The 86,664-nt window shown below is 53.7% G+C and carries 67 protein-coding genes and 2 pseudogenes; 39 read left to right on the top strand and 30 right to left on the bottom strand.

What is annotated here, in order from left to right:
• The 6 genes and pseudogenes from CIK87_RS07670 to CIK87_RS07640 all read left to right on the top strand — a co-directional run.
• A partial coding sequence (locus CIK87_RS07670; protein WP_144008070.1) for a transposase occupies positions 1-737 on the top strand: 737 nt, incomplete at its 5' end.
• A gap of 260 nt (positions 738-997) precedes the next feature.
• Positions 998-2,251, top strand: coding sequence for an ATP-binding protein (locus CIK87_RS07665; protein ID WP_094386700.1), 1,254 nt, complete (start codon positions 998-1,000; stop codon positions 2,249-2,251).
• Between the two features lie 90 nt (positions 2,252-2,341).
• Positions 2,342-3,274, top strand: coding sequence for an ADP-ribosylglycohydrolase family protein (locus CIK87_RS07660; protein WP_094386699.1), 933 nt, complete (start codon positions 2,342-2,344; stop codon positions 3,272-3,274).
• A 5-nt stretch (positions 3,275-3,279) separates the two neighbouring features.
• Positions 3,280-3,503: pseudogene (locus CIK87_RS07655) on the top strand (helix-turn-helix domain-containing protein); the annotation flags it as partial.
• Positions 3,504-4,133: 630 nt separating this feature from the next.
• Positions 4,134-5,771: an ABC-F family ATP-binding cassette domain-containing protein gene (locus CIK87_RS07650; RefSeq protein WP_094386698.1), complete on the top strand. Its 1,638-nt coding sequence runs from the start codon at positions 4,134-4,136 to the stop codon at positions 5,769-5,771.
• A gap of 926 nt (positions 5,772-6,697) precedes the next feature.
• Complete coding sequence (locus CIK87_RS07640; protein WP_094386696.1) at positions 6,698-11,074, top strand: choice-of-anchor J domain-containing protein; 4,377 nt, start codon at positions 6,698-6,700, stop codon at positions 11,072-11,074.
• 453 nt (positions 11,075-11,527) lie between these two features.
• Here CIK87_RS07640 and CIK87_RS07635 read toward each other — a convergent pair whose 3' ends face one another.
• The 3 genes from CIK87_RS07635 to CIK87_RS07625 all read right to left on the bottom strand — a co-directional run bounded on the left by CIK87_RS07635 (position 11,528) and on the right by CIK87_RS07625 (position 14,332).
• Positions 11,528-12,331: a ThiF family adenylyltransferase gene (locus CIK87_RS07635; RefSeq protein WP_094386695.1), complete on the bottom strand. Its 804-nt coding sequence runs from the start codon at positions 12,329-12,331 to the stop codon at positions 11,528-11,530.
• Positions 12,332-12,367: 36 nt separating this feature from the next.
• On the bottom strand, positions 12,368-13,258 hold the full coding sequence (locus tag CIK87_RS07630; RefSeq protein WP_094386694.1) for a DMT family transporter: 891 nt from the start codon (positions 13,256-13,258) through the stop codon (positions 12,368-12,370).
• Positions 13,259-13,435: 177 nt separating this feature from the next.
• The gene (locus CIK87_RS07625) at positions 13,436-14,332 is read right to left on the bottom strand and encodes a hypothetical protein (RefSeq protein ID WP_144008147.1); all 897 of its coding nucleotides are present in this window, start codon (positions 14,330-14,332) and stop codon (positions 13,436-13,438) included.
• Between the two features lie 200 nt (positions 14,333-14,532).
• On the opposite strand from CIK87_RS07625, the gene CIK87_RS07620 reads away from it, so the two are divergent.
• Together CIK87_RS07620 and CIK87_RS07610 are read left to right on the top strand one after the other, a co-directional pair.
• Positions 14,533-15,411: an OmpA family protein gene (locus tag CIK87_RS07620; protein WP_094386692.1), complete on the top strand. Its 879-nt coding sequence runs from the start codon at positions 14,533-14,535 to the stop codon at positions 15,409-15,411.
• Between the two features lie 912 nt (positions 15,412-16,323).
• Positions 16,324-16,602 (top strand): hypothetical protein, encoded by a 279-nt coding sequence (locus CIK87_RS07610; protein WP_094386690.1) that lies wholly within the window; start codon positions 16,324-16,326, stop codon positions 16,600-16,602.
• A 9-nt stretch (positions 16,603-16,611) separates the two neighbouring features.
• Here CIK87_RS07610 and CIK87_RS07605 read toward each other — a convergent pair whose 3' ends face one another.
• Complete coding sequence (locus CIK87_RS07605) at positions 16,612-17,901, bottom strand: ATP-binding protein (protein ID WP_094386689.1); 1,290 nt, start codon at positions 17,899-17,901, stop codon at positions 16,612-16,614.
• A 333-nt stretch (positions 17,902-18,234) separates the two neighbouring features.
• Positions 18,235-19,524, bottom strand: coding sequence for an ATP-binding protein (locus tag CIK87_RS07595; protein WP_094386687.1), 1,290 nt, complete (start codon positions 19,522-19,524; stop codon positions 18,235-18,237).
• Positions 19,525-20,150: 626 nt separating this feature from the next.
• Here CIK87_RS07595 and CIK87_RS13995 point away from each other — a divergent pair.
• Positions 20,151-20,555: a hypothetical protein gene (locus CIK87_RS13995; RefSeq protein ID WP_144008146.1), complete on the top strand. Its 405-nt coding sequence runs from the start codon at positions 20,151-20,153 to the stop codon at positions 20,553-20,555.
• Between the two features lie 174 nt (positions 20,556-20,729).
• On the opposite strand, the gene CIK87_RS07585 is transcribed toward CIK87_RS13995, so the two are convergent.
• Entirely contained in the window at positions 20,730-23,687 is a 2,958-nt protein-coding gene (locus CIK87_RS07585; RefSeq protein WP_022309717.1) for a PEP/pyruvate-binding domain-containing protein, read from the bottom strand.
• 280 nt (positions 23,688-23,967) lie between these two features.
• Here CIK87_RS07585 and gdhA point away from each other — a divergent pair, with 280 nt between their 5' ends.
• The 8 genes from gdhA to CIK87_RS07545 all read left to right on the top strand — a co-directional run bounded on the left by gdhA (position 23,968) and on the right by CIK87_RS07545 (position 34,675).
• Positions 23,968-25,305, top strand: coding sequence for an NADP-specific glutamate dehydrogenase (gdhA, locus tag CIK87_RS07580; RefSeq protein ID WP_022309715.1), 1,338 nt, complete (start codon positions 23,968-23,970; stop codon positions 25,303-25,305).
• Positions 25,306-25,426: 121 nt separating this feature from the next.
• A complete protein-coding gene (locus tag CIK87_RS07575) occupies positions 25,427-26,026 on the top strand; it encodes a septal ring lytic transglycosylase RlpA family protein (RefSeq protein ID WP_254046529.1) in 600 nt (199 codons plus the stop codon).
• Between the two features lie 268 nt (positions 26,027-26,294).
• Positions 26,295-27,635: an ATP-binding protein gene (locus tag CIK87_RS07570; RefSeq protein ID WP_094386684.1), complete on the top strand. Its 1,341-nt coding sequence runs from the start codon at positions 26,295-26,297 to the stop codon at positions 27,633-27,635.
• Between the two features lie 110 nt (positions 27,636-27,745).
• The gene (locus CIK87_RS07565) at positions 27,746-28,363 is read left to right on the top strand and encodes a fumarylacetoacetate hydrolase family protein (protein WP_094386683.1); all 618 of its coding nucleotides are present in this window, start codon (positions 27,746-27,748) and stop codon (positions 28,361-28,363) included.
• A gap of 79 nt (positions 28,364-28,442) precedes the next feature.
• Positions 28,443-31,919, top strand: coding sequence for a type IX secretion system sortase PorU (gene porU, locus CIK87_RS07560; protein ID WP_254046528.1), 3,477 nt, complete (start codon positions 28,443-28,445; stop codon positions 31,917-31,919).
• 45 nt (positions 31,920-31,964) lie between these two features.
• On the top strand, positions 31,965-33,140 hold the full coding sequence (gene porV, locus CIK87_RS07555) for a type IX secretion system outer membrane channel protein PorV (RefSeq protein WP_094386681.1): 1,176 nt from the start codon (positions 31,965-31,967) through the stop codon (positions 33,138-33,140).
• A gap of 19 nt (positions 33,141-33,159) precedes the next feature.
• On the top strand, positions 33,160-33,642 hold the full coding sequence (ispF, locus tag CIK87_RS07550) for a 2-C-methyl-D-erythritol 2,4-cyclodiphosphate synthase (RefSeq protein ID WP_094386680.1): 483 nt from the start codon (positions 33,160-33,162) through the stop codon (positions 33,640-33,642).
• A 106-nt stretch (positions 33,643-33,748) separates the two neighbouring features.
• On the top strand, positions 33,749-34,675 hold the full coding sequence (locus tag CIK87_RS07545) for a glutaminase (RefSeq protein WP_254046527.1): 927 nt from the start codon (positions 33,749-33,751) through the stop codon (positions 34,673-34,675).
• Between the two features lie 85 nt (positions 34,676-34,760).
• Here CIK87_RS07545 and CIK87_RS14360 read toward each other — a convergent pair whose 3' ends face one another.
• From CIK87_RS14360 to CIK87_RS07515, 5 genes are all read right to left on the bottom strand, one after another.
• Positions 34,761-34,925, bottom strand: coding sequence for a hypothetical protein (locus CIK87_RS14360; protein ID WP_158216220.1), 165 nt, complete (start codon positions 34,923-34,925; stop codon positions 34,761-34,763).
• A gap of 1,316 nt (positions 34,926-36,241) precedes the next feature.
• Positions 36,242-37,144 carry a M23 family metallopeptidase gene (locus CIK87_RS07530; protein ID WP_094386677.1) on the bottom strand — a complete coding sequence of 301 codons (903 nt, stop codon included), beginning with the start codon at positions 37,142-37,144 and terminating at the stop codon, positions 36,242-36,244.
• 258 nt (positions 37,145-37,402) lie between these two features.
• On the bottom strand, positions 37,403-39,499 hold the full coding sequence (gene recG, locus CIK87_RS07525) for an ATP-dependent DNA helicase RecG (RefSeq protein WP_173823490.1): 2,097 nt from the start codon (positions 39,497-39,499) through the stop codon (positions 37,403-37,405).
• A complete protein-coding gene (locus CIK87_RS07520; protein WP_094386676.1) occupies positions 39,496-40,161 on the bottom strand; it encodes a 2-C-methyl-D-erythritol 4-phosphate cytidylyltransferase in 666 nt (221 codons plus the stop codon). The genes recG and CIK87_RS07520 overlap by 4 nt, the downstream gene beginning before the upstream one ends.
• 15 nt (positions 40,162-40,176) lie before the next feature.
• A complete protein-coding gene (locus CIK87_RS07515) occupies positions 40,177-40,731 on the bottom strand; it encodes a DJ-1 family glyoxalase III (RefSeq protein WP_022309704.1) in 555 nt (184 codons plus the stop codon).
• 122 nt (positions 40,732-40,853) lie between these two features.
• Here CIK87_RS07515 and CIK87_RS07510 point away from each other — a divergent pair, with 122 nt between their 5' ends.
• From CIK87_RS07510 to CIK87_RS07500, 3 genes are all read left to right on the top strand, one after another.
• A complete protein-coding gene (locus CIK87_RS07510; protein ID WP_094386675.1) occupies positions 40,854-41,738 on the top strand; it encodes an NAD kinase in 885 nt (294 codons plus the stop codon).
• 22 nt (positions 41,739-41,760) lie between these two features.
• Complete coding sequence (locus CIK87_RS07505; RefSeq protein WP_094386674.1) at positions 41,761-43,431, top strand: ABC transporter ATP-binding protein; 1,671 nt, start codon at positions 41,761-41,763, stop codon at positions 43,429-43,431.
• Between the two features lie 61 nt (positions 43,432-43,492).
• The gene (locus tag CIK87_RS07500) at positions 43,493-44,512 is read left to right on the top strand and encodes an alpha/beta hydrolase (RefSeq protein WP_094386673.1); all 1,020 of its coding nucleotides are present in this window, start codon (positions 43,493-43,495) and stop codon (positions 44,510-44,512) included.
• 95 nt (positions 44,513-44,607) lie between these two features.
• On the opposite strand, the gene CIK87_RS07495 is transcribed toward CIK87_RS07500, so the two are convergent.
• From CIK87_RS07495 to CIK87_RS07480, 4 genes are read right to left on the bottom strand one after another with little or no spacing between them, the layout of a single operon-like run.
• Positions 44,608-45,366: an SDR family oxidoreductase gene (locus CIK87_RS07495; RefSeq protein WP_094386672.1), complete on the bottom strand. Its 759-nt coding sequence runs from the start codon at positions 45,364-45,366 to the stop codon at positions 44,608-44,610.
• A gap of 37 nt (positions 45,367-45,403) precedes the next feature.
• Positions 45,404-45,904 carry a dihydrofolate reductase gene (locus tag CIK87_RS07490; RefSeq protein ID WP_022309699.1) on the bottom strand — a complete coding sequence of 167 codons (501 nt, stop codon included), beginning with the start codon at positions 45,902-45,904 and terminating at the stop codon, positions 45,404-45,406.
• A gap of 15 nt (positions 45,905-45,919) precedes the next feature.
• Positions 45,920-46,714 carry a thymidylate synthase gene (locus tag CIK87_RS07485; RefSeq protein WP_094386671.1) on the bottom strand — a complete coding sequence of 265 codons (795 nt, stop codon included), beginning with the start codon at positions 46,712-46,714 and terminating at the stop codon, positions 45,920-45,922.
• The gene (locus tag CIK87_RS07480) at positions 46,711-48,099 is read right to left on the bottom strand and encodes a hypothetical protein (RefSeq protein ID WP_371327114.1); all 1,389 of its coding nucleotides are present in this window, start codon (positions 48,097-48,099) and stop codon (positions 46,711-46,713) included. The genes CIK87_RS07485 and CIK87_RS07480 overlap by 4 nt, the downstream gene beginning before the upstream one ends.
• Before the next feature lie 104 nt (positions 48,100-48,203).
• Between CIK87_RS07480 and CIK87_RS07475 the strand changes: the two genes are divergently transcribed.
• Genes CIK87_RS07475 through CIK87_RS07465 form a run of 3 tightly spaced genes read left to right on the top strand, consistent with a single transcriptional unit; the run spans position 48,204 to position 49,765 of the window.
• Entirely contained in the window at positions 48,204-48,860 is a 657-nt protein-coding gene (locus tag CIK87_RS07475) for a DUF6249 domain-containing protein (RefSeq protein WP_144008145.1), read from the top strand.
• A gap of 28 nt (positions 48,861-48,888) precedes the next feature.
• Positions 48,889-49,431, top strand: coding sequence for an RNA polymerase sigma factor (locus CIK87_RS07470; protein WP_094386669.1), 543 nt, complete (start codon positions 48,889-48,891; stop codon positions 49,429-49,431).
• The gene (locus CIK87_RS07465) at positions 49,418-49,765 is read left to right on the top strand and encodes a DUF5056 domain-containing protein (RefSeq protein WP_158216219.1); all 348 of its coding nucleotides are present in this window, start codon (positions 49,418-49,420) and stop codon (positions 49,763-49,765) included. Before CIK87_RS07470 ends, CIK87_RS07465 begins: the two co-directional genes overlap by 14 nt.
• A gap of 70 nt (positions 49,766-49,835) precedes the next feature.
• Here CIK87_RS07465 and CIK87_RS13990 read toward each other — a convergent pair whose 3' ends face one another.
• The 7 genes from CIK87_RS13990 to CIK87_RS07440 form a co-directional block, all read right to left on the bottom strand.
• Positions 49,836-50,024: a hypothetical protein gene (locus CIK87_RS13990; protein ID WP_144008144.1), complete on the bottom strand. Its 189-nt coding sequence runs from the start codon at positions 50,022-50,024 to the stop codon at positions 49,836-49,838.
• 18 nt (positions 50,025-50,042) lie between these two features.
• Positions 50,043-50,198, bottom strand: a complete 156-nt coding sequence (locus tag CIK87_RS14355; protein WP_158216218.1) for a hypothetical protein — start codon at positions 50,196-50,198, stop codon at positions 50,043-50,045.
• 126 nt (positions 50,199-50,324) lie between these two features.
• Complete coding sequence (locus CIK87_RS07460) at positions 50,325-52,388, bottom strand: OmpA family protein (protein ID WP_094386667.1); 2,064 nt, start codon at positions 52,386-52,388, stop codon at positions 50,325-50,327.
• 53 nt (positions 52,389-52,441) lie between these two features.
• A complete protein-coding gene (locus tag CIK87_RS07455; RefSeq protein WP_094386666.1) occupies positions 52,442-53,506 on the bottom strand; it encodes an acyltransferase in 1,065 nt (354 codons plus the stop codon).
• On the bottom strand, positions 53,506-55,578 hold the full coding sequence (locus CIK87_RS07450) for a DNA topoisomerase 3 (RefSeq protein ID WP_022309500.1): 2,073 nt from the start codon (positions 55,576-55,578) through the stop codon (positions 53,506-53,508). Before CIK87_RS07450 ends, CIK87_RS07455 begins: the two co-directional genes overlap by 1 nt.
• A 223-nt stretch (positions 55,579-55,801) precedes the next feature.
• Positions 55,802-57,697, bottom strand: a complete 1,896-nt coding sequence (locus CIK87_RS07445) for a cation-translocating P-type ATPase (RefSeq protein WP_094386665.1) — start codon at positions 57,695-57,697, stop codon at positions 55,802-55,804.
• A 147-nt stretch (positions 57,698-57,844) separates the two neighbouring features.
• Positions 57,845-58,198, bottom strand: a complete 354-nt coding sequence (locus CIK87_RS07440; RefSeq protein ID WP_022309498.1) for a hypothetical protein — start codon at positions 58,196-58,198, stop codon at positions 57,845-57,847.
• On the opposite strand from CIK87_RS07440, the gene CIK87_RS07435 reads away from it, so the two are divergent.
• The 7 genes from CIK87_RS07435 to CIK87_RS07405 all read left to right on the top strand — a co-directional run bounded on the left by CIK87_RS07435 (position 58,197) and on the right by CIK87_RS07405 (position 65,828).
• Complete coding sequence (locus CIK87_RS07435) at positions 58,197-58,490, top strand: hypothetical protein (RefSeq protein ID WP_094386664.1); 294 nt, start codon at positions 58,197-58,199, stop codon at positions 58,488-58,490. The two genes, CIK87_RS07440 and CIK87_RS07435, sit on opposite strands and share 2 nt — an antisense overlap.
• A 47-nt stretch (positions 58,491-58,537) precedes the next feature.
• Positions 58,538-59,188, top strand: coding sequence for a DUF2975 domain-containing protein (locus CIK87_RS07430; protein WP_022309497.1), 651 nt, complete (start codon positions 58,538-58,540; stop codon positions 59,186-59,188).
• A 12-nt stretch (positions 59,189-59,200) separates the two neighbouring features.
• Positions 59,201-59,428: a helix-turn-helix transcriptional regulator gene (locus CIK87_RS07425; RefSeq protein ID WP_022309496.1), complete on the top strand. Its 228-nt coding sequence runs from the start codon at positions 59,201-59,203 to the stop codon at positions 59,426-59,428.
• A 228-nt stretch (positions 59,429-59,656) separates the two neighbouring features.
• Positions 59,657-60,928: an ATP-binding protein gene (locus CIK87_RS07420; protein ID WP_022309495.1), complete on the top strand. Its 1,272-nt coding sequence runs from the start codon at positions 59,657-59,659 to the stop codon at positions 60,926-60,928.
• 107 nt (positions 60,929-61,035) lie between these two features.
• Positions 61,036-63,060: a M13 family metallopeptidase gene (locus CIK87_RS07415; RefSeq protein WP_094386663.1), complete on the top strand. Its 2,025-nt coding sequence runs from the start codon at positions 61,036-61,038 to the stop codon at positions 63,058-63,060.
• Positions 63,061-63,279: 219 nt separating this feature from the next.
• A complete protein-coding gene (locus tag CIK87_RS07410; protein ID WP_094386662.1) occupies positions 63,280-64,152 on the top strand; it encodes a hypothetical protein in 873 nt (290 codons plus the stop codon).
• A 140-nt stretch (positions 64,153-64,292) separates the two neighbouring features.
• Entirely contained in the window at positions 64,293-65,828 is a 1,536-nt protein-coding gene (locus CIK87_RS07405; protein WP_094386661.1) for a Gfo/Idh/MocA family protein, read from the top strand.
• Positions 65,829-66,130: 302 nt separating this feature from the next.
• On the opposite strand, the gene CIK87_RS07400 is transcribed toward CIK87_RS07405, so the two are convergent.
• The gene (locus CIK87_RS07400) at positions 66,131-67,387 is read right to left on the bottom strand and encodes an ATP-binding protein (protein WP_094386660.1); all 1,257 of its coding nucleotides are present in this window, start codon (positions 67,385-67,387) and stop codon (positions 66,131-66,133) included.
• A gap of 326 nt (positions 67,388-67,713) precedes the next feature.
• Here CIK87_RS07400 and CIK87_RS07395 point away from each other — a divergent pair, with 326 nt between their 5' ends.
• Positions 67,714-68,340: a hypothetical protein gene (locus tag CIK87_RS07395; RefSeq protein ID WP_094386703.1), complete on the top strand. Its 627-nt coding sequence runs from the start codon at positions 67,714-67,716 to the stop codon at positions 68,338-68,340.
• A complete protein-coding gene (locus CIK87_RS07390) occupies positions 68,337-69,176 on the top strand; it encodes a nucleotidyl transferase AbiEii/AbiGii toxin family protein (RefSeq protein ID WP_094386659.1) in 840 nt (279 codons plus the stop codon). Before CIK87_RS07395 ends, CIK87_RS07390 begins: the two co-directional genes overlap by 4 nt.
• A gap of 223 nt (positions 69,177-69,399) precedes the next feature.
• Here the strand turns inward: CIK87_RS07390 and CIK87_RS07385 are convergent, their stop codons facing one another.
• The 5 genes from CIK87_RS07385 to hpt all read right to left on the bottom strand — a co-directional run bounded on the left by CIK87_RS07385 (position 69,400) and on the right by hpt (position 73,782).
• On the bottom strand, positions 69,400-70,527 hold the full coding sequence (locus CIK87_RS07385) for a M23 family metallopeptidase (protein WP_022309488.1): 1,128 nt from the start codon (positions 70,525-70,527) through the stop codon (positions 69,400-69,402).
• A gap of 53 nt (positions 70,528-70,580) precedes the next feature.
• Entirely contained in the window at positions 70,581-71,372 is a 792-nt protein-coding gene (locus CIK87_RS07380; protein ID WP_254046526.1) for a polyphenol oxidase family protein, read from the bottom strand.
• Positions 71,353-72,537, bottom strand: a complete 1,185-nt coding sequence (gene obgE, locus CIK87_RS07375; RefSeq protein ID WP_022309486.1) for a GTPase ObgE — start codon at positions 72,535-72,537, stop codon at positions 71,353-71,355. Before obgE ends, CIK87_RS07380 begins: the two co-directional genes overlap by 20 nt.
• Before the next feature lie 136 nt (positions 72,538-72,673).
• Complete coding sequence (locus CIK87_RS07370) at positions 72,674-73,246, bottom strand: adenylate kinase (protein ID WP_022309485.1); 573 nt, start codon at positions 73,244-73,246, stop codon at positions 72,674-72,676.
• Positions 73,243-73,782: a hypoxanthine phosphoribosyltransferase gene (gene hpt, locus CIK87_RS07365; RefSeq protein ID WP_022309484.1), complete on the bottom strand. Its 540-nt coding sequence runs from the start codon at positions 73,780-73,782 to the stop codon at positions 73,243-73,245. Before hpt ends, CIK87_RS07370 begins: the two co-directional genes overlap by 4 nt.
• A 91-nt stretch (positions 73,783-73,873) precedes the next feature.
• Between hpt and CIK87_RS07360 the strand changes: the two genes are divergently transcribed.
• From CIK87_RS07360 to CIK87_RS07325, 7 genes are all read left to right on the top strand, one after another.
• Complete coding sequence (locus CIK87_RS07360) at positions 73,874-75,388, top strand: NAD(P)H-hydrate dehydratase (protein ID WP_094386658.1); 1,515 nt, start codon at positions 73,874-73,876, stop codon at positions 75,386-75,388.
• 41 nt (positions 75,389-75,429) lie between these two features.
• Positions 75,430-76,470, top strand: a complete 1,041-nt coding sequence (locus tag CIK87_RS07355) for a DUF4831 family protein (protein WP_022309482.1) — start codon at positions 75,430-75,432, stop codon at positions 76,468-76,470.
• A 633-nt stretch (positions 76,471-77,103) separates the two neighbouring features.
• On the top strand, positions 77,104-77,424 hold the full coding sequence (locus CIK87_RS07350) for a nucleoside triphosphate pyrophosphohydrolase family protein (protein WP_094386657.1): 321 nt from the start codon (positions 77,104-77,106) through the stop codon (positions 77,422-77,424).
• A 798-nt stretch (positions 77,425-78,222) separates the two neighbouring features.
• Positions 78,223-80,943 (top strand): type I restriction endonuclease subunit R, encoded by a 2,721-nt coding sequence (locus CIK87_RS07340; protein WP_094386656.1) that lies wholly within the window; start codon positions 78,223-78,225, stop codon positions 80,941-80,943.
• A gap of 10 nt (positions 80,944-80,953) precedes the next feature.
• Positions 80,954-82,387, top strand: a complete 1,434-nt coding sequence (locus CIK87_RS07335) for a type I restriction-modification system subunit M (protein WP_094386655.1) — start codon at positions 80,954-80,956, stop codon at positions 82,385-82,387.
• Between the two features lie 4 nt (positions 82,388-82,391).
• Positions 82,392-83,561 (top strand): YhcG family protein, encoded by a 1,170-nt coding sequence (locus CIK87_RS07330; protein ID WP_173823488.1) that lies wholly within the window; start codon positions 82,392-82,394, stop codon positions 83,559-83,561.
• Between the two features lie 3 nt (positions 83,562-83,564).
• Positions 83,565-84,986: a restriction endonuclease subunit S gene (locus tag CIK87_RS07325; RefSeq protein ID WP_094386654.1), complete on the top strand. Its 1,422-nt coding sequence runs from the start codon at positions 83,565-83,567 to the stop codon at positions 84,984-84,986.
• On the opposite strand, the gene CIK87_RS07320 is transcribed toward CIK87_RS07325, so the two are convergent.
• Complete coding sequence (locus CIK87_RS07320) at positions 84,981-86,213, bottom strand: restriction endonuclease subunit S (protein ID WP_094386653.1); 1,233 nt, start codon at positions 86,211-86,213, stop codon at positions 84,981-84,983. The two genes, CIK87_RS07325 and CIK87_RS07320, sit on opposite strands and share 6 nt — an antisense overlap.
• Before the next feature lie 360 nt (positions 86,214-86,573).
• A pseudogene (locus CIK87_RS14540) lies at positions 86,574-86,664 on the bottom strand (transposase); the annotation flags it as partial.

The raw sequence follows: 86,664 nt of genomic DNA, 5'->3' as shown, positions 1-86,664 counted from the left end.
CAAAACTTGAGGGCAAACGTGTCGGGCTGGTCCGCATGGATAGCGGTTTCTTTGCGAAGGAAATACTTGACTATCTGGAAATGAAAGGGTTACACTATATCATTGCCTGCCGTTTCAACAATCGTATAAAGTACAGTCTCACCCATGAACGCAAATGGATAGAGCTAACAGACGGATTGGAAATATCCGAAACCATCTATCAGGCAAACGGTTGGGAGAAGCCTAGACGCATTGTGATGGTCAGGCAAGAAATAGACAAGCGCCCCAAAGCTGCAGGAAAGCAAATCAAGCAACTGGAGCTTTTTGAGGATGAGCAGGATTTCGGAAAATACCGATACAGCTGCTTTGTAACAGACCTTGACCTGCCGGCCAAGATTGTATATGACTCATATCGCGGAAGAGCGGATTCTGAGAATAGGATAAAAGAATTGAAGAATGATTTCTCCATCGATGACTTTGTCACAAATAACTTCTGGGCAACAGAGGCATGTGGGAATTTCATTGTTATGGCATATAACTTTATGTCGTTGTTCAGACATGCGCTGATCAATTCCAACAAGAAGAAATTTCTGAAGACTATCCGATACGAGTTGATATCGACGCCAGCCTATCTGGGAAAAACAAAAGACAAGCACATCCTATATTTGGCTAGATCACTAAAAACACGACAATCATTCTTATCTATATGGGAAAAATTAAAGGATTTCTCTTTGCCGTACGACACAGAGAAATCCTAATGACCGATTTGGGTTGAATGTAATGCTGAGACGTAGCCCGCCTTATCAAAAGGTACAAGACGAATGAAGCTGCTGGACTCTAACGAGATCCGGTAGCTCCGAGATGTCTTTATCTTTGAGGTAAACGACATGGAGGTGTATATGCAGAGTAGCGAATTTGGCTAAAATTGTCAAATTCCTAAAGAAACAGTCTTCCTTTTAATAGAATAGTATTATCTTTGTTCCGAAAAGGTGGTACATGTTCCACTTTTTCGGAATGTATGATAGTTAACAGAAGCACTTATATCGACCAATTGATTCGTTCTAAAGGCAACGGATTGATTAAAATTATAACAGGATTAAGACGTTCGGGAAAGTCTTTCTTGCTAAAGAAGCTTTTCCGACAGCACCTGTTGGATGATGGTGTTAAGGAAGACCATATCATAATTATTGATATGGAGAGTCGAAAGAACAAGCCATTAAAAGACCCTGACTATTTACTTGATTGGGTAGAAAAGGAAATGAAAGATGATGATACATACTACATCATTATTGACGAGGTACAGGAAGTGAATGACTTTGTTGAGGTTCTTTCTACTCTCTCGGTAACTGAAGGTACTGATGTTTATGTTACAGGCTCTAATTCACGCTTCCTTTCATCTGATGTGGTGACAGAGTTCCGCGGGCGTGGTGATGAAATCCATGTTTGGCCTTTGTCATTCAAGGAATTTATGTCTGTTTTTCCTGGTTCAAAGGAAGATGCATGGTCTGAATACATTATGTTTGGTGGACTTCCACAACTCTTAACTCAAATTGGCGATGATAAGAAATCCGATTTCTTGCGTAGGCTATACCGTACCGTATATCTACGTGACATATATGAGCGTAATGACATTACCTTAAAACCTGAATTTGAAGAGCTTTCAAAGACTGTGGCTTCAAGCATAGGCGCACCTGTCAATGCTCTTAATATTGCCAACACTTTCAAGTCTGTAAGCAACGTTCAGAATATCACGGACAAGACGGTTTCCGTATATCTTGAATATATGCAAGATGCTTTCCTTATTGAGAAGTCTGAGCGATATGACATTAAAGGACGCAAGTACATCGGCTCGCTATCAAAATACTATTATCAAGATATCGGTTTGCGCAACTCTATCATTTCTTTCCGACAAACAGAGCCAACCCACATCATGGAGAATGTCATCTATAATGAAATGCGTATGCGTGGTTGGCTCGTTGATGTTGGCAACGTTGCTCAAAGGGTAAGAAACGATAAGGGACAAAATATCCGTGTTACACTTGAAGTTGATTTCGTCTGCAATAAAGGTAGCCAGCGCATTTACATACAATCGGCTTGGAGAATGCCTGATGCCGACAAAATGGAGCAGGAGAAACGTTCCTTGCGCTTAGTGGGTGATTCTTTCCGTAAACTCCTTATCGTTGGTGAGCATACAAAATCGTGGAGCGATGATGATGGAATTCAGATTATCAGCATCTATGATTTCTTGCTTGATTTGTCTTCGACAGATTAATATTGACTTTCTTTCTTGTAAAATTATAAGTCTGCTAATTTAAGGTGTATCAAAACAACAACCAATGTCAAAATTTAGATTTATACGGCTATGGAGCATAAAACTATTGACAGATTTAGAGGTTGCCTTTATGGTCAAGCCATAGGCGATGCACTCGGATTAGGGACGGAATTCATGACAGATGAGGATATCGCTTGGAAATATCCTCATGGATTACAACACTACAAGCAGATATACCAAGACAGGCATCGGAAACGTTGGGAGATTGGCGACTGGACGGATGATACCGACATGATGCTCTGCATTGCTGATGAGGTCATTGAAGACAAGGGTGTTAATTTTTACAACATCGCCCGACACTTCAAAGACTGGGCCAATGGCACTCCTATGGGTATTGGAGAAAATACCTATAAGGTGCTGATGATTGGCGACTATGTGGAGCATCCGTTTGATGTATCCCACAAGGTATGGGAACTGAGCAAGTATCAGTCTGCAGCAAATGGTGGGCTGATGCGCACCTCAGTAGTCGGCCTTTTTCCAAAAGAAGTAAGGACTTGTGCAGAAAATATTTGTCGGCTCACCCATTACGACCCAAGATGTGTCGGCTCATGCGTAATAGTGTCCGAACTTATACACGCATTGGTTTATGGTATGCAACCACCGACATTATCTCAAATAAAAAGTTTGGCACAGTTGTATGATGCAGAAATCTGCGAATACGTGGACAAAGCGTGGTGTGAATCAGATGTTAAGAATTTGGTAGACTATGACCACATGGGCTATACTTTAGTTACATTATCAGTGGCTCTTTGGGCTTACTGGCATACGACTTCATTTGTTGATGGGCTTCTTGTTGTGGTGAATGCAGGAGGCGATGCAGATACAAATGCGGCAGTGGCGTGTGCAGTACTTGGAGCGAAATATGGCTACTCCTCCATTCCCAACGAATATATTGAAGGCCTTTTATATAAAGAGTCTTTGGACAAAACGATAGATAGCCTTTTGAACATTTGTATAAAATAAACAATATGGCACTGGCAATAAACATAAACGACCTGCTTAACAAGCAGAAAATGAATCCAATCGCATTGAGTTCAAGAAAGGTTGGAATCGAGGCAGCATATATCAGTATATGTGCTTTCGCCAATGACATTGATGATCTTGGTGGTGGGTATATTATCTCGTTGGATTAGATACCGATGATAAGACTGGCATGGCAATACGACTTGTAGAAGGCGTGCCAATGGAAAAACACGCTTTTTATTCCGTCTAACCCTGTAGCTTTCGTATCGTATCTATATGACTTACGCCAGTACTCTTACAGAGATTACTCTAGTACTTATGGGAGTTAACTCCAGTACTTACGTAAGAGTACTGTATCAAGATTGTAGCCTTTGGATAATATTCTGACGCCCGGAAGTGAGAAAGATTCTCCGCTTCGCTCGATTAATCGTATTTTTATGCTATATTTGCATAATACTTAGCTGCACTCGACAAAATAAGAATAAACTCTATTTGCGCTCGTTTGCAAAGTATTTGCACAATATAATGGAGAAAACGAAATTCAGAGTGACGACGTACATTATGGAAAGTTTTTTCGAACATACTTATTTGTTGACTTTGAGAAATTCGGTAACTTTCGCATAGAAAGTCCGTAACTTTCCATATTGGAAAGAGCAGGTTACGGATATATCAAAAGTGCTGCAAAACATAACGGTAGAGATGAGGTTGATGCGTGAAACCATCAATCAGCAACATGTTGCCCCATTCTGCCAATTTATGTCTGCGTCACGGCAAATTCCTGCGATATGCAATAGGGATTGAGTATTTTTTAGGTAACTTTGCATCGTTTTTCACATTACGCACCAGATAATAATAGAATATGATTTCAGTAGATGGACTGACCGTTGAGTTCGGCGGCACCACCTTGTTCAAGGACATTACCTTCCAGATTAACGAGAAGGACCGTATCGCCCTGATGGGCAAGAACGGCGCAGGCAAAAGTACCCTGCTCAAGATATTGGCGGGAGTGCGCAAGCCCACACGCGGGTCTGTGTCGGCGCCCAAAGACTGCGTCGTCGCCTATCTCCCCCAGCACCTGATGACCGAAGACGGCCGCACCGTGTTTGAGGAGACCTGCCAGGCATTTGCCCATCTCCACGTGATACAGGCAGAGATAGACCGTATCAATGACCTCCTTTCCACCCGCACCGACTACGAGAGCGATGAGTATATGCAGCTCATCGAGACGGTGTCTACGCTTTCCGAGAAGTTTTATGCCATTGACATGACTCACTTCGAGGAGGATGTCGAGAAGACCCTGGTGGGTCTCGGCTTCGAGCGCAGTGACTTCGACCGGCCCACCAGCGAGTTTTTGGGAGGATGGCGTATGCGTATCGAACTCGCCAAACTGCTCCTCAAGTCGCCCGACGTGCTGTTGCTCGACGAGCCCACCAACCACCTCGACATCGAGTCTATCGGCTGGCTCGAGCAGTTTATCATCAACAGCTCCAAGGCAGTGGTGGTCATCAGCCACGACCGCAAGTTTGTCGACAACATCACCACGCGCACCATCGAGGTCACCATGGGTCGCATCTACGACTACCGCGCCACCTACAGCCACTATCTCGAGTTGCGCAAAGAGCGCCGTGAGCAGCAGATGAAGCAGTATGAGGAGCAGCAGAAGATGATAGCCGAGACCAAGGACTTCATCGAGCGCTTCAAGGGCACCTACTCCAAGACCCTGCAGGTGCAGAGCCGCGTCAAGATGCTTGAGAAACTCGAGCTTATTGAGGTCGACGAGGAAGACACCAGCCGTCTGCGCCTGAAGTTCCCGCCCAGTCCGCACAGCGGCGCTTATCCCGTGCAGATGAGCGATGTGTCTATGTCGTTTGGCAACAAGACCGTCTTCAGCGGCGTCAATCTCACCGTGGAGCGGGGAGACAAGATAGCCTTTGTGGGCCGCAACGGCGAGGGTAAGTCGACCCTCGTGAAGTGCATCATGGGCGAGCTGCAGAACCAGGGAGACCTCAATCTGGGCTACAATGTCCAGATAGGCTATTTCGCCCAGAACCAGGCGTCGCTGCTCGACGACAACCTCACCGTCTTCCAGACCATCGACGATGTGGCCAAGGGCGACATACGCAGCAAGATACGCGACCTGCTCGGCGCCTTCATGTTTGGCGGCGAGGAGTCTACCAAGAAGGTCAAGGTGTTGTCGGGTGGAGAGCGTACGCGCCTCGCCATCCTCAAGCTGCTGCTCGAGCCGGTCAACCTGCTTATCCTCGACGAGCCCACCAATCATCTGGACCTCAAGACCAAGGACATCCTCAAGCAGGCGCTTCAAGATTTCGATGGCACCCTTATCGTGGTGAGCCACGACCGTGACTTCCTCGACGGGCTGGTCAGCAAGGTCTACGAGTTTGGCCATGGCCGCGTGCGTGAGCACCTCTGCGGCATCTACGAGTTCCTCGAGTCCAAGGCTATGGAGAACCTGCAGGAACTCGAGAAGAAGCACTGATGCCCGCTCGGTATCTATAGCAGAAATGCAGTGATGGTGCATATTATGATATATGTCAAGAAAGAGGCCCCGAGCAGCAGAAAGTGGCCCCAGACTATTGTCAGAACCGCAGAAGTGTAGTACCTTTGCATCATCAAAAGGTTAATAGATTGTTTAGATTAGTAGTAATAGATTTAGGTTTTTAGTTATTAGGTTTTTAAGGTAGATTGACAGATTGTTTAACCAGGATGACAATGGAAACCGTGAGGTTTTCATTCGTTTAGAAAATAAGTAGTTAAACATATCGGATACGCTGAAGCTCGTTGATGAGTCTCAGCGTATTTTTTTTGCCCATGGCGAGGGTAGGGGCTACCGTCACGATGAGGCTCATGATGCGCAGCAGCGCGGTGATGATGCAAACCGATGATACTCACTGCATCCATTGCTTTCCTGATTGCGTTTGGCGGCTCGTGCCTTCCGTTACGCGCTTCCGTGCCTTCCGATGCGTGCTTCCGTGCCTTCCGATACGCACCCTCGTGCCTTCCGATACGCGCCAGCCGGTGTCATTTCCACGCCGCCATCTGTTATTTCCTCATTCGCGACTGTCATCTCCACGTTTCCAAGTGGCATCTCCACGTTTCTAACTCTAATCTCCACGTTTCCAATTGTCATCTCCACGTTATTGGCGGTCATCTCCGTGTTATGCAACCCTATGATAACCAATGTGGGCGGTTTTTGCTTGGTTTGGATGGAAACGGCGAAAGGCGCTGATGTGTCGGCGGTTATGCCGTTTTTGGCCTCGGGTGGGCTGGTGATAAATTAGAAAATCCCAAAAAGAAATTAAAATTTTCTGATAAAAATTGCAAATTTTTCCGAAAAACTGATTACTTTTGTGGACATATAGGAACCACATTATTATTAATTACAATTTTCAAGTGTTACAGTCTATGAAAAGAATCATTACTTGTCTCAGCATGCTATGTATGCTGGTAGGACTTGCCATGGCAAGTCCGGGACCGAAAGCCCTTGCGGCTTCCGCAGAGACTACGCTCTACGGAGGAATCTCAACGGGCATGAAGCCGGTCGGTATCTATTCGACCACCACGGCGACCCCGCCGACCCTAACCCCTCTTGCAAGCATTTCCAGCGTGACGCCCTCGGCTGGTGTGTACATCGATGGTTACTACTACGTGTTGTCTGCTTATATTAGGGGATCCAAAGTACTCCTTACCACGTTGGAAAAGTATGATACCAACACATGGCAAATCGTCGAGAATCTCAGCTCCGGCACAGACGTTCCTACCTCTCTGGTTTACAACCCCAAGGATGGTAAGACCTACGGATGCTATCCCGCCAATTCCAGTCTCTTTAGGTTGTGTACGCTTGATTTGACCAGCGGTGTCAAGACCAATGGAGGTGTGCTTGACCAGCGCTATGTAGCCCTCTTTACTGACAATAGTGGCAAGGTGTATGGTATCGGTCTGGATGGTAATCTGTGCCAGCTCAATCTGGAGACCGCCGAAGCCACCGTTATCGGCGCTACCGGCGTGACTCCCTCTATAGATGTGCAGGACGCCTGTTTTGACGAGTCGACCAATACTGTATACTGGTTTGCCCACACTGCCGACGAGAGTTCGCTGTACACTGTAGATGTAACTACTGGTAAGGCTACCAAGGTGACCGACTTTGCAAGCCCCGCCATCAGATGGGCTGGTGTGTTTGCCAAGCCCGCCAAGAAAGTGGAAAGGCCCGCTTTCATCGCCAAGATGAGAACCGAGTTTGACAAGAGCAGCCTCACTGGTAAGTTTATCTTCACCATGCCCGACAAGACCGAGAGCGGTGAAGCCCTGACCTCAAACCTCTCTTACACGTTCTTCCTCAACGACGCTGAGTACAAGACCGGCGAAGGCGCCCCCGGTGCCGAGGTCGAAGTGCCCGTTACCGTGCCTGCCGACGGCAAGTACAAGTTTGCCGTTTGTGCCAAACTCGACGGCGCCAGCGGTCTGACCACCTATATCGAAAAGTATATCGGTCAGGACTCTCCCAAGACTCCTGCCAACCTCAAGGCAGTCAAGGCCGAGGGTTCCAATGAGATTACCATCAGCTGGGATGCCGTCACAGAAGGCGTCAACGGCGGATATATCAACACTGCAGCCATCAAGTACTCGCTGGTACGCCAGCCCGACAACGTGACTGTAGCTTCAGACCTCACCACTACCTCGTTTACCGACAAGACCATCACCGCGATGAACAACTACAACTACGTGCTCATGGCCACCGACGGCGTGAAGAGCAGTGGTGCGGTGACCTCTAACGACGTGCTCGCCGGCGAAGACCTCGGTGTGGCTCTGCCTTACGAAAACAGCTTCCTCGGTGAAAATGGCATGGGCTTCTTTACCACCATCGACGCCAATGAGGACGGCAACACATGGAGAAGCAACGGCAAGAACGTGTTCTACAAAGCCAGCAAGGACAAAGACGCCAATGACTGGCTGGTTTCTCCTATCGTGAAACTGGAGAAGGGCAAGGCCTACCACCTCACCATGGCCCTCATGGTAAGCGACCTGAACAAGCAGGAACGCTTTGAGATAATGTATGGCAAGGAGAAGACAGCTGCCTCGATGACCAAGAAGGTCTGCAACGAGAAGGTAACCTCTACCGGCTGCTATGTAGACGAATGGCTTACCGCCGACGAGACCGGCCTCTTCTATATCGGCCTCCATGTCACCTCTGAGAAGAATCAGGGTGCCCTGGCTGTCTCTGACTTCAAACTCTCTGACGGCATCAACACCAAGAGTCCTGGTGCCGCTACCGACATCACCGTGATTCCCGGCGAAAAGGGCGCACTCACCAGCGAGGTAGAGTTCACCTGTCCTACCAAAAGCTTCAGCAATGGCCCATTGTTTGGTCTTTCCAAGGCTGTTGTAACCAATCTTACCACTGGCAGAGAGATTGCCACTATAGACGGTGCAGAACTGGCTGTAGGTCTGAAGGTGAAGGTAAGCGACCCCAATCCTACCACTGGCGAGAACGAGTACAGCGTAGTATGCCATAACACCTATGGCGCCGGTGTCCTGGCTACCGCCAAGGGCTGGGTAGGTCCTGATGCTCCCGGTGCTCCTACCAAGGTTCAGTGGGTACAGAAGGGCTCGCAGACCATCATCACCTGGGAGGCTCCTACCACAGGTAAGCACGGTGGCTACGTAGACCCCACCCAGATCTACTACTCTGTATACAATGCAGAGACACAGACCAAGATCAAGTCAGACCTGACCACCTGCACCCATGTAGACGCTCCTAATCTCTCTGACCTGCAGACCTCTCTCGCCTATGTGCTCTATGCCTACAACGACTATGGCACCAGCGCCCCCGCTTACAGTAACACCTCTGCCTTCGGTTATGGCTATAAGTGTCCTCTCAAGGAATCGTTTGCCAACAGAAGGCTGTCTACCAAGCCCTGGCTTATCAGCACCACATCGGGCAACAACGTATGGCAGCTGACAGCTGACCTCGCTCCCAACGTATCGTCTCAGGATGGCGACAACGGTATGGTAGGTTATAGCGCCGGCAACCCCGGTGGCGCCCGTCTCACAACGCCCATCATCGATCTGAGCACCGAGAACAGACCCACCATCAAGCTGTGGTACTATCTCTTTGATACATCTTCAGACCTGAAGATTACCGTGTCTAACGACTGCGGTCTGACATGGACCGACGTGGCCACTCTGCCCAAGGAAGTAGTTAAGAAGTGGACTGCCGCTACCGTAGACCTCTCTGCCTACAAGGCCTATGACCACCTGCAGATAGGTATCGAGGCTACCAACAAGACTATGGCCTCTCCTCTCTTCATAGATAACGTCACCGTGGGCAATACCTTCGACTATGACCTCGCGGTCCAGAGCCTCGTGCTGCCCAAGTCTGCCAAGGCTGGTTCGGACATCAAGGCTTCTGTCTCTGTATTCAACAACGGTCTCAAGGCTGCAGGCGCATACAAGCTGCAGTGCTATGTCAATGGTGAACTGGTCAACACACTTAACGGCAGCGCTCTGGCTGCTGATGCCCTGGAGACCTTCAATATTGATATCACCGTTCCACTGCTCGACGCCGAAGAGCTCGAGGTGAAGTGCAAGGTTGTCTATGCCGACGACGAGAACAAGGCTAACAACGAGAAGACCGCGATAGCTGCGGTTACTCCTTCCAAGTATCCCCAGCCCACTGCCCTCAAGGCCACTGCCAAGGCCGATGGCAATGTGACTCTCAACTGGGCTGCTCCTACTACCGAGTACTATGCCGAGCGCACCGACGATATGGAGAGCTACGAGTCATGGAGTGTAGGTGGTATCGTGGTTGAGGAAAACAGAGCCACTCACGAGATGATTGTCACCACAGACCGTGGCTCGCTCGGCGACTATACCCTCATCGACTGCGACCATCTGGCCACAAACTATACCTGGGGCGCTGTTGATGGTGGTCAGAGCATTCCTCACCTCGGCCAGGGTATGGTATGTCAGGTTATCGACTGCGACAAATACAACAGCAAGACTAGCATCATGGCTGCCCATAGTGGCAAGAAGACGCTCTGCTTCTGGTCATCTGTTCAGAATGATGACTACCTCATTCTTCCCGAACTTGCTCCTAACAACAAGTACATCTCTTTCTGGGCCAAGTCACTCTCCAATAGGTACGGCCTCGAGTCGTTCGACATCGTGGTATCCAAGAGCGGCAAGGAGCCTTCTGACTTCACCCTCTTCAAGTCTGTCGAGAACGTGCCTGTAGGCTACAAGACCGACCCCGAAGCCGGCTACGCTTTCTATGAGTTCCAACTTCCCGAGGACACCAAGTATGTGGCTATCCACTACAATGCCAAGGATGTGCTGGCGCTGCTCATCGACGATATCACCTGTACTCCTGCCTCTAACAAGGCCAACCTCACTCTGGAGGGTTACAATGTATATCGCAACGGTGTCAAGCTCAACGAGAGCCCCGTCACTGCCGCTACTTACAGCGACAAGATTTCGGGCGAAGATGTTTACCGCTACAACGTGACCTCTGTATTCAGCGTAGGTGAGTCGAGCTTCTCCAACACTGCTCAGGTATCTCTCAACACCGGTATCGGCGACAACGCCATCGGTGAGGGCCGCATCTACGGTGCCGAGGGTGCCATCGTAATCGAGGGTATGGCTGGCGCAGATGTTACTATCTACACTGTCGACGGTCGTCTGGTTCAGCAGGTTAAGGCCGAGCCTTCTACCCGCGTTGCCGTAAGCAAGGGTGTGTATGTAGTCAAGATCCGTGAGCTGTCTCGCGCGATTGCCGTAAGATAAGAAGACCGTCATCTCCATCGGGAGAGACGCCAAGTCTTTCCTGGAGAATGACCCGACACAATAAGAAAAGGACGTATCCTCAATCAGGGTACGTCCTTTTTTCGTGCGGAATTGTGGCAATGGGGAAGGGGAGGACCACGGGCCCCATCCCAGCCTTCCCCAAGGGGAAGGAGCGTCACGCAATCGCCTAAAGCTCAGGAGAATGGGACTCCCGCCCCTTGGGAGGGCACTGAAAAAGTCCCCTTTTTTTATGACCAAAACGGAAAATGCTTACGATTTGTAACTTCTCTTTCTGCAAATCGCCTAAATAAGGCTAAAATAGATAGATAATAAAGGGTAAAACAGCTATTTCTCCGTCATCAACTTTCAATTTGATAGTGGGTTTTAGTTTTTCAGTGCCCTCCCTTGGGGAAGGCTGGGATGGGGCTTTGGATGGGGCTTTGGATGGGGCTTCTATGCCAATGCCTTGGTGTAGATGTCGTTGAGCACCAAACCACCGATGGTGAAGCCGAAGATGGCGGTGATGAGGACCATTGAGCCGTTGATTTGGGCCTTGCTGGCGTTCCAGTCGTGGTGGGCGAGCGTGGGGTCGCCGGGGGCGGGTTCTTGGGTGTCGGGCATGGTGCTGGCGGCGACCTGATGGGCGCCCCGATTGTCGAGCACCTGCTCGCCGTAGACGCACATGAACTTGCGGGCGGGGCGGCAGTGCATGTGCTTGAACTTCTTGCGGAGGGCGGCACCGAGCGGACAGCCGCGTACCTTCCAGAACTCAGCCACGCGTATGAGCGTGGGGTCCATCTTGAGGGCTGCGCCCATGGACGAGAACAGGGTGGCACGGGTCTCGCAGGCGCGGAGCATGAGCAGCGCCTTGTCCTTGAGGCTGTCTATGGCGTCGATGATGTAGTCGTAGGTGTCGAGGGCGAAGTCGTCGGCGGTGTCTGCGGAATAAATCTTCTGCAGCGCCAGGATGTCGGCATCGGGACTGATTTCGAGCAGATGGCGGCGCAGCGCGTCGACCTTGACCTCGCCCACGGTGAGGGAGGTCGCCATGAGCTGGCGGTTGACATTGGAGGCGCAGATGCGGTCGGAGTCGACGATGGTGAGGTGGCGTATGCCCGAGCGTATGAGGCACTCGGCTACCCAGCTGCCCACGCCTCCGACGCCGAAGATGATGACGCGGCGGCTGGCGAGGGTCTGCATCACGTCGTCGCCCATGAGCAGTCGCGCACGGTCGAAGATAGGATTGTCTGTATACATGATGAATGGGTTGACAATGGTGGTGGGGCGGACGGCCTATCGTTCAGTCCGGGTGACCAGCCAGGCGCTGAGCAGCACGAGGATGAGCGCGACGGGCTTGTCCCATGTGAGGATGTCCTGGTGGATGAGTATGGCTACGACCGAAGCCACGATGGGCTGGAGGTTGGTGTAGATGCTCACGCTGGTGGCTCGGATGTAGCGCATGGCGAAGGGTATGGCCACGTAGCCGGCTACGGTGGCGAAGACCACGATGAACGCCATCTCTGCCACTCCGTCCCACTGCCAGGCGGCGGAGTAGAGCTTCTGGGTGTCGAGTTCGCCCCAGGCTATGGGCAGCACGGCTATCGACGAGGCAAGGAAAATCCACTTCATCTGGGTGACGGCAGAGTAGCGCGCGCTGACCTGACGGGTGATGAGCAGGTAGATGGCCCAGGTAATCAGGCTGAGCATACCGAAGCTGATGCCCAGGAGATCGTGGCGTCCGGTGCCTCCGTGCCAGTGGGTGAAAATCATGAGCAGGGCGCCCGCGGTGGCGAGGATGACGGCGATGCTGCGGGTGAAATTGATGCGCTCGCCGATGAAGAGTGCCGCCATGAGCATGGTGGCTACGGGGGTGAGGCTGGCGATGATAGAGAAATAGACGGGCGAGGTGAAGACCAGTGCCCAGGCTGCCAGCGTCTGTGAAATGACAAATCCTAACAGTCCGCCGCAGCAGATTACGACGAGGTCGCGGCGCTCGACATGCTCGGAGGGCAGGAAGAGCGAGATGAGCCAGAATATGGCGGCGGCGCCCACGCAGCGCGTAAGCATATAGACCATGGGAGAAACCCACTCCTTGAGCAACAGAGCGGTGACGGGTACGCCAAATCCGAAGATGATATTGGCGGTCATGACGGCCATGTGGCCTTGTAACTTCTTGCTTTTCATATCGCAAAGGTACTGCAATTAGCCAGCACTGCAAAACAAAAGGGTGTGAAAAATACTGGTGTTAGCATTTTTTGTCATCATCGGCTGCCGGACAGCAGCAAAAAGGAGAGGCCGTGCAGCCGGTGGCGATGGTGCCAGGGTGCATGGCCTCTCCTTGGAGCGGACTGGGGCAGAGGATCAGCGACGGCGGAAGAGCTGTCCCATATTGATGCCGATGCCGATGGACGAGGTGTATGCCTTCTTGCCCGTGGTGGTCTGGAAGAGGGGGAGGAGTCCTACGCGTCCGGTGATGGCGAGGGGTCCGAAGCAGACGACTGTCTCGAGGTTGAGGCCGAAGGGCTTGAGTCTGACATTGCGCTCGATGGGGTCGCCCATGTCTGCCGGTGTGAAGCGGTACTTGCCTCGGGTGCGCATGTCGGCAGAGATGCCTATGGCAATCTGCGACGCCATGTTGTCCGGGGCTATCTGCCACGACAGCATGAGCGGTATGCGCACGCCGCCATAGGAGAGCCTGTTGGTGGAAGCCGCCGAGGCTGCGGGGGTGAAGCTGACGTGGCTGCCCTCGCCCTGGAGCAGCGAGCCGGGCTGGAAGTGCATCCATGTGTAGTAGGTCTGGGCGCCCATGGAGAAGCCCAGCTGGCCCCATCGGCCACGGTCGGTGAGCGGCGTGATGCCCTCGAAGATGGTGACGCCCACCTCGGAAGAGCCGGAGCCACGGGTGTGGAGTCCGGATGAACTGTTGGCGTCGGAACCTATCTTGCTGTCGGTCGATGTGTAGGCATACCACACTGTGGGGAGTATGGGCGCCAGGGCGGCGGCCCTGGTATAGGTCGAGGGGAGGAAGGGCGAGGTGACATAGACGCGCTCTACCTCCTGCTGGTTGGCGAAGACGGTCTCGCGGGTCTTCAGGAGCTGGTTGTCGGTGGAGTCGTAGACAGCCACGTGGGTCTCGCCCTTATGGGTGGTGACCACGATGCGCTGCTGGTTGACAATGATGGTGGTGTCTCTGCCGGTCTGGGCGGCTGCCATGAGCCATGCCAACGATGTGCATAGCAAAACGGATAATCTTTTCATATACCTTATTATATATAGTGGTTGTTTCAATGTTGTCGGTTATGGTAATAACGTATGAAAGTGGTGATTGTGACATGGGAAATGCAGATTTTTGGGCTGTTTATGGTTAAATATCATTAAAGGGTTATACAAAAGGTGCTTTTCTTGCGTCATATATGTAAGATTTAATAACTTTGTGGAATAATATCGTGATAATTAAGATGAACAGAAGTAAAACAACCGTGCTGACGCTCGCCCTTGGAGCCCTGTTGATGACAGGTTGTGTCAGCAAAAAGAATTTAGAGAGTTGTCAGGCAGAACTGAAGAACTGCCAGACAGAGAACAGAGAGTTGACCGGCAGCTACCAGAACACCAAGGAGCAGTTGGCCGCCGCCCAGGCTCGCGTGGCAAGTCTCAGCGACCAGCTGGCAGAGCAGCAGAAGGCCTACAAGGCTCTGCAGCAGAGTCTGGACAAGAGTCTGGCCAATACCAGTGCCAACAGCGTGAACATCTCTAAGTTGGTGGACCAGATCAATGAGAGCAACCAGTATATCCGTCACCTGGTAGAGGTGAAGAGCAAGAGCGACTCGCTCAATATGGTGCTCACCAACAATCTGACCCGCTCGCTGAGCAAGGAAGAGCTCAAGGAGGTGGATGTGCAGGTGCTCAAGGGAGTGGTATATATCTCGCTCGCCGACAATATGCTCTACAAGAGCGGTTCGTATGAAATCAGCGAGCGCGCCGAGGAGACTCTGAGCAAGATAGCCAAAATCATCATGGACTACAAGGACTATGACGTGCTGATCGAGGGTAACACCGACAACGTGCCTGTGAACACCAAGGCTGCTTCGATGAAGAATATCCGCAACAACTGGGATCTCTCTGCCCTTCGCGCATCATCAGTGGTACAGTATCTGCAGAACAGATTTGGTGTGGCGCCCAAGCGTCTTACCGCCGGTGGTCGTGGAGAGTATACCCCCGTGGCCAGCAATGACACCGAGGTGGGCAAGCAGCGCAACCGCCGCACCCAGATTATCATCACTCCGAAGCTCGACCAGTTTATGGATCTCATCGACAAGGCGCCTGAGAGCGAGAAGTAAGTCGGGAGAACATAGAAACATACAGGAAACTCACCCTAACCATCCCTGCGCGGATAGGTTAGGGTGAGTTTTTTAGTGGATGTTATTTTTTTATACGTATAATCAAATTGGAAAATCCGTAGATTTACCATACCTTTGCACATGTATTCAAGAGGATACCCGCAGGACATGTTCCTGCCGACGGACGATGTAAAGACGAAAGAAAAGAAGAAAAGAGAATGACGGAAACTTTTATCAAAACAACTTAAATTAAACGTATTACTATGGGAAGAAAGTATTATCGTCGTCTGAATGACGACACTTGGTTTGAGTATGATATGTGGGAGAGCGGAATCGTAAATCCTGGCACGTACTATCCAATGCCTTTATGGTTGAAGATTTTCTTTTTTGTACCTCTGGGTGCTTGCGCAGCGGTCATCATATGGACTATCATAAAGGTGATGATTTACGGACCGTCTGTACCTTATTAATGGATGGGGTAAACCTAATCGGCTGCCTGTCTTACGGGGTAGGCAGCCATGGCCTTGTTGACCGCGACCTGCATAAGTATGAGCATGAAAAACACACAGCAACTCTATGTGATTACCTATGGGCAAAGGCTATAAGTAGCGCTTATAGACAGTTTGCCACAATTGAACTCTCTTTCTAATGTGATGGAAACACAAACGGTCAGGCATAAGAAGAGCCCATCAACGAGAGGTTGGTGGGCTCTCTGCTTGATGAAGATTGCGATGGGGTAAGGTGCTGTAAGGTTGGGGGTGGTTGGCCTGCGGGTGGATGTAATGAGAAGGTGGTGCCAAGCGGTGATATTTGCCTTTCCACTTCTCACGGTGTCGCGCTGGTGACCTTCGGCTCTTAGTGGCTGCTGATTGTGTGGGTTCAATCATGTGTTTTTCTACTTTGATTGCGCCTATGAGAGTGATGGAATTGATACAAAAAGCCGTGGCGGAGGATGGCGGCTTCGCCTTGGCGGTGATGTCGGTGCCGACTGTCGGAAAACGGGTTTTCCTGCGTGTCGACGCCACCATCCCCACCGTCATGCGCGGCATGACGCCATCCGCCGCGACGGTAAAAAAAGCGGCCTTTGGCCGTTCAAAAAGTCCGGCTTTCGCCGGTAGAAAAACAGCTGCGGATAGAAGCCCCTCCCCAAACCCTCCTCAAGGTGCGGGAGCTCATTCCTGCTGTGTTTGAGGTGGTTATTCATTCGTTTCTTCCCTGTAGCAACAGCCATTTCCACACAGGGAGTACCTCAATGGTGCCATATTGGTCCTCAATGCTGTCGGACTCGTCATTTGTCAATATCAATCGACGCTTGCAAGACAATGCGCCAGGGATCTTTTTCAAGGCATTGACCTCGCGCTCATAGGTAGAGGTAGACTGGGTGATACTATACGAAACCTGGATGGCAGTGGCATCTTCGGGGATGTAGAAGTCGACCTCCACCTTGTCATTATAGAAGAACACTCGCTCGTTGTCGGCATCATGTCCGTACTTATGGAAAAGCGCCAGGGCAACGATGTTTTCAAGCAGCATGGTCTCTCCATCGAGCAAAAAGAGGTCAAGCACTCCGTTGTCGATGAAGTAGTACTTGCAGGACGTTTCTTTTTCTGTGAATGGTGCAGAAACATTTCGTAGGCGCAACAAGAGCCATGCGGCCTCGCTGTATTCGATATACTTACTGACCGTAGGCATTGATATTCTTCCGCTTATGGTGGAAAGAACATTGGCCAGGCGATTGTATGACACGGGTTGGCCAACATTCTCAGCCAGTTTCTTGACCATGAGGCGCAAAAGGTTGGGGTTGGCTATCTTGTTACGGCTTGCAATATCACCGAGATATATTTTCTGGAACGTACTGCTAAGATAATTGCGTTTCACGGTAAGTCCGACAGATTCGGGAAGTCCTCCCCATAAGAGATATTCATTCCACGCCCGGAGTATCTTTGCCCGCGACTCTGTAGCCATTTGTGATATCTTATCGTAAGGGATATCCTGTATTTTCAGAAGCTCCTGAAAGCTGTATGGATATACTTCCGTTGCCAAGTATCGACCTCCCAAGGTGGTCATAACCTCTGAAGATAACATCTTGGCATTGCTGCCGGTCAGCCATACGGCATACTTGGCATCTGCCAAACGGCGGGCAAACTTTTCCCAGCCTTCTATATTCTGGATTTCATCCAAGAAAAGCATTGGGCGTTGCCCATACATTTCTGCGTGTGCCTCCAATATCAGCTCGAAGTCGCTTCTATCGAACTGCGCAAGGCGGTCGTCTTCAAAGTTCAGGTAAAGCATTGTTGCCCAACTTTGTCCCGATGCCAGCGTCTGTTGCATCTTCTGGTACAGCATAAACGATTTTCCGGCACGGCGTACACCGACAAACACGCGACATGGGAAATCGTCGCCTGGCAATGTACGCGGAACTATCTTGTAGTTCTCAATGTCTTTTTGGTTGGATGCCAAAACCTGCTTAAGTATATCCTTATTTATCATAATGCCACTTTTTCAAATTGTCACTTTGAACTTTTGTAGCAAAGTTATAAATTATATTTTGAATTTTGCTCATTTCCTCCCGAAAAAGTGGAAGTTTGGGCTGATTATTGTACTCTTTGGCTGGGCCAGAGAGCCTCGCCAGCTGTTTTTGGCGTATTGTTGTGATACTGGGTGTAGCAGGCGGAAGGGTATGGGGCTCGGGCAATGAGGGGAAGATGTGCTTGGAGGGTGTGCTCTGGGCAGACACTAAGACGGAGTGGGCAAACAATGATTATCGGTCAAGCTGCGGGACATCAAGAAACGGTTGATGAGGCACTCGGCTTGACCGATACTCTATTGCAGGAAAACGCTGTATAGCGGCATGTTGGTGATATTCTCCTGCTGGCGGTAGGGCAGCATGGAATAGCGTATGGCAGATATTTCCCGATGCTCCATCAGGTAATTGTGCAGCGAGGTTGACTTGATGCTTGTGCCTCCCTTTACCTCTATGGGCAGCAGAGCGCCATCGCGCTGAACGAGAAAGTCCATCTCCATACGAGAGGTGTCAGAGCTGTAATAGTAGATGTGGCTGATGCCCAATGCGAGCAACTGCTGGAGAACATACTGTTCGGTGAAGGCGCCCTTGTATTCCGTAAACACGTTGTCGCCAAGCAGCACATCCTTTGCTGTGGTGTCTGCCATAGCCCCCATCAGTCCGCAATCGCAGAGAAATAGCTTGAAAGCCGACAGGTCTTCATAAAACTTCAGCGGCAGTTCGGGCTTTGTCACCCTGGTTGTCTTATATACCAAGCCGGCATCCATCAGCCATTGTATCGCCAGTTCAAATTCCTTAGCCCTGCTGCCCTTCTTTAACACACCATAGACAAACTTCTTGTTCTCTTTGGATAGCTGTCCCAGTATGGACTGCCATACCATGTCTATGCGAGGAACCTCCTGTGCCGGGGCGTGCTTGGAAAAATCGCTGGCATAATTGGATAGAATTTCGTTCTGAATAGTGCGCACCTGGTTTGGCAGCCTGTTGTCCACATACGTCTTTACGACCTCTGGCATTCCGCCAACATAATAGTATTGACGCAGATAGTCTTTCAGCTTCTCGTGGAGCGCGTTCATCACCCCATAGTCCTTGTTGTGCATCAGACAGAGCAGCTGGTCTTCTCCCATTGCCATGAGGAATTCCTCAAAGTCCATAGGAAACAGTCGCATCGACTGAACCTTGCCTACGGGAAAGGAGATGCCTGCATGCAGGGCTACGCCCAACAATGAGCCAGCCACCACGATATGATATTCGGGGGCATCTTCGCAGAAATACTTCAAAGCCTCCAGGGCCTGTGGAAATGCTTGCACCTCATCCAAGAATATAAGAGTCTTTCCAGGGATAATATCCACGCCGGTAAGCGCGCTTAATCCTCTTATGATACGCGCCGTGTCAAAGTCACCTGCATAGATGGCGTGCAGGCTCTCATTTCGGTCGCAACTGATGTAGGCCAGATTGTCGAACTCGTTCCTTCCGAATTCCTTCAGGATATAAGTCTTCCCACATTGTCTGACCCCATTTAGTATCAGGGGCTTGTGCTGCTCTCTGTTTTTCCAGTCTACAAGCTCTTTGTATATCTTCCTCTTCATCGCTTTACACTTTTCGACACATGAAATGGTCAGATGTTTACACTTTTCGACACATGTTTTGGGCGAAAACCAACACTTTCTGACACATAATGCCATCGCAAAGCTACACTTTTCGACACATACTGCCAAATAAATGATGAAAAACACGCTGGTAATTAAGATATTTTAAGTCAAGCAAGCCATTGTCTGCAGCAGATGGGTTGTTTTCTTGCTCATGGCCCCTGCCGATGGCCTCACAATAACCATCCTCGGGTTTGTCCTTTCGGTTTGTCTCGTCGCTATATATATAATAAGGTATAGGATGTCGCCCCGAAGGTCACCGGCGCGGCGCTTTGCGGTGCGGGAAGGTAAGGTGTTGCGCGTAGCCGTAGGCGTAATGCTCAATCTGATAATATCCACCTACGCATTTTATTCCATTGTCCTGCTGCGGGTAACGCCTACGGCTAATCGCAACTCCTACAGAGTTGCCAGGTTAGTGGGGGATGCTTACCCAGGGTAGCGTGCTTCGCCCGCAACCCTGGGCTGGGGAAACGCAACTCCTACAGAGTTGCTGCTGCTTATTGGAGGCCCCTCCCCATGCTCTCCCCAAGGGGCGGGAGCTCCTTCTTGCTGAGTTTAAGGTGGTTATGTGGTTCGCCTTCCCATTTGAGAAGGCTGGGATGGGGCCTGCTGGTGGGGTGGGGCTTCTCTTTGGCTTTTTCCCTATTGTTTATTGCGCCTATGATGGTGATGAAATAAATACAAAAAGCCGTGGCGGCGGATGGCGGCTTCGCCTTGGTGGTGATGTCGGTGCCGACTGTCAAAAAACGAGTTTTCCTCCGTGTCGCCTCCACCATCCCCACCGTCATGCACGGCATGACGCCATCCTCCGCGACGGTAAAAAAAGCGGCCTTTGGCCGTTCAAAAAGTCCGGCTTTCGCCGGTACAAAAACAACTGCTTATTGGAGACCCTCTCCAAACCCTTCCCAATGGGCTGGGGCTTCTATGCCGTGCTCGGGGCTAACCTTGGCAATTCTTATCGTGGTCGGTGAGGGTGGGAAACGGTGCTTCGGGATGGGGTAAAAATAAAAAAGGGACTCCGCTGAGTCCCAATCTTTGTTAACCTTAAATCTAATACCATGAAAAACACGATGCAAAGGTATAAGGTTTTTATCATATCTGCAAATAAATTACCTCTTTTTTTGCTAAAAACTATAATTATTGACTTAAATCAACACTACACCCTCCTGTTTCTTGCCATCCATGAGTATTTTGAGCGGTTTGTCAAATCTCACGTGCCTTACAAATTGAGTCTCTTCGACCGCGGGCATCGCGTCGAGCACCTCCTTGCGGTAGATGCCGTTGTCGGTGTTGGTGTCGATGGTGAAGTAGCCCACGCCAAAGCTGGTGAGGTTCTGGAAGAAGTGTGTGCCCTGGCTGGGGTCCACCCGGTAGTTCTTGAGTTCGACCTCGACGATGACCTGAGCGGCGCTGATGTGAGGCCACTTGACCGGCACGCCCAGCCAAGGGTCGCTCGAGCCCCACCGTCCGGGCCCTATGAGCACGTATCCACGGCCTTCATCGAGGAAGCGGCGGTTGATGCGCTCTATCTCACAGGCTATGGCGGGGTTGTTGATGGCTGTAAACTGGTCGTCGGTCTTGACATAGACCACATCGGTCACCTCTTCGCTGGCGCCGTGGCCCAGCGAGTTGTGGGAGCGCAGCAGGCAGCGGTCGTCGCTGATTGCGCAGATGTCTTCGTCAAGCATCTGCTTGCTGTCTACGATGGGCCTTATCTGCAGGAGGAAGAAGCTGCCTGTGCGGTCGGCGTTGAGGTTGCAGGCAAACTCCACCTCTATGGGGCGTCTCATCTCTGCCGCTCCATAGCGCATGGTCATCTGCAGCAGTTGGGGCAGGGGGAACACATCTTGCTGCAGCACTCCGGCAAAGGAGATTATCTTGCGTCCGCCGTCGTAGAGTCCGTCGCGTATCACCTGGTCGTAAGGGTCGTAGGTCGACGCGATGAAGTTGAGCGCATGGTCGGCCTCGGCGTCCTTGACACGGAGTTTGAGGATGTTGAACCCATCGTCGACCTTGAAGTCTTCGCCCACGTGTTGCATGTCGAGCGCATAGAACTGGGTTTGTGTCTCGCGCAGCGCAGTCTCCATCTCGCTCGTCTGCAATACCTGATGCGGATGATAGGGCGAAACGCGCAGCGTCTGTCCTCCATCTACGATATACTTGCCCAGACCCAGCGCGAGCGAGGCGATACCCTCGTCGGCCTGTTCGTCGCCGATGGGGTAGTAGTTGATAGACCGCAGCACACCCGAGAAGTTGGGGTAGAAGCGGTTGCCATACTGGTGGCCCACCACCTCCTGCAGTATCACCGCCATCTTCTCCTGGTCTATCACGTTGCTCGTGGCGGTCATGTATGCCTTGGAGTCGCGGTAGAATACCGAGGCATATACGCCCTTGATGGCACACGCCAGCATCTGCAGCATGGCATACTTGTCGGCGAGATAGGGTATCATGTAGGTCGAGTAGATGCCGGCGAATGGCTGATAGTGTGCGTCTTCGAGCAGCGATGATGAGCGTATGGCTATAGGGCTCTGTATGGCTTCGAAGAAAGCATAGAAGTCGGCGATGAACTCATCGGGCAGCTGCGCCTGGAGGAAGTGCTGGAGTATCTCTTCGTCAGAGGCGTCGCTGAGGGCTATCTGGTAGAGGTTGTTCTGCTCCATAAACCGGTCGAAGACATCGGTGCAGAGCACCACGGTCTTGGGTATCTGCACGCTGACGCCGGCAAACTGGTTGAAGTCGGGGTGGCGCTTGATGATGTTGTCCAGAAAAGCCAGGCCACGGCCCTTGCCGCCGAGCGAGCCTTCGCCGATGCGTGCGAAGTGGCTGAAGCGGTCGAACTTCTTGCGGTCGAACACCGCCACCACGCCCTGGTTTTTCAGGTGTCGGTACTGGACGATGGCGTCGTAGATAATCTGTCGGTGGGCATCGACATCCTGCAACTTGTTCCATGTCACATCCTTGAGGAACGCCGACACGGGGAAGATGGCGCGCGCAGAGAGCCAGCGGCTCATGTGGTTGCGGCTGATGTGGTAGAGCATGGAGTCGTTGGGAATCTTGAAGATGTTGTCCTGAAGCTCCTTCAGACTGTGTATACGCAGTATCTCCTCGTGGCTGCGTGGGTCGCGGAAGACGAAATCGCCAAATCCCATGTGCTCTTCCATCAGCCGGCGCAGGTCGAGGCTCATCTTCTTGGAGTTCTTGTCGACAAACCTGAATCCCTCGGCTTCGGCCTTGGCGCGGTTGCTGCTCTCGGAACTCTCCATGATGAGCGGCACATACTCGTTGCGGCTGCGTATCTCGCGGAAGAGCTTGATGCCGGCTTCGGGGTCCTTCTCGCCGTGGATGGGGAAGCGGGCGTCGCTGATGACGCCCAATACATTGTCGCTATAGCGTTCGTACATGGCCATCGCCTCTTCATAGGTGCGCGCGAGCACCACCTTGGGTCGTCCGCGCATACGCATGGTGGCGGCATGGCGGTTGAGCGCTTCGGTCGAGAAGCGCTGGCTCTGCAGCAGTATATAATTATAAAGGTTGGGGAGTATCGAACTGTAGAACCTTATGCTGTCTTCGACCACCAGAATCATCTGCACACCCGCCTCGTGGATGTCGTGGTCCAGATTCATCTTGTCCTCTATCAGTTTGATGATCGAGAGTATGAGGTTGGTATTGCCCAGCCAGCAGAATACGTAGTCGAAGATAGACAGGTCTTCGTGCTGCATGCGCTTGGTGATGCCATGCGAGAACGGAGTGAGCACTATGCAGTGCATGTGGGGAAACTTGTGCTTGATGTCGCGTGCCACGGCGAAGGCGTCGTTGTCGGCGTTGCCGGGCATACATATCACCAGGTCTATGTTGGTGGTGTGCAGCATCTTCTCGGCCTCCTCGGTGGTGCTCACCTGAGTGAATGTAGGCGGATAGCGCAGTCCCAGCAGCATATATTCATTGTAGATTTTCTCCTCGATGCGTCCGTCGTCTTCGAGCATGAAGGCGTCGTAGGGGTTGGCGACGATGAGCACATTGTAGATGCGTCGCATCATCAGATTGACAAAGCTCACATCTTTGAGATAGAACTTCTCCCATTGGGCAGGTATCTTCGATTCCATAATACACATATTTATATTATGCAAAGGTATATCAAAAAACTTTTTTAGTATGCTTTGCGTCAAGATAATTTTGCTTTTTGTGGCATTATTCATGCTTTTTGTTTTAATTTGCATCATGGCGGTCGTCGCGGTCTGCCGTCCCGCCGGCCTGGCGTATGTCGAAAAGTAAGTGGGGAGAGTAAAATAAATGCGTTTTTTCTTGTTTGTTTGCTTCAAATACACTACTTTTGCCATAGTAATAAACAATCTGTAAATCTCAATTACTTAAAGAAATACCACTATGGAAGTACAGAAAATCATGCAAGACCTGGAGCGCAAGCATCCTGGTGAGTCAGAGTTCCTTCAGGCAGTGAGCGAAGTGTTGGAGTCTATTAAGGACGTCTACAACCAGCATCCTGAGTTTGAAAAGGCCAAAATCGTCGAGCGCATCGTAGAGCCCGAGCGTGTACACATGTTCCGTGTGCCATGGGTAGATGACAATGGCGAGGTGCATGTCAATATAGGTTATCGCGTACAGTTCAACGGCGCCATCGGCCCGTACAAGGGCGGTCTGCGATTCCATCCCTCTGTCAACCTTTCTATTATGAAGTTCCTGGGTTTCGAACAGACATTCAAGAACGCGCTCACCACGCTGCCTATGGGTGGCGCCAAGGGTGGTTCTGACTTCTCTCCCCGCGGTCGCAGTGATGCCGAAATCATGCGTTTCTGCCAGGCGTTCATGGACGAGCTCTATCGCTATATCGGTCCTGATGAGGACGTTCCTGCAGGCGACATCGGTGTAGGCGGTCGTGAGATTGGCTATCTCTTTGGCCAGTACAAGAAGCTCACTCATCGCTATGAAGGTGTGCTTACCGGTAAAGGCATAGAGTGGGGCGGTTCTATCCTCCGTCCCGAGGCTACCGGTTTCGGCGCGCTCTATTTCGTCAACCACATGATGAAGGACAAGGGCCTTGACATCGCCGGCAAGACAGTAGCTATCTCTGGTTTCGGCAACGTGGCTTGGGGTGCTGCCAAGAAGGCTACCCAGCTCGGTGCCAAGGTGATTACCATCAGTGGACCTGACGGTTACATCCACGACCCAGAAGGCGTCAGCGGCGACAAGATAGAATATATGCTCGAGCTCCGCTCCAGCGGCAACGACATCTGCCAGCCCTATGCTGAGGTTTATCCCGAGGCTACATTCGTGGCAGGCAAGAAGCCATGGGAGGTAAAGGCCGACATCTATCTGACCTGTGCTACCCAGAACGAGCTCAATGGCGACGACGCCGATATGATTCTCGCCAACCACCCATTGTGTGTGGCTGAGGTGAGCAACATGGGTTGTACGGCTGAGGCTGTCGAGAAGTTTGTGGCTGCCAAGCAGCTCTTCGCTCCCGGCAAGGCTGTCAACGCTGGTGGCGTGGCAACATCGGGTCTGGAGATGACTCAGAACTCTATACGCCTGCACTGGAGCAAGGACGAGGTCGACGAGAAGCTCCACTACATCATGAGCTCCATCCACGATCAGTGTGCCAAGTATGGTACTGAGCCCGACGGCTACATCAACTATGTCAAGGGTGCCAATATCGCCGGCTTCATGAAGGTAGCCAAGGCTATGCTGGCCCAGGGCGTAGTGTAAGCGACAATGCACAGACCGCGGTTGTCGGCAACGAAGCTGGCAACACGCGGTTGCTACATAACTTATGAAACAAATACGAAGAGTAATTATTGCAATCTTATCACTCTTGAGCTTTACCCCTATGCTGGCACAGACGCAGAGGGGTAAGGCTACTTTTTATTCCAAACGCGCCACCGGTGCGCGTACTGCCAGCGGCGACAGACTGCATCACGACAGTCTCACCTGCGCCCATCGCACCTATCCCTTCGGCACCCTGCTCAAGGTAACCAATCTCTCTAACAACAAGTCGGTAGTGGTCAAGGTCACCGACCGTGGCCCCTTTGCCCGTGGGCGTATCATCGACCTGTCGTGGCGTGCTGCCAAGGAGCTCGACATCCTTGCCAAGGGCGTATGCACCGTGAGGGTAGAGCGTTACAACGGCAGCGAGATTCCCTATCGTCCTGCCGAGGGTGTCAATCTGCCAGAGATAGACTTCGAGATAACCGAGGCAGGCTACAGTTTTACCGGCGAGTGGGCCGAGCGCATGAAGCAGAGCGATATGCCCACAACGAAGACCAAGAGAAAACACACCGCCAAGCCCCACGCTACCAAGAAGCACGCTTCCCACAAGTCGAACAACTCGCAGCAGAAAGACCGCAACGCCGAGGACAAGAAGGAAGAGGGCAACGCGTGGTCCAATATCTTCAAGACCATCAAGAAGAAGAGCGAAGAGATGTTCTGACCCGTTTCCGCCGGTCAGAGTTGCCGCCGAGGCCATTGTCCTGGCTCCGGAGGTTGTGTCCGTCGTCCCAAAGATAGCCCTCTTGCCCCTGATTTGCGACAAGAATGCCGCGTTGTTGCCCATGATTTGCAACAAAAGCAAAGGCCTGTTGCCCCTGATTTGCGACGAAAACAGTAGTTTGTTGCCCCTGATTTGTAACAAATTGGTCTGAAAGTTTCTGGAACTCAAGAAAATTCCATATCTTTGCACCAAGTCAAGATAATTCATTATGTTTGAACGGCAGATATTGGCTAAGCTGGAGCAATGGAAAACCTCAAGCCGGCGCAAGCCATTAATATTAAGAGGTGCAAGGCAAGTGGGCAAGACAACGGTTGTCAACCAATTTGGCAAGCAGTTTGACAACTATCTCTATTTCAACATGGAGATGGCCGAGAATGTCAGGATGTTTGAGATGGCAATTCCCCTTGACGATTTGGTTGACATGCTCTTTGCCAGTCAGGGCAAGGCGAGAACCCCTGGCAATACCCTCATATTCATCGATGAAATCCAGAATTCGCCTAAGACCATCGGACTGCTCAGATATTTCTACGAGCGGCGCCCCGACCTCCATGTCATAGCCGCTGGCAGTCTGCTCGAAAATCTCATTGATGTAAAGGTAAGTTTTCCGGTAGGGCGGGTGCAGTATCTTGCCTTGCGGCCCTGCTCGTTCTACGAGTTTCTGGGTGCAACGGGCAAGCACAATCTGCTGGCCTTATTGAGAGAAAAGCCAGAGATGACCGTGGCGTTTCATGAGCAGATGATGCATTGGTTCAACCTTTTCGCCATCGTTGGTGGAATGCCCGAGGCAGTGAAGCAATATGCCGAAACACGTGATATTGTTGCCCTTGAAGATGTCTATGAGACACTGGTGCAAGCCTACAAAGATGATGCAGAGAAATATGTGGCAGGTAACAAGCTGACAGACACCGTGAGGTTTATCCTCTCGTATGGTTGGGCGTCGGCCGGCGAGACCATTACGCTCGGCAACTTTGCCAACTCGGGGTATAAATCGCGTGAGGTGGGCGAAGCCTTTCGTCTCCTTGAGAAGGCCATGCTCCTTGAGTTGGTCTATCCGGTGTCTTCGACCCAGCTGCCTTTGGTTCCAGAGACGCGGAGGATGCCCAAACTGATATGGTTTGATACCGGGCTGGTCAATTATCAAGCCGGTATACGCCGTGAGATTATCGGTTCGACTGATATGGTTGACTCCTGGCGCGGACACATAGCCGAGCAGGTGACGGCACAGGAACTGCTGTCGCTCGACGACCGTGTGGGGCAGCGCAGAGCCTTCTGGGCCAAGGTCAACAATGGTGCCGAGGTCGACTTTGTCATCAACCACGAGTCGCGGCTTTATCCCATAGAGGTCAAGAGCGGTTCCAACTCGCATCTGCGTTCGCTCCAGGTGTTTATGGACAGTTGCGACCACGATGTGGCTGTAAGGATATGGTCCAAACCTTATTCCGTAGACAGGGTCAATACGCCCAAAGGCAAGACGTTCAGACTCGTCAATCTGCCATTCTATCTCATCGGGCGTATCCATGACATCCTGGAAGAGGTGTCCAATCGCTGAAAAAACAGCATTATATTCAGTCTTTTTGTGTCGTGTGGTTACATCTTTTTTTGTAACTTTGCAACAGATTGGAACTGAACTTTATCGGAAGAAACATTAAGAAAACGACAATGAAGATATTTGGTATCGGAATGAACTACATCCAACACAATAAAGAGTTGGATGGCGCGTTATATAAGACAGAGGCCCCAGTGTTGTTCACCAAGGCCGACTCGTCGCTGCTCAAGTCGGGCAAACCCTTCTTCGTTCCCGACTTCATGGGACGCATAGACTATGAGGCCGAGTTGGTGATACGCATCTGCAGGTTGGGCAAGAACATTCCCCAGCGTTTTGTCCATCGCTACTATGATGCCGTGACGGTGGGTATCGACTTCACCGCCCGCGATGTGCAGCAGCAGCTGCGCGAGAAGGGTCTGCCCTGGGACCTCAGCAAGAGCTTCGACGGCGCCGCAGCCATCGGCGAGTGGGTCAGCAAGGACAAGTTTCTCGATGTGCAGGCCCTGCGGTTCCACCTCGATATCAATGGACAGACCGTGCAGGAAGGCTGCACCGCCGACATGGTCTTCGGCATCGACGAGATAGTGGCCTACATCAGCCAGTATTTCACCCTGAAGACAGGCGACGTAATCTTCACCGGTACTCCTGCCGGCGTGGGTCCCGTGCATATCGATGACCATCTGGAAGGTTATGTAGAAGAGCGCAAGGTGCTCGAGTTTAACTGTAAGTGAGACGATATTGAAACATAAAACCATCAGCCATCTGAAATCAGTCAGATACATATTAGCCATGATACTTCTTGCGTCGGCTATGACAACCCGAGCGCAGAAGTTTTATAATTTGACCGCCCAGCAGGTCAAGATAGACAGCGTGGCCCCCACCTTTGCCTGCGCCATACCCCTCTCGGGCGATTATGCCGACAGCGTCTATACCGTCAGCATAGCCTATCCCGAATATATCGACATGACGGCTGCCGACGTAGCCCGCTACCGGCTTGCCACCCATGATGTCCAACCCGGCGCCAACCCCCTTATCACCCAGCACATCGTCACCTCGCGCCGCCAGGCCAGCCTGGAGGTCGCTTTCTGCCCCGTGGTCTTCCGCGGAGGCCGTCACCAGCTGCTTGTCAGTTTCATGCTCGATGTGCAGTCGCGCCCCCTCAGTCGTGCCGCCCGTCGCCGCCAGCGTGCGGCAGTGGTCCCTGTGGGCGAGCGCTATGCCGCCAACTCAGTGCTGGCCCAAGGACGATGGGCGAAGATACGCGTGAGCGAGAGCGGAGTCTACCAGATTACCGAGTCGCTCATCCGCCGTGCCGGATTTACCGATCTTTCGCGTGTGCATGTCTATGGCATGGGCGGCGCCCTCATCGACGAGAAGCTGACGGGTGCCAGTCTGCAAGCCCATGATGATTTGCGCGAGGTGCCCATCTGCCAGGTCGGCGGCAAGCGCCTCTTCTACGCCCAAGGCCCCGTGAGCTGGAGCGCCAACGATGCCACTGTGCGCACCCGCAATCCCTATTCGCAGTATGGCTACTACTTCATCACCCAGACCGATGAGGCTGTGACGCCCATCGATTCCGCCCAGTTTGTAAGCAGCATCTATCCCTCGCCCCACGATTACCACTGGCTCCACGAGACCGACAACTACGCCTGGTATCATGGCGGCCGCAACCTCTATGAGAATACCCCCATCGCCTTCAACTCTTCCTACGCCTACAGCCTGCCTGTCTTCAGCGGTTCGCAGCAGACAGCCCGTATAACCGTAGCCGTGTCGGCTGGTGGGGAAAGCCGTGTGGATGTATTCCTGGCCGACTCGCTGCTGGGCACCATCAGCATCATGCCCCAGAGCTATGACAAGGGAGCGTCGGCGACAGCCACCTACCGCATAGGCCGTTATGCCTCCGACGCCAAACTCGTCATCAAGACCATCGGCAGTTCGACGGTGCGTCTCGACTATATCTCGATGGCTTTCGACTCACCGCGTCCGGCTCCCAGCCTGACGGGCAATATCCCCGTCCCCGATTACGTCTACAACATTACCAACCAGAACCACCATGCCGACGGTCCTGCCGACATGGTCATCATTATCCCCACCAGTCAGAAGCTGCTTGCCCAGGCCGAGCGCATCAAGCGCCTCCATGAGCAGCGCGACGGCATGCGCGTGACCATCGTTCCTGCCGACGAGCTCTTCAACGAGTTCTCCAGCGGAACGCCCGATGCCAGCGCCTACCGCCATTACCTCAAGATGCTCTACGACCGCGCCGAGACCGAAAGCGACATGCCGCGCTATCTGCTACTCTTCGGCGACGCCGTGTGGGACAACCGCATGCTCATCAGCGACACCCGCCGTCTCAGTGCCGACGACTATCTGCTGTGTTACGAGAGTGAGAACTCTTTCAGCGAGCTCTACTGCTACGTGAACGACGGTTTCTTCACGCTGATGGACGATGGCGAAGGCACCGATATCGCCCGCGACAAGGAGGATATCGCCGTGGGACGCATACCCGTGACCACAGCCGAGGCAGCCAAGGGCGTGGTAGACAAGATAGAGGCCTACATGACCAACGGCAATGCCGGCGCATGGCAGAACGTGCTCATGTTTATGGGAGACGACGGCAACCAGAATATCCACATGAAGGATGTCGACATGGCTGCCGAGCAGGTGGCTGCGCTCCATCCTGGCTATCATATCAAGAAGGTGATGTGGGACGCATACCAGCGCGAGTCGTCGGCCACCGGCCACGCCTATCCCGGCGCTTCGCAGGATGTGAAGCAGCAGATGGCTGCCGGCGCGCTCATCATGGACTACAGCGGCCACGGCCGCGCCGAGCAGTTGTCGCATGAGCGGGTGGTGACCATCAACGACTTTGAACAGGCGCGCAACGCCAATCTGCCCCTGTGGATTACGGCATCGTGCGACATCATGGCTTTCGACGGTGTCGAGCCCACGATAGGCGAGACCGCCGTATGCAATGCCAAAGGCGGAGCCGTAGCCTTCTGGGGAACCACGCGCACCGTGCAGACCCTCTACAACCGTCCGCTCAATATGGCTTACCTGCGCCACGTGCTCACCGTGACCGACGGACGCCCCACCACCCTCGGCGAGGCGCAGCGTCTGGCCAAGAACGAGATGGTGACCACCGGACAGGATGTCACCGTCAACAAGTTGCAGTTTACCCTCCTCGGCGACCCCGCCATGACGCTCAATCTGCCCACCATGACCGCCGTCATTGACAGCATCAACGGTGTGCCCGTGACCGCCGATGCCCGTCTGCAGGTGGGTAAGGTGGCGCGCATATCCGGCCACATCGAGCAGGCACAAGACTTCGACGGAGTGGTGACAGCCACCGTGCGCGATGTGCGCGAACTGGTGACCTGCAAGCAGAACAATCAGGCTGAGGCCGAGGAAGCCTTCACCTACTACGACCGCAAGCGCGTCATCTACCATGGTTCCGACAGCGTCAGGGCAGGCCGCTTCGCCCTCACCTTTGCCGTGCCCAAAGACATATCCTACTCCGACGGAACTGGGCTCATCAACCTCTACGCCGTAGACAATGCCCGCCAGCGCGAGGCCCACGGCGCCTTCGACCGCTTCACCGTAGCCGGAGGCGAGGTGACCACCGACTCCATAGGCCCATCCATCTACTGCTATCTCAACTCGCCCCAGTTTGTCAACGGAGGCAAGGTCAACACCACGCCCTACTTCGTGGCAGAGATCACTGATGAAGACGGCATCAACGCCACCGGCAGCGGCATCGGCCACGACCTGCAGCTCGTCATCGACGGCGACATGGCCAAGACCTACACCCTCAACGACAACTTCGCCTTTGACTTCGGTACCTATACCCGTGGCACCACCTATTATAATATACCCGAACTCACCGAGGGCAAGCACACCCTCGTCTTCCGGGCTTGGGATGTGCTCAACAATGCTTCTACCGCCCGTCTCGATTTCACCGTGGTGCGCGGACTCGAGCCCAATATCTTCAGCGTGGGTCTGAGCAAGAACCCTGCTACCACCTATACCACCTTTATCATCAACCACGACCGCACAGGCAGTCCCATGGACATCGACATCGAAGTCTTCGACATGAGTGGACGTCTCCTCTGGACCCACTCCGAGAACGGGGTGCCCGCCACGGGAGCCTATACCGTAGACTGGGACCTGACGCTCGACACCGGCGGACGCCTCCAGACGGGAGTCTATCTCTACCGCGTGCGTGCCGGCTCTGATGGCAGCAAGAAAACATCCAAAGCAAAGAAACTTATCGTCTTGGGCAATAATTAGGCGGTAGTCTCCGTTATCCTATAGCATAACAATAGTAGAAGTATAATGAACAAGCTCACATCTATCATTTTCGCCATACTCCTTGTCATGGTTGCTGCCACGGTGCAGGCCCAGGACAAGAAAGATATGTTCAATCCCGTCAACACTTCGGTGACCTCGCAGACGATAGCCCCCGACGCACGTGCAGCCGGAATGGGCGATGTGGGTGTGGCTACCGATGCCGATGTCAACTCCCAATACTGGAACCCCGCCAAGTACCCCTTTGCCATTTCGCGTGCCGGAGTGGCGCTCAACTATACCCCCTGGCTGCGACAGCTGGTCAACGATATGGATGTGGCCTATCTCGCCGGCTACTACCGCATAGGCGACTACAGTGCCGTGTCAGCCTCTATGCGCTACTTCTCCATGGGCGAGGTCTTCATGGACGGTCACACCGATGACAATGCCATGACCATCAACCCCTATGAGATGTCGCTCGATGTGGCCTATTCGCTCATGCTCAGCGAGACCTTCTCTATCGCCGCCGGCGTGAGATGGATTTACTCCGACCTTACCTTTGACTTCAATGAAGACACCCAGCCCGGTTCAGCCTTTGCCGCCGACATCGCCGCATACTACCAGAACTACATCAATCTGGGCCAGCGCGAGTGCCAGTTGGGCTTGGGACTGAATATCTCCAACATCGGTAGCAAAATCAATTTCGGTGGCGACAACCACAGCTTCTTCATCCCCACCAACCTGCGCCTCGGAGCCTCGCTCAAGGTGCCCATCGACGAGTACAATCGCATCACCTTCGCCGCCGATGCCAACAAGCTGCTCGTGCCTACCTACCCCAAGCAGCGGGAGGGCGAGGACGAAGAGCAGTACAAGCAGCGCATGGAGGACGAATACTGGAACGTGTCGTCCATCAGCGGTATCTTCAAGAGCTTCACCGATGCACCCAACGGATTTAAGGAAGAGTTGGAGGAAATCAACTGGAGCGTGGGCGCAGAGTACGAGTATAACGACAAGTTCTTCCTCCGTGCCGGTTATCACCACGAGAGCGAGAACAAGGGCAACCGCAAGTACTTCACCGTGGGCGCCGGCTTCCGCATGAAGGTCTTCTCGCTCGACGCCGGTTATGTCATCGCCACCGCCAAGACCAATCCGCTTGACCAGACGATGCGCTTCACCCTGAGTTTTGATATGGACGGCATCAAGGACATCTTCCGCCGTCGCTAATTCCACCTTATTATATATTATGACAAAGATTAGAGTAGGCATGGGCTTCGACGTCCACCGGCTGGTGCCCGACCGCGAACTGTGGCTCGGTGGTATCCGTATTCCCCACACCATGGGATTGCTGGGCCATAGCGATGCCGACGTGCTCATCCATGCCATCTGCGACGCCCTGCTGGGTGCAGCCAATATGCGCGACATAGGCTATCATTTCCCTGACACCTCGGCAGAGACACTCAACGTAGACAGCAAGATACTGCTTGCCAAAACCATCGACCTTATCGCCAGCCGCGGCTACCGTGTGGGCAATGTCGACGCCACCGTCTGCGCCGAGCGGCCCAAAATCAATCCGCATGTGCCCGCGATGAAGGCATGTCTCGCCCATGTCATGGGCATCGACGAGGACGATGTCTCCATCAAGGCCACCACCACCGAGCGACTGGGCTTCACCGGCCGAGAAGAGGGCATCAGCGCCTACGCCGTGGTGCTCATCGAGAAGGCATAACCCGCTTTCTCCATCCATTTTACCATCCATAACCATCAAGAGGGATGCCTCCCGCGGCCCATCATGAAGCGTGGGCATCCCCATACTATTAACCACCATCCACGACATGATGCACGACAGAAATTACCAAGAGATTATAGAGAATATTTGCCGCGAGATACAGCCTTATGCCCAGCTGGGACGACAGGCCGATTACATCCCCGCGCTCGCCAGTGTAGACCCCGACAAGTTTGGCATCTATCTGAGCGTCCTCGGCGGCGACGACTGCATGTATGGCGACTACGACACCTGTTTTTCCATTCAGAGTATAGCCAAGGTTTTCTCGCTTGCTATAGCGCTGAGCCTTGAGGGAGAGAACCTGTGGATGCGTTTAGGAAAAGAGCCGTCGGGCACGCCCTTCAACTCATTGGTGCAGCTCGAGTACGAGCATGGCCGCCCACGCAATCCCTTTATCAATGCCGGCGCCCTGGTGGTGGCCGACGTGCTGCTGTCTCATCTCGACGATGCCCAGGAGTTCTTCATCCAGTTTGTGCGCCAGCTTAGTGGCAATGTCACGGTCGACTATTCGATGGAGGTAGCAGAGTCGGAGTACGAGACCGCCTATCTCAACGCTTCCATCGCCTATCTGCTCAAGCATTATGTCAACCTGCACAACCCCGTCGACGAGGTGCTGCGGTTCTATAGCATGATATGTTCTGTGGAGATGAGCTGTCGCGACCTGGCTCGGGCCTTTGTCGCCTTTGCCAAGAGCGATGAGCCCTTCGACCACGCCGGCGTGAAGTTGAGTGCGTCGGGCGTGAAGCGCATCAACGCCATCATGCAGACCTGTGGCTTCTACGATGAGGCGGGCGAGTTTTCCTTCCTCGTGGGACTGCCTGGCAAGAGCGGTGTAGGTGGCGGCATCGTGGCAGTCTATCCCTCGCGCTATTCCATCGCCGTTTGGAGTCCGCGACTCAACAAGCACGGCAATTCCATCATGGGCATCAAGGCGCTCGAGCGGTTTACCACCGAGACCAGCGAGTCTATATTCTGATAATATCCACTTACTCATTTCATTCCATTGTCCTGTTGCTTGGGTGGGCTCTATTGCACGTTTCTTCCACTATTTATTGCGTCTATCAGGGGATGAAATAAATACAAAAAGCCGTGGCGGTGGCTGTCGGCTTCGCCTTGGCGTGGATGGTGCGCACCCCTGGCAACTCTGTAGGAGTTGCGATTTCATAGCCCAGGGTTGAGGTGCGCAGCGCCTCTACCCTGGGTACATATATAATAAGGTGTAGCAACTCTGTAGGAGTTGCGTTTAGCCGAAGGCGTTACCCGTAGCAGGATAATGGGTAGGAATGGGTAGGCGGAAACCATAAGATTGAGTATAACGCCTGCGGCTAATCGCAACTCCTACAGAGTTGCCAGGTTAGTGGGGGCAGTTACTCAGGGTAGCGTGCTTCGCCCGCAACCCTGGGCTGGGGAATCGCAACTCCGTCAGAGTTGCTGCTGCTTGCGGGCCGCTGTTTATATGTACTCCTTCCGTTGCTGCTCCTTGCGGGCTGCTGTTTGTATGTACCCCTTGCGTTGCTGCTGCTTACGGGCTGCTGTTTACATGTACTCCTTCCGTTGCTGCTGCTTACGGGCTGCTGTTTACATGTACTCCTTCCGTTGCTGCTGCTTGCGGGCCGCTGTTTACATGTACTCCTTCCGTTGCTGCTGCTTGTGGGCCGCTGTTTACATGTACTCCTTCTGTTGCTGCTACTTCCGGGCAGCTCTTCACATGTACTCCCTGCGTTGCTGCCGCTTAGAAGGGCCTGGTTGCGTGTCTCAGCCTCCATTTATTGCGTCTATAAGGGGATGACATAAACACAAAAAGCCGTGGCGGTGACTGTCGGCTTCGCCTTAGTGTGGCTGGTGGTTCCGCCAGTCGGAAAATGAGTTTCCCTCCGTGTCGTCTCCGCCATCCCCACCGTCATGCATGGCATGACGCCATCCGTCGTGACGGTAAAAAAAGCGGCCTTTGGCCGTTCAAAAAGTCCTGCTTTCGCCGGTACAAAAAACAGCTGCTTATTGGACGCCTCTCTCCGGCTCTCCCTTGGGGACTTCTGTTTCCCTCTGTCCATGCGCATCGGCCGATGTGGATGTCGCTGTCGACCGATGTGGATGTCGCTGTCGACCGATGTGGATGTCGTTGTCGGCCGGCGGGCAGCGCTTTGGGGCATTACTGCGCTTCTCACTGACTGGACTACGGACATGATGCATGTCATGCTGTTCTCGGCGATTACGTGCAGCGCTGTGGGTGTCGCCGCGCGTTTGCAGACTGCCATTCCGACACTCGCAATCATTATTGCTGGCTCGTATCATTTGATACGTGGGCTCGTGCCTATTGTCACGTGAGCTCGTGCCTTATGATACGTGGGCTCGTTTCAAATGATACGAGGTGGCGATGTGGGTTCGGGCGGGCGTGGGTGTGATGGTGACGATGCGTGAATGTGGCTTGGGGGCGGCCGCAACAGCAAGGGCAGGGTGGCGAGGGGATAAAAAGAAATGTCCATCCAATCGGCTGTCGCTTCTCGGATGGACATTGTCTGTCAAACTGTTTCCTATAAAAGTATTATGTATATCTTAGCATCTGTCCTGGGCGCAGACGTGTGGTCTTGCGCAGATGATTGAGCTTGCAGAGCTTGTTGATGGTGGTGCCACGCTTGTTGGCGATTGACGAGAGGGTCTCTCCCTTTGCCACCTTGTGATACTGCTTCTCGCTGCGGGCTGCTGCGGGCTCTGGCTCTTCGTCGCTGCCAGTCACCTCGGCACGTGTATAAGTTTCCTTGTACTTTCCGCGCAGGCGTGTGGCCTCTTCGCCGTCAGTACGGTAGGTGTCGCGACGGAACATGTAGGTGTCGCAGGTGATATCCTGCTCTCTGAAGTTGAAGAAGATGGCGGGGTTGAGTGCAACGCCACACAGACGGGTCTCGAAGTGGAGATGCGAACCCGAGCTGCGGCCTGTGCTTCCTCCCAGACCTATCACCTCGCCAGCCTTTACCGTCTGGTTCTCGGTCACGAGCTGCTTTGAGAGGTGTCCATAGATAGTTTCCAGTCCGTTGGGGTGACGAATAACGATGTATTTGCCATATCCTGCGCGCTCATATTTGACGATGCGCACCTTGCCGGCGAATGCGGCGCGGATGGTGTCACCGATATACACCTTGATGTCCAGTCCCTTGTGCTGGCGGCCCCATCGGGGACCGAAGTTGGAGGTGATGATGCGGCTGGGGGTAGGCATGGCAAAGTGGCGGAGGTCTATACGGAACGAGTCGGGCAATTCGGTTGCCTTGTGGGCGTAAGTATTGTTCCACTCGTCATAGAGTTCTGCCGAGGGTGAAATCTCATTTTCTCTGTTGATAAGGCTCTGAAGCGCCAGAGTGTCTACGCGCTTCATGCGGCGGTCAATGGGAGCCTGGCGGGCAATAAGGTCTTGCGCCACAGCCGGTACGGCTGCAAGCACCATAAGTCCCATTACGATTGTTCTTAATATTTTCTCCACTATTAATACTTTTTTTTAGGTCAGGGCTGGCTAAAAAGGGGCGTGGTCGCCAGCAGGTAATATGTAGAAAACGCTCCGAAAAGATTGTTTTGCAATTCAGACTTTACAAAGTTAGTGAAAAAATATGGGAAAGTGGTGATGTTTAACAGAATTTATGCCATAATTAACACAAATACCGTAAAAATCGGCTTGAGGTATATCAATTTTGGACCCAAAAAGGACAAAACCGCGTCAACTGATAGCCGACCAGTTGACGTTGCTCTTCCGGAGTTCCTTGAGTCGGTCCCAGAGCATCTTGTACTCGTTGCTGCTGCACTCGGGGTCGCGGTCGATGATGGCCTGTGCCTGTTCGCGGGCGAGCTGCACAATCTGTCCGTCGCGGGCTATGTCGGCTATCTTCAGGTCGAAGGCTATGCCGCTCTGCTGGGTACCCTCGAGGTCGCCGGGGCCGCGCAGTTTGAGGTCGGCTTCGGCTATGCGGAACCCGTCGTTGGTCTCGCACATGATGTCGATGCGCTTGCGCGTCTCTTCGCTCAGTTTGAATGTGGTTACCAGTATGCAGTAGCTCTGTTCGGCGCCACGGCCCACGCGCCCGCGCAGCTGGTGGAGCTGCGAGAGTCCGAACCGCTGTGCGTCGAGGATGACCATTACCGACGCGTTGGGCACGTTGACGCCCACCTCTATCACCGTGGTAGCTACCAGTATCTGGGTTTCGCCGCTGGCAAAGCGCTGCATCTCGGCGTCCTTGTCCTTGGGCTTCATGCGTCCGTGTACCTTGCTCAGGCGGTATTGTGGGAATATCTCGCGCATGGCCTCAAATCCGTCTTCGAGGTTCTTGAGGTCGCTCTTCTCGCTCTCTTCGATGAGCGGATATACGATGTAGACCTGTCGGCCGCTGTCTATCTGCTGACGTATGCCCTGGTAGAGGCTTGTGGTCTGTGTATCATACTTGTGGAGGGTCTGGATAGGTTTGCGGCCGGGCGGAAGTTCGTCGATAACGCTCACGTCAAGGTCGCCGTAGAGGGTCATGGCGAGCGTGCGGGGTATGGGGGTGGCTGTCATCACCAGGATGTGGGGTGGCATCTCGCTCTTGGCCCAGAGTCGGGCGCGCTGTGCCACTCCGAAGCGGTGCTGCTCGTCGACCACAGCCAGTCCCAGACGGGCAAAGACCACCGCGTCTTCGATGACGGCGTGGGTTCCCACGAGTATGTCTATCTCGCCCTTGGACAGACGGTCGAGTATGTCGGCGCGTCGTCGTCCTTTGACCACTCCGGTGAGCAGTTCTACGTGTATATCCATATCTCCCAGCATCTGGCGGATGGTGGCCAGGTGCTGCTCTGCCAATATCTCTGTGGGCGCCATGATGCACGCCTGGTAGCCGTTGCCTATGGCTATGAGCATGGCCATGAGCGCTACCAGCGTCTTGCCCGAGCCCACGTCTCCCTGCAGCAGCCGGTTCATCTGCCGGCCACTCGCCATGTCGTCTCTTATCTCCCGCACCACGCGCTTCTGTGCATTGGTGAGGTCGAAAGGCAGGTGGTTGCGGTAGAAGTCGTTGAGCTGGGCGCCGGCGCGACTGAAGATGTAGCCGCGATACTTGCGGCGGTGGTCGCTGGCGTAGCGCAGTATGTTGAGCTGCACATAAAAGAGCTCTTCAAACTTGAGGCGGTAGCGGGCCTGCTGCATTTCGCGGGCGTTGTGCGGGTAATGGATTTGGCGTAGTGCTTCGAGGCGCGAGATGAGGTGCAGAGGCCCAGTGATGTAGGGCGGCAGCGTCTCGGGCAGCGTCTCGGGCAGTTTGGTCACCAACGTCTTGGTCATCTTCTCCATCGCCCTCGAGTTTATCCCCGCCTTCTTCATGCGCTCGGTGGTCATGTAGTAGGGCTGCATGCCCATGTCGGAGAGCTGCAGTTGGGAAGCGTCGTCGATATCGGGGTGGGCAAACTGGTAGCGACCACCATAGACGGTGGGACGGCCAAAGACTATCAGCTCTTTGCCAATGGGGTAGTTCTTGTAGATATATTGGGCACCCTGAAACCATACGAGGTCGACCACGCCATGACCATCGCTGAAGTGGCCCACGATGCGCTTCTTGCGGGCACCCATGGCATATTCGTCGTAGCCCAACATGCGTCCGCGGATTTGGACAAAGGGCATGTCGCCACTGATTTCGCTGATGCGATAGATGCGGCTGCGGTCTACATATTTATAAGGAAAGTGCTCAAGCAGGTCACGCCAGGTCTGGATGCCAAGCTCTTTGCTCAGAATCTCCTTCTTCTTGGGCCCAACGCCCGGAAGATACATCACGTCCTGGTCGAGAATGTTCAGCACAGCGTTTCGGCTATCTTCAAATCAAAGGGTGTGGTAATCTTGATGTTCTCGCGGTTGCCTTCGACCATCTCCACGCTGCAGCCCATGGCTTCGACCACCGAAGCGTCGTCGGTAAACTCTTCGCGGAAGGGCTGGGTGAAGGCGCGCTTGAGCAGCGCGATGTCAAAGACCTGTGGGGTCTGCACGATGCGGTAGTCTGTGCGCAGCACGTTGTGGGCGGTGGTGGCAGAGTCGATGTGGCGCAGCGTGTCGGTGACCGGCATCACGGGGATGGCGGCTCCGTGGGCGCGGGCGGCATCGTAGCAGCGGCTTATCACCTCGGCAGCCACAAAGGGGCGCACCCCGTCGTGTATGCCCACGGTTCCCGTGGCGTCGTCGGGGATGGCGGCGAGTCCGTTGCGCGACGAGGCAAAGCGCGTGTCGCCTCCGTCTACCACCGTGTGGGCGATATCGAATGCGTATTGGCTGCACAGGTCGTGCCAGTATTGCTGCTGGTGGTGTGGGAGTACGAGTATAATCTGCATCGAGGGATTGCACTCATGAAAACGGCTGATGGTGCGCATCAGTACGGGCATTCCCTTGACGGGCAGAAACTGCTTGGGCACGTCGCTGCCCATGCGCAGCCCCTTGCCTCCGGCTACGATGATGATATAGTCCATGGCTGTCGTTGTGGGTTAACCTTTGTACATCATCTGGGCCTTGAGTTCTGCCACAGCTTCGGGTGCGACAAACTTGCCGAGGATGGCGTAGCCGAAGTCCATCGACGCGCCGGGACCCTTGCCCGTGATGATGTTGCCGTCGATGGTCACCTGTTCCTGGGTGTAGGTGGCGCCGGTCATGCGCTTCTCGAATCCGGGGTAGCAGGTGGCTCGCTTGCCCTCAAGGATGCCTATCGAGCCCAGCACCAGCGGTGCGGCGCAGATGGCGGCGACTATGCGGCCCTGGTTGTACTGCTCGAGCAGTATCTCGCGCAGCATCCTGTGCTTGTTCAGATTGGTGGCTCCTGGCAGACCGCCTGGCAGCAGCATGGCGTCGACGTCGCTGAAGTCGGCGATGTCCTCTATCCTCAGATCGGTCATGAGCTTGATGCCGTGGGTGGTTTCCACCATCTGCTCGCCGGTAATGCTCACTGTTTTTACCTCCAGTCCGCCTCGGCGGAGTATGTCTACGGGTGCCAATGCCTCTATGTCTTCGAAGCCATTGGAAAGAAATTCATATACTTTTGCCATAATTTCAACGTGTTTTACAACAAAAAGTAGTATTTTTGTCGCATCATTCACGTGCAAATGTACTAAATGTTTGGCATTTGTGAGCAAGAATGAGGAACAAAGATTAAAAAAAGATAACATTTATGGCGGCAAACGTGTTGCGGTTCGCTCTCTTCGGCAAGGAGTTCCAGGCGGGTAAGACGGTATCTATCCACCGGCTCATAGACAGTCTCAAGGCTCGTGGAGCCGAAATCTACATCGAGCGCACCTTCTTCCGGTACATCACATCGGCCTTGGGCATGGAGGTCGAGGTAAGCGGCGTCTTCGACAACTACAACTTCGACGTAGACTTCGTCATCTCCATCGGCGGCGACGGCACCTTCCTACGCGCAGCCAGCATGGTGGGAAGCAAGGCGACGCCCATAATCGGTGTCAACACAGGCAGACTGGGATTTCTGGCCGACATCCATCCCGACGAGATAGACCACGCCATCGCCGAGATAGCAGACGGGCACTACGCTGTGGAGCCCCATGCCGTCATCATGGTCGAGGCCGACGGCGAGATAATCGAGGGCAGCCCCTTCGCCCTCAACGACATCGCCGTGCTCAAGCGCGACAATGCCGCGATGATTTCCGTGCGCACCTGCATCAACGGCGAGTATCTGGTGACCTACCAGGCCGACGGGCTCATCGTCTCTACACCCACCGGTTCTACCGCCTACGGTCTCTCCAACGGCGGCCCCATCATCGTGCCCGATGCCGACATCCTCTGCCTTACTCCCGTGGCGCCCCACAGCCTCAATGTCCGCCCCATCGTCATCAACGACGACAGCGAGATAACGCTCGAGGTGGAGAGCCGGTCTCACAACTTCCTCGTAGCCATCGACGGCCGCTCGGAGAAGTTGCTCGAGAGCACGCGCCTTACCATCCGCAAGGCCCCCTATACCATAAATATAGTGAAGCGCGACAGCCGCAGCTACTTCTCCACCCTCCGCGAGAAGATGATGTGGGGCGCCGACCACAGATAGACCCACAACCACACCGAGAGTCATGAAGATAAAGATAGCCCAATGGATAACGCCCGCCAACTCGGCCTACACCACGCGCGACATCATGCGCTGGCTGTGGAAGATATGGCGGGGCAACCGACTGCAGACCATACTCAACGCATCGATGGGCATGGCTACGGTGGTGGTGAGTCTGGCCCAGGTGTGGGCGGTGAAGCGCGCCATCGACGTGGCTTCGGGCAACATCGAGGGCTCCATCTACTGGGCGGTGGCACTCATGGGTGGGCTGGTGCTCATCGACTTTGCCATCAACATATCCTCGGTCTGGATACGCAACGTGCTGGGCGTGAAGGCGCAGAACCGCATGCAGCAGTACATGCTCGACCGTATACTCCGCTCCGAATGGAACGGGCGCGAACGGCGACACTCTGGCGATGTCATCAACCGCCTCGAGAGCGACGTCAGCAATGTCGTCACCTTCATTACCGAAACCTTGCCCAATACGCTCAGTGTGGTGCTTCTCTTCTTCGGTGCTTTTGCCTATCTCTTTACTCTCGACCGGCTGTTGGCGGTCATCACCGTCGCTCTGCTGCCCCTCTTTGTGGTGCTCAGCAAGGTCTATGTGCGCCGTATGCGTCACCTCACCCGTCAGGTGCGCAACTCCGACTCCCAGGTGCAAAGCGTGCTGCAGGAAACCATCCAGCATCGGGTGCTCATCAAGACTCTGGAGAGCGACGACGCCATGGTGGGTAAGCTCGAGAGTACCCAGAGCCAGCTGCGGCGCAACGTCATCCAGCGCACACGCTTCAGCCTGCTCTCCAACTTCATCCTCAACTTCGGGTTCTCCCTTACCTATCTCATAGCCTTCCTCTGGGCGGCAGTGCGCATGTCCATGCACACGCTGTCGTTTGGCGGCATGACAGCCTACCTGCAACTCGTCAACCGCATACAGAGTCCGGCGCGCAACCTGAGCCGCATCGTGCCCGCCTTTGTCAGTGTCTTCACCGCTGCCGAGCGACTCATGGAACTCGAAGAGCCTCCCCTCGAAGAGCAGGGCGACCCCATCGTGGTCGAAGCACCCTGTGGTGTGAAGCTCGACGATGTGGGCTATGGTTATAATGACGGCGACGGACGCGTGATAGACCACCTGTCGTTCGACTTCCGTCCCGGCACCTGCACCGCCATCCTTGGCGAGACGGGAGCCGGCAAGACCACCCTTATCCGCCTCATCCTCGCCCTGCTCCGTCCCCAGGAGGGAGAGATAAACCTCTACCACGCCGACGGAGACGGCCAGCAACTGTCGCCGCGTATGCGTTGCAACTTTGTCTACGTGCCCCAGGGCAATACCCTCATGAGCGGCACCATCCGCGACAATCTGCTCATGGGCAGCCCTACCGCCACCGACGACGAGATGTTTGATGCGCTCCACCAGGCATGTGCCGACTTTGTCAGCCAGTTGCCCGACGGACTCGACACGCGTTGCTCCGAGTCGGGAGCCGGTCTGAGTGAGGGTCAGGCACAGCGTATTGCCATTGCCCGGGCCCTGCTGCGCAACCGCCCCGTGATGCTCTTCGACGAGGCTACCAGCGCCCTCGACATCGAGACCGAGCGCCGCCTGCTCGCCAATGTCCTGGGCAGCCGTCAGCACACTATCATCTTCATCACCCACCGTCCGGCGGTGGTGGAATACTGCGACGAGGTGCTGCGGCTCTAAGCGGCAGTGCCATCTGCAGTCTCCTGTCTCTGCAGAGACGACCTTAATGTTCTTATAGATTATGCGTATTTTCCACACCTTATTCTTATTGTTTTCCATGGTATGTCTGTATGGGCAGACCTATCCCTCCGACTCGCTCCAGCGGCGTATGCTCGACGACGAACGCCTCTTCCTCAGCCGTATGCCTACCGACCTGCAGCACAGACAGATGCTGGCGGTGCGCGCGGCTATCTCTGGCGACTGTGCAGCCTTGCAGCAAATCAGGCAGAGCCGCAACCAGCCGCCCCAGTTGCCCGACGGCGTCACCGCCACTTATCCCACCCCCGACATCTGCCTCTTCACGCCCTCCCGACCAGCCCTCCGCAAGCGTCCGCTGCTGCTCTATCTCCACGGAGGCGGCTGGTGCTTCGGCAGCATCAACAGTTGTGCGCGCTTCTGTGCCACTTTGGCGTTGAAGGCCGACTGCTGCGTGGCTGCCCTCGATTACCGCCTGTCGCCAGCCCATCCCTTTCCGGCTCCGCTCGACGACTGCCGCCGCGCCTTTGCCTATCTCCGCCAGCACGCCGATGCGTGGGGCTGCGACTCTACCCAGGTGGCGGTGGGAGGCGACAGCGCCGGAGGCAACCTTGCCCTCGCCACAGCCCTCTCGACCAAGGGTGTGAGCCGTGTTGTGCCCATCTATCCTGTCACCAGACTCTACACGCGTGTCACGCCATCGTGGACAGACTATGCCCAAGGCTATGGCGACGACGCCGAACTGCTTGAGGCTTTCTGCGAAGCCTACGCCCGTGGAGAGGAGCACAATCCGCTCGTCTCGGTCGAACTCGCCGCCGACGACACGCTGCGCTCCCTGCCGCCCATGTGCCTCATCTCTGCGGGTCACGACATCCTCTTCGACCAGACCACCCAATTGGCGCATCGGCTGCAGCTACTTGGCCACAGGCTCACTTACCATGTCTTCCCCACAGCCACCCATCTCTTCATCACCGTGCCCGGCCAGCCCACCGCCTTTGCCGAGGCAGTCAGCGCCGTTGCCCGCTTTCTCAATGCGCCTGCTGACGCGCTCGCCGAGGGTAGATAGCGCGCGGTGCCCATTATCCCCACTACGCAATCAGGCCTTGATGACCATAGCGAGTCATCAAGGCCTGATTGCGTGATGATGGTTGGACGCCCAACCTATGCTTCCCGATGTATGTAGGAGCCATTGGCCTGATGGGTGGCCAACACCAGCACCTCGGCTATCTGCACATGCTTCGGCGCCGATGCTGCATAGAATGCCACATCGGCTATGTCGTCGCCCGTAAGCGGCTTGACGCCTTTGTAGACATTGTCGGCACGCTCGTTGTCGCCATGGAAGCGCACGCGGCTGAAGTTTGTCTCCACCAGTCCGGGCTTCACGTTGGTCACGCGTACTTCCGTGTGGGCCACGTCGATACGCAGACCGTCGGTGAGGGCCTTCACGGCTGCTTTGGTGGCACAGTACACGTTGCCGCAGGCGTAAGCGGCGTCGCCCGCCACACTGCCTATGTTGATGACGTGGCCCCTGTTGCGCGCCACCATGCCCGGCACCACCAGTCGGGTCATCGTGAGCAGACCCTTGATGTTGGTGTCTATCATCGTGTTCCAGTCTGTCGGGTCGCCTTCATACTCCTTGTCCAGACCGAGTGCCAGCCCGGCGTTGTTGATGAGCACGTCTATCTCCTGCCATCCTTCGCCGAGCGACGCGATGGCCTTGGTGGTAGCCTCGGCGTCGCGCACGTCGAACGCCAGTGTCACCACCTCGGCGCCCATAGCCTCCAGCGTGGTCTTGATTTCCTCCAGCCTGTCGGCTCTGCGCCCTGTGATTATCAGATTGTATCCGCCTGCCGCAAACTTTCTTGCGCAGGCTTCGCCGATGCCACTTGTGGCACCGGTGATGAGAGCTGTCTTCTTCATTGTCATTGCCATTTGGGTTATGTTTTCCTCTGTGTCGCTATTGTTCCTCTGCCCGTTTGCCCGGCTCATAGTCTACGAAGTCGTAAGCCTGAGCGTGACGCTCGTCTTTGTCGTGGTGCTCGCGCCAGGTCTCGTGCCATCCGCTGTAGTCGGGGAAGAAGGCGTCGGCAGCCTCTGGCGTGTCGTCGACCTCGGTGAGGCAGAGCCGCTGAGCCCGGTCGAGCGCCTGGGCATAGATGCTGGCTCCACCTATTATATATATATCCTCGTCGTCGCCACAGTGGGCGAGTGCCTCGTCTATCGAGGCATAGGTGTCGCAGCCCGCAAACTCGGTGGCGGTGCGGCTCAGCACGATGTTGCGGCGGTTGGGCAGCGCGCCCTTGGGCAGCGACTCAAAGGTGTGGCGCCCCATGATGATGGTGTGCCCCGTGGTGAGCGCCTTAAACCGTTTCAGGTCATTGGGCAGCCAGTATATGAGTTTGTTGTCGATGCCTATGGCGCGGTTGCGTGCCACGGCGGCTATGATGTTGATGCGCATGTTTTCAGCGAGTGGTTATACCGACACCTGCGCGGCTATGTGTGGCCACGGGTCATAGTCGGTGAGTTGGAAATCTTCGTATTTGAAGTCAAAGAGACTCTTCACGTCGGGGTTCAGGTTCATCTTGGGCAGCGGTCGCGGTGTGCGTGTGAGCTGCAGACGGGCTTGCTCTATGTGGTTCAGATAGAGATGCGTGTCGCCGGTGGTGTGGATGAAGTCGCCGGCACGCAGTCCGGTCACCTGCGCCATCATCTGGAGCAGCAGCGCATACGAGGCGATGTTGAACGGCACACCCAGGAAGGTGTCGGCAGAGCGCTGGTAGAGCTGCAGACTCAGTCGGTCGTCAGCCACATAGAACTGGAAGAGGCAGTGACAGGGTGGGAGCGCCATCTCGTCGACCTCGGCGGGGTTCCAGGCCGACACAATCATGCGGCGCGAGTCGGGGTGAGTCTTCAGCGTGTCTATCACCTGCTGTATCTGGTCTATGGTGCCGCCGTTGTAGTCGGGCCACGAGCGCCATTGGTGTCCGTACACGGGGCCTAATTCTCCGTCTTCGTCGGCCCATTCGTTCCAAATCCTTACACCATGTTCCTGCAGATAGCGCACGTTGGTGTCACCGCGCAGGAACCACAGCAGTTCATAGATGATAGACTTGAGGTGCAGCTTCTTGGTGGTAAGAAGCGGGAAACCCTCTTCGAGATTGAACCGCATCTGATGGCCGAAGACACTCTTGGTGCCCGTACCTGTGCGGTCGGTCTTGGTGGCTCCTTCGGTAAGGATGCGGTCAAGCAGATTGAGATATTGTTTCATATATTGAGTATTGTCGGTATTTGTTCGGGCAGATGGGTGCTCTTGATACGCCATTCCTGGGGATAGAGGTTGTTGGCGCGGTTGCCCAGGTTCTTGGCAAATCCCAAGGGTATGCCGTGGTAGGTGATGAGCACGATGCCGCGCGGCGTGGCGGCGTCGAGCGTTATCGCTTCTTTGCGCAGATAGGCTATGGCTTGCCCGTATCCGACCTCTGCCTGTGCAAAGGCCGAGCGGTTGAGTGCGGTCGAGAGTGCCAGCGACTGGTGGGGCACCACGTCCTTACCCTTGACGGAGCCCAAGGTGATGCCGGCGTGCAGCAGATGCAGCGACTTCTCGGCGGCGCGATACTGTGCGAGCCACCATGTGGGGATGGCGCTTAGCGTGTCGCCCCTCTCGCAGAGGGTGAAGTGGTCGCTGTCGTTTATCCACGCCCCCACATCGGTGCGCGGTCGCGTCTTGGCGGGCTTGCCGCTGTCCTTGGCGCGACGCTCTGCCAGCACGGTGTCGTCGCTCTTGCGCAGCACAGCCATGCACAGCCCTTCGCTGCGCGAGCGACCGGGGATGAAGCGATACAGACTGTCTTCGCCCTTGAGCGCACCGGTGATGTTCCATTCCTCGCTGATGTCGATGTCCAGCACATTGGCTCCCAGTCCGCGTATCCATGCGATGTTGTCCTCGTTTTCCTGTTCGTTGAACGTGCAGGTCGAGTAGACCAGTATACCGCCAGGCCGCAGACAGGGCCAGATGTCTTCGATGATTTCGCGTTGCAGCCGGTAGCAGTTTTCCACGTTCTGCCGACTCCATTCGGCTATGGCGCCGGCGTCCTTGCGGAACATGCCTTCGCCCGAGCAGGGTACGTCGGCGACAATCAGGTCGAAGAGCAGCCCCGCTTTGCGGAAGTCGCGCGGGTAGTTGTTGGTGACCATCACGTCGGGGTGTCCGTACTTCTGTATGTTTTCGCTCAGTATCTGGGCGCGTTGGCGTATGGGCTCGTTGCATATCAGCAGACTGCCCTGGGGCAGCACCCCGCGCGCCGTGGTCGACTTGCCGCCGGGCGCAGCACACAGGTCGAGCGCTGTCACTGGCCGGTCGATGACCCGCGACAGCACATGGTGCAGAAACATTGACGCCGCTTCCTGCACATAGTAACAACCGGCATGAAGCAGCGGGTCGAAGGTGAAATTGGGACGCGACTCGAGCCAGTAGGCACCGTCGCACCAGGGCACGGGCGTGACTTGGCCCACAGGGCGGCCATCGGTCTTGAAGGGGTTGAGGCGCAGGCTTACCGAGGGTTCATCGTTGAGCCCGCCAACGAGCGTTTCGTAAAGCGCATCGCTCATCAACAGCCGCGTGGAGTCCGCAAAATCTTTAGGTATATCTATCATCTTCACGCTATTAACTTTGCAAAAGTAGGTTTTTTTTAGTTATTTTGCAACTAATTGGCGTCTCAATGCGTCTAATGGATAGAAAAAAACAAAACGAAGAAGATATGAAACGATTTATTCTGACACTTACAGTCATGCTGGCTTGCATCGCCATGAGCGTCGATGCCGCCCCACACCACCGCAACCACCTCGACGACGCTGTGGTGGCCGATACTGCCCACACCGGCATCGAGGCCTACTCCGACACCGCCTCCTGGGATGCTGCCTCCGCTGCCGACTCCACCTACTACGCCTCCACGCCGTATATGGACGACGACCTGGACGATTTCGGATCGTTTGTAGATTTCTGCAAGCCCCTCTTCGGCATGGGAGGCATTGCCATTGCCGTGATAGTATGCCTGTTAGTGCTGCTCTTCCTGGCAGCGCCTCTTATAGCCGTCATCCTCATCGTCCGCCATCTCATCAAGCAGCGCAACGACCGCATAGCGCTTGCCGAGAAGGCACTGGAGCACGGCCAGCCTATACCCTCACAACTCTGCGAGCAGGCTCTCGATACCAACGAGACCCTCTGGCGCAAGGGCATACGCAACGTGTCGATAGGCGTGGGCATGATAGTGATGTTCTACATCTGGAGTTCGAGCATGCTCATGGGCATCGGCGCCCTGGTGGCTTGCTATGGCGTGGGCCAGCTGGTCATCGTGCGCACCACGGGTGGCCGCCACACCGAAGCACCGCACGACGAGGAGAGCGACAACCAGTAACCACATTATTATATATAGATAGAGCGACGTGAGAAATCTCGAAGACATAGCATGGATTACCCAGGCGGCGATATTCCACAACCGGGCAGCCTTCGGGCGGCTGGTTGAGAAATACCAGGCCCAGGTGCGTCGCTTCTTCCTCAGCCAGACGCTGGGCGACACCCAGTTGAGCGACGACCTGGCCCAAGACACCTTCGTCAAAGCCTACCTCAACATCTCCCGCTTTCGTGGAGAGGCGTCGTTCAGCACGTGGCTGTTTCGTATAGCATACAATGTGTACTACGACCACGTGAAGACGCAGCACCCGACCGACTCTCTGGAAACGCCCGCGGTGATGGGGCGCAGTGGGAGAGACACCGACAGCGGACTGCAGATGGACTTGCGCCATGCGCTGGCGCTCCTTACCGACGCCGAGCGCACCTGCGTGGTGCTCCAGCTGATGGAGGGACAGAGCATAGACCACATCACCATGGTTACGGGTATGCGCGAGGGCACTGTCAAGTCGCATCTCTCGCGTGGAAAGAAGAAAATGGCCGATTATTTAAGACATAATGGATATGACAGACAATGATGACAGACTGATAGCACAGTTTATGACCGAGCACAAGCCCCAGGTGGCCGATATGGGTTTCACCCGTCGCGTGATGCGCCACTTGCCGCAGCACACCGACCGTCTTAATCGTTATTGGACGCTCTTCTGCTTCGCCATAGGGGCGCTGGCGGTGGCGATGATGGGGTCGCTGCCCCGACTGGGTTCGCTGCTCATGGGAGTCATGGGCGACTTGGTGGGCGTGGTGGCTGTCAACGACTGCGTGCGCCCCTCGACACTCCTTACGGTGGTCGTGGCGATAACCGCCATCAGCATCATTACCATCAGCCGCACTCCTGTGCATCATCGCCGATAGCCGTCCGCGGGCGGGGACTGTGGCTGCGCGCCGCGCCTGCATACTGCCGGGCAGAGGGTTCGTTGTACATTCACCTGTGGATGTACAGCGAACCCTCTTTGGTACATCCATGACGGTGGTCGTGGCTCACGTTGTTGCGCAGCGTGTGGATGCGGTGATGCTCATTGGCTTCATCCTTGTGCTTGCCATCATTGCCGGCTCGTAACGTAAGGCACGAGCCCACGTGGCTTATGATACGAGCCCACGTTTCTTCCGTCACGAGCCCTCGTGCCTTCCGTTACGAGGCGATAGAGATGGTCAGCACGTTGGTAAAGGTGGTCTCGGCGCCGCCCAAGATATGCCCGGCGCCGCTCTTTGTACACTCTGTATCGTTATCGTTACTCACAGCATGGCTGCCCTTGGTGCCAGTTTTCCCCACGGTCTGCAGTGACAAAGCCCTGACTCTTGCGAGCCAGGGCTTTGTCGTCTGTGGGAAAAAGAGGTTATGCTATAGGGTGATGAGGCTATGCTGTGGAGTGATGAGGCTATGCGCCTGCTGTGTGGGCGCGGTGGTGTGGGGCTACTCGATGATGATGTTCAGCCCGTCGTCGCCCTCGTGCTTGTCGGTGGTGGCAGGCTTGGGTCTCTTCTTGAGTTTGCCGTGCTCGTCGAACAGTCCGTAGGTGGTACGCAGCACGATAAACTCGGTGCGGCGGTTCAGCTGGTTGGCTATCTCCTGCTTGTCCTTGTCCAGATGGCTGATAAACTCTTCGGTCAGCACGTCGCCCTCCTTGAGCCACGTGAGCCGCTCGGTGAGCTTGCGCCGTATGGTCTTGGGCTTCTCCTTGCCGTAGCCCACGGGCGTGAGCCGGTCGCGGGCTATGCCCTTGGCGGTGAGATAGTTGACCACAGCCTCGGCGCGGCGCTGCGAGAGCCGTTTGTTGTACTCGGCGCTGCCCTTGTAGTCGCAGTGGGCGCTCAGCTCGATGGTCACATTGCCGTTCTCGTTGAGCAGCGTCACCAGTTCGTCGAGCGCCTTGGTCGACTCGGGGCGCAGCGTGGCCTTGTCGAAGTCGTAGAAGATGTTGTCTATCAGCACCGGTGCGGTGATAGATACCAGCGGGAACTGCAGCACCGTCTCTTCCGACTCTTCGGTGGGCCGTACGGTGAGTTCTTCCTTATGGTTGAGGAAGCCCTTGCAGGTGGCGAGCATCACATAGCTCACTCCGGGCTTGACCACCTGGGTGAACGAGCCGTCGCTCTTGAGCGTCAGTCGGCGGTTGGTGCCGTCGTTGCCTACCATGTAGACCTCGGCCTGCGGCAGTTCGTATCCCTCGGCCTCGTAGACCCATCCCTTGACGGTGTTGACCACCTCGGGGTTCTCAAACGCGTATATATGGTCCCATCCGCGGCCGTCGCCACGGTTGGACGAGAAGTAACCCCGGTTGTGGGGTCCCTCAAAGGTCATGCCGAAGTCATCGCCGTGGGAGTTGAGCGGGTAGCCGGGGTGGTAGAGCTGGTAGCGGCCCTGCTTGTTGACCTTGGCGATGAAGATATCCAGTCCTCCCAGTCCGGAATGGCCGTTGCTCGAGAAGTAGAGGTCGCCGTTGGGGCGGAAGGTGGGAAACATCTCGTCGCCGGGGGTATTGATGGGCTCGCCCAGGTTTTCCACGCCGCCCAGTCCGACCGATGTGATGCGCACGCGCCAGATGTCCATGCCTCCCTTGCCACCTGGCATGTCGGAGACGAAGTACAGCCACTCGCCGTCGGGCGATATGGCGGGGTGGGCATAGCTTGACAGCGTGTCGCGGGTGAGCTCCAGCTTGGTGGGCTTGCTCCATGCGGCGTCGCTGCGGTTGGAGGTGACTATCTCTGCATATCGGGGCGACGAGGGGTCGGTCACACACTGGGTGAGATACATCTCACGGCCGTCGGGGCTGATGCAGCATGCGCCCTCGTCGTAGGCGGTGTTGAGGCCGCCGCTCACGGGCTCGGGCTTGGACCACTTGCCCTTGTCGTCCTTGACCGAGACGAAGATGTCGGCATTCTTGGTGCCCGTGATGCCACTCAGCTCGTCGCCCTCGGCCTCGTTGCGCGTCGAGGAGAAGTAGAGGTGGTCCAGGGCGTCGCCTGCCAGCACCGGGCTGTAGTCGGCCCGTCGCGAGTTGAAGACATCCATCCTCTTGACCTTGTATCGCGAGCCCGCCTGCTTGATGGTGGGTGCGTTGAGCGCCGACTGCAGTCCGCTCTTGGCCAGCTCGTTGTCGGGCATCGAGTCGAGCACTGTCCTGAACATGTCGGCAGCCTCCTTGTACGACGCACTCTTGAGCAGCTGTCGGCCATAAGCCAGACGGTCTTCGAGCCCAGCCTGTCCGTATCTGAGGGCATTGGCGTAGGCAGAGTTGGCTCGCTGCGACTGGTTGATGCGCTCGTAGCAGCGCGCCATCTTGAGCGCCACCTTGCCGCGCTGCTCCCGCTCCTTGGGCGAGAGCTGTCGGTAAGCCTTGCGATACTGCACGGCGGCATCATAGTATTCGCCCAGTGCCTGGTGCTTGTCGCCTTTGCGCACGGCACGCTCGGCACCACAGCCGCTCAAGGAGAGCAGCGTGGCGACAAGGATGAGAGTATATAACAGGTGTTTCATCTTTGAGTCTTTTACAAAGATAACGCCGGAATTGGCGATTTATTGCCCCAGGGTCAGTCTATTCCTAACCAGTAGCGGCTCCAGGGCAGGCGACCGAGGCACCATACTGCGGCATAGGTGGTGGCGGTGGTGCTGAGGGCTATCATCGGCACCAGGGCAGCCATGGGCGCAGCGCCGTCGTAGAGGTCGTGGAAGGCGTTGAGTATCATGATGTGGGCCAGATACATGGCGTAGCTGCACGTAGATACCGAGATGACCAGCCGGCCTATGGTCGAGGTGGCGCTGAGGCGTACGCGGCTTAACGCGCCAAAGGTGCCGAGCGTCATCATCATCACGTTGACGGAGCAGAAGTCCCAGGGCACCTCAAGCTCTATGGCATCCTTGGCAAAGGAGTCGAAGTAGAGGAAGGCCTGGGCAGTAAACAGATAGCCCACCACCAGCAGTGCCATCGACACCGACAGTCGCGGACATCCGTAGCGTCGCAGATAGTGGCCCAGGACGAAGTAGCCGCCGAAGCCGGTGTAATAGTAGAACGCTGGGGTGACGTTCCACGACGCCTCGCCCCACAGCGCGATGCCTGCATGGTGCAGATAGGGCAGCAGGGTGGTAAGCATCCACAGCGCCAGATAGCCCTGGAGTTCGCGCTTGCCACACTGGCGCAGCCAGGGCGAAACGATGGGCGCCAGCAGATACACGCCGATGAGCATGTAGATATACCAGAGGTGGCCCACCTCGACTCCGTAGTTGAGCGGGATGCGGCACACGCTGGCGATGCAGGTGGCGATGCCGTCGCCGCTACGCAGCATGAAGTAGACGGCATAGGCCACGCACCAGAACACCCACGGGAAGAGGATGCGGGTGAAGCGGCGGCGGAAGAAGGTGGCGGTAGAGGTGGAGACGGGCAGCAGCAGATAGCCCGAAATCATTACAAAAAGCGGCACACAGATGCGTGCCACGCTGTTCATCCATGTCAGCAGTGGGATGTTGGCATGGATTACGCTCAGGTTGTCTCCGATGTAGTAATACTCGCTGGCGTGCTGCCACAGCACCAGCACGATGGCGACCACTCTGATGAGGTCGAGCGCTATATTGCGCGTAGGTTTGCAGGTAGAGGTCATTATTGTGTCTTGTTGTCGTTGTTGAGAGGCTGTCGCCAGTCACATCCCTCGCGCCAGCGGCTGCAACCATAGGCGGTCTTGCCCTTGATGATGGTGCCCTGGCCACACTTGGGGCAGGGGCGGCCCACCATGGGGTCGGCGGGCTGTGCGTCGGGTGCAGGTGTGACGGGCTTGGGGGTAGAGTCGGCGGCTTTGGGTTTGGCGTCGGCGGGCTTGGCTGCCGGCTTGCGGGGTGCGGCCTTGCGCTTGGCTGGCTTCTTCTTGAGGTCCTCGTCGGTGGTCACGGTGACACGCCGGTTGGAGTTGTCGCGCAGCACATCGTTGACGATGTCGGTGATTTGCACCTTGAGCTCGTTGACAAACTGCGAGGCGTCGTACTTCTTGTGCTCTATGTCGCGCAGCTTCTTCTCCCAGATACCCGTGAGCTCGCAGCTGGTGAGCAGCCGCTCGTGTATCATGTCTATCAGCTGTATGCCGGTGGGCGTGGCTATGAGGTTCTTGCGCTCGCGGCGTATGTAGTGGCGCTTGAAGAGCGTCTCGATGATGCCGGCTCGCGACGATGGGCGTCCGATGCCGTTCTCCTTGAGCGCGGCGCGCAGTTCCTCGTTGTCCACAAACTTGCCTGCTGTCTCCATGGCTCTCAGGAGCGTGGCCTCGGTGTATGGCTTGGGTGGCGTGGTCTGCTTCTCGGTAAGAGTAGGCGTGTGGGGACCCTCTTCGCCCTTGACAAAGGCTTCGAGGGTGCGCTCTTCGTCGTCTTTCTCGGCCTCGTCGTCCTTATGGGTGTCTCGGGCATAGACCTGACGCCATCCGGGGTCAAGAATTTCCTTTCCCGACACCTTGAAGTCTATCTTGTCTACGGCTCCCGTCACCGTGGTGGTGGCAAAGGCACAGTCGGGGTAGAAGGCGGCGATGAAGCGGCGCACGATGAGGTCGTAGACATTGTGCTCGAGGTCGGTGAGTCCTCTCGCCTCCTGTCCGGTGGGAATGATGGCGTGGTGGTCGGTCACCTTGGAGGTGTCGAAGATACGCTTGGGCTTGATGAGGGGCTTCCCGGCTATCGGTCGCATCAGTTCGTGATAGCTCTTGAGCCCGTTCATGATGCCTGGACACTTGGGATAGATGTCGTCGGAGAGGAATTGGGTGTCGACACGAGGGTAAGTAGTGAGCTTCTTCTCATAGAGAGACTGGATAATGTTAAGCGTCATCTCGGCAGAGTAACTGAACTTCTTGTTGCAGTCTACCTGGAGCGAGGTGAGGTCGTAGAGGTGGGGTGGGGCTTCGGTTCCCTTCTTCTTCTGCACGCCTGTCACTCTGAAGGGTTTGCCCTCGATGGTGGCAAAGGCCTGCTCGCCCTCTTCGCGGGAGGTGAACTTGCCCTGTGTCGCAGTAAACTGAGTGTTGCGATATATCGTCGCCAGTACCCAATATGGCTCGGGTTTGAACTGGTCTATCTCCTTCTGTCGGTTAACGATAAGTGCCAGCGTGGGAGTCTGCACTCGGCCGATGCTCAGCACCTGTCGGTTCTGTCCATACTTGAGCGTATAGAGTCGGGTGGCGTTCATGCCCAGCAGCCAGTCGCCCACGGCTCGCGAGAGTCCGGCCAGGTAGAGCGAGTTGTAATCTTCCTGCTCGCGCAACTTGGCAAAGCCTTCGCGTATGGCCTCGTCGGTCATCGACGATATCCACAGTCGCTTGACGGGGCAGGTGGCCCTTGCCATCTGCATCACCCACCGCTGTATGAGCTCACCCTCCTGTCCGGCGTCACCGCAGTTGACGATGCTGTCGGCCTGGGTCATGAGTTTCTGGATGACTGCAAACTGCTTCTTGATGCCCTGGTCGTCTATGAGCTTGATGCCGAATCGTGGCGGAATCATGGGTAGCGCGGCAAGGCTCCAGTGCTTCCAGTTCTCGGCGTAGTCGTTGGGCTCCTTGAGGCAGCACAGGTGGCCGAAGGTCCACGTCACCTGATACCCGTTGCCCTCCATGTATCCGTCGCGCGCCGAGGTGGCGCCGATGATGCGGGCAATGTCTTTGGCCACACTGGGTTTCTCTGCTATACAAACTATCATCTGTCTTGTCCTTAATCTTTGCTGTGGTTGCAAAGTTACTAATTAATGGCGAAACGGACAACTTACTGCCCTTTTCTCTTTCCTGTGCATCAATAATATATACAAAAAAGCTGGAGGTACTCTCCTGCTTGGTGAGAGTAATCTCCAGCTTTGCAGAGGCATCCTCCAGCGTCGGGGAGATGTCCTCTGTATGTGTAGATGCGGTGGCGGTGGCGGCAGTGGCTCAGGCGCGTTTCCACTTGAGCCGCAGACTGTTGAGCACCACGCTCACGCTGCTCATGGCCATCAGTGCGCTTGCCCACATGGGCGTAATCTGGAAGTCGGTGACGGCGTAGAGGGCTCCGGCGGCAAGGGGGATGCAGACGAGATTGTAGATGAACGCCCAGAAGAGGTTCTGGCGAATCATGCCTACCGTCTGGCGCGACAGACTGAAGGCTTCGGCAATGCGGCGCAGGTCGTTGCCCATGAGGGTGACCTGTGCCACGTCCATCGCTACATCGGTGCCGCGGCCCATGGCTATGCCCACATCGGCGGCTGCCAATGCCTGACTGTCGTTGATGCCGTCGCCCACCATCGCCACATGCCTGCCCTCGGCCTGCAGACGGGCCACCATGTCCTGCTTGTCCTGTGGCATGACGCGGCTGCGCCAATGGTCTATGCCAGCCTGCTTGGCCCAGTAGACGACAGCCTCGTCGCGGTCGCCGCTCATCATATAGATGTCTATACCCTGACTCTTGAGTTGCGCGATGGCCTCGCGGGCGTGGGGCTTCAGATTCTCGCGTCGGCTTACGTCGTCGCTGTCGGCGGCATCGGCGGCAGGGAGAGTGAGGGTGCCCGTCTTGTCGATGACGATGGCATCGATGTGGCGCATGGTCTCGAGCGCGGTGGCGTCCTTGATGAGTATGCCCATGCGTGCTGCACGCCCTATGCCCACCATGAGTGCTGTGGGGGTGGCGAGTCCCATGGCGCAGGGACAGGCGATGACCAGCACCGACACCGCCGACATGACGGCTCGGGGCAGCTGGCTCATGCCGCCGACCGTGAGCCACACCATGAGGGTGAGCGCCGAGAGGGCAAGTACCGTGGGCACGAAGATGGCGGCTATCCTATCGACTACACGCTGCACGGGAGCCTTGGAGCCCTGGGCCTGCTGCACCATGCGGATAATCTGTGCCAGCATGGTCTTGCTGCCTACCTCGCGGGCGGTGAAGCGCAAGGCGCCGCTGACGACGATGGTGCCCGCCAGCACGCGGTCGCCGGCATGCTTGGCTACAGCCTGGGGCTCACCGCTTATCATGCTCTCGTCTATCGTCGCTGTGGTGTCGCCCCAAGCGGTGACCACGCCGTCGACAGCCACTTTCTCTCCGGCTCTCACCTCGACGCAGTCGCCGGGTTGCACAGCAGCGAGAGGCATCTCGACGAGAGCGTCGCCGCTCACCACGCGCGCTGTCTTGGGAGCCAGGCCCATGAGCGAGCGTATGGCTGAGGCTGTGCTGTGCTTGGCGCGCTCCTCGAGCATGCGGCCCGTGAGCACGAAGGTGAGTATCATGACTGTGGCATCATAGTAGGTGTGCCACTCCATGCCCGAGGCAGTCCATACGTCGCCCCAGAAGGTGTTGAAGAAACTGAAGCCGAAGCTGATAATCGTGCTCATCGCCACGAGAGTGTCCATGTTGGCTGTGGCATGCAGCGTCTGTCGCCATGCTGAGCGATAGATGTCGCGTCCGCACCACACCATAGCCGCCAGAGCTATCAGCATGGATAGCTGGTTGGCTGCATCGGCGCTGCCCGTCTCTATCCACCCCATGCCTATGGTCATGCAGAGCAGCGAGAGCAGCCACGCCACCGCCACCTTGCGTCTCAGGCGCTGATACTGCCGTCGCTCGATGGCTTCTACGTTGCGGTCTTGCTCTATCACCAGGTCGTAGCCCGCCTGGGCCAACCGCTCCTTCATCGCCTGGGGCGAGGTGAGGTGCTCGTCGTAGGTCACCGTCACGGTGCGAGCGGCGAGATTGACGCTGGCTGTCGTCACGCCCTCCATGCGCGAGAGGGTGCGCTCTACGGTGCCGGCACATCCGGCACACATCATGCCGAGTACGGCTATCGTGCGTGTAGTCATATCCTTATACCTTATTATATATATGTTATTACCTTATTATATATATAGATCCGACGCCAAACACCATGAGGGTGGCAGCGACGACGATGTGTGCAAAGTTACACAACTCTGCGCAGAATGCAAACGGTTGGGACTGGAAATCAGAGGTCAGTGCCACACTTCGCGCCATGACTCCCTATGCCACAGGTGGTGTAGCCAGGCGTAGGGACGGCGTTGCTGCGGGTAGTGCGGGTTGTACTGGTTGGCGTAAGCCTCGCGCTCAAAGGCGAGGTTGGCATAGCTCTTGTAGCCGTCACGGCAATAGGCCAGACGGAGCAGCCACTCGACGGCATACCACAGGTAGAAAAAGATGTAGAGCATCTCGCGCTGCTGCAGGGTGTGTATATACTCGTGACGGGCACTGACACTATTCAGCGGACCTTTGGCGAAAACGACGCCAAAGAGGTTGATGGCATAGAAACTCTTACCTAAAGGCAGGTGGTTGACACAATATACTCTCATGACAATAACTTTAGCCTTGCGGCGCAATACACATTCATTGAATACACTGCTGCAAATGTATTACTTTTTTGTGAAACCGCTCCATTTTTCCCCCTCTTTTTTTCTATCCATCATTACTTTTATCGTGTCGGGGAATGGGGTGGGCGTTGAGATCATCATCGCTGTGACGGCGATGATGGCCGCCACGATGCGTGTAAGAGTGTTAAATTTATCGTTAAACGATAATAAAACTGGAGTTTTGCTTGGTGGTTACAGAGATAATCTCTACCTTTGCCATATCGTTATTCGATAAATAATATACAATTAACAATAAGTTATTAATAATTATCAAGAAAACAGATGAAACGTAAGTTCAACTTCTATTGTATTCTGCTGTTGATAGCCGTGGCTTTCTCTCTCTTCACGGCTGCCCAGCACTTTGTCGAAGGCTTTAACAGCGGTTATGCCGACGCCACCCTTGAGTTTCAGGACCGTGCCACGGGCAAGACCTGCAAACCCTACATTCTGGACTTGCGTTCGCACAACCCGGCACGCCGCGAACTGGCGATGACCAACACGATGACTGGCAATACCGACTCGCTGCGCGTGAGCAAGGTGACCGCTTGGGTGGTCGCCGAAGGCACGGGTAGCACGCCGGTGCTGGTCACCATAGGCAATATGCTGGTGCTGCTGGCGATGTCGGGTTGTTGTTTAGCTTTCTGGGTAGTCTTCATCCGGCTGGTGCTTGCCGTAAACCGAGGTGAAGACTTCGGCGAGTCTGCCACTCGTCGGCTGCGGCTGATGGGTTGGTACATCATAGCCATCTATCTGGGCGAATGGCTGTTGCTGGCCTTTGACACTACGCCCGCCGTGGCCTATGCCGGCTACGACGTGAGCCTCCACAGCGAGATAGACAGTATGCTGCTCGTCATAGGGTTGGGCTTGCTCATGGTGAGCCAGCTCTTTGCCGTGGGCCAGAAGATGAAAGAAGAAAACGACCTTACCATATAAACAGTACCAATCATGGCAATCATAGTAAATGTAGACGTGATGATGGCCCGGCGCAAGATGTCGTCGGGCGAGTTGGCCGAGCGGGTGGGTATCACTCCCGCCAACCTCTCGGTACTCAAGACGGGCAAGGCCAAAGCCATACGCTTCACCACCCTTGAAGCCATTTGTCAGGCTCTCGACTGCCAGCCCGGCGATATACTCGAATATCGTGCCGACGATGACGGTCAGCATGCCCCTTGAGGTCAAGTCAGGTGAAGTGTTCACCAGTTGGCAGCCGGCAGTTGGCTCAAGGGCTTTTCTCACCACGCCGACCACCCCGTCAACCATCATTTCCGCCAACTGAGGAAGCGAAATCGCGCCAACTGAGGAAGTGAAAATGCGCCAACTGAGGAAATAAAAATGCGCCAACTGAGGAAATAACAGAAAAAAGATGTATATTTGCAGCTGTAAATCAAATCATTTGAAGATATGGAGTACAAACATAGAATAGCAGACCAAATGCTTGCAAAGAAGTTGGCAAGCAAAGGAGCCATATTGATAGAAGGTCCCAAGTGGTGCGGGAAGACCACCACCGCCGAACAGCAGGCAAACAGCATCTTGTATATGGATAATCCTACGTCGTTGGCAACCAATCTGGAGATGGCGGAGATTGACGCTTCCGTGTTGCTGGATGGCGATACTCCGAGACTGATTGACGAGTGGCAGTTGGCGCCGAAGCTGTGGGATGCCATAAGGTTTGAGATTGACCATAGGCGCGAGGTTGGGCAATTTGTCTTGACAGGTTCTGCCGTTCCCGCGGAAGAAAAAGAGATACACCACTCTGGCACAGGACGGTTCAGCTGGTTGACCATGCGTCCAATGAGCCTCTATGAGTCAGGAGAGTCAAATGGCGGTGTTAGCTTGGCTCATCTGTTTGGAACTCCTGAAAAAATTGTCGCCGTAAACAAGCTGAAGATAGATGACATTGCCTTCTTGATTTGCCGTGGTGGCTGGCCCTTCGCATGCAATTTGCAAGGCGAGGCTGCCCTGGCGCAAGCGTTCGATTATGTGGACGCCATTATCAAAAAAGATATTTCCCGAGTGGATGGAGTTAACCGCAATAGTACGACAACGAGGCTGCTTTTGCGTTCATACGCCCGTAACCAAGGTTCGCAGGCAACCATCGGAACTATAGTGGCAGACATGATGACCAATGATGAAAATGAAATAAGCGTAAAGACGGCAGGCGGTTATTTGGAGGCATTGCGAAAGATATTTGTCATAGAGGACTCTGAGGCTTGGAACCCCAACCTCCGCTCAAAGACAGCCATCCGCACGGCCAACACCCGATACTTCATAGACTCTTCGATAGGCACCGCAGTATTGGGACTTGGTCCAAATGACCTTATTGGCGACCTCAACACTATGGGGCTCTTCTTTGAGACCCTGTGTATCCGTGACTTGCGGGTATTTGCAGATGCGCTGGATGGTGCGGTGTATCATTATCGAGACAAGAACGGGCTGGAATGTGATGCCGTGATACATCTCCGTAATGGAAAATACGGACTTGTTGAGGTTAAGCTGGGTGGTGACAGGCTCGTCAATGAAGGTGCTGCCAATCTGTTGACTCTTAAGGAAAAAATAAATACAGAAAAGATGAACGAGCCCTCCTTCATGATGGTGCTTACAGGTACAGGCGATTATGCCTATCGAAGAAAAGATGGCGTATTCGTAGTTCCCATTGGATGTCTGAAAGACTGAAGCAGACAAGAAAACAATCTCATAAAGGCCCACCCTGACGAGGATAGCCTCTACCATCATCGTGGCACTCTGGACGGAAACAATTAATCAACAAAATAACCCTACAAATGAAAATTAAAATGTTAATCGCGGCACTCGCCATCTCAGGTATGACCTCTGCCCAAACACTCAAAAGCGGCATTGACAAGGCCAACATGAACCTTGAAGTCAAGCCCGGTGAAGATTTCTACCAGTTCGCTGCCGGCGGCTGGCTCAAGAGCCATCCACTCGACGCCGTACACCCCATGAACGGTTCGTTTACCGATTTGGACGAGCAGAACAACGACCGCATACGCGACCTCGTGAAGGAGTATGCCGAGAAGCACATGCCCCAGGGCACAGTGGGCCAGAAAATTGGTTCGCTTTACCGTATGTATATGGACACGGTGGCTCGCAACCGTATGGGCTACGAACCCATCAAGCCCGCCCTCGCCAAGGTGGCTGCCATCAAGAACCGCAAGCAGTGTGAGCGCGTGATGTACGAACTGGGTGCCAAGGGCTACGGCACCATGCTCTTCGGCTTCGGACTGGGCCAGGACGCCATCAACTCAGACCAGTACATCTTCGGTGCCAACCAGGGTGGCATCGGTCTTGACCCCGAATACTATACCCAGCCCAATGAGCAGCAGAAGGCAGTGGTGGCCGCCTACAAGAGTCTGATGAAAGACCTCTTCAAGATGGTGGGCAACAGCGAGGCCATGGCTGAGAAGAAGATGCAGGCAGCCTTCGCCATCGAAGACCAGATAGCCCGCCAGAGCTACGACCAGGTGAAGAGCCGCGACCCTCAGGCCAATATCCACAAGATGAGCTGGCAGGACCTGCTGCGCGACTATCCCGGCATCGACTGGAAGCAGCTCTGTCTGGCTTATGGCTATCCTTCCGACATTGACTCTGTCGATGTGGGTCAGCCCGAGCCCATCCACGAGGTAGAGAAGATACTCGCCACCGCCGACCTCTTCGCCCTCAAAGCCACTCTGGAGGCCAGCGTCATCAGTTCGTCTGTGAGCCTGCTCTCCGACGACTTCGTCAACCGCCGTTTCGAATACACCAAGGCCGTCTATGGCGTCAAGGAGCAGCAGCCCCGCTGGAAGCGCGGACTGGGATTTGTCCAGGGACTCATGGGCGAGTCTATCGGCAAGCTCTATGTCGCCAAGTACTTCCCCGAGAGCAGCAAGCAGAGAGTGGTGGAGATGGTACACAACCTGCAGGACGCCTTCGCCCAGCGCATCGGCGAGAGCACATGGATGACCGATGCCACCAAGGCCAAGGCCATAGAGAAGCTGCGCAGTATGCGTATCAATATAGGTTATCCCGATAAGTGGCAGAACATGGAAGAGTACGTGCAGATAGACGAAAGCAAGAGCCTGCGCGCCAACTACGACGAGATTATCCCCGCCCTGCGCCGCCGCAGTCTGGAGAAGAAGTGGCGCAAGCCTGTCGACAAGACTGTCTTCGCCTGCAATCCCCAGATGGTCAACGCCTTCTATGCCCCAACCTTCAACAGTATCAACTTCCCGGCAGCCATCCTCCAGGCTCCGTTCTTTGACGCCGAGGCCGACGACGCCGCCAACTATGGCGCCATAGGAGCCGTCATCGGCCACGAGATGAGCCACGGCTTCGACGACCAGGGCTGCCAGTTTGACAAGAACGGCAACCTGAACAACTGGTGGACCGACGAGGACAAGGCCAACTACAGCCAGCGCACCAAGGTGTTGGCCGACTGGTTTAGCGCACAGGAGGTACAGCCCGGTCTGAAGGTCAATGGCGAGAAGACCCTTGGCGAGAACATCGGCGACAACGGCGGTATCAACGTGGCATTCCGTGCCCTGCAGAACGTGATGGCCAAGCAGCCTCTGCCCGAGAAGGACGGCTACAGCGCAGCCCAGCGCTTCTTCCTCTCCTATGCCCGCATCTGGGCCAGCAATGTGGCTCCGCAGTTCGTGGCTTACCTCGTCAACAGCGACGTACACTCGCCCAACCATCTGCGTGTCAATGCCGCTCTGCCACATATCGACGCCTGGTATGAGGCTTGGGGCATACAGCCCACCGATCGCCTCTATCTGGCTCCCGACAAGCGCGCCCACATCTGGTAATCACTCGGTGTGAACCGACCGCATAAGCATGGCTCCCGTCTGCCCCAAGAGAGGCAGCGGGAGCCTTTTGGGTAGCCACGGTGATGACGGCGCCGTCATCTACACCTTAAATTATAATAATAGGGGAAACCCTATTGCGATTTAGGGGAAAAACCATGGCGGTGACGGTGGAATTGGTTACTTTTGCAACCATAACAGCAACTAAAACCAGTGAAGGGAATGAGGAAACAATACGCAGCAATAGCCGCTTCGACGCTCCTGGTGATGAGCGGATGCGGCACCTACGCCGGACAGGGCGCCTATACCGGTGCCACCTTCGGCTCGATATTGGGTAGTGCCATCGGTGGCATCAGCGATGGACCGCGCGGTCATGACATGGGTACCATCGTGGGCATGGCGGGTGGTGCCGTGCTGGGAGGCATCATCGGCAACGCCGCCGACCAGCAGCGACAGCAGGGCTATGACAACGGCGGATATGCCAGCCGTCGCCAGCGTCAGCGCGACTATGGCGACGACACCTATACCAGCCGTCAGCAGCGCCAGCGTCCACGCGCCCAGCAACCCGTGACCACCCAGCAGAGCGAAGCCGGGTATGGCAGCGGTTTCGACGAGAACAACGGCGGCGACGACCGCATCGAGTTCACCCCCGACGATGGCGGTAACAGCGAGAAGGGCACTAAGCCCACGCAGGTGCTGCCCGGTTCGTCGAGCGTGGAGAATATCGCCGAGGGCATAACCTATACGCCGACGATAGAGATACGCAACGCCCGGTTTATAGACGCCAATGGCGACAACCGCATAAGCCGCAACGAGCTGTGCAAGGTGGTCTTTGAGGTCTACAACAACGGCCGTCAGACCATCTATGATGTACAGCCCATGGTGGTCGAAGCCACCGGCAACCGCCATATCTTCATCTCGCCCGGCGTGCATGTAGAGAAGATTGCCCCCGGATGCGGCATACGCTACACCGCACTGGTCAAGGCCGACAACCGCATCAAGGCCGGCAACGTGAAGTTGTGCATCTCGGTCATCGAGGGCAACAACCACAAGATTTCCAAGGTCAACGAGTTTAATATCGCCACCTGCAAATAGACAGGAGGCCGAAATAACCACACGGCGTGCCTGGGACGTGAAGAGGAAAAACGTTCCGGGCATGTTGTTTTTCGTCCCTTTCGTTTGGGGATTGATGATTAAAGCCTTAACTTTGCATAACAATCTAAATTAAAGACATAATGAACAAGAAAATCATCACTTTGCTGATACTGGTGGGACTGTTTATGACAGCGCTCACCGCCAGCGCCCAGGTGGCCTTTGACTGGCCCTACAAGACAGTGGATGGCACTATCGTCACCCAGGTTCCCGAACGTCCTGCCGGCCAGCAGCCCGCACTGGGACTCACTGCACCCAAGCTCAAGGTGGTGCGCGTGGGATTTGTAGGACTGGGCATGCGCGGTCCCGACGCCGTGCGCCGCTTTACCCATATCAACGGCACCCAGGTGATGGCCCTCTGCGACCATGAGCGCGAGCGCGCCGACACCTGCAACACCATTCTGCGCGCCGCATCCATGCCCCCGGCAGATATATATTATGGTGAGGACGGATACAAGAAGTTGTGCGAGCGCAAGGACATCGACCTGGTGTATATCGCCACCGACTGGCTCCACCACTTTGTTGTGGCCAAGTATGCCATGGAGCATGGCAAGCACGTGGCCATCGAGGTGCCGTCGGCCATGAACCTGCGCGAGATATGGTCGCTCATCGACCTCAGCGAGAAGACCCGCCTGCACTGTATGATGCTTGAGAACTGCTGTTATGACTTCTTCGAGCTCAACAGCCTCAATATGGCGCAGCACGGAGTGTTCGGCGAGGTGCTCTATGTGCAAGGTGCCTATCGCCATGACCTCTCCCAGTTCTGGGATATGTACTGGAAGAAGGACGCCAATGACCGTCTGGGCTGGCGCTTGGACTTCAACCAGAAATTCCGGGGCGATGTATATGCCACCCACGGTCTGGGCCCCATCGCCCAGGTGCTGGATATACACCGCGGCGACCGCATGAAGACTCTCGTGGCTATGGATACCAAGTCGGTGAACGGTAAGGCGTGGGCAGAGAAGCTCTTGGGCAAGCCCTGCGAGAAGTTTGCCAACGGCGACCATACCACCACCCTCATCAGCACCGAGAATGGCAAGGTCATAGAGATACACCACAACACCATGACGCCCCAGCCCTACAACCGCATGTACCAACTCACGGGTACCAAGGGCTTTGCCAACAAATATCCTACTGAGGGCTACGCGCTCTCGGGCGATGAGATGAAGAACAGTGGCGTGCGCCCGTCGGCCGACAATCTCTCGGGCCACTCCTATATGCCCGCCGCCGACCGCCGTGCGCTCACCAAGAAATATGAGAGCCCCATCGTGACCCGCTATCTGGCTCAGGCCAAGAAGGTAGGCGGCCACGGAGGTATGGACTACATCATGGATAGCCGTCTGGTCTACTGTCTGCAGCACGGGCTGCCTTTCGACATGGATGTCTATGACCTGGGCGAATGGTGCTGTCTGGCAGAGCTTGGTTCGCTGTCGATGGACAATGGCAACAAGCCGGTAGAGGTGCCCGACTTCACCCGCGGCCACTGGAACGATGTGAAAGGCTACCGCCACGCTTTTGCCACACCCGAAGAGGATGCACAGGTAGATGCCGAGTCAGCCGCCTTCACCGAAAAGCTCAAGGCCAAAGGCGCCAAGTACTGGCAGAAGCACAGCAAGTAGATAACCGGGCGCAAGCCCCACGACGATAGCCACCGCAGCCAGAGGCTCAGGTAGCATAGCATTATCCGCAATGCCCATAGACAGGCATTGCGGATATTTTATTAGGCCCAACCGCCCGCCCCCAATTCTCCCGAAACTTCTGCCGACCGCAAATAACCTGACTTCGCGACCTGATATGGCCAAATCGTGGCCCGCAAAGAATAAATACCGTCACGCAATGACTAAATCCAACCTCGCAATCAATATGGAGAGGGTCATGGCATGCACTATTTAGCCTCAGTGGCTGGATATATGGGCTGAGGCTATTGGTTTAATAGCTCTTTATCTGTCAGGAAATCCAATAAGCTAATGGTCAGAATACCAAATTCGTCTTCCTTACGATGGATGTCGTCACCAACAATGACTATTTTTCGAAAGTGGTCGTTGATTGACAGTAACGGACGGCTCTCTTGGGCCTCTTTCTCAGTCGTGGGCATGTGGTAAGCCGACTGGATATACACTCTATATGGAGGGCGGTTTACCACGAAGTCAACCTCCAGCATTCTTCTGACAAACTTTCCGTTCTCGTCCTTGCCCCCAAGTTCAACCAACCCAACATCCACATTATATCCACGACTGCGGAGCTCATTGTAGATAATGTTTTCCATAATGTGTGTTTCCTCTTGCTGACGATAGTCGAGAATAGCTGCGCGGATGCCAATATCGGCAAAGTAATACTTGGATTCGGTACCAATATACTTTCTGCCTTTCACGTCGTAGCGCAAGGCCTCCTCTATCAAGAATGAGTCTTCCAGATATTCAATATATAGCTTTATCGTATCTCGCTTTATGGACACGCCTTGTGCAGACTGAAATGTGTTGGCTATTCTCGTTGGATTGGTAGACGAACCTATTCCTGAAGCTAATACTCGCACAAGTTCTTTCATTCCTTCAGGGTTGCGCAAATGGTTGCGCTCTATCACATCACGGAGATAGGTAGTTTCATACAGATTATGCAAATAATCGGTTTTTTTCTCTTCTGTTTCCAGCAAAGCCACCTGCGGGAGTCCTCCAAAAGTATAGTAATCCAACCATGCCTTGCGTATGTCGCCGCCAATACCCTTGAAATACTCATCGAAGGTGAGAGGCCAGATGCGTATTTCGTCACCTCTGCCACGAAATTCCGTTACGATATCGCTCGACAGGAATCTGGAGTTTGACCCCGATACATACACATCCACATTCCTTATGTGGGTTAAACTAAGGATAACCTCTATGAAATCTTCCACCAGTTGTACCTCATCCAAAACAATATAAAAAGGATTGCCATCATCAACTACCTTGGAGTCTATATAGTCAAGTAGAGCATCAGGTTTTCTCAGTCGTCGGTTTCGGAAGTCATCAAGTTGTATCTCGATGATGTGGCTGCCAGTCACTCCATGTTTCAACAGCCAGTTGTGCCAGATATTGAACAGCAGAAAGGACTTTCCGCATCGTCTGACACCCGTAATAATTTTCACAAGTCCGTTTCCGCGTCCTGCGATAAGCTCATTCAAGTATTTCTTACGTTCGAATATCATATTAGGGTATATTTTTTGATACCAGTATCATATTTTACACCGCAAATATACTGCTTTTATATGAAAAGGATGCCTAAACGATGCGAAAAAACGTTCGGCAAGTGTTAGAAACAATTGTTGTTATACCAAAAGCGATGTTGTCGCCACTGTTTCTGATTAAAGAACATTCTATAGTCAATTTGGAAGCAACCAATAAGGTCATGGCATGCACAAACCAAGCCTCATGGAGCCCATGGATGGCCTCGAAATTGCAAAAACAGCCAAAATTGGTACAGAAAAACAATAAAAAGTTTGTTTACTGTACCAGTTTTGACTATCTTTGTGGCATGATTATGGACTTAGAGCATATTGGCAACATTCCAGTAAGCACCGCTACGGTGGCATCTCTATTCCCGGAAATGTCGGCAGGTAATCAAAAGGTGCTTCAACTTGAGACGGCAGGCAAGGTAATACGTCTTAAGAGAGGGCTATATGTGATAGCCCCCAAGGTATCGCGGGTGAGCCTGTCAACAGAGTTGATAGCCAATCATCTCTATGCCCCTTCGTATGTGTCCAGACAGACAGCCTTGCGCTATTACGGACTGATACCCGAGGCAGTCTATACCACCCAGTCGATGACGATAAAGCACTCCCGCCACTTTGATACCCCCGTGGGGCGCTTCGAGTATCAGATGATTTCGCGCGAGGCCTTCTCTGTAGGCGTGACAAGCATCAACCAGCATAGCTACTCGTTTCTGATGGCTACACCCGAAAAGGCGCTGTGCGATCTGATAGCCAATTCTCCTAATGTCAACCTCCGCTATCTGAAGGATGTTGAGGCTTATCTGGAAGGTGACATCCGCATGGACATAGATGACTTCCTGTGTATGGATGTAGGTATCTTTGAGCGGTATGCACAAGTCGGGAAAAAGGGAAAATCGATAGAAACTCTGATAAAATATATGAAGAAATGAGCACAAACGAAATATACAATCAGATGTTGTCGGTCTATGAACTTACGACCGAACAGCAGAGGCGCAATGCCATCTTCGAGGTCAATCAGCAGGTAATCCTTGCAGGGCTGTATAATGGGGGATTCTTTGACGAGGCAGCCTTTTATGGCGGCACCTGTCTGCGTATCTTCCATGGTTTGCAGCGCTTCTCTGAAGATATGGACTTCTCGCTCGTCTCTCCCAATGACCACTTCGACTTTACCCGATACTTCCAGCCGATAGTCAATCAGTTTGCCCTCGTCGGTCGCGAGGTTGAGATCAAGAAGAAAGACAAGAAGAACTTTGGCAAAGAGGAGTCTGCCTTCTTGAAGGATAACACTGATGTCTATGATATCACCTTCCAGACGGAGAAAACGGTAAAGATAAAGATAGAAGTAGACACGCAACCACCATTGAAGTTTGATACCGAACAGAAACTGCTTCTCCAGCCACAGTCATTCATGACACGATGCATCACTCTGCCAGACCTGTTTGCAGGCAAGATGCACGCATTGCTGTATCGGGTGTGGAAGAATAGGGTGAAAGGCCGTGACTGGTATGACTTCGAATGGTACGTTCGCCACAATATTCCTCTTGACTTTGCCCACCTGCATGAACGGGCCTTACAGTTCAATCAGGAGGATATCACCAAGGAGTCGTTTCTGGACAAGCTGAGCGAGCGACTGGCATCGGCAGACATCAAGCAGGTCAAGGCAGACGTGCTGCCCTTTGTCCGCAATCCCAAGGAACTTGACATCTGGTCAAACGACTATTTCCTGCAACTGACCAAGATGGTGAAATGGACCACTGAAGACTGATGCCGCGGTCATGGCGATAGTGGCTGCCTCTGTAACGAGAGGTATGCCAAGGGCCAGGCTCGCCCCCCGAAATCGCAGCAATAACAATAAAGGCAAGCACCTCTGTCATGGGTGCTTGCCTTTATTGCTGCTGTGGTATGGAGACTATGGATGCTCAGCCAGGTGCCGTCGCTGCCGTCGGCGGGGTGATGGCGGGCGGGGCGAAGGTGTGGGGTAGCGGGGGTTATTTCTTGGTCTTCACGCTGCCGTTCTTTCCCAGCACGAGGGTGGTGGCTTTCAGACTGCGCTTGGTATGGTCGAAGATGGTGGACGGATTGATGCGCACGCCACGGTACTTGACCTCGAAGTGCAGGTGCTCGGTGGTGGCCCGGCCCGTGCGCCCCGTGAGTCCGATGACGTCTCCGGCCTTGACCTTGTCGCCTACCTTGACCAGATTCTTGTACTGGTGGGAGTAGAGCGTCTCAAAACCGAAAGCGTGGCGGATGATGATGCAGTTGCCGTAGCCCGAGAAGGGGGCTGAGCGGGTGACGACGCCGTCGAAAGCAGCCACGATGTTGTCTTTGGGCTTGGTCTTGAGGTCTACGCCACTGTGGCGCCGTCTGCCGCCATAGGGGCTGATGACCTTGGCACCCGGGAGCGGGTAGGCCCAGTGCTCCTCCTCTATCTGGGTAAGGTCGAGCTCGAAGCTGCTGCTGTTTTCAAACGGGTTGGTTTCCTCGTCGGGGTCGAGGGTCAGTCCGCGCTTCTCGTTGCTCTCTCCGTCGATGTGGGTTATACGGATATTGGCGCCGCGCTTCTCGAACGCCAGCACCTGACGGTAGAGTCGGTGGTTGCGGGCATTGACGATGGTGGCGGGGTTGACGCGTGAGCCGTTGACCATGATGAAGAAGCGGCAGAGACCCTGCTCGCCGTCGTTGCCGATGATGGCGATGGTCTGTCCGGCCTTTACCGTCTGTCCGCTCTGCACCAGGTTCTGCGCATTGTTTTCATAGACAGTCTCCAGACCATTGTCGTGGCGTATCACGATGACATTGCCGTGGCGGTCCATCTTTCGCGCGAGTCGTACGCAGCCGTCAAACATGGCCTTGACGGCATCGCCCTTCTTGGAGGTGATTTCCAGCCGGTCTTCCTTGTCAGAGAGCGTAGCCTTGCCCACGGGCAGCGGGAAGCTGTAGGCTCGGTCGCCCATGCTGGTGAAGTCGATGCTGAAGGCTTTGCTCTTGTCAAAGAGTCCGGGGGTGCTGATGCTTATCTGCTGGGTTTCGGCTGGGGTGAACTTGATGTTGGCTGGGGTGGATGCCGACAGCAATGTCGCCAGCAGGGCCCATGTCAGTGTATGCTTGATGTTCATATATATAAAGGTAGACTTTTAGGAGTAAGGGTTAATGGTCGGGGTGTGGGATGTCATTGCATCAGGATGCCAGTGTAGATGCGTCCGGAGTCGATGCCGAGACGGCGCGCCGAGAAGTAGTCGTCGGCATGGTCGAAGGTACAGATGCCGGCATGGTGGATATGCTCGGGCACCACGCCGCAGCCGATGAGCTCCCGGATATTGATGCCGGGCAGGTCAAGGTGCCACTTGGTGTGCCACTCGGCGGTGTCGGTGAGGTCGAAGCCAGCCTGCAAGAACTGGTCGTAGACCTCCTGTCCCACTTCAAAGTTGGCGAGCGAGATGCCTGGTCCTACCACGGCGAGCAGCCTGTCGGGGGTGGTGCCGTAGTGGAGCTGCATGGCCATGACGGCACGCTGGCAGATGCGCTGCAGGGTGCCGCGCCATCCGGCATGGATGGCGGCGGTGGCGCGGGCCACGGGGTCGTAGAGCAATACAGGGATGCAGTCGGCGGTGGAGACTCCGATGCACACGCCGGTCATCGAGGTCGTCACCATGTCTACTCCGTCGAGTATCTTGTCGCGCACGACGTCGCTCATGTCGAGCAGTTCGGGCGCCACGGCGCGGTGCTCGATTCCGTGGACCTGGTGGGGGAGGACGATGTGGGAGGCGGGCAGTCCGAGCCTGTCGGCCAGCAGCTGGCGGTTGCGTGCCACGTGGTCGGCGCTGTCTCCGCAGTAGGGGTTGATGTTGAACGAGGCGTAGTTAGCCTCACTCACGCCGCCATGTCGGGTGGTGGAGAAGGCAGTGACCCCCTCGCCGAGGTCATAGCAGAGCAGACGGGGTTCAGTCTTGCTGGTCATCATAGTCCTCCTCGTCGTATTCGAAATCTTCCAGGTCTTCGATATCTTCGATGTCGTCTTCATCGACAAACTCGATATCCTCGCCCTCGTCGTGGAGCTCTTCGGCAAAGCGGCTCATATCCTTGTCGCGGTGCACCAGCGTGTCTTCGGCTGTGATGTCTGCCAACTTGTTGCTCTCGCTGTTGAGCTCACGCCACAGGATATCCTTGAGCTCGGGCAGTCCCTTGCCGGTGACGGCAGAGATGAACACCACGGGGAGGTCGTCGGGCAGAGTCTCGCGCAGCATGTCGATAAGCTCGTCGTCGAGCAGGTCGCACTTGGTGACCGCCAGCACGCGGTGCTTGTCGAGCATCTCGGGGTTGAACTGCTGCAGCTCCTTGAGCAGCACTTCATATTCGCGCTTGATATCGTCGGTGTCGCCGGGCACCATGAAGAGCAGCAGCGAGTTGCGCTCGATGTGGCGGAGGAAGCGCAGTCCCAGTCCCTTGCCCTCGCTGGCTCCCTCGATGATGCCGGGGATGTCGGCCATGACAAACGATTGGTGGTCATGATAGTCTACGATGCCCAATGAGGGCTCGAGGGTGGTAAAGGGATAGTTGGCTATCTTGGGCCGTGCGCTCGAAAGCGACGAGAGCAGGGTGGACTTTCCGGCGTTGGGCAGACCTACCAGTCCGACGTCGGCAAGCAGCTTGAGCTCGAGGATGATGGTCATCTCCTCCATCGGTTCGCCCGGCTGTGCGTAGCGAGGAGCCTGGTTGGTGGCTGTGCGGAACTGGAAGTTGCCCAATCCGCCGCGTCCGCCCTTGAGCAGCAATACAGTCTGTCCGTCGTAGTTGACGTCGCACACGTATTTGCCCGTCTCGGCGTTGTAGACCACAGTGCCGCAGGGCACGTCGATATAGATGTCCTTACCATCGGTGCCGTGACACTTGTCGCGGCCACCATTGCCTCCATGTTCGGCAAATACGTGACGCTGGAACTTGAGGTGGAGCAGCGTCCAATAGTTGTGATTGCCACGGAGGTAGATGCTTCCTCCGCGTCCTCCATCGCCACCGTCGGGACCACCGTTAGGGTTGTACTTCACGTGGCGCAGGTGCATACTGCCGCGTCCGCCCTTGCCCGAGCGACAACAGATTTTTACATAGTCAACGAAATTGGATTCTGCCATAATTATAATAGATGATAAGGAGTTGGTGAAAAGTGGAGTCTAATAAAACGAAAAAAGGTTGAAGCGCCGTGTCGTGCTTGTCGTATCTATCTGCATAGGTACGTCTGCCGGCACGCTGCTTCAGCCTTTTATGATATTACAAATTGTCGATGACGGCAGTGATGTCGCCAAAGATGCGGTCGAGCTCACCCAGACCGTTGATGTGATGGTGTATGCCTTCTTTGGCGTACCATTCAATGAGGGGAGATGTCTGGTTGTGATAAACGTTGAGGCGCTTCTTGATAGTCTCTTCGTTGTCATCGCTGCGTCCGCTCTGCTGTCCGCGGAGTAGGAGACGCTTCATCAGCTCGTCTTCGGGAACGTCGAGCTCAATCATGGCAGCCACCTTGTGTCCGCGCTCAGCCAGCATCTTCTTGAGGGCTTCAGCCTGGGGGATGGTGCGGGGGAATCCGTCGAAGATGACGCCCTTGTGCTCTTTGCCGAAGCTGTCGTATACGCTGGCAAGGATGTCTATCATCAGCTCGTCGGGGATAAGCTGTCCCTGGTCGATATAACTCTTGGCGGTCTTGCCCAGCTCGGTTCCGTTCTTGATTTCATTGCGCAGCACGTCGCCGGTAGAGATGTGCTCAAAACCGTACTGAGCAATCATCTTGTCGCTTTGGGTGCCTTTGCCCGAACCGGGGGCACCGAAAATAACTATATTCTTCATCCTTCTACTAATGTATAAATGTCTCTGAGGTTACGACCCTCCTGGTCGTAGTCAAGTCCATAGCCCACGATGAAATCGTTGGGGATTTCCATGGCTGCATACTCTATGTTGAGGGGTATCTTCAGTTTCTCGGGTTTGAGCAGCAGCGTACAGATGTGCAGCGAGTTGGGGTTGCGGGTGCCCAGGGTGTCGAGCATGCGCTCCATGGTCTTGCCAGTGTCTACGATGTCTTCGACGATGATGACGTCGCGTCCGGTTATGTCTTCGTTGAGTCCCATCACTTCGACCACCTTGCCTGTAGAGACGGTGCCTTCATACGATGCCAACTTGACAAACGATATCTCGCATGGGATAGTGATGTGGCGCATCAAGTCAGCGGCAAAGACAAACGAGCCGTTGAGCACGGCCAGGAGCAGGGGCTTCTTGCCTTCCATGTCATGGTTGATCCTGTCGGCGACGGCCTTGACGCGTTGCTGGATTTCGTCCTCGCTAATAAACGTTTTGAACCTTTTGTCCTTAATCTGTACGATACTCATGAGTATGAATTTAATAATTTCTCGGCAAAATTACAAAAAATATAGGAAAACAGCTACGATAGTTAGTCATTTTTTCGTATTTTTGCAAGGTATGAAAATATTTACGAGCAGACAGATAAAGGAGTGGGACAGATATACCATCGAACACGAGCCCGTGAAGAGCATCGACCTGATGGAACGCGCGGCGTCGGCAGTGGCCGATGAGATAGCCCGACGCTGGGTGCCCATGAGGGTAATCGTCTTTGCCGGACCCGGCAATAATGGCGGTGATGCCCTGGCTGTGGCGCGCTTGCTGGCCGAGCGCAGTTTTACCGTGACGGTCTATCTCTTCAACATCCACAACAACCTCTCGCCCGACTGTGCCGCCAACAAGAAACGGCTGGTCGAAAGCGTCAAGGTGGAAAATTTTGTCGAGGTCAAGGTAAACTTCGACCCGCCCGTGCTCGATGCCGATACGCTCGTTGTCGATGGTCTCTTCGGGGCTGGGCTCGACAAGCCTCTCGCCGGAGGGTTCTCCTCGCTCGTCAAGTATATCAACCAGAGTGAAGCGCCCGTGGTGAGCATCGACCTGCCTTCGGGCCTGATGCCCGAAGACAATTCGAGCAATGTCAGAGCCAACATCGTGCGCGCCACCCTTACCCTCACTTTCCAGCAGCTCAAGCTCTCGATGCTCTTTGCCGAGAACCAGCCCTATCTGGGCGAGGTCAAGGTGCTCGACATCCGTCTCTCCAAGTCTTTTGCTGAGAGTAAGGACAGCCGCTTCTCGCTCGTCGAGGAGGGAGAGTTGCGCTCGTTTCTGCGCCGTCGTTGGCCCTTTGCCCACAAGGGAGAGATGGGCCATGCGCTGCTGATAGCCGGCAGCTACGGCATGTCGGGAGCGGCGATACTGTCAGCCCGAGCCTGTCTGCGCTCGGGAGTGGGCAAACTGTCTGTGCATACGCCCAAGGCCAATTATACCGTCATGCAGATGGCGGTGCCCGAGGCGGTGCTGCAGATGGATGCCAGCGAACTCAGGTTTACCGAGGCGTTAGACACCATAGCCTATTCGGCCATGGGTGTAGGTCCCGGACTGGGTACCGACGAGACTACGGCCCTCTCGCTCATATCCCAGCTGCGCCGAGCCAACTGCCCGGTGGTCATCGACGCCGATGCCATCAACATACTGGCTGCCCATCGCGCCTGGTTGCAGCAGTTGCCCAAGGACTGCATCCTCACGCCCCATCCCAAGGAGATGGAGCGCCTGTTGGGGGCGGCGTCGCACGACAGCTGTGAACTGCTCAATCGCGCATCGGAAATGGCAGCGCGCCTCCAGGCATACATACTGCTCAAGGGACACTACACCGCCCTGTGCCTGCCTTCGGGACAAGTGATATTCAACACCACGGGCAACGCCGGAATGGCTACTGCCGGATGCGGCGATGTGCTCACGGGTGTCATCACCGGACTTCTGGCGCGGGGCTACCAGCATCAGCAGGCCTGCATGCTGGGTATGTATCTCCACGGACTTGCCGGAGACCTGGCAGTGCGCACCAAGGGAATGGAGAGCCTCGTGGCGAGCGACATTGTGGACTCCCTGCCCGCAGCGTTCCGCTACATCGAAGACTGATAACATCATAGACAATACAAAAGCAAATTATAACACACGCAATGAAAAAGTATATCCTTTCGGCGCTGATGCTGCTTGCCGGCATGGGCGTTTCCCTGGCCCAACAGACTGTGGCCGGAACCACTTACTTTCTGCCCAAGACGGCGCTGAGATTTGCCGTCAAGGTAGAGAAGACCACCTACACCCCCGGACAGTTTGCCATGTACGCCTTCCGCTACATGAAGAAGAAGGACGTGGCGCTCCATCCCGCCGAGACCTATAGGGTGGTAGACATCCGCATGAACACCATCGGTGTGCCCGATTCTACCAAGCAGTTTACCCTCAATCTGGACAAGAAACTCAGCATCAGCGAGGTAGACCGCGACGAGAGCGGACTGCTGCTCGCCATCAATGCCAAGGGACGCCAGGTGGCGCTGCCCGAGCGGTTTGTGCCTGCTCCCAAGCAGCCGCAGCCCAATCCCAACGACTATATGAACGAGGATATCCTCTCGGCTGGAAGCACCGCCAAGATGGCTGAGCTCACCGCCAAGGACATCTATGACATCCGCGAGAGCCGCAACCAGCTCGCACGCGGCCAGGCAGACTTTATGCCCAAAGACGGCACCCAGCTGCGCATCATGATGGAGAACCTCGATGCCCAGGAGCGTGCGCTGTTGCAGACCTTTGAGGGAACCATGGTGAGCGACACCGTTGAGACCATCATCACCTTTGTTCCCCAGCCCGACGAGGAGCGTAGCGTGCTCTTCCGCTTCTCCCAGCATCTGGGTATCACCGATGCCGACGACCTGGCGGGTACACCTTATTATATAATGGTGGCTCCAGAGGGCAATGTGCCCGAAGGCGGACCTGCCGAGAAGGAGTCCAAGGACAATTTCGGGCTCTGCGTCAACATCCCCGACAAAATCCAAGTCACGCTCACCCACGACAGCCGTATCGTGAAGACCTATGAGTGCTACGCCGGACAGTTTGGACGTACCGAGTATCTCAGCGCCGAGCTCTTCGGCAAGAAGAATACCAGCCACATCCTGCTCAATCCTATCAGCGGAAGCATCGAGAAGATAGAGAGCGAGACGCTGAAGTAGCCCCGCATCCCCCGCGGTCATCGGCTGATGGGCGGTCATAAAGTCCTCCGTCAGCCCCTTGCCAGCGGGCAAAATGAAGGCCATCGACACGCAATAAGAGATTTTTAATATATTAAAATCGGAAAATGCTATGCATATTTTGTAAAAAGTATGTAACTTTGCAGTCGTAATAGTGAAACAAAAAAGAAGCATTTATATGAAGTGTGTAACTATTTGGTTGAGAAAATGATGTAAAGATTTGAAATTCTGTGAACTTTTTAATCAGTCGGAGGACTGGAGGCGACGGGCAATGCCCACAGATGTTGTGATAACATTGCGTCGGGTGTTAAGGTGGTTACTTACAACCGCTCGTTGTTGATATTAAAAAGTCTTTTTCCTTAAACAAAACAAGTTTTTGTCCCGCCGAAGAGTATGATGTCAAGAGACATGGGCTTTCAGGCGGTTTTTTTATGCCCTTACGTGTAGCCTCCGCTGCGCTCTCGGGCCCTTTGCTTTCTTTTTTTCCCTTGTCGTCGGTCGCCAAGCCAGGTGGCAGGCTCTGGAAACTGCTCCCATTCTTTTTCCGTTATCCATACAACATTTGCGAGGCTCGCGCGTTACTTCTATAATAGAACTATACAACAAATACTGCTTATGGATTTTGATGAATTTCAGCAGAAGGCACTCGCCACCGCCATTTATCCCCATCCCATCGTCTACCCCACATTGGGATTGACCGGAGAAGCCGGCGAGGTGGCCGACAAGGTAAAGAAAGTGATACGCGACAATCAGGGAGAGTTCAGCGACGAGCGCCGCCTCGAGATTGCCAAAGAGATAGGCGACGTACTCTGGTATTGTGCCATGCTCGCCCACGACCTCGGCTACACCTTTGACCAGATAGCCCAAATCAATTGCGACAAGATAGCAGCCCGCAAGAACGCCGGAACGATACACGGTGAGGGCGATAACCGATAGGGTGGAGACAGGTATCTTCTCGGAATCATATACCACCCGCATCATTTCCGCTTTCACTATGCCGAAATGAATAGAGATGATGTCTGTTTGTAATTCCTTGTCCTGTTTCTCTAAATCATTCTTGTATTTCTCGGTTTCGATATGCTAATTATCTAAATCATAGTTTGCTACCATGTATAACATAAGTGCCACATGTAAGTAGCCCGTCCTCTTGAATATGCCTATAACGACAGGTATAAGACTGATGATGCAGCAGAAGTCTGTTGAAGTTGCGTGTCTTCTATCGTGTATGCCGGTTTGTGGCGAAAGTTCTGGAGGCTTTATGGAGTGTAGGATAATTGACCCATTCGACAATTTTCTTTCTGATAATGTAAATTTTCAATAGATTTACAAAGCGTTCTCACATACTTTGTGTATCTTTGCCATACATATATTAAAAGGTATGCCAAAAGAACTGGTCATTAGATTGAAGATAGTTCTTGCCGAGAAGCAGAGATTCAATAAGTGGCTTGTCGAACAGTTGGGTAAGGACTTGGCAAGACATCCAAGCGGATGACAAATGCAAGTCTGCCATACCTTAAAAACCTTCTGCGCATTGCGAAAGCATTGAGTGTAGATGTGGCAAGATTGTTAAATACTGAAGTGGTCATCGATGATGGCGTATGAAGCCAATGTGCCAAGCCGATTTCTTGCAAGGGAAAGGTAGGGGACATGATTCATAGTGGAAAAGGGCATGATATGCTGCCGTTGATAACTTCCGATAATATGCTATTATCAGAAAAAGAGGAGGAATAACCTATGACGCCAGAGGAAAAAGCGAGAATAAAGATAGACCGTTGGTTCGCAGAAGCAGGTTGGCAGGTAGTCAACCGTGACGAGTTTGAACCTACAATGTCTGCCGTGGCTGTGCGTGAAGGATTGCTCGAAGGTAATCTCGAGGCCGACTATCTTATGTTTGTCAACGGCAAGGTTTGTGGTGTGCTGGAAGCCAAGCGTGAGGATGTCGATGTCGATTCGGATATAGTGAGCGACCAGGTGGCCACTTACGCCAAGAGTGTTCCTGGCTGCTACCAGACTTGGCAGAAACCTACGCCCCTTTTATTTAAGTCTAATGGCAAGGTTGTCTTATTCCAAGATTTTCGCAAGACAAACACGGAATGGGATACAATCAACCGTATCCATACGCCCAAAGAGGTAGTAAGTATGCTTGGCATCGACGACCCGTTTGCCGGCTTGCCTACGTTGAGCAAGAAGGGATTGCGTGACTGCCAGTATGAGGCTGTCACCGAGTTGGAAAAGAGTTTCCGTAGTGGGCAAAAGCGTGCCCTTATGGTACTGGCAACTGGTGCGGGAAAGACTTATACGGCGTGCCTTGCAGCCTATCGCATGCTGACGTACACCCCGATGCGTCGAGTGCTATTCCTCGTCGACCGCAACAATCTCGGACGGCAGGCCGAGAATGAGTTTGGTACGTTCCGCCTTACAGGCAATGGTGAGGCGTTCAACAATATCTATGGAGTGGAGCGCTTGAAGTCGGCAAAAATACCATCCGACTGCAATGTGCTGATTTCAACCATTCAGCGTCTGTTCTCACTGCTGAAAGGTGAGGACATCGTGGACAATGACGAGGATGACAATGACGAGGCGACAGCCGAAGTGAGGCTCCCTGCCACTCCCAAGCTGCCCCATGATTTCTTCGACTTGATTATCATCGACGAGTGTCACCGCAGTATTTACGGCAACTGGCGCAAGGTGCTTGAATACTTTGACACCGCCCGACTGATAGGTCTTACCGCAACGCCTATTCCCGAAACTATGGCTTTCTTCAACAACAACCGCATCGTAAACTATACGCTTGAGAAGAGTATCGTGGATGGTGTGAATGTGGACAACCGCGTGTATCGCATCATGACAGAGGTGACGGAGAATGGCGGCGCAATCTTGAGGGGCGACCGAGTGCGTGTGGAGACTCGTTATACGGGCCAGACGGTGGAGATAAGTACGCGCGAGACTAAGAATTATTCCAAGGCAGAGCTAAACCGCTCTATAATCAATCCCTCTCAGATAAAACTCATTCTTACCACATATCGCGATGCCGTGTATACGGAAATGTTCAATGACCCACAGCGTGAGCCAAACTTTGCCTATCTTCCCAAGACGCTTATTTTTGCGCTCAACGAGATGCATGCCACCAATATCGTGAACATAGCCAAAGAGGTATTTGGAGAGAAGTGTCCCGATGCCGATATGGACCGATATGTACAGAAGATTACCTATTCGTCGGGCGACAGCAATGAACTCATCCGCCAGTTCCGCAACGACCGCGACTTCCGTATCGCCGTCACTTGCACGCTGGTGGCTACGGGTACCGACGTGAAACCACTCGAAGTGGTGATGTTCATGCGTGACGTGGAGTCCGAACCGCTTTACATTCAGATGAAGGGACGCGGCGTGCGCACCATTGGTGACGAACAGCTTAGAGCAGTGACTCCCAATGCCTTCAGCAAGGATTACTTTTTCCTTGTCGATGCTGTGGGTGTCACCGAGCGCGCGAAGTCTGTTGCCAGACCAAGCGATAGTCCCGATATCGTCAGGTTGACACTGAAGCAATTGCTTGAGCGCATCGCTCATGGCAATCTGTCTGATGAGTATCTGAAACGTCTGGCTTCCACTTTGTCCCGATTGCACAATAAGTCCGACGACTCTCAGCGTGCAGAGTTCGAACGGTTGGCAAGCGACTCTATGAACGCTATTGCACAGCGTATATACGAGGCATTGGAGGGCGACACGCTGCCGCCTTACTATGATGTCAACGCCCCCAACAACGAGCGCAAAGGTCTTGTCGCACCTGTCGCCAATCATGCCGATGTGCGCCGATACATTCTTATTCTTGCGGCTGGCTTTGTCAATACGCTCATGCCTGGCGAAGATACGCTTATCTCTAAAGGCTTCTCATTGGAAGAAGCCGAAGAGACAACAGAGGCTTTTGAGCAGTACTGCAATGAACATGCAGACGAGATTGAGGCATTGCGCATCATCTATAACCAGAGTGGCGATCCTATCACTTATAGCATGATGAAAGACCTGGAGAACAAACTGAAGATGGAGAACTCTCGCTTCAGTACGAGGCTGTTGTGGAACTCTTACGCCATCGTTAGTCCTCATTGTGTGCGCCGTGCCACCAAGAAGGAAGAGAGCGAGGCAATTACCAACATCATACAGTTGGTGCGCTTTGCCTTCCACCAGATAGAACGGCTTGAAAGTGTCTGCACTACAGCCCGGCAGTATTTCAATCTTTGGTGCGGACAGTGGCACCGAGAGATAACGGATAGGCAGAAAGAACTGATGAGCCAGATTGTGGACTATGTGGCAAGCAATGGCGCTTGCACCATCGATGATATTCGCGACGACGACCGCACGCAGGCTGCACAGATGATAGCAGCGTTCGGTTCCAAGCAGAAAGCTGATGACGCTCTTCTCTCTTTGTTTAATTTTGTAGTTTTAGGTAAAACAGCATAACCATTTAAGTATGACAAACAATACATCTACCGAGCAGTCGCTCACCAAGAAAGTATGGACTCTTGCCACCACTCTTGCCGGAGTAGGAATTGGCTTTACTGACTATATCACCCAACTTACCTATCTGCTTTTCCTGAAGATGGATGCAGAGAATGTGGAAATGTTTGGTGAGAACTCGGCTATTCCTGACGGCTACCAGTGGCACGACCTTACCAGTCTGGATGGTCTGGACCTTATCTCGCAGTACGAGGAAACGTTGAAGATTCTTAGCGCCCAGGGCAATCTTATCGGTACCATCTACACCAAGGCGCAGAACAAGATAGACAAGCCCGTGTATCTGAAGAAAGTCATAACGATGATAGATGAGGAGCAATGGCTCGTTATGGATGGCGACGTGAAGGGTGCCATCTATGAGAGCATATTGGAGCGCAACGGCCAGGACAAGAAGAGCGGCGCTGGACAGTACTTCACGCCGCGTCCGCTCATCACGGCTATGGTCGACTGTGTCAATCCGCAGATTGGCGAGACCGTATGCGACCCTGCTTGTGGTACGGGTGGCTTCCTCCTTTCGGCCTACGATTATATGAAAAATCAATCGGCAAGCAAGGAGAAACGCGACTTCCTGCGTAACAAGGCTTTACGTGGCATGGATATCACGCCTCTTGTGGTCACGCTCGCCTCTATGAACCTCTATCTGCATGGTGTGGGCACAGACCGTAGCCCCATCACTTGCGAGGACTCGTTGGAACGAGAGCCTAAGTCGTTGGTGGATGTGATTCTTGCCAATCCGCCTTTCGGTCAGCGTCCAGCAGGTTCGGTGGACTTGAACCGACAGGACTTCTATGTAGAGACCAAGAACAACCAGCTTAACTTCCTCCAGCACATGATGCTTATGCTGAAGAATGGCGGCCGTGCCGCAGTGGTGCTTCCTGACAATGTGCTCTTTGAGGGTGGCGCCGGCGAGACTATCCGCAAACGCCTTCTCTCTGACTTCAATCTCCATACCATTCTCCGTCTGCCTACGGGAATTTTCTATGCACAGGGAGTGAAGGCCAATGTGCTGTTCTTCACCAAGGGGCAGCCCACCAAGGATGTCTGGTTCTACGATTACCGTACGGATGTCAAGCATACCCTTGCCACCAACAAGTTGGAGCGTCGTCATCTCGACGACTTCGTGAAGTGCTACAATCCCGCTGACATCAACAATCGCACCGAGACTTACGATGCAGATAGTAATCCATCGGGCCGTTGGCGCAAATACAGCATTGACGAGATAGTAGCCCGTGACAAAACTTCACTTGATATCACCTGGATTAAGCAAGGTGGCGAGGAAGAGGAACATACCTTGGAAGAGCTGATGGCTACCATAAAGGAGCAGAGCCAGAGTATCAGCAAGGCGGTGAGTGAGTTAGAGAAGTTGTTGGGAGATATTGACGAGGATTGATAAAATGACAAACAACATTATAGATAATAATATAAGTTCTTTGCAAGAAAAGCAGTTCGCAGAGGTTGTAGAATTAATTATACAGCATAAATGCCGTGCTTCTGTAGCCGTGAACAATGAAACATTATTCACGGCATGGTCTGTAGGTAAGTATGTGTCTGATAAACTCAAAAACGAAGAATGGGGAAGTAAGGTCGTTTCTCAATTATCGGAATATATTCGTGCAAAACGTCCAGATGTAAAAGGCTTTAGTCGAAGCAGTATTTATAATATGGTGATGTTTTATGAAGAGTACTCCTCTGACGCATTTCAAAAAGTCATCGGCATGTATCTTTCTGCAAATTCATCATCAAACAATGATATTGGGTATTGGAATTATTCAAACTTGCAAGATTCCGAACGCAATCAAGCAACGGAAATTGTCCAGATGCCGTCTGGACAATTTCCTGATGTGTTGTGTTTGACAACTTTATCTAATCATTATGACATCTTGTGTCGATGTCGTAGCTCTGAGGAACGTTTATTCTATATACTTTATGCACATAAAGAAAATCTGAAGAACAAGGAGTTGCAACGTGCTATTTCTACGCAAACATATGAAACATTATTGCGAAGAAAAATTAATCTGTCGAAAGGATTGCTTGAAACATACCCCGACTCACCAATAATGTTCAAAGATACTTACTTTGTGGATTTCCTCAACTTGCCAAAGAAACATAATGAGTTGCACCTTAAGCATGGACTGATAGAACATATGAAGCAATTTATCCTTGAGCTGGGGAAGGACTTCATATTTATGGATCAAGAATATTGTTTGACTGTTGGTGCTTCTTCGTTCAAGGCTGACTTGCTGTTCTTCCATCGCGGACTACAAGCTCTCGTTGCTGTAGAATTAAAGAAAACGAAGTTCCATCCGCGCGACCTCGGTCAGTTGGAATTCTATCTTGAGGCTCTTGACCGTGATGTAAAGCGCTCAAACGAAAACCCCTCTATTGGTATCATTCTATGTCCCGATGCCGACAAGGTGGTTGTTGAGTATGCTATGAGTCGTAGCATGAGTCCAACAATGATAGCAGAGTATAAACGCATCTTGATACCACAGGAACAAATGCAACAGCAGTTAAGAGAGTTTTGCCAATTCTTTTTAACTGAAGATAGCCCGAAAAAGAAATAACAAATGAATACTAAAGCATTACGCCAAAAGATACTTGACCTTGCGATACATGGTAAACTTGTACAGCAAGACCCCAACGATGAGCCCGCATCAGTGCTCCTCGAGCGCATCCGTGCCGAGAAAGAACGCCTTGTCAAGGAAGGTAAAATCAAACGTCCTAAAAAGACGAAGGCTACTTCTGATAAGCCGCATTATCCGTACGAGTTGCCTAAAGGATGGGCGTGGTGTAAGTTGGAGGATTTTATAAATGACGCAACAGATTTTGTTGCAAGTGGTAGTTTTGCCTCCTTAAGAGAAAATGTAAAGTATTACGATGAGGCGGGGTATGCCATTCTTGTCCGTACAAAAGATTTTCAAAATGGTTTTACCAAAGGGTTAGTGTATACAGATAGGCATGGATATGAATTTCTAGCAAATTCAAATCTCTTTGGAGGAGAGCTAATTCTACCCAATATTGGGGCTTCAATAGGAAAGGTATTCATTGTTCCACATTTGGATATACGAATGACTTTAGCACCCAATTCAATAATGATAAAGTGCTTTAAGGATATACATAAAAAGTGGCTTCAATACCTATTTCTATCACCTTTTGGTCAAGAACAATTGCGCATAATATCCAGCTCTACTGCACAAGGAAAATTTAATAAGACTGATTTACGTGCTTTACAAATTCCTATCCCACCATTTGATGAGCAGGAAAGAATAATAAGTGAGGTTGAGTTCCTTTCCCATTTTATAGAAATGATAGAATATGGCCAAGACAAGTTGCAAGAAACAATCAAACAAGCCAAATCAAAAATCCTCGATCTTGCCATTCACGGTAAACTCGTACCACAAGACCCAACGGATGAGCCTGCAAGTGAACTGCTCAAGCGCATTAATCCCAAGGCAGAAATCACTTGTGATAACTGGCATTATCAGAAGTTGCCCGAAGGATGGACTGTTTGTTGTTTAGAAAATGTTGCCAAGGTTTTAGATAATTTGCGTAAGCCTATTAATTCAAATGAGAGAAATTCACGTATTGCGAATAAACATGAAAATGAACTTTTTCCTTATTATGGTGCAACTGGACAAGTTGGATTTATTGACGACTACCTTGTTGACGGGACATTTCTTTTACTTGGAGAGGATGGTGCTCCATTCCTTGATAAATATGCAATAAAATCATATCCAATTAAAGGCAAATGTTGGGTGAATAATCACGCACATATTCTAGAGCCACTATGTGACTTTGATTACTTGATGTACTATCTTAACCATGTAGATTACAAGGATTATGTAAATGGAAGTACACGACTCAAATTAACCCAAAGCGATATGCGCTCCATAATTATTCTGTTGCCTCCATTAACAGAACAGAAGCGCATATCAGTTAAGGTTAAATATTTGTTTAGATTATTAGACTCTATCGCTTGTTACCTATAAATTCTCAGCTATTGTATCGAGGATTGTAAATGCTTTGTTCATGGCATTTACAATCCTTTTTTGTTCTTCGTATGGAGGTATAGGCACGTTGATAGCCTTGAATAACTTTTTGTTCAGGTGCGGAATGGCTGAACCGACTTTATTCTCTCTTAGCGTCTTTCGATGCAGGTTTATTACTTGTAGAACATAGTCGGTGTACATTTCTTCATGGATGGATAATTGTTTGAACGTGCTACCTTGATAGCCATCTACAGGCGCACGAAAAACTTCTCCAGAGTTTTCACCATCCACTAAAATCAGTAAAGTGTTTGCAGCTGTATATTTGCCTGACGTTAATACTTTAGCTTCTCGTTCTCCACGCAGATACTTCACATCAAGATTTATTCTTTCTATGCCATTTTGCTTCTCTCCATCTACCAAAGCACATAGTGTTTGCATGGGTGTAATCACCCATCCTTCGGGCAACTTCTGATAATGCCCGTTATCACAAGTGATTTCAGCCTTAGGATTGATGCGCTTGAGCAGTTCGCTGGCAGGTTCGTCTGTAGGGACTTGGGGTACGAGTTTGCCGTGAATAGCGAGATCGAGAATTTTGGACTTGGCTTTTTTAATCGTTCCTTGCAAGCATTCTTTACCCTGATCAATAACATCAATTAGTTCAAACCAGTGCTTTATTTCTGTAATTATTCTTTTTTGTTCTTGTAAAGGAGGTATAGGAACAGCATAATTTGCAACCATTGAAGGTTGCGCTCTTGTTAAAGAACCACCAACACCAGAGACATTATTCTCCATTAAGTCTCTAAAATAAGGAGACATAAAACAGAACACAAGATAGTCAGTTAACATGAATTTATTACGGATGACTATCCATTCTGATGAAGCTATCATTGTATTCTCTGTTCTGTTTTTTACAAACCAAACCCTGTTGATTTTAGGATTTATCTTGCATAATAAGACATCACCATTCTCTACGTTTTGTTTTGCAGAACCAATTTTTTCTCCTTTTATGATTTCCGGAGTGTTAGTTGGAAAAATAGGAACACTATACAATTCAAAAGTGTTTTCCTTTTGTTTTGCAGGATCCACGTTCTTTGAATTGTACATATTTATTTCGTTCACAGTAGACCATATCCACGAACTCGGTACTTCAAACGGCACATTCTCATAATGCGGCTTATCAGAAGTAATCGGACTATCGCTGCGGCGAAAGATGATGTTGGTTATCATCTGTATATAAACAACAAAGAATAAATAGTAGTTTCAGTTTCCTCTTTATTGTGTGACTCGCATGAGTATGTGTTCTTTTGTATTTACTTGTGGTCCAATCATATGTGAAAGTTATTCATATTATGGCTTCGCAATTCTACTGCTTTTGTATTATGTAGTGTCCGGCCTTCTATTGGGTGTGAGAAGCAGCATCGTTATGTTTGAGGGGAAACGAGGTGGTAGCTGGTGTAGACCCCAAAATTGTCCGCCCCGCCCCCGCATTTCATCATTGTCCTGAATTATCCCCTGGTTTATCGGGTGAGCCGTGTCCTGTACGGATGTAGAGGGTCAGCGGATTTTTCCGGTTGGTAACACCGTATGTTAGGAATAAAGTGTTGCCAGCCTGTACATGAAGAACCTGATATCCCCTACACCTCTGAACTGTGTTCTAAAAGCCTTGATTTTAGCATTG

The organism is Prevotella sp. P5-64 (assembly GCF_002251285.1).
Classification (GTDB): Bacteria; Bacteroidota; Bacteroidia; order Bacteroidales; family Bacteroidaceae; genus Prevotella.
Note: the sequence above shows the minus strand (reverse complement) of the source record. Positions and strands in the feature narration are given on the sequence as shown.

Excerpts from the sequence above, each read along its gene's own strand:
- hpt (WP_022309484.1), bottom strand. The coding sequence starts at position 73,782 with ATGAGTATCGTACAGATTAAGGACAAAAGGTTCAAAACGTTTATTAGC.
- CIK87_RS07395 (WP_094386703.1), top strand. The coding sequence starts at position 67,714 with ATGATTATGGACTTAGAGCATATTGGCAACATTCCAGTAAGCACCGCT.
- CIK87_RS07625 (WP_144008147.1), bottom strand. The coding sequence starts at position 14,332 with ATGAAAAGATTATCCGTTTTGCTATGCACATCGTTGGCATGGCTCATG.
- CIK87_RS07385 (WP_022309488.1), bottom strand. The coding sequence starts at position 70,527 with ATGAACATCAAGCATACACTGACATGGGCCCTGCTGGCGACATTGCTG.
- CIK87_RS07480 (WP_371327114.1), bottom strand. The coding sequence starts at position 48,099 with ATGATAGATATACCTAAAGATTTTGCGGACTCCACGCGGCTGTTGATG.
- gdhA (WP_022309715.1), top strand. The coding sequence starts at position 23,968 with ATGGAAGTACAGAAAATCATGCAAGACCTGGAGCGCAAGCATCCTGGT.
- porU (WP_254046528.1), top strand. The coding sequence starts at position 28,443 with ATGACAACCCGAGCGCAGAAGTTTTATAATTTGACCGCCCAGCAGGTC.
- CIK87_RS07650 (WP_094386698.1), top strand. The coding sequence starts at position 4,134 with ATGATTTCAGTAGATGGACTGACCGTTGAGTTCGGCGGCACCACCTTG.
- CIK87_RS07360 (WP_094386658.1), top strand. The coding sequence starts at position 73,874 with ATGAAAATATTTACGAGCAGACAGATAAAGGAGTGGGACAGATATACC.
- CIK87_RS07435 (WP_094386664.1), top strand. The coding sequence starts at position 58,197 with ATGACAATAACTTTAGCCTTGCGGCGCAATACACATTCATTGAATACA.
- CIK87_RS07605 (WP_094386689.1), bottom strand. The coding sequence starts at position 17,901 with ATGATAAATAAGGATATACTTAAGCAGGTTTTGGCATCCAACCAAAAA.
- CIK87_RS07575 (WP_254046529.1), top strand. The coding sequence starts at position 25,427 with ATGCTGGCACAGACGCAGAGGGGTAAGGCTACTTTTTATTCCAAACGC.
- CIK87_RS07370 (WP_022309485.1), bottom strand. The coding sequence starts at position 73,246 with ATGAAGAATATAGTTATTTTCGGTGCCCCCGGTTCGGGCAAAGGCACC.
- CIK87_RS07330 (WP_173823488.1), top strand. The coding sequence starts at position 82,392 with ATGACAAACAACATTATAGATAATAATATAAGTTCTTTGCAAGAAAAG.
- CIK87_RS07320 (WP_094386653.1), bottom strand. The coding sequence starts at position 86,213 with ATGATAACCAACATCATCTTTCGCCGCAGCGATAGTCCGATTACTTCT.
- CIK87_RS07400 (WP_094386660.1), bottom strand. The coding sequence starts at position 67,387 with ATGATATTCGAACGTAAGAAATACTTGAATGAGCTTATCGCAGGACGC.
- CIK87_RS07495 (WP_094386672.1), bottom strand. The coding sequence starts at position 45,366 with ATGAAGAAGACAGCTCTCATCACCGGTGCCACAAGTGGCATCGGCGAA.
- CIK87_RS07635 (WP_094386695.1), bottom strand. The coding sequence starts at position 12,331 with ATGTATACAGACAATCCTATCTTCGACCGTGCGCGACTGCTCATGGGC.
- CIK87_RS07530 (WP_094386677.1), bottom strand. The coding sequence starts at position 37,144 with ATGGGACTTATGGTGCTTGCAGCCGTACCGGCTGTGGCGCAAGACCTT.
- CIK87_RS07505 (WP_094386674.1), top strand. The coding sequence starts at position 41,761 with ATGAAGATAAAGATAGCCCAATGGATAACGCCCGCCAACTCGGCCTAC.
- CIK87_RS07415 (WP_094386663.1), top strand. The coding sequence starts at position 61,036 with ATGAAAATTAAAATGTTAATCGCGGCACTCGCCATCTCAGGTATGACC.
- CIK87_RS07325 (WP_094386654.1), top strand. The coding sequence starts at position 83,565 with ATGAATACTAAAGCATTACGCCAAAAGATACTTGACCTTGCGATACAT.
- CIK87_RS07350 (WP_094386657.1), top strand. The coding sequence starts at position 77,104 with ATGGATTTTGATGAATTTCAGCAGAAGGCACTCGCCACCGCCATTTAT.
- CIK87_RS07520 (WP_094386676.1), bottom strand. The coding sequence starts at position 40,161 with ATGGACTATATCATCATCGTAGCCGGAGGCAAGGGGCTGCGCATGGGC.
- CIK87_RS07630 (WP_094386694.1), bottom strand. The coding sequence starts at position 13,258 with ATGAAAAGCAAGAAGTTACAAGGCCACATGGCCGTCATGACCGCCAAT.
- CIK87_RS07465 (WP_158216219.1), top strand. The coding sequence starts at position 49,418 with ATGACAGACAATGATGACAGACTGATAGCACAGTTTATGACCGAGCAC.
- CIK87_RS07430 (WP_022309497.1), top strand. The coding sequence starts at position 58,538 with ATGAAACGTAAGTTCAACTTCTATTGTATTCTGCTGTTGATAGCCGTG.
- CIK87_RS07510 (WP_094386675.1), top strand. The coding sequence starts at position 40,854 with ATGGCGGCAAACGTGTTGCGGTTCGCTCTCTTCGGCAAGGAGTTCCAG.
- CIK87_RS07515 (WP_022309704.1), bottom strand. The coding sequence starts at position 40,731 with ATGGCAAAAGTATATGAATTTCTTTCCAATGGCTTCGAAGACATAGAG.
- CIK87_RS07455 (WP_094386666.1), bottom strand. The coding sequence starts at position 53,506 with ATGACCTCTACCTGCAAACCTACGCGCAATATAGCGCTCGACCTCATC.
- CIK87_RS07485 (WP_094386671.1), bottom strand. The coding sequence starts at position 46,714 with ATGAAACAATATCTCAATCTGCTTGACCGCATCCTTACCGAAGGAGCC.
- CIK87_RS07405 (WP_094386661.1), top strand. The coding sequence starts at position 64,293 with ATGAACAAGAAAATCATCACTTTGCTGATACTGGTGGGACTGTTTATG.
- CIK87_RS07335 (WP_094386655.1), top strand. The coding sequence starts at position 80,954 with ATGACAAACAATACATCTACCGAGCAGTCGCTCACCAAGAAAGTATGG.
- CIK87_RS07450 (WP_022309500.1), bottom strand. The coding sequence starts at position 55,578 with ATGATAGTTTGTATAGCAGAGAAACCCAGTGTGGCCAAAGACATTGCC.
- CIK87_RS07475 (WP_144008145.1), top strand. The coding sequence starts at position 48,204 with ATGAAACGATTTATTCTGACACTTACAGTCATGCTGGCTTGCATCGCC.
- CIK87_RS07545 (WP_254046527.1), top strand. The coding sequence starts at position 33,749 with ATGATGCACGACAGAAATTACCAAGAGATTATAGAGAATATTTGCCGC.
- porV (WP_094386681.1), top strand. The coding sequence starts at position 31,965 with ATGAACAAGCTCACATCTATCATTTTCGCCATACTCCTTGTCATGGTT.
- CIK87_RS07570 (WP_094386684.1), top strand. The coding sequence starts at position 26,295 with ATGTTTGAACGGCAGATATTGGCTAAGCTGGAGCAATGGAAAACCTCA.
- CIK87_RS07340 (WP_094386656.1), top strand. The coding sequence starts at position 78,223 with ATGACGCCAGAGGAAAAAGCGAGAATAAAGATAGACCGTTGGTTCGCA.
- CIK87_RS07420 (WP_022309495.1), top strand. The coding sequence starts at position 59,657 with ATGGAGTACAAACATAGAATAGCAGACCAAATGCTTGCAAAGAAGTTG.
- obgE (WP_022309486.1), bottom strand. The coding sequence starts at position 72,537 with ATGGCAGAATCCAATTTCGTTGACTATGTAAAAATCTGTTGTCGCTCG.
- CIK87_RS07390 (WP_094386659.1), top strand. The coding sequence starts at position 68,337 with ATGAGCACAAACGAAATATACAATCAGATGTTGTCGGTCTATGAACTT.
- ispF (WP_094386680.1), top strand. The coding sequence starts at position 33,160 with ATGACAAAGATTAGAGTAGGCATGGGCTTCGACGTCCACCGGCTGGTG.
- CIK87_RS07410 (WP_094386662.1), top strand. The coding sequence starts at position 63,280 with ATGAGGAAACAATACGCAGCAATAGCCGCTTCGACGCTCCTGGTGATG.
- CIK87_RS07660 (WP_094386699.1), top strand. The coding sequence starts at position 2,342 with ATGGAGCATAAAACTATTGACAGATTTAGAGGTTGCCTTTATGGTCAA.
- CIK87_RS07445 (WP_094386665.1), bottom strand. The coding sequence starts at position 57,697 with ATGACTACACGCACGATAGCCGTACTCGGCATGATGTGTGCCGGATGT.
- CIK87_RS07355 (WP_022309482.1), top strand. The coding sequence starts at position 75,430 with ATGAAAAAGTATATCCTTTCGGCGCTGATGCTGCTTGCCGGCATGGGC.
- CIK87_RS07500 (WP_094386673.1), top strand. The coding sequence starts at position 43,493 with ATGCGTATTTTCCACACCTTATTCTTATTGTTTTCCATGGTATGTCTG.
- CIK87_RS07610 (WP_094386690.1), top strand. The coding sequence starts at position 16,324 with ATGAGAGTGATGGAATTGATACAAAAAGCCGTGGCGGAGGATGGCGGC.
- CIK87_RS07595 (WP_094386687.1), bottom strand. The coding sequence starts at position 19,524 with ATGAAGAGGAAGATATACAAAGAGCTTGTAGACTGGAAAAACAGAGAG.
- CIK87_RS07585 (WP_022309717.1), bottom strand. The coding sequence starts at position 23,687 with ATGGAATCGAAGATACCTGCCCAATGGGAGAAGTTCTATCTCAAAGAT.
- CIK87_RS07460 (WP_094386667.1), bottom strand. The coding sequence starts at position 52,388 with ATGAAACACCTGTTATATACTCTCATCCTTGTCGCCACGCTGCTCTCC.
- CIK87_RS07425 (WP_022309496.1), top strand. The coding sequence starts at position 59,201 with ATGGCAATCATAGTAAATGTAGACGTGATGATGGCCCGGCGCAAGATG.
- CIK87_RS07620 (WP_094386692.1), top strand. The coding sequence starts at position 14,533 with ATGAACAGAAGTAAAACAACCGTGCTGACGCTCGCCCTTGGAGCCCTG.
- CIK87_RS07640 (WP_094386696.1), top strand. The coding sequence starts at position 6,698 with ATGAAAAGAATCATTACTTGTCTCAGCATGCTATGTATGCTGGTAGGA.
- CIK87_RS13995 (WP_144008146.1), top strand. The coding sequence starts at position 20,151 with ATGTGGTTCGCCTTCCCATTTGAGAAGGCTGGGATGGGGCCTGCTGGT.
- CIK87_RS07665 (WP_094386700.1), top strand. The coding sequence starts at position 998 with ATGATAGTTAACAGAAGCACTTATATCGACCAATTGATTCGTTCTAAA.
- CIK87_RS07380 (WP_254046526.1), bottom strand. The coding sequence starts at position 71,372 with ATGATGACCAGCAAGACTGAACCCCGTCTGCTCTGCTATGACCTCGGC.
- CIK87_RS07565 (WP_094386683.1), top strand. The coding sequence starts at position 27,746 with ATGAAGATATTTGGTATCGGAATGAACTACATCCAACACAATAAAGAG.
- CIK87_RS07440 (WP_022309498.1), bottom strand. The coding sequence starts at position 58,198 with ATGAGAGTATATTGTGTCAACCACCTGCCTTTAGGTAAGAGTTTCTAT.
- CIK87_RS07490 (WP_022309699.1), bottom strand. The coding sequence starts at position 45,904 with ATGCGCATCAACATCATAGCCGCCGTGGCACGCAACCGCGCCATAGGC.